Below are 115343 nucleotides of genomic sequence, written 5' to 3'. Positions count from 1 at the left end.
TCAGTGGCAAACCATGGAAAATGCTTTTTATGGTTGTGAAAATTTGAATTTTGATTTAATTGACGCCCCAAATTTAAGTCAAGTTACTTCTCTAAAAAATATGTTTAGAGAAGGTACTTCATTCACCGGAATTGTGAATAATTGGGACGTTTCCACAATAACAGATATTTCAGGAATCTTTTCTGGTTGTTCCATTTTTGATAGACCTGTTGATACATGGACAACAAACTCCGTTACCGATATGTCCGAGACATTTAAAAGCACAGCTTTTAATCAACCCTTGGATAATTGGAACACTTCATCAGTTACCACTATGAAAGGAATGTTTATAGCTGCAGGACGTTTTAATCAAAATATAAATAATTGGAATGTTAGCAATGTTACTGACATGTCTCAAACATTTTCCTATACTAATGCCTTTAATAGACCTTTAAATAACTGGGACGTTAGCAGTGTTACAGATATGACAGCTATGTTTGATGGTTCAGGTTTTAATCAACCAATAGACAACTGGAATGTTAGTAGTGTAACCACTATGTCCAGTATGTTCAGGCATGGCCAATATAACCAACCCTTAGCAAGTTGGAACGTTTCTTCTGTTCTTGATTTCTCATTAATGTTTCAAAGAAATAGAACATTTAACCAACCTTTAAATAGTTGGGTTGTAACAAATGCCACAGATATGTCTAGTATGTTCGATGGTTACATTTGGGGACAAGTTTACAACCAACCACTAGACAATTGGAATGTTAGTAACGTAACGAACATGAGTTACATGTTTAGAGACAACTCTGGTTTTAACCAAGATATTAGCGGATGGGATGTGAGCAATGTCACCAATATGCAAGGTATGTTTTCGCAAACAGATGTTTTTAATCAAGATATAAGTGGGTGGAACGTTAGTAGTGTCACAAACATGTCTACAATGTTCCAACGGGCACAGGTATTTAATCAACCTCTAAACAATTGGAATATAATTAATGTAGATAATGTTTCATCAATGTTTGATAGGGCTTCAAGTTTCAATCAACCATTAAATTTATGGAACCTCAGCAATGTTACTAGTTTCCAAAATATGTTTAATCGTGCAAGTTCTTTTAATCAAGATATAACGGGCTGGAATACATCTAGTATCACCAATATGTCTGGTATGTTTACTTCTGCCAGCACTTTCAACCAAAACTTGGGTGTTTGGGATATTTCTTCTGTAACCAACATGGCAAATATGTTGTCAAATAGTGGTTTATCACAAGAAAATTATGACAATACTTTAATAGCTTGGTCTGCACAAACTGTAAACTCCGGAATAAATCTAGGTGCAACAAACTTACAATATTGTGATGCCTTAAGCCAAAGACAAAGTTTAATAGATGATGATGGGTGGACCATTACAGGAGATGCCGTTAATTGTTCTTATGTGTTATGTACTGAAATTACCATGCCACATGCCAGTGATACAGCTACGCCTGCGAATAGTGATATTCGTTGGGATCCTGCTCCAAATGCTACAGGTTACAAAGTTACTTTAGAAATTGAACGTGGTGGCGTACGAAATTATGCCACTATTGGAGGAAACACCGCTAATAATTATGATGTAGGTAATACCGTTGGTTTAGATTTTACCAATGAATTTATGGCTAATGATACAGTATATGTTACCGTTGTACCTTATAATGGAGAAGGGGATGCCGTAGGCTGTCAAGAAATTAGTTTTACTGTAGTTGAGAGTTGGGTAAACAGAACCGATGTTTTTAAAATCACTATTGATACTAGAAATTTAGATTCCAATTCTACCGCAGCTAATCAATATAGAATTGAGCTAAATGATGGTTATCCTGATTATTTAACCTATGATTTCAATATTGATTGGGGAGATGGGCAATATGATAATAATGTTTCTACAGATATAACACATACTTACTTAACTCCAGGAATTTATACCATTGCAATTATTGGAGATTTCCCTTCGTTCCGTCAAGATTCAAGTAATAAAGATAACCTTAAACTTATTTCTATGGATCAATGGGGTGACCAAGTCTGGCAAAGTATGAATCAGGCTTTCTATTTCTGTGAGAATATGGAGTACAATGCTACAGATATCCCTAATTTAACTCAAGTGACAAACATGTCTCGTATGTTCAGAAGGGCATGGCTCTTTAACAATGACATTAATAATTGGGATGTTAGTAATGTTACGAATATGAGCAATATGTTCTATCAGGCATACATTTTCAATCAACCATTAAATAATTGGGATGTAAGCAATGTAACCACAATGGATAATATGTTTAACGCCGCTCAGGCATTTAATCAAAATATTGATACTTGGGATGTTGAAAACGTTACTTCAATGCAATACATGTTTGCTAATACTGATGCCTTTGACCAACCCCTTAATTCATGGAATGTTTCTAATGTAACAGCAATGAGATCTATGTTCCAAAGGGCAGAATTATTTGATCAGCCACTTAACAATTGGATTGTTACAAATGTTACCAGTATGGAGGAGATGTTCAATTCAGCCGAACTTTTTAATCAAAACATAGATAATTGGGATGTAAGTAATGTTACCAGTATGAGAGGAATGTTCAATACAGCAAGAGCATATGACAGCCCTTTAAATTCATGGGACGTTGGCAATGTAACCAACATGGAATCTATGTTCAGTACTACACCATTATTTAATCAACCATTGAGTAATTGGAACGTAAGTAACGTAACCAATATGAGAAGTATGTTTAGCGGCTCTACGCTTTTTGATCAAGATATTGACAGTTGGAACGTAACCAATGTTTTAAACACATCGTACATGTTCAGCTATGCAACTGCGTTTAACCAGCCCTTAAATAGTTGGGATGTAAATTCTGTTGTAAACATGTCAGCCATGTTCAGAGGTTCAGGAACTTTTAATCAATCTTTAGATAATTGGGATGTGAGTGCCGTAGCAAATATGAGCCAAATGTTCGAAGATGCTACATTGTTCAACCAACCTATAAATACATGGAACGTTAGTTCAGTAACACTAATGGAATCTATGTTTGAAGATGCTGCAGTATTTAACCAAAATTTAAATAATTGGAACACTGCGGTAGTAACCAATTTTGAAGCCATGTTTAAAAATGCCTTGGCTTTTAATGAACCAATATCGAATTGGAATACAGGCGAAGCTTTAACTATGCAAGAAATGTTTAGTGGAGCAACAGCATTTAACCAAAACATAGACCCATGGAATGTTTCTTTTGTAACTACTATGAGAGCTATGTTTAATGGTGCTACCAGTTATAACCAAACCATGAACTCTTGGAACGTAGCTTCTGTAACCACTATGGAAGACATGTTTAAAGATGCAAGTACTTTTAATGAGAACATTGGTGATTGGAACGTTAGAGGCGTAACCACCATGGAAGAAATGTTCAGTGGCGCAACTGCCTTTAACCAAGACCTAAATAACTGGCGTATAGCGGGTGTAAGCAATATGGACTATATGTTTAGAAATGCATCGGCATACAACCAACCTATGGATTTATGGAATCCTGGTAATGTAACTATGCGTTCTATGTTCGATAATGCCATTGCTTTAAACCAAAGTTTAGCGGATTGGGATGTTAATGGTGTTACCGATATGCGAGATATGCTGGATAATACTGCACTCATAAGAGAAAATTATGATACTACTTTAATTGCTTGGTCCGAGCAAAACTTAACTACTGGTATTACACTTGGTGCAGAAGATTTACCGTATTGCGATGCACAGGAAGAAAGACAGTCTATGATCGATAATTTTGGATGGACGTTTGACCAAGATGTTCGCGATTGCCCAATACCAGATTGTACGCTACTAACATCTCCGCTCAATGGCGATACAGATGTACCTGTAAACACCAACATTACATGGGAGCATGCCTTATATGCAGAAGGATACCGCTTAACGGTGGGCACCACTGCAGGCGGAAATGATATTGTAGATAATATTACCATTACCAATGAAACTTCATACGAATTTGCATCAGATTTTAATACTGGAGATACTATCTACGTAACCTTGATTCCTTTTAATACAGAAGGAGATGCTGTGGGGCCTTGTGCCGAAGAAAGCTTTACTATTTCCAGTAGTCCTGCTACCATACCTGAATGTACCAGTTTAACCGAGCCGTTACATGCTGCAACAGATGTAGCCGTAACTAGTGATTTGAGTTGGAATCCTATTTCCAATGCGGATGGATATAAAATTACAGTTGGAACTTCTACTGGAGCTAGTGATATTCTTAATGCAGAAGATGTAAATAATGTTACTAGTTATGATTTTACTAGCGACCTACCTGAAGATAGTGATATTTTCGTCACTATAATTCCTTATAATGATGAAGGGGACGCAGATAGCTGTACCGAAGAAAGTTTCCATACCGAGATAATTCCTGTTCCACCAACTTGCACAAACTTAACTAGCCCTGTTAACGGTGCTACCGATATTGCAATTGACACCCATTTAAGTTGGACAGCCGTTTCTAATGCTACAGGTTACCTAGTAATTGTAGGTACTACCTCTGGCGGTATAGAAATAGTAAACAATGCAGATGTTGTTGGCGCTAATACCTATGATATTCCTGTTGATTTACAAGAAGCTAGAATGCATTATGTAACCATTATTCCTTATAATGCTGAAGGGGATGCAACGGGTTGTATCGAAGAAACTTTTACCACTGGCGACTCAACTAGTCCACCATCTTGCACTACGCTAACAGCACCAATTAATGGCGCTACTGCCGTAGACCCAGCAACTAATTTGAGTTGGACGGAGTTAACATCGGCTACAGGGTATAAATTATCTGTAGGTACTTCTAGTGGAGGTTCCGATATTTACTCTGGAGATGTAACTAATGTATTAACACATGACCTTGCTTCCGATTTACCGGAAAGTACAGTTATTTATGTAACAGTAACTCCATATAATACTAATGGCGATGCTGTTGGTTGTACTGAAGAAAGTTTTACTACCGATGGTGCTCCTTTATGTACCACACTAGCAACTCCAGCAAATGGAGCTACAAATGTTCCCGTAGACACCAGTATTGAATGGAATGCGAGCAGTAATACAGACGGCTATAAATTAACCGTAACAGCAAGTAATAGTACTGCAAATAATTTGACAGATTTTGATGTAACTACAGGTACTACGTACAATTTTGCTAATGACTTTGAAAGAGGAGAAACCGTTACGGTTACTATTGTACCTTACAATAGCACTGGTGATGCTGTAGGGCCTTGTTCTTCGGAAAGTTTTACAATTATTCCTCCACCGGTACCAACATGTACAACTTTAACAACTCCTACCAATGGAGCAGTGGATGTTGCTCTTGCTACTAATCTGGAATGGAACGCAAGCGCAAATGCAGATGGCTATAAACTTACTGTTTTAGCAAGTAGTAGCACTGCAAACAATATTACGGATGAAGATATAACTGCAGGCACTACTTACATTTTTGCAAATGATTTTGAACAAGGAGAAACCGTTACAGTAACCATTATACCTTACAATTCTGTTGGGGATGCTATAGGTTGTTCTTCAGAAAGCTTTACCATAAAAGCTGTTCCAAACTGTACTAATTTAATAACACCAGCAAATGGCGCTACAGATGTAGCTGTTAATACAACTATAGAATGGACTTCTATTACTGATGCTGATGGTTATAAGTTAACAGTTAATGCAAGTACTAGTACTGTAAATAATGTAACCGAATTAGATATTACTTCTGGAGCTACTTATACTTTTACAAACGATTTTGAACAAGGAGAAACTGTTACTGTAACATTAGTACCATATAATACAGCTGGTGATGCTATTGGATGTACTTCAGAGAGCTTTACCATAAAACCCGTTCCAACCTGTACTAATTTAATAACACCCGCAAATGGCACTACAGATGTAGCTGTTGCTACCAATATAGAATGGAATGCTGCCAGTAATGCTAATGGATACAAATTAACTGTTACCGCAAGTAGTAGTACTGCAAATAATGTGACCAATTTAGATATTACTACAGGTACTACTTACAATTTTACAAACGATTTTGAACAAGGAGAAACTGTTACAGTTACATTAGTTCCTTATAATGAAGTTGGGGATGCCATAGGTTGTACCGCAGAAACATTCACTATTAAATCTGTACCACTATGTACTAACTTAATCGCTCCATTAAATAACGCTGTGGTAACAGAAGTAAATGAAATTACTTGGAATACGGCAACTAATGCAGATGGCTACAAATTAAGTATTACGGGAAGTAATACAACTGCCAATAACCAAACCGACTTAATAGTAACTGGTAATTCACATACTTTTTCTGATGATTTTGCTCCAGGAGAAGTAGTTACAGTTACCATTATACCATATAATGAAGTTGGTGATGCTATTGGTTGTACCTCAGAAAGTTTTACGGTAAGGCCAATACCACCTTGTACAAATTTAATGTCTCCATTAAACAATGCAACTGAAGTTTCTGTTTTGACTGACATTTCCTGGAATCCGAGCTTTGACGCAGATGGATATAGAATTTCAGTTGGCATATCTCCAAACGGAACAGAAATTGTAAATAATGAAGATGTAGCTTCTTTAACTAGTTACACTTTTGCCGAAGATTTACCTTCTGAGAGTTTAATATACGTTTCTATTGTTCCTTATAATACCTCTGGTGAAGCCGTTGGATGTACATCCGAAAGTTTTGAAACCGAAATTATAGTTCCTACATGCTCCCAATTATCCAGTCCTTTTAATGGTGAAAATGAGGTGCCATTAGAAAGTAGTATTTCTTGGGAAGAAGTAGAAAAAACTGATGGTTATCGTTTATCGTTAGGGACCTCTCCTGGCGGAACTGACATTGTAAATAATTTGGATATGGGAACTAATACAAATTATGCCCCAATGGAAGAATATCCTTTTGATACGCAAATATATGTGACTATTACACCATACAATAGTAAAGGAGATGCCATACAATGTGAAGAACAATCTTTTACCACAGTTATTCCAGAAGATGAAACTAAATATGGTTTTTCTCCAGATGGGGATGGCATTAATGATTACTGGCATATTGATAATATAGAATACTACCCTGAAAATATAGTGATGATTTACAATAGATGGGGAGATGCCGTATTTGAAATAAAAAATTACGATAATAATTCTGCCGTTTTCCGTGGCGATGCCAATTTAAAAACAAAAATGGGTGCTGGCCAATTACCAGAAGGGACCTACTTTTTTAATATTCAAGTTGAAGGAGAAACTATTCTAGGAAAAACAAAAGGATACGTAGTAATAAAGCGTTAAACCAATGAAAATAAACAAAACTATTGGCACGCTAGCACTAGGTGTTTTGCTGTCTATCTTATCAAGTAATGTAATGTGGAGTCAACAAACACCAACATTTACAGAATATAATTATAATCCGTTTATCATAAATGCAGCCTATGCTGGCTTAACAGAAAATACAGAACTCTCCATGAGTAATTCTGGTTTTTTTAATCAGTTTGATGGTAGTCCAAGAACATTTTCTCTAAGTGGTCATGGCTCTCTTAATCGTAACAAAGTTGGTTTAGGAGCAGGTATTATTAGAGATCAAATTGGCGTGACTACGTCAACCAGTTTCTTTGCTTCTTATTCTTATAAAATATTTTTCGATTTTAAGAGTAATAGACCCTATTGGCAACTTTATGATGCTGGAGTGTTATCTTTTGGCATTACAGCTGGTTTACAACAATACCAAGATAATTTAACCCAGCTAGGTATTATTGGAGATCAAAATTTTGCACAAGATATTAATGGTTCTATACCTACTATTGGTTTAGGCTTCTTATTTAATCATGCTTCTTTTTATGTTGGCGTTTCTACTCCAAATATTTTAGGAGATGCATTAGCTACAGATGATAATATAAACTTAAACAGCCCTTATTACGGTTACTTCGGATATCGATTCTTTAACAATCGTTTTCAAGATTTAATGATAAAGCCTAATGTATTATTAAAATATGAAGATGGTGCCGCGTTACAAGCGGATATTAATGTCGCCGTAAGTTTTAGAAATAAATTTGAAATTGGTACTGGCTATAGAACCAATAACTCTATAAACATATTAGCAGGTATTTATGTCTTTGATAATGTAAGAGCAATCTATAATTACAATCTGGCAACTAATGATTCTCCTCTAGGAAATACCCATGGACTTATTTTAAGTTACCAATTTGGAGATGGGTATGCAATAGATTAAATTACTTTTTATGAGTTTAAAAAACATAATTATTGGAACACTAATTATTGGAAGTATACTAATTGCTGGGTCTTTTTATTTAAGTTTTAGAACAAAAATTAAAGACCTATCTAACAAGCACCCTTATACTACTATTATCAATAAAGCCTTAAAAACCAAACAAGAATGCTATATAACCATACATAAACACTCTTTAGAAAACCCTTATATTATAGACCTGACTAATTCTAATTTCTATGAATCTTCTAACCCAATTTATAAAATCCCTCTTGGTACAATTTTAAAAATTGAAGGCGCCAAGGCATTTACTGCACCTGTTAGCGGATCTACCCACCATGTAATACTTGGCAGTGTATATCTTAATGAGATTAAGGAAACAGTAAAGTTTGAGTTCTTTTGGGGAGATAACCCTACGTATGGTTTATATGATTTTAAGGACAATTACGATATATACCCATTAGCGCCATGGCAAGAAAGTGCCTTACCTTTTAAGTATTTTTGGGATGGAAGAAAAGAACCTCATAATTGGGAAGAATGGAACTCACTCTAAAAAAATATACATTGAAAACTTATCTGTTTTTACTATTAATTTCTATGCTGTTCCAGAGCTGTAATACAAGTAACAAATCCAGGGAAAAAACAGGCGTTACTATTTCTTATGAGAAAGAAATTATAGATGTAAAGGACTTTTTTGAAAATGGAGATGTAATGCTAACAGGACAGCTCATTAATAATAAAAAAAACGGAAAATGGACTCGCTATTATAGCAACGGTAAAGTATTTAAAATAGAAACTTTTAAAGATGATATTTTAGACGGAGAATGGAAAGCCTACCACTTTAACGGACAATTATACTTTGGAGGAAACCATATAAACAATAATAAAGATGGTGTCTGGAAGCATTATGCGAAAGACGGTACGCTAAAATATATAAGAATCTATAATCCAGAAGGAGCTACAGGGGAATGGAAATCTTATTACGATTCTGGAGAAATATCACATATAGAAAATTATGTAAATAATAAACCTAACGGTAGGTGGACGTCTTTTTACAAAAATGGTAAAATCCATGACGAAGGAAATTATCTTGATGGTAAAAAAAGTGGTGAGTGGAAAATTTACAATGACAAAGGTCTTTTATTAAAGGCTACTGTTTTTTAAAAGTTTCCCTAATTGTTTTAAAGCTTTTTCAACTTCAATACTCCACGGTAAACCATAACTAAGACGCATACAATTTTGATACTGATTTTGTAGTGTAAAAATAGTACCCGGACTAAAAACCACCCCTTTTTCTTTTGCTTTATTAAATACCTCTTTTACATTTATTTTAGGATTAAGTTCTACCCACAAAAGAAAACTTCCTTGTGGTTTTGTTACTCTTGTATCTTTTGGAAAATATTCTCCTATTGTAGTAATATATTTTAGGCTATTGGCGTGTAACGTTTGCCTTAACTTTCTTAAATGATAATCATACCTTCCTTTCATTAAAAAATTAGCAATTGTTTCTTGCGTAATTGTTGTTGTAGAAGAAGATAAACAGAGTTTTAAACGCAAAATTTCTTTTAAAAATCTCCCTGGTGCTACCCACCCTACACGGTAACCACCTGCTAAAGTTTTAGAAAATGAACCAACCCACATTACTAATCCACTGTCGTCAAAAGATTTACAAGTACTTGGCCTATTTTTTCCATAATAAATTTCACCACAAATATCATCTTCTATTAATGGTATTTGGTATTCTTTAATAATTTTTACAATTTCTTTTTTATGAGAATCGGGCATAATACTCCCAAGTGGATTATTAAAATTAGAGATTAAAACTATGGCCTTAACATCTTGCTTTCTCAATACTTTTTTTAAAACATTTAAATCCATTCCAGAAGAAGATTCTGTTGGTAACTCTATAACACGTAAACCCAAAGTATTTGCTAATTGCAATATTCCAAAAAAAACTGGGCTTTCTACTACAATAGTATCTCCTGGATTAGTTACTACCATTAATGATAAGGACAGTGCGTTAGTACAACCTGCCGTAATAACTATATCTTCTTCCTTTAAATTGCCTCCCCATAAGAGCGTTCTTTGTGCAATTTGTCTTCTAAGGTTTTCACTACCCTGTATTGTATCATAATATGTGCCTCCTGCTTTTAAATGTATTATCGTTTCATGCATTGTTTTGCTCAGTTTGGCAACTGGTAAAAGTTCAGGAGCTGGTACTCCTAATGAAAAATTTACAATGTCTTTTTCATTTATAGTTTGGTAAAAATCTATAATTATTTCTGCTTTACTTTTATGAGAAGCTTTAGAATTAGGTGCAGTCTTTTCCGGGCTTTTTAATAATTTATCTTTTGAAAAAATAACGTAATAACCAGATCGGGGTCTAGATTCTATTAAACTTTTAGCTTCTAGTCTATAATATGCCTCTAAAATAGTACTTACACTTACCCCATATTCTTTTTTAAGAATCCTAACAGATGGTAATTTGTCCCCCAATTTTAAAACTCCACTATTAATTTGTTCTTCAATTGCGGAAGCAATATTGTTATATAAGAAGGTCTTGGAAGTATTTTTCATTAATAAAAATTATCTGTACTGGTTAAAATTACAAAAACTGCATCTGTTATGGTATTTTTATTTAAAACATCTTTGATAAGAATTTATTATAATCTCTAATTATGGAAAAAAAAGGTACTATTCAAGATAAAATGTATGCCGATATACAAGATGTTAGCATATACCAAACCGCTCAAAAAAAAGGATACGAGTATTTAACTAATGTCTTCGACAGAAATGTATATCCTACAAAAAAAGCCTTAGAAGATTTAGCCAATTTTGATGAAGATATGCCAACAGCAACTTCAGAAGCAAATACTATCTTAGAACATTTAAATACCTATGGTTCTCCGGCCACAGTAGCCAATATGGGCGGAAGATATTTTGGGTTTGTATGTGGTAGTTCTGTTCCTATAGGTTTGGCGGCAAAAAACCTTGCTACGTTTTGGGACCAATCACCAACCATGAATGTGTTATCCCCTATAGGTTCAAAACTTGAAACCGTAGTAGAAAATTGGTTAAAACAACTTTTTAATCTTCCGGAAAGTACGGTAGCGGGTTTTGTTAGCGGTACTTCTATGGCTACCTTTTGCGGGTTAGCCGCTGCAAGATATAGATTGCTTTCTAACCAAGGTTGGAATATTAATGACCAAGGCTTCTCAAACGCTCCAAAAATTAGAGTAATTACCGGAAAACATGCGCACTCTACCGTTTTAAAAGCCATTAGTCTGTTAGGCTTTGGAAAAAATAATATAGAATGGGTAGATGTTGATAATCAAGGTAGAATAATTCCGGATAGGATTCCCGAAATGGATAATGCAACTTTACTAATTCTACAAGCAGGAAATGTAAATAGCGGATCGTTTGATGATTTTGAACAGATCTGCAAAAAAGCCAATAAAGTTGGCGCATGGGTACATATTGATGGTGCTTTTGGAATGTGGGCTGGCGCTGTAAACCAACTTAAACACTTAACTAAAGGGGCAGAAAAAGCAAATTCTTGGGCTGTTGATGGACACAAAACATTAAACACTCCGTATGATAATGGTATTGTTCTTTGTGAAGATAAAGAAGCTTTAATGAGTGCCTTACATATGTCTGGAAGTTACATTGTAACCAGTAAAGAAAGAGATGGTACTTTTTATACACCCGAAATGTCTAGACGTGCCCGAATAGTTGAGCTCTGGGCAATTTTAAAATACTTGGGTAAAAATGGTATTGATGAAATGATTCTAGAAATGCATAAAAGGGCATTACAATTTTCTAAAGAGCTAAGTAATATTAATGGGTTTACAGTACTTAATGATGTGGTGTTTAACCAAGTTATGGTTTCTTGTGAAACAGACGATCTTACCGATAAAACTTTGGCTAGAATTCAAGAATTACGAAAATGTTGGGTTGGCGGTTCTACTTGGAAAGGCAAAAAAGTGATTCGTATAAGTGTTTGTTCATGGGCTACAACTAAAGAAGATGTAGACATCTCTGTTTCTTCCTTTAAAAAAGCTTTAGAAGAAATTAATATTGAACTATCCTCTTAATTTGTGGTAACTTTAGAATTCTTTTTACAACTATTCTTAATAAAGAAATAAATGATTACTAATTTAATTGAAGCTGAAGAGAAGGCATCGGAATTATTTGTTCAAATTGAAGAAAAAGGGCTTATAGTTCCTGGCAAGTCAGAAAAAGAATTGAATACGGAGATATTTAATTTGGCCTTTGAATTATATGGTATTAAAAAGTATTGGCATAAAAGAATTATAAGGGCAGGAAAAAATACACTAAAACCCTATGACGAAAATCCTGAAAATTTAACAATCCAAAAAGATGATATTTTATTTATTGATTTTGGGCCAATATTTGACGAGTGGGAAGCAGATTTTGGAAGAACTTATGTTTTGGGCACAGATATATTAAAACATAAACTAAAAGACGATATTCAATTGGCTTGGAAAGATTGCAAGGCCTTTTTTACATCCAAAAAAGAAATAACAGGCGCTGAACTTTATAATTATGCAGTACGGACTGCTAAAAATTATGGCTGGGAATTTGGTGGAGAAATAGCAGGTCATATAATTGGCCATTTTCCGCACGAAAAACTAGAAAAAGAAGATAAATCCAATTACATTCATCCAGATAATCATCAAAATTTAAATGAGTTTGATAAAAGCGGTGCCAAAAGAGAATGGATTCTTGAGATACACTTTGTAAATAAGGAAAAAGAAATAGGTGGTTTTTTTGAGCAATTACTAACATAAAACCCAAATATATAAAACGACAAAACCGATACGAATATCGGTCTTAAGGCTTGCTTTTTTATCTACTTAATACGCTAAGTAGCACTGCAAATATCTGGCAATTATACTATTATAAAGTTATCTTAACCTTACTTTTTTGTTATTTAATCATTCCCAAATTAATAATTTCTTGCTCCGTTAAATAGCGCCAGTGCCCTCTTGGTAAATCTTTTTTGGTTAAACCAGCATAAGCTACTCTATCAATCTTTTCTACTTTATAATCTAGCTCTTCAAAAATACGCTCTACTATACGGTTTCTAGAACTAAATATTTCTATTCCTACTTCACGTTTTGGCGAATCATCTATAAAACTAACATCTTGTACACGAACTACTTTTTCCTCAACGGTTAATCCTTCTTTAATTCGTTTTAAATCTACACTTCTAAGGTCTCTATCTAAAACAACATGATATATTTTACGAAGCCCGTTGATTGGACTTTTAAGCCTTTTTGTTAAATCTCCATCGTTTGTAAATAATAAAAGCCCTGTAGAACTTTTATCCATTTTATCTATAGGAAGTAACTTGGCATCAGATGCAGCAGAAATTAATCCTGCAACATTTCTTCTACCCCTATCATCTCTTACTGTAGTAGAAAAATCTTTTGGTTTGTTTAATAATACGTATTCCTTCTTTACAGGATTCAGAAGTCTACCATCAAACTTAACCTCATCGGTAAGTTTTACTTTGAATCCCATTTCTGTAATAGGTTTGCCATTTACAGTAATATTCCCTGCAGAGATATAGATATCGGCATCTCTTCTAGAGCATACGCCAGAATTTGCTACATATTTATTTAAGCGAATAGAGTTTGGGTCCGATGGTTTCTTTGGCGCAGCTTGCTTTTTAACTGGACTATTACCATACGTTTTTTTCTTAAAAGTTCTATCTCCCTTTCCTGAAAACTTCTTTCTATCATTTGAACCTGACTTTGCCATACTAATAATTTTTTGCAAAGGTATATAAATGGATGTTGCCTATATAGTTATACTTAAAAAATAAAATTTTTAAACTATAATATCCTGTTTAACACCAAATCAATGTCAATTAACAAGATACTAAAAACACCTACTATAATAATTAGTTTTAGAATATTATGAAGCCACACAAAGTGTTTTTTTAAATGTGCATTTAATAATAATACTAGAAAGAAAATTAATAATACAACACAAACTATAAAGTAAAAATTCATGTAACCAACACTAAATTTTGTAATTAATAATAAAGACGGTATTAGCGTTAATACTATTAAAGTAGCAATTAAAAATTTTGACACTCTTATGCCATACAAAATTGGAATAGTCTTATACCCTTGTGCAATGTCTCCTTTCATACTTTCTAAATCTTTAATCATTTCTCTTGCTAATATTAACAAGAAAAGAAACATAGCATGTACAAAAATTACACTTTCAAAATTTTTATAATACACAAAAACTGCAAAAAAAGGTGCAATTGCAAGGGTTGCCGAAATAAAATTACCAATAAATGCTATCCTTTTTAGTTTATGAGAATAAAACCAAATGCCAAATATATAGGCCGAAAAAAATAAAACTGCCTTAAAGGACACATAACTTGCTGCAAAAGCTGCTAAAAAATTTAATATGAAATAAGTAGTTAATTTAAAACGCTGACTTACCAGCCGATCTAACATTGTTTTTCTTGGTTTATTTATTAAGTCTTTTTCCGAATCGTAAAAATTATTAATAATATAACCACTAGCTATAACTAATGCAGATCCTAGAATAATAACAAACAAATCTATATCTAAAACTACTTCTCTAACAGGTAAATTTGGTGCTAAAATGTAAATAGAAGCTAAGTATTGCGCAAGAACTACCATTAAAATATTGTAGCCACGAACAACTGAAAACAAACTTAATAACTTAAGAAATAGTTGTTTGTTTTTTCTAGAAAGCATGTGTTGTATTTAGAAGTTATAAACCACTTCTAATTGATGCCCTTTAAGTGCTTTTTTTGCTTTATTTATATCTTGTGTAAATCCTAAAATATAACCGCCACCACCAGAACCACAAAGTTTTAAGTAGTAATCGTTTGTTTCAATTCCCTTTTTCCAAAGGCTATGAAATTTAGAAGGAATCATTGGTTTAAAGTTATCTAATACAACATGAGAAAGTTGCTTTAAATTACCAAATAAAGATTTTACATTGCCATTAATAAAATCTTCTACACAAGCATCTGTATGCTTTATAAATTGGTCTTTAAGCATACTTCTAAAGCCTTCACTTTTCATTTTATCCATAAAAAGCTCTACCATAGGAGCTGTTTCTCCAATAATACCACTATCTAGTAAAAACACAGCACCATTACCTTCTTTATTTTGTGAAGGTATACTTGTAGATTCTATATTGTCTTTAGAATTAATAAGAATTGGCAAACTTAAATAGCTATTTAAAGGGTCTAATCCTGAAGATTTTCCATGGAAAAAAGACTCCATTGTTCCAAATATAGCCTTAAGAGTTAACAATTTTTCTCTTGTTAAATTCTCTAATACTGTAATTTTATTTGTGGCATATTTATCATAAATTGCAGCTACTAAAGCTCCACTACTCCCAACACCATATCCTTGTGGTATAGAGCTATCAAAGTACATTCCTGCATCTACATCTTTAGTTAAAGCCTTAAAATTAAATGAAAATAATTCTGGACTCTCTTTTTCTATTTTCTCTAAGTAGGCAGCAAAATTCTTTAAATGAAGATTAGACTCTATTGCCTCTTTTGATGGGTTTTCATCCATCTTTAAAGCTCCCTTGAAAAAATTATAAGGTATGGACAAGCCTTTGGAATCTTTTATAATACCATACTCTCCGAATAATAATATTTTAGAATAAAATAAAGGTCCTTTCATTTTATAAAAATTGATTCAAAACAGACTTTATAACGTTTACCATACACTTATATGATAATAATTTACACTTTTTTTGCACCAAAACCTATTTGATCACAAATATACTGCCCGTTTTGGCAAAATGCAACTAACTCATCTTTAATAAACTGCATTATTTCTTCTTTTTCAGATTCTGGATATAACACATGAACATTAGCTCCTGCATCTAAAGTAAAACAAACATGTGTATTTGTTCTTTTTCTAAAGTCCCATATTTTATTGATAATCTCTAATGTATTTGGCTTCATTAACACAAAATAAGGCAAGCTCGTCATCATCATGGCATGTAAGGTTAATGCCTCACTTTCTACAATTTCTATAAAAGTTTTTAAATCTCCTTCTGCAAATACCTCTTTCAACTTTGTTAAATTATCATGTGCCTGAGCAAATCTTTGTTGTGAAAAAGGATGCCCGTGCATTAAATTATGCCCTACGGTACTGCTCACCTCTTTTTGCCCTTTATCTACCAACAAAATTGTATCCTGGTATTTTTTAAAATTTGTATGCACCTTATAAGGGTATTTTACGGCGTACAAATTAGAACTATTTGTAGTGCCTTCATGGTTTCCCCATTGCACTACATCGCCTTCTATACTGCGTGCTGCACTACCAGATCCTAAACGTGCTAAAAAAGAAGCTTTTTTAATAAAATAGTCTTCGTTTATATCTGGATTTAGTTCTTTTTCTAAAGACATAAGCGCTAATGCTAAAGCAGATAATCCACTAGCAGAGGAAGCTATACCACTGCTATGCGGAAAAGAGTTGGATGTTTCTATCTTAAAATGATAGTTTTTTAAAAAAGGCAAATAGTCTTCTATTCTCTTAAAAAAAGTTTGAATCTTTGGTTTAAAATCTTCTTTAAGACTTCCTTCAAAAAATAAATCAAAAGAAAAATCTTGTGCTTTATTTTCGAGTTTTTTATAAGTTACTTTAGTAGTAGTTGCACAAGTATCTAAAGTAAAACTTATAGACGGGTTTGCTGGAATTTGATTAGCTTCTTTACCCCAATATTTTACTAAAGCTATATTACTTGGCGATTTCCAAGTTACTTCTCCTTTCGCTATTAATTTTGTATACTCTGAAGGAATAAAGTCTTTTTCGGTCATTCCGTTTATTTTTTAACAAAGATAGTTTAACCACTTATAAATTGGCAACTAGTTAAAATAAATTACTATTTTAGACATAACCAATCCCATATGAAAAAGAAACTACTTTATATTGCAATTAGCGTTCTGCTTTGTCTTATAATAGGCTTTTTATCGAGTTTTGCCACGCAAAGTTCCGTGAATGATTGGTATGTTACTTTAAACAAACCTAGCTTTAACCCTCCTAACTGGATATTTGCTCCTGTATGGACAATTCTTTATATTTTAATGGGAATATCTGCTGGTTTGGTTTGGGCAAGAGGGTTTTATCATATATGGGTAAAAACTGCCCTATATCACTTTGGTTTTCAACTATTATTAAACGCCTTGTGGAGTATTGTTTTTTTTGGACTAAAACAGCCATTATGGGCTCTTTTTATAATTATTGCACTAGTAATTATGCTTCTAATTACTTTTAAGTGGTTTAAAATTGTAAACAAAACTGCTGCTTACATGCTTATACCCTATATAATTTGGGTAAGTTTTGCTACCATCTTAAATTATAAAATATGGGAATTAAACTAATGCCATCTCTTGCAATTTTAGCATTGTTTTATAATTCCTAGTAGTTGCAGATACTTTAAGCTTTTTCTCTATTAGATTATTGGTACACTTAGCTTTACCTGCTCCTAAAGCACATCTTAAATACACACAGTTAGGAGTAATTACTAAAGTCTCATTTGCAAAAGAAATAGCGTTTAATATTGCTTTATTTTCGTCTTTTGATTCTTCTTTTAATAAGACAAAGTAAATTTTATTACTATTTAAATCTTCCGGGTTTTTATATGGGTTATTTGTAAGTATATATTGTATTTCTTCTCCTGTTTTTACTACCACAGGAACCTCAAAATCATAGGTTTTCTTAATTATTTCTGCTATTCTATCTTCTAATTTACTTTTATTTTCTTCTGATGTGTTAAAAACAATATTGCCACTCTGAATATAGGTTTGTACATTATTAAAACCATTTTTCTCTAAAAGAAGTCGCAAATTGGCCATTATAATTTTCTTTTTGCCACTTACATTAATTCCTCTAAGTAAAGCTATATAGGTTTTCATATTTTTAAAATTCTGATGTAATTCCTTGCGCTGCAATATACCCACTAGTCCATGCATTCTGAAAATTAAACCCTCCAGTAATAGCATCTACATTAATTACTTCGCCAGCAAAATACAAGTTTTGCAAATTTTTACTTTTATAGGTTTTAAAATTTATTTCTTTTAAATCTACCCCGCCAGCAGTTACAAACTCTTCTTTAAAGGTACTTTTACCATCAACCTTTATTTTACAGTTCGTTAATTGATCCGCTAAAAGTTGTAATTGGTTCTTAGTAACATCTGCCCATTTTAAGGTCTCGTTAATTCCTGATGCTTTTACAAGATTAACCCAAAGTCTGCGAGGAAGCTCTACAGCTTTTGTTCTAAGGATAGTTTTTTTTGCTTCTACCTCTTTTATCTGCATTAAATAATCTACAATAGCCCCTTCATGAAAATCTGGCAACCAATTTACGACAATCATAAACTTATAATCAAAATTGTTTAAAATAGTTGCTCCCCAAGCCGATAATTTTAAAATTGCTGGGCCACTTAATCCCCAATGTGTAACTAATACTGGACCCTCAGTCTCTAATAAAGTTTCTTGTTTTGGAGCACTTTTTAAAGGTACCGTAATCTTTGTAGAAACCTTATTTTTAGATACTACTTTTACTTTTGCATTTGTACTTACTCCTGGGATATTAGAAATACGACTATCTTTTGTGTTAAACGTAAATAAGGATGGAACTGGAGGCACTATTTTATGCCCAAGTCCTTTTAAAATAGACCATATTTTAGGGCTACTACCTGTAGCAATTAGTAATTTTTTACACTCAAAAATTTCTTTAACACAAGTTATTTTCCAACCTTTTTCTTGTGGTAAGGTTTCTAAATTTACCACAGCATTTTGTGTAATAATTTTGATTCCAAGTTTGGTGGCTTCGGTTAAAAAGCAATCTATTATAGTTTGTGAAGAATTAGATTCTGGAAACATTCTGCCATCTTCTTCTATTTTTAAATTAACCCCTTTTTCTGAAAAGAAACCCACGGTATCTCCACTACAATAGGTATGAAAAGGCCCTAAAATTTCTTTTTCTCCTCTTGGGTAATTCTTGGATAATTCTTTTGGGTCAAACTCGGCATGTGTAACATTACATCTACCTCCACCAGATATTCTTACTTTAGATAAAACATCTTTTCCTTTCTCTAGGATTCCTATTTTTAGATTAGGGTTATTTTCTGCAATATGTATGGCAGCAAAAAAGCCAGAAGCTCCGCCTCCTATTATTAAAACATCAAACATTAGTTAACTCGTTCTGGAAAGTTCGTAATTATACCATCAACAGCCCATCTTTTTGACAAATTTATATCGTTCGGACTATTTACTGTCCAAGTATAAATTTTAAAACCTGCATCTCTTATAGTATTTGCTATTTCTAAGGATAACATTTTAAAATTAGGGTTAATTGCTTCTGCATGTAACTCCTTTGCTATTGGGATTGCAGCTACTGGGGTTTCTTCTGTTAAAACTGCTATACGAATACTACTATTGGTATCTCGCATTATTTTTAACTCTTCCCAATTAAAACTAGAAATAATAAAATCGTTTAATATCCAATCTTTATCTTTTACATATTCTAAAACAATAGTAGTAACATCTTTGGCGGTATTAGCCCCTTTAAGTTCTATATTTAAAGGTACTTGTGCGTCTATTGTTTCTAAGACATCTGTTAACAATGGAATTTTATGATTTCCTATTACAGTAAGTTTATTTAACTCTGTTAAAGTATACTCTTCTATATTCCCTTTTCCATTGGTTAGTCTTTCTAAAGTATCATCATGAAAAACAACAATTTCTCCGCTTTTAATTTTAAAAACATCAATCTCTATCATATCTACCCCCATCTCTAGGGCTTTATTAATAGAGGCTATGGTGTTTTCGGTTTCGTGACCCATGGCGCCACGATGCCCTATCACTAAAGGTTTATTCATTGGTATACAGCTAAATGAAAATAATAAAACAAGGTTAAACCAATATTTTAACATCTGTTTTATATTGTTTATTGAAGCTGAAAGATAAAAGATTCTAATGGAAGTAATTCTATTTTAATATGACCTTCTTTATTTTTTACTTCTAAAGGAGGTTTAATTTTTCCGTATAGTTTTTCTACAAGTTCATACGTATCATCTGTTAAACCCCAAGAAGTTACCATACTTTCTGGCAGCTTTAAATCTAAATTATAGGTTTTTTCTGCATCAAAATTAGAAACAATTAGCAGTTTTTCTTCTTTATCCCAACGTACAAAAGAAAATATGCGATGATCATAATCTTTAGTAGTTTCTTTATTATAAAAATGTATTTCTTGATAAAACCCCATTAAAGCACTACTGTTTATAGTAACATTTAATAGTCTTTTATAAAAATCTCTTAGTTCTTTTTCTTCTTTTGTAGATTGCCCGCCATCAAACTTTTTATTGTTTACCCATCTTTGAAAAGTTGGGACTCCTACATAATCAAAAATTGAGGTTCTAGAAGCGCTTCCAAAACCTGTATTTTCTTTTGCTGGCTCCCCTACTTCTTGTCCAAAATAAAGCATAGTTGGTGAAGTACTCAATGTTGCAGAAACTACCATAGCTGGTTTTCCTATTTCTGCTTTACCTGCAAATTCTGGACTTGCTATTCTTTGCTCATCATGATTTTCTAAAAAATGAAGCATGTTATGCTCAATATCTTTTAGATTATTTTGAACTACAGCGATATGGTCTGTCCAGCCATAGCCTTTCATAATATGTTTAAGACCATCATAGAGCTCTACTTTATCATACAAATAATCCATTTTCCCAAGGAGAATATAATCTCTATATAAATCTGGATTATACACTTCTGCCATGATAAAAGCATCATTTTTTTGCATTTTTATGTGGGAGTTTAGGTAGCTCCAGAACTCTACTGGAACCATTTCGGCCATATCATACCTAAAACCATCTACACCAAAATTTAGCCAGTATAAGGCAATATCTTTAAATTTTATCCAAGAATCTGGCACCTCTTTATTTTTCCAAAATGTATAATGTTCCTCGTAATTTTTATGAAAAAAATAGTCTGGTAACGTATCAAAATCATACGTACCATCGGGTCTTATTCCATAATTTATTTTTACGGTCTCATACCAATCATTTATGTTTGGCTGTGCTAAACGAGACCCATTACCTGTCCACTTGGCAGGAACCTCTTTAAAGGGTTCTATTTTATCTTCTGGAATTTCTCCTCCTAAAGGTAAAAGTCCGTCTTTCCAGTTTGGCGATTTGTACTCCTCCCCAGGAATGTAATAAAAGTTATTATTCTTATGATATTCTACAGAAGTATCATCATTTGCACCAAAATCTACAATCCCATCTGGATTAGTTTCTCCTTTATAATTGCGAGCCACATGGTTTGGCACTATATCTATAATAACGTTTAATCCTGCTTTATGAGAACGGTCTATTAAAGCTTTAAATTCTTCTAACCTATTTTCTGGATTTATTGCCAAATCTGGGTTTACATTATAATAATCCTTAACTGCATAAGGAGAACCTGCTCTACCTTTAACAACTTCTGGATTATCATTAGAAATTCCGTATTTAGTATAATCTTTAATTACAGCATGGTGTGGCACTCCTGTATACCAAATATGGGTAATTCCTAAATCCTTAATGCTTTTTAATGCTTTTGTGGTAAAGTCATTAAACTTACCCACACCATTTTCTTCTATAATTCCCCAAGGTTTATTCGTAGTATTTGTATTCCCGAATAACCTAGTAAAAACTTGATATACTGTTGCTTTTTTCCTCTTTGCCATGTGGTTATACTAATTAGTAACTTTTACTACTTCTCCGGGAATAAGTACTACCTTTTTATGATTCACTTGTATAGTAACTTCTTGATCTCCTAAAATACTAAAGCTTGTTTCTTTAGTATTTACCGTAACTGTAATAATGGTGTTTCTAAAGTTAAGCTTAAAAGAATACGAAGACCATTGTTCTGGAATTTGTGGTATAAATGAAAGGGCGTTATCCTGTATTCGCATACCACCAAAACCTTCTACAATACTCATCCAAGTACCTGCCATACTGGTTATATGCAAACCTTCTTCTACTTCTTTATTATAGTCGTCTAAATCTAAACGGGATGTACGTAAATAAAAGTTATATGCCTGCCCCATTCTTCCTAATTTAGCAGCTTGTATGCTATGCACGCATGGAGACAAGGAGGATTCATGTACTGTAAATGGCTCGTAAAAATCGAAATGTTTCTCTAGTTCTTCTTGTGTAAAGTGGTCTTCAAAGAAATAAAAACCTTGTAAAATATCTGCTTGTTTTATATAGGGTGAACGTAAAATTCTGTCCCAACTCCATTTTTGATTAATTGGTCTTTGAGATGTATCTAAATTAGATACTTTTATTAATTCTTTATCTAAAAAACCATCTTGTTGTAAGTAAACATTATTTTCTTCTGAATATGGGAAATACATTTTACCAGCAACCGTTTTCCAATCCTTAATCTCTGCATCTGATACCGCAGTTTTATCTATAATTCTAGCATACTCCTCTGCGTATTCTTCTTTTACTTTTTGCAGTTGTGCTGTAGTAAAATCTAAACACCATTTAGCAATATAGTTAGTATACCAATTGTTGTTTACATTATTCTCATACTCATTAGGACCTGTAACACCTAGAATTACATACTTTTCTTTAGCAGAAGAAAAGTTTGCTCTTTGTTGCCAAAAACGGCTAATACCAATTAACACCTCTAGACCCATTTCTGGGATATAGCTATAATCTCCCGTATACCTGTAATAATTATAAATGGCAAAAGCTATGGCTCCATTTCTATGAATTTCTTCAAAAGTAATTTCCCATTCGTTATGGCATTCTTCGCCATTCATAGTTACCATTGGGTAAAGGGCAGCACCTTTTACAAAACCTAATTTTTTGGCATTTTCTATAGCTTTCTCTAAATGGTTATATCTATATTTTAATAATTTTCTTGCAACTTGTTGGTCTTTTGTTGCCATATAAAACGGAATACAATAAGCCTCGGTATCCCAATAGGTACTGCCACCGTATTTTTCTCCAGTAAAACCTTTTGGCCCAATATTTAACCTAGAATCTGTTCCTAAATATGTTTGGTTTAATTGAAAAATATTAAAACGAATGGCTTGTTGCGCTTTTACGTCGCCAAGGATAGAAATATCACTCATTTCCCAAATACTAGCCCAAGCATTTTTCTGCTTTTCTAATAATTTATGAAACCCTAATGCAGAAGCTTTGTCTAAAGCAATATTTGCAGCTTCTTGTAATTTCCCATTCTCATGATTTGTTGAAACGGTATAACCACCAAACTTATATAAAGTAATTTCTTCTCCTTTTTCTACTTCTTTTTCTATAATTGCACTTATAAAAGTCTCTGAACTATCTCCTTTAGTTGCGATAATTTCATTGTCTTTATAAACTGCATTAGCTTGCATAAAAGTACATACCTTAAAATTGGTTTTCATGGTATGAGAAGTAATAAAAGCTCTATTTTCAAAGTCCTCTACTACAGTTGTGTTCCAAAATTTGTCGTCCCAATTACTATCTTCATTTGTTATACCACTATCTAAATATGGTACAAACTTTACATTAGCATCTTGGTTTATTACTTTTATGGAATACGAAATTGCACCTACCTCATCTATATCCAAACTTAAAAACCTAGTAATAGCAACTTCTACTTTAATAGTATTGGGTAGTGTAGCTTTAAAGGTTCTTTTATACCAACCTTCTTGCATGTTTAACTCCCTTTTAAAATCGGAAATTTCTTTACATGTGTTTAAATCTAAAGGTTCATTATTTATAAAAACATTTATCCCTATCCAGTTAGGTGCATTTAAAACCTTGGCAAAATATTCTGGGTATCCATTTTTCCACCAACCTACTCGTGTTTTATCTGGATAATATACTCCTGCAATATAACTACCTTGAAAAGTTTCGCCAGAATAGTTTTCTTCAAAATTTGCACGTTGCCCCATGGCTCCGTTGCCAATACTAAATAGGCTTTCAGAGGATTTTACTCTTTCTGCATTAAAGCCTTCTTCTATGATAGACCAATGGTCTGATTTTATATAATCCTGATTCATTTTTTACCTATTAATTCTTTAATGAAATCTAAAGACATTTCTGTAAAATCTTTAAAATTGTACTTAGCTTCTACTAGAATACTAGCATCGCCAATACCAATACTTGTCATCTTTGCATTATTTGCTGCTGCAATACCAGCAACAGCATCTTCAAAAACAATACAATTTTCTGGAGCTATATTTATTTCCTTTGCCGCTAATAAAAATACTTCCGGGTCTGGTTTTGCTTTAGTTACATTATTACCATCCAAAATAGCATCAAAATACGCTAACAAACCTACTTTTTTTAGAATTGGTCTTGCATTTTTACTGGCAGAACCAAGCGCTATTGGTATTTTATTTTTCTTTAAAAATTCTAATACTTTAGGTACTTCTGGAAGAATTTCTGAAGCATCCATTTTTTCTATATATGCTAAATAATCTACATTTTTATCATGCATCCAAGTATTAAATTGCTCTTGTGTTGCGGTTACTTTTCCTATATCTAATAGTATTTCTAAACAACGCTTTCTACTCACCCCTTTAAACATTTCATTTTGCTCTATGGTAAATTCAAAACCCAGCTCATTCGCTAGTTTTTTCCAAGCTAAAAAATGATATTTAGCAGTATCAACAATAACACCATCTAAATCAAAAATAAAACCAATATTTTGCATAAAATATATTTAAAAATAAGTATTTAAACTCCTTTAAATTCAGAGATGTAAAAGTCCGAACTTTTTAGTTAGGAAGAAATAAGAATTTACTATTTTTATTCATTCTTTAAAAGAAAATATTTTATAATTAGTACTGATTTTTAGCGATTTACAATCTTCCACATGTAATTTTCTCTTTGTTTTTGTATTAAAGAGCTTAGATATTATGAATTGACACTAAAAAAGTTAAAAAAAAGACCAATATGTTAATTAAATCGCTTAATTTTTACCATTATTAATATTAACCGTATATTGTACATTTATTACCCCTTTTATATAAGCCTCAACACTTATATAATTTTTTAAACAATTTAACAACCAAACAAGAAATTATGACCACTGCATTTGAATTTTGGGATTATTTTATTTTTACTGCATATGCTGTATTAATTTTAGGAGTGGGTCTTTGGGTATCTCGTGATAAAAAAGGCCATCAAAAAAACGCTGAAGATTATTTTTTAGCAAGTAAATCTTTGCCTTGGTGGGCAATTGGCGCATCATTAATTGCTGCAAACATCTCTGCAGAACAGTTTATTGGAATGTCTGGTTCCGGTTTTGCATTAGGCTTAGCAATAGCCTCTTATGAGTGGATGGCAGCCCTTACTTTAATTATAGTTGGAAAATATTTTCTTCCCATTTTTATTGAAAAAGGACTATACACAATTCCTGAATTTGTAGAAAAAAGATTCTCTACAAACTTAAAAACCATATTGGCTGTATTCTGGATAGCTCTTTATGTTTTTGTAAACTTAGCTTCTGTTCTATATCTAGGTTCTTTAGCCTTAGAAACTATTATGGGAATACCAATGGTTTATGGTGTTATAGGACTAGCTTTATTTGCTGCCGCTTATTCTTTATACGGAGGATTATCTGCCGTAGCATGGACAGATGTGATACAAGTAGTATTTTTAGTTTTAGGTGGTTTAGTAACTACATACCTTGCTTTAAATACCGTATCTGGTGGAGAAGGAGTTATAGAAGGTGTAAAAGTTGTATATAATGCTGTTCCTGATAAGTTTGCTATGATTTTAGATAAATCTAACCCACAATACAAAAACCTACCTGGAATAGGAGTATTAGTTGGTGGCTTATGGGTAGCAAACCTATACTATTGGGGCTTTAACCAATACATTATACAAAGAACACTTGCTGCTAAATCATTAAAAGAATCTCAAAAAGGTATTCTTATGGCAGCTGTTTTAAAATTAATAATACCTGTTATTGTTGTTTTACCTGGTATTGCTGCATATGTAATGGTTAACGACCCAGAAATTTTGGCAAGCCTTGGAGAAGCTGGTTTAAAGAATTTACCTTCCTTGGATCAAGCCGATAAAGCATACCCATGGTTATTACAATTTTTACCTACAGGATTAAAAGGTGTTGCTTTTGCTGCACTTGCTGCTGCTATTGTTTCTTCTTTAGCATCTATGCTAAACTCAACATCTACCATTTTTACAATGGATATTTACAAGCAATATATTGACAAGAATGCTAGCGACAAAAAAACCGTAAATGTTGGTAGAATTTCAGCTGCAGTTGCATTAATTATAGCTTCTATTATGGCTCCATTACTTGGAGGTATAGACCAAGCTTTTCAATTTATTCAAGAATATACAGGTATTGTAAGCCCAGGTATTCTTGGGGTTTTCCTTTTAGGGCTATTCTGGAAAAAAACAACAAACAAAGCTGCCATTATTGGGGCATTAGTTTCTATTCCTATTGCTATGTACTTTAAAGTAGCACCTAATGGTTGGTCTACAAGTGCCTTATTTGTTGATGTTCCTTTCATGGATCAAATGGGATATACTACTTTATTAACTATGTTAGTTATTGCTATATTAAGTTATATGCAGAATAATGGAAAAGACGATGAAAAAGGAATTAACCTTTCTGGAGATCTATTTAAAACATCGTCTTTATTTACTATTGGTTCTTTTGCCGTAATGATTGTCTTAGTAGCTCTTTACGCTATGTTTTGGAACTAATACATAAAAATAGTTTTATAAAAATGGGATTAGTAAGTGTACTTACTAATCCCATTTTTATTTTAGTTGTCTATAAAATGAATTTGTCTTAAAAAACCATATTATTTAAAAACTAAAATTGTCACAAACTTGTATAAATTGATGTTAAACAAAGTAGAAACTAAAGCCCTTTTCTTTTTTATAAATTAACTTTGGGTATGTTATCCTAAAAAAACAATGCAATGTTCAAGTTTCTACTTTTTCTTATTACAATTTTTAGCTTAAATACTTGCAATAATTCTGACAAACTAGTTTTAATTACGGAGTTACCAAAAGAACTAAGCGAAAATTCCGGTATTGTTTCTTTCTCTGATACTCATGCATGGTTTGTGGAAGATAGCGGAAATAAAAATAAAATTTATCAAACAAACTTTAAAGGTAAAATTACCAAAACACTAGAAGTAAAAAAACGAAAAAATAAAGATTGGGAAGATCTTACTAAAGACAATAAAGGCAATGTTTATATTGCTGATACTGGCAATAATGAAAATAAACGTAAAGATTTAGTTATTTATAAAATCCCAAATCCTGAAATAGAAAAAGGAGATAAAATTAATGCTGAAGCAATACACTTTTATTATCCAGAACAAGAAAAATTTCCTCCTAAAAAAACCCATTTATTCTATGATGCTGAGGCTATTTTTTATTACAACAACTTTTTATATTTAATAACTAAAAACCGTGCTCACCCATTTAATGGGGAAGCTTTTGTTTATAAAATACCTTCTATTGCCGGAAATCATAAAGCACAATTAGTAGATACATTAAACTTTTGTAATGATTGGAACACCTGCCAGATAACTTCTGCAGATTTAGCTCCAGATGGCTCTAAATTAGTTTTATTAAGCTATGGAAAGTTATTTATTATAACCGACTTTAAAGATGCTAACTTTTCTAAAGGAAAAGTAGAAACTATAGATTTAGAATCTACAAACCAATTAGAATCTGTTTGTTTTTTAAATCAGAGTACCTTATTATTATCTGATGAAAAAAAAGGGCCTACAGGAAGAAATATGTATTCCTATAAACTTAAATAACTTTTAGAAACCAAACCCAATTCCAAAAGAGAAACGGACACCATCTTCACTATTAAAAAGAGCAAATCTAGCTGAGGCTACATCTGAAGCATTTAAGAAAAAACCTCCACCTGCAGAAGTATGCCATTGGTTAGAACTTAATCCAGGAAACCATACCCTACCGTAATCATAACCACCATAAACCCCTATAGTAATTGGTATTATTCCTGTTTTCATTGTTCTTAAATTGTATCTTATATCTGTATTTTGATAATAAGCAGTTTTCCCAGTAAACCTTTGGTTTCTAAAACCACGTAACCCATCTAAACCGCCAATACTTGCTGCTTGGTAAAATTCATACCCATTTCCAATATTAAAATGAGCTTTCCATTTTGTTGCAAATACCAAACTACCACTAGGAACTAATTTATAATTAAAAGAAATACTTGGTATAACAAACCCATAACTCTCCGCTTTACCATCTACACTTGTTGTATAACCTGCATGTAATGATGTTGCCATCCCCATAGTTGGAAACGCATTATTATCTATATTACTATAGGTATATTCCCCATCTACTCCTACAAAACTTTTACTATTATCAATATTAGTAGAGGTTAAAAATGTATTTATAAAACGATTTTCTGTTTCTTCTACCTCAATAGATTCATAGGTAACTCCTGTTCTAAATTTTGAACCAAGTTCTCCCCTCCAAACTAAGGAAGGAGCGGCTTTAAATGTTTCTAATTTTACACGATTAAAATCTAAGTCTAAATCATTATCTAAATTTTCTGAATCGTTACCATAACCAAAGAAATTAACACTAAAATTTGGGCTAGTTAACTTTGCTAATACTTCTAAATTTGCATTTCCAAATATATTTGCAAATTCCCCTTTATATAAAATATCAAAACCACTAGTTGCAAAATAAAATTGTGCGTTTAATATATGCCTTCTTGTAAAAGGGTTTTGTCTAAGTCCGTTATAAACATAAGTGTTAGAGATGCCCAATCTAAACCCATCATCTGGGTTATAGCCTGCCATTGGAATTAATTGGTTATTACTAGTTTTATATTTTATAGGCTGGTATGTATTAGTTTCATAATCTGTAGTAAAACGTACTTTAGCCCCCTTTATACTTTTTAAAGTATTTTTTTTAAGCTTATTATCATAAAGGTAAACTCCTTTACTATTTACTACATCATAAATATCATTATTTTGACCTCCAACAATACGAAGCTTAGGCATACTTTTAGTTATATTTTTTACATCAAAATAATCATCATCATCTAAGCCATAAATCCAGATTTCTTTAGAGGTAGACTTACTGTAAACTTTACTAAAAAATTGATCTGTCTTTTTTCCTTTCTTAATACGATGCCCTTCTACTTTTATACTATTACTTCCCTGTCCTGTAATCGTAAAATAGTCATCTTTATCTGTCCCAGTAATTGTTGAAAATTTATTCAATAAATTAAAATAGGCTTTAGCAGTTTCTATTAAATGTTGTTTTCTAGAAAGCAAAATGCTTTTTAATTCTTCTGTTTTTTCTCCTCGTACTTCCTTCGGAAAATTTAAAAAAGCTTGATCTATTACTTCTTCTGTAATATTTTCTTGTAAATATCTAGCTTGTTGCAACCATAAATCTAAGGTTGTTTCTGGCAACAAAGTCATATCTAAAGCAAATGTCATAGGAGAGCCATTAAAACCCTTTACATTTCTTATTTCATTATTAAAACCCTCCATTAAACTTAAGGATGGTATTGCTCTTGTTGCGAAACTCATAAAAGCACCGTCTCCCATTATAGAAAAAGCTTGATCGCGGTCTCTAGGCACAGGTTTATATATAGTTTCTCCTGTTTCTTTATCCTTAAATTCTGCCCAACGCCACTGATCTGTATGCCTATCCCAATCTCCAATAAGCATATCAAAAAGGCGAACTTTTACATAAGCTTGTTTATCTATTTTAAAGTCTTCATCTTTTCGTAACTTTTTAAGTAAGTCATCTGTGCTTTTCATTTTATTAGCGAAACCAAAGCTTTTTTTATCCCCATGATTATCATCTGTGCGCTCTTCTATCATATACAACGCATCGCCAAACTCATCTGTATACTCTTTAATTGCCGGTTGTTTAGGAATATAATATAAAACAGGATTTGTATGGTATATACCAACCGCATCAGACAAAGTACCAATAGTAAATGGCGCATATGGGTGTGAACCTGTATAAAAATCCAAAAGTGTTTTTTGTACATAGGTATCCTCAAAATCTCCAATTATATATTGGTCTTTAAAAGCTGCAGCTTGCAAATAAACTTCGGCACTTTTACGTAAAGCGCGCATAACATATTCTTGCCCTTTACTATTTACTAGTCGTAATGATTTAGATTGGTGGCCTCCTCCTTTTCGCATTACTTTTAAACCTCCAAAAAGTGTGTCTAGATTTACAGTAGGAGCTGCTACTTTTTGTCCGTAAATATCTCTATAACGTTCTCCCCAAAACCATGTATAAAATTTAGATTTTTCCACCTCTTCTTTACTATAAATAGATGCTTCTACTAAAGGAGGAAAAGAGGTGTTATATGCTCTTTTATTTTCTTTTCTTTGCGATGGCAAAACTTCTGAAGTATATAAAAATTTCTCTGTGTTTTTTTCAGAAATACCATAATAACGCACTCTTGAAGAGCCATCTTTATAAACTTCTAATACTGCATATCCATTTTTTCCTGTAGAAAATTTAGCGCCATTTAATAACTTAGATGCTTCCTCTTTAGCCCCAGAACCACTTACTATCTGAGGTATGTTTTCTTCTACTATGTACTGTAAGGTATGTTCATGACCTGAAGCAAAAATAACTTTATTAGAGTACTGTGCTAAAGTTACTATCCTTTTTCTTAACTCTCTGTATTTACGGTTGTTCATATCTTGCATAGAAGCCCCTGTTGTTCTTCGCAAAACATTAATAAAAGAACCTAATATTGGAAGTGGAATTCTTGTATGTCCTGGATATATATTCTTTTTAAAAGAAGTTTGCCCGCCATGTACACCATAACTAAACATTGGATGATGTATAGCTATTATGGTGGTTTTATCCTCATTCTTCTTAATTAACCCTTCTAATTCTTGAAAAAACTTTTCACGGTCTTTAATCTCACAATCATCATTCATTGTTGGGTGTTTATCCCAATTGGCTAAATACCACTGAGAGTCTATTGCTATTACTACAACTTTCTCATTAATCTCTATTTTTTCTATAGGACAACCATTTTCAGGAAAAAAAACTTCTTTGCTCTTTAATGCATCTTGTATGTATTTTTCTTCTCTTTCTAGGCCTTTTAATCCATCATTATACCAATCATGATTCCCAGGAATAAAAATTGTATTGCCCTTATAATTAGAAAGTGTTTTTAATTGTGCATCTAAATGATTTTTTGCAATCTTATGACCTTTAACATCTTTGTCTTTATCTGGTAAACCTGCAGGGTAAATATTATCTCCCAAAAATAAAACGGTGCTATTATCTTCTGCTTTTTCTAGTCTTTCTTTAAATAGTTTTAAGGTTGGATTAAGCTTATTTTCTGGAGATAAACCTGCATCTCCAATTAAATAAAAGGTATGCGATAATTCTTTATTTGTAGCTACATCAATAGCACTATCATTGCTAACATACTTTTCTTTTTTTGTAGCACAACTTCCTAAAAGTATTATAAATAGTAATCCTAAGTAATATTTTTTCATAACTATGCTCTTCAATATAAAATTTGTACTTTGTAAAAATATTATAGCTTAGGATTATGACAGGAATAATTGAAAAAACACAACATTTTGTCGAAGAATTATTATCTAATAAACTGGATACCAATTACCTTTATCATAATCTACGCCACACCCAACGAGTGGTTAAAAGTACTAAAGAATTATTAGATTCCAGTGATTTATCTGAAACTGAAAAAGAAGTTCTAATTTTAGCATCATGGTTACATGATACTGGCTATACTTTAGGTAAAGATAACCATGAGGAAAATAGCTGCAAAATTGCAAGAGATTTTCTTAATACCCAAAACTATAACACAGAACTATTAGAAAAAGTTAGCCAGTGTATAATGGCAACACAGCGCTTAGCCGTTCCTAAGACTTTGCAAGAAAAAATTCTTAGAGATGCAGATGCTTCTCATTTTGCGCAAAGTAGTTATTTAGAAACTTCTGAGTTTTTAAGAGAAGAACTTCGTTTGTTAAACATTGCCACATACACCTATAGAGAATGGTTGAATCTAAATATTAAAATGTTTAGAAATGAACATAGGTATTATACAGATTATGCTATAGAAAATTGGCAGCCAAAAAAAGACAAAAATTTAAAAAAACTTATTAAAGAAAAAAAGCAAGACAAAGCTATTGCAAAAAAAGAAGCATTAAAAGCTTCTTATAAGAGTGAAAGCCCAGATAGAGGAATACAAACATTATATAGAGTTACGTTAAAAAACCATATAACCCTAAGTAACATTGCAGATACTAAAGCAAATATTTTACTGTCTGTTAATGCTATTATTATTTCTTTAGCACTATCTAATCTTATTCCTAAATTAGATAACCCTTCTAATAGTTATTTAATTTACCCTACCATAATTTTCGTTATTTTTAGTGTAATTTCTATGGTTTTGGCTGTTTTAGCTACTAGACCTAATGTTACCAGTGGAGAATTTACCGAAGATGATGTGAAACAAAAAAAAGTAAACCTTTTGTTTTTTGGTAATTTTCATAAAATGAAATTAGAACAATATGAATGGGCAATTAATGAGCTAGTAAAAGACAAAGATTACATCTATTCTTCTTTAACCAAAGATTTATATTTTCTTGGATTGGTTTTAAATAAAAAGTACAAAATTTTAAGATGGACCTATACCATTTTTATGATTGGTATGGTATTATCTGTTTTAGCCTTTGCTATTTCTTTTAAATACTTTGTGCCTGTAGCAAATTAAAGTTTTAATTACTCTTTTAATTCTTCCATTAAATCTGCATACGTATATGTTTTTTTGGAAGATTTATCTGTTTTATATAAAATCTCTGCACGTATTGCTTTTAGACCAGAAACCCCCTGTAACCCTTCTAAGTCTACTATTTCTACTTTATCTGTAAAGTATCCTTTAGACTTTAAAAACTTAATATATCTTAAATACTCTAACTCGTCTTTCTTTTGAGAATACACAATAGAAATTTTTCCGGTTTGTGTTAGCCTTTCATTTGTTCCTTTAATGTAAGATTTATCTATTCTCTTTTTAATTACTTCGTAACGTGCATTATAAGTACCATCTACATCAAACTTTTTCTCATCCATTCTAAACCTTATAGACAAAGAGGAATTATGTACTAAAATTAATGAGGCAGCATCTAAAGGTACCGGCAATTCCTTTTTTAATTGGTAGTGCTTATTTTCCATTTCACACATTACCTGTAATTGCCACAATCTTAAGTTATTAAGGTATATATGATTATACTCTTTACCTTCAGAAATAGAAGCACCAACATACATGTTATGCTCTACGCCATCTGTTTTATAACGCTCAAAATAATGTGGAAACATTTCTTGTGCTTCTACTTGTTTTTTATCTAATACAGATGCTAATTTCTTATTTATTAAAGTTACACTATTATCATATTGTTTTCTATGATCATAGTATGAATTAGTTTCTAAATCTATTCCGCTTTCATATTTTAAAACCTTTTTTTCAAGATCTTTATCTAAACTTTTAATATGATTAAAAACTGGAACTATTTCATCTTGAACAAAATCAAAAATAGATTGCTCACTATTGGTGTAGAGCATTTCTTTTATACTATCTAAATGATTTGTTACTCTAAACAATAACTCCTCGTAGACTGGTAATTTATATTTTTCCCAAGTATTTTCAAGAACCTTACTAATTTGTGTAAGTTGTATAAGTAAATCCTTTTGAATAGCTATATTTCTTGCTTTAGAAGAATCTTTTATATCTATTTGCCCATAAAGAGGAAATACATCTTTAAATGTAATTTCTTTAAAGGAAGGTTGCAAACCTTCTAATTGGTCTTTAATAAAGAATTTTGCTTCTTCTCTAAATCTCCAATACACAGAAGAATGTACAGAGGTACATTCATTTTGTATAATAGCGTCAATATAATTTTCTTCTTCATTTTTAGATCTTACTACCGCAGATACTATAAAGGGCATAATATCATCTAACCTATTAGCATTAACACCATTAAGAACATTCTTTTTATTAGAAACTACTTCTAAAACACCTAACAATTCTCCTTCAGATGCAATTGGTGCAAAAATTACACTTTTTACTCCTTGTTTATTAAGAACCTCATATGGTGCAGCTCCATTTGTAGCTTTGTTATACTCTTCAAGATTAGGAATTGTAAAGTAGCTATTTTCATTAAGTAGCTTAGAATAAGACTCTTCGCATAGTATATCTTTACATTCTGCAGACCTCATACCGTTTAATATAAAACTCTTTACATTTTTACCATATACTGGCTCTAATTGGTTGTCTCTAGAATTATATACTACAAAACCTACTTCTATATCGGGTAACCTAAAAAATGATCTAAAAATTTCTTGTAAATTATCTATAAAATTTTCATTTCCTCTTTTATCACTAGCTATTAATTGTGATTTTATTTGAGATATAGAATGCTCCGTAGTAACATCAAACATATTAGAAATAACAAAGCCTTTAGAAATAAAGCTTTCTGGTGGTATTTTCTCCATCCATAACGCTACATTATCAGGATTTGCCAAAAGCTCATCTACATCTTTTCTAGTAATTTCCTTAGCTTTCTCAGTAGGCAATAGTTCTAAAAAATCGGCATTGTAAAGTATTCTATAATGGTGCATAACACCATTTTTATCCGGTATATTATAAAAAAATGGTTTTCTAAAATCTAAATTATACCCATAGTAAAAATTTAAAATAACTATACATGCCATAATATAATCATTACCATTATCTATATTGCTTATAGATGGCTCGTAATCTTCCCCAGCATCTCTTAGTATATTCTGGAACCTTTTAGAAGAATTAAAAATTACGTTATTGTATGGTAAAGAGGCTACTTTTATTTCATTCCCTGTTAATACTTCAGAAAAGGTATCCTGTAATATTTTTTTTATAATATCTCTGTGTTTTAGTAAGAGAGATACATCTGTAAAACCATCTCTAAGCTCAGGAAATGGCTCTTGAGACTTTAAAATATGAGAAGCTCTAGCAGACAAAAATGCATCATCTCCTTTTTCTATTTCCTCATAATGCGTTAAAAGTTTGTTAAAACTAATAACATGCTTTATTGGCATTAACTTGTCTAGAGTTTTTATCATATCCCTTTGAGTCGGTTATTTACTTACAAAATTACAAAAAACACAGGTTTTAACTATGTTAAAAAGGGTGTTGTTACCTAGTTTTTCGGATATTTATCTAAAAATTAATACTATGTCTTCTTTTTCTAGATTAACAAAAGCTTATAAAAATGCGAAAATTGTCCCTTTTGATGATTCTTCAAAATTTATACTATTTAGTGATTGTCATAGAGGAGATAATAGTTTTGCTGATGATTTTGCAAACAACAGAAATATATATTACCATGCACTAAGTCATTATTACAGAGAAGGGTTTAATTATTGTGAATTAGGAGATGGAGATGAATTATGGGAGAACATACATTTTAAATCTATTTTTGAAGCGCATAAAAGTATTTTTAAACTGCTTAAAAAATTTCATTTAACTAATAGATTACATATGATTTGGGGAAACCATGATATGGTTTATAAAGACCCTGAATATGTAAAAAAACATTTGTCTAGTTATTTTGAACCTATTGATGCAGAAGACAAAGAACTTTTTAAAGACATTGTATACAATGAAGCCGTTGTTCTAAAACACAAAGAAACTAATCAAGAGATTTTTTTAACTCATGGACACCAAGCAGATTGGTGGAATTATATTTTTTGGCGCTGGGGTAGGTTTCTTGTAAGGGTACTTTGGAAACCACTGCAAATATGGGGCATAGCAGACCCAACAAGCCCGGCAAAAAACTATACCGAGCTTATAAAAGTGGAGAAAAGAATAAAAAAATGGATATTAAAAAATAATCTAAAAATTACTGTTGTTGGGCATACGCATAGACCCCGTTTTCCAGAACCAGGAGACATTCCCTTTTTTAATGATGGTAGTTGTGTACATCCTAGAAGTATTACTGGCATTGAAATTGAAAATGGAAAAATAGTTTTAATAAAATGGCAAATTGCTACAAAAGAAGATGGCACTTTACAAATAGTTAGAATAGTTTTAGAGGGCCCTCAAAAAATATCCCAATACCAAGCAAAAAATCATTAATGTTATTATTTTAAAATAAAATTTATAGGAATACTATATGGTACTGTAACAGGTTTTCCTCTTTGCTTTCCAGGTGTCATTCTTGGCAATGTACTAACAATACGGCTAGCTTCTTTCTCCAACCTTGGGTCCGGCCCCCTAGTTTTTACTCCAGTTATATACCCTTTGCTGTTAATAGCAAAAATTACAAAAACTCTTCCTTTTACACCCATATCTGCAGCACTCTCTGGGTATGTAAATTGTTTTACAACATGTGCTTGTATTCCTTTTGCAAAACATTTTTTACGTTCTGCATTTGTAGTATACTTTTCGCATCCTGGAAAAATAGGCACATTCTGTATAACTGCAAAAGGCACTACTATTTCCTCTTCTACCTCTTCTCCTACTTCAACATCATCTACATCTAGTATTGGAGAATCTACAATAGTATTTTCGCTAGACTCTGTACTTTCTATTATAGTTTCTTCTATATCTTCTGTGTCATCTACTATCTCTATAATTTCTGGAGCAGCAGGCGGTGGGGGTGGTAATTCTGCTCTTAATTCTTTTGTTTGCGGCACTTCTTCTTCTAAATCATCTGCAACATTAAGCATCTCAACAATTATGTCATCTTTAGTATATGTTTTGTATTCCAAGGCTCTCCAAGTTACAAACAATACTATAGTTAGGCCAATTACAAAAAAGAGGCCACTGTCTCTATTTAAATCTGCTTTTGGGTTTTTTTTGACTTCCATAACTCACTAATTTTATTCACAATAAATTTAGATAGTATCTAAGTCCAAGAATATGATATTTGTCATTTTTAAAAAAAATATTGCTGTTTTATTATAATAATATAATTTTATAAGCTGTTTATTGTCAATATAACAATGTAATGATTACTTACCCTGATCTAACAACCTTCATTATTTTTAGTACTATTACCTATTTTGCCCTGTTAATTTATTTTAACCGAACTTTGCAATCTTTAATAATAAAACACAAACCATGCTTAAAAAATCATTCTTTATTGTACTAATTTCTTTATTATTTGTTTCTTGTTGGAAAAATAAAAGCCCAGAAGATTTAATACGTTTAAAAGACAAGTTTAAATCGCAAGTTTCCACTTTTGAAAAGAAAAAATCTAACGCAAACAAAAATGTTAACAAAGGACTAGAGTCATTAAATGCTTTAAAAAGTGCTTTAGAAGACACAAAAAATGAAGACAAAGAATTTGCAAAAGTATATGGCGATTGGGAAAAAGTAAATAAACGCGTAGAAAATCTTAACAAAGAGTATGAAGACTTAAAAACAAAAGCTTCTAATCTTTTTGGAGCAATGGAAAAACAAACCAATAGTCTTAGTGATGAAACCAGTAAAAAAACATTATTAAATGCTATTAGTAAGGCAAAAACAAAATATAATGCCACTTTAGAAAACACCTCTAAAGCTATAGGGAAACTTAGAATATTACATGGCGATGCTGTAGAAGTTGTTAAAGCTTTAGAAGTTGCTGCTGCTCTTAACTCTTTTGATAATATTAATGATCAAATGAAAAGCATAGAAGGAAGAGTAGAAGGTATTATGCAAGAACTTAATGTTGCTGTTGTAGAAAGTAAAAAACTTTACGAAAAGAAAATTACAGAACTAGGAGAGTAAACAACCTCGGGGCAAGCCCACGAGCATTTATTAGGAAACTAATTTTGATTTCGAGGCAAGCCTCAAAGCATTTATATCTCGATTATCGCGTAAAGCCATACAAACAACTATTTTATACACTGCAATTGTTACACTATATTTTCATATATTTAAGTACACTAAACATATAGTAATCATTAACTTAAATAAATAAACATGAAAAAATTAGTAGCAGAATTTATTGGAACATTATGGCTAGTTTTAGGTGGTTGCGGTAGCGCAGTTCTCGCAGCAGGTTTCCCAGAATTAGGTATTGGCTTTGTAGGGGTTTCTCTTGCTTTTGGCTTAACTGTTGTAACTATGGCGTACGCTATAGGGCATATTTCTGGGTGCCATTTAAATCCTGCTGTTTCGATTGGCTTATGGATTGGAGGTCGCTTTAGTAGCAAGGAGCTAATTCCATATATAATAGCTCAAGTCCTAGGAGGTATCACTGGTGCTGGAGTTTTATATATAATTGCTACTGGAAAACCCGGTTTTGAAGTTGGTGGCTTTGCAGCTAATGGTTTTGGAGAACATTCTCCAGGAAATTACACTATGGCTTCTGCTTTAATTACAGAAATCGTAATGACATTTATTTTTCTATTTGTAATTTTAGGAGCAACACATTCTAAAGCGCCAAAATATCTTGCTGGTTTAGCAATAGGGCTTTGCTTAACGCTAATTCACTTAATTAGTATTCCTGTTACAAACACCTCTGTAAACCCTGCAAGAAGTACAAGTCAGGCTATTTTTGCAGATGGCGGTTGGGCAATGGGGCAATTATGGTTATTTTGGGTAGCTCCCATAATTGGCGCAATCTTAGCAGGAGTTGTTTATAAATACTTATCTCCAGAAACAAATGACTAAAATATTTTACCACTATACTTTTTTACAAAAAAAGAAAGTATAGTGGTATTTAACTATTTGTAAAACATGCAATGGCAGGGTATTTGCTATCTTTGTTTTAAATTTTACACTTTAATGAAACCCCTGCATAAAATATTTTTTATTTTCTTTTTTCTTCTGATATTTCAGTTTGGGAATGCACAGAGTGATTTACCTACCCAAAATCCATTAAGTATAAAAGCCGAAGAAAATAATACAAAAAGTAAAGGTCCCGTATTAAACATCCCTTCAGTAATTAACAAACAACCAGATATAAATATTAAAGATTCTCTTGGTCGTAGACCTGTAAAAATGCTACCTGAAAGGGAATTAGTGCAAGCAGGACACGACCTTAAAATAGATCCCAAAGTTGGCCCTAGAGAACCTAAAGAAGGCTCTAAAGATTTTTTTGGAGATCAGTATTTAGGAGATGTAAAAAACAATGGAAAGTTTATAGGTATTGTTTGTCGTGATCATGAATATGTAGATGGTGATCGCGTAAAAATTTGGGTAAATGATGTTGTTGCAGACCCAAACATTCTTTTAACTAGTGCCTTTAAAGGTGTAAATGTAGATTTAAAAAAAGGGTTTAATAGAATAGATTTTGAAGCATTAAACAATGGTTCTTCTGCTCCTAATACAGCACAAATAAATGTGTATGATGATAAAGGGGAATTAATCTATGCTAATAAATGGCTCTTATCTTCAGGTTCTAAAGCCACTTTAATTATTACAAAAGAATAAGTGCTAATATTTACTTAAAATTAACCTCGTAGGTATTCCATAACATCTCTTCTCCATTTTTTAAGTTACCTTGCAAACTTTTGTAATTACATTACTATGGCAGCTAAAAAAGTTAGCATTTATTCCGCATTTAAAACCATTATTTGGCCACGAAGAAAATTGGTGTTTATTGGTTTATTATTAATTGTAATAAGTAAAACAGCAAGTTTTGTAGCACCACTTTCTCTTAAATATTTAATGGATGATATTATCCCTAACAAGGATATTGAATTTTTAAAGCTTTTAGTTGGGGCAGTAATTTTGGCTATTACAGTACAAGCAATTACTTCTTTTCTTTTAACTAAAATACTAAGTGTACAAGCACAATATTTAATATCTGAACTTAGAGCACAAGTACAAAAAAAAGTGCTTTCTCTTCCTATTCGTTTTTTTGATAATGCTAAATCTGGAGCATTAGTTTCAAGAATTATGAGCGATGTAGAAGGGGTACGTAACCTTATAGGAACAGGCTTAGTACAACTAGTTGGCGGAACAATAACAGCTGTAGTATCCCTTATACTATTATTGCGAATTAGTGTTAGCATGACTTTGTTTACTATAATTCCTTTAGCCATTTTTGCGGTTGTTGCTTTAAAAGCTTTTAAGGTCATTAGACCAGTTTTTAGAGATCGTGGAAAAATTAATGCCGAAGTAAAAGGTAGGCTAACAGAAACACTTAGTGGTGTTCGTGTTATTAAAGGTTTTAATGCTGAAGAACAAGAAAACAAAATATTTGAAGAAGGTGTAGAAAAACTATTCCAGAACGTAAAAAAGAGCTTAACAGCTACTGCTTTTATGACAAGCGCTTCTACCTTTTTATTAGGAATTGCAACCACAGGAATAATGGGGATTGGTGGTTATAAAATTATGCAAGCAGAACTTAGCTTGGGAGACTTCTTAACCTTTACTTTTTTACTTGGTTTAATGATTGCTCCCATTGTGCAAATGAGTAATATTGGCAGCCAACTTACCGAAGCTCTAGCAGGTCTAGACCGTACCGAGGAATTAATGAATATGACTCCTGAGTCTGATGAAGAAAATAGAACTAACGTTTTAGACACTATTAAAGGAGATATTGTTTTTAATAATGTGTCTTTTGCTTATGAAGAAGGTAAAGAAGTTATACATAATATTAACTTTGATGTGAAACAGGGTAATGTGGTAGCTCTTGTTGGTAGCTCTGGCTCAGGAAAATCTACCATAGCAGGATTGGCGGCAACTTTTTTAAATCCAGAATCTGGAACTATTACGGTTGATGGTAATGATATGTCTAAAATAAATTTAAATAGCTTTAGACAGCATTTAGGGGTTGTATTACAGGATGAATTTTTATTTGAAGGAACCATACGTAATAACATTCTTTTTCCAAGACCAGATGCTTCTGAAGAAGAATTACAAGAAGCTGTAAAGGCTGCTTATGTAAACGAATTTACAGACCGTTTTGATGAAGGTTTAGAAACTTTAATTGGCGAACGCGGTGTAAAACTTTCTGGCGGACAACGTCAACGTATTGCCATAGCAAGAGCAATTTTAGCAAATCCTAAAATTCTAATTTTAGACGAAGCAACCTCTAACTTAGATACCGAAAGTGAAGCGTTAATTCAAAAAAGTTTAGCAACCTTAACGGAAGGAAGAACCACTTTTGTTATAGCACATAGACTTAGTACTATCCGTAAAGCAAATCAAATTTTAGTAATAGAAAATGGGCATATTGCAGAACAAGGTACTCATGACGAACTTATTAAAAAAGAAGGAAGGTATTACAACTTGTTTACCTACCAAGCTAGAATATAAAATTTGGACCTAACGTACTGTTTTACACAAAAGTTATAATTATTATCCAGATTTTAGCCCCCCTATTTTTACTAAAAACTATAATAAAATAGCCTGTAATTTTCAAAATCGTATTTATGTATAGGTAAAGGGTCTATTATTTTTAGTTCTTAACTAATTTATTGAAGTTAGTAGGAACCAAAATTATTCTAAGATTGGAAAACAACGCTCATTTCAGACAATTAAAAGCCATTTTTCCAGAAGGAAAAACTAAAGAATATCCAAAAAATCATGTCCTTTTTAACATCCACAGAGAGGTAAAAAAATTTAGATGGATTCTTAAAGGTTTAGTAGATTATTACATTGAGTTTGAAGAACCAGAAAAAGACATTTTAGTTTGCCAAATTTCTGAACCCATGAGCACACTTGGCATTAATGGTTTAAATAATCCTAAAAGATATAATTACAAAGCAGTAACCTCCTCCAAAGGCGCTACTTTTTTTGAAATCCCCATAACACAACTAGAAAATTATTTAGCAAAAGACAGTAAAAATACATTGCTAAAAAATATTGCTTCAAAATTATACCATCAACAAAAATCGGCTTTATTAAAACAAATAGAACTATTACAACCTGTACGTTCTAGACCATTTGAAGATGATAGAGAGTTTTTTATGACTCCTAAGACCAAGCCGTCTGAAATAATTAACTTAATGCGCTGTTCGCCTTTTTTAGACCAATTTTCGGAAAAAAAGCTATCTAAAATAGCAGCTCTTGCAGAACGAAGAGAATATGAACCACATGAGGTTCTTTATATACAAGACCGCTTTACAAATGGCCTATCAATTTTAATACATGGCGAAGTAAGTATTAAAAGAATTGAAGGTAATATAGAAATTAAACAACGTTCTATAAGAGATGCTGGTTTTATATTTGGGTGGTCTAGCTTTTTAGGAGATAAAGATATTTGCTCTGCTATTACGGATAAAAAAACAGCCATATACTTTATTCCCTATAAAGAACTCTCATCACTTTTTACTTTAGACACTACATTTGAAAAGCAATTTTACAAACAATTATTATGGCTTATTGGCAACCAAATTAACGCCGCTTTTTTAAGATATGTTGGGCTATTAGGAAAACATAACTTACAAGCCGTATTCCATTTAATAGAAAACAACAAATCTAGACTTCCACTATACTCTAAATTACACCAAACAATTCATCTTTTAAATAATGTAAACACTAAAGAAATAGCCTATAACGGTCTAAAAAACATATTGGTCAATGGCACCTCTTTAGAACGTCATATTGCCTCTTTAAGCTTAGAGCTTTTAAAGGATGATAATGAAGAATTGCAATTTATAAAAGGATTAGAAAACATATACAGCACTGTTGTTAACAGCAATACCAAATCCGTTTTAGAAGTTAGAAAACAATGTGCAGAAGCCACAAAAAAACTGTTTAAAAATCAAAACTATCATATTGATGGGTGGGAAAATTTACCCGAAGAAAGCGGCAATATTTTTATATACAATCACCTTATAAATGATTCACAATATACACTAAATAATAATTTTCAAATAACACTAGACTCGCATTTTATTAGTGCCATGGTGTTACAAGAAAAATATAATGATTCTGGTATACGAACGGTAAGAATAGGTCGTGGTCAAGAGTATGGCCACCAAAACTATTACAACAAACTAGGGCATATAAATGTATATACAAAGGAGTCCGAAAAATCTACTAAAGAGAGCAAAAAGCTATCTCGAAGTATATTTTATAGAGAAGCAGAGGAGCATTTAAAAAATGGTAATAATTTAATTATAAGTCCAGAAGGAACTTCATATAGTACAGAAAACTCCCCAGGACCTTTTAAATTAGGCAGTTTTAAACTAGCTATGAATATGAATACTGAACCTAGTATTGTTCCCATAGTAATTGTAAATTTTGATAACAGAATAAAAGACAATCTGTTTTATTGTAAAATTTACCCTCCGTTTAAATTAAGCCAACATGTAAAAGGAAAAGACACAGAAAGCCTAATTACCTTTGTAAATAAATATCAAAAAAAATATGCCGAGTATGTAAAAGAAGCACGTAAAACAGTTGATAAACTTGTAAGTAATGTAACGGATATTACTAATTTAAGTGAGCCCCCTGCAATGTGGTCAAATGAAATTAAAAGATTAAGAAAGCGTGTTACCAAACTAGACCACCAAGAGCAACTTTTTGTATTTTATGGTAGTTCCTCTATACGGTTGTGGGTTAGCATGAAAAAAGATTTAGACCCCTTAAATAGTATTAATCTTGGTTTTGGCGGCTCTACTTTTGCCTGGTGTATTCATTATTTTGATGAAATTTTTACGGCGGTTAACCCAAGCAAAATTGTTCTTTATGCAGGAGAAAATGATTTAAGTGAAGGTAAAACACCGCAGCAAGTTTTAGCAGATTGCCAAGAACTGGTTCGTTTAATCTACAACAAATACCCCGAAGTTAACCTAGCGCTCATAAGCCTAAAGCCAAGTGTGGAGCGCGAAGCTATGATTCCCAATATTATAGAAACCAATTTACTATTATCAAAATATATTATTGGAGAACTAAAAGCACAATTTATTAATGTTTTTGCACAAATGATTAGTTCTGAAAATAGACCAAGACCAGAGCTCTATATTAGTGATGGCTTACATTTAAACAAAAGAGGTTACAGTATATGGAGTAATGCAATTAAAAGTGCCTTACTTATACCAGAAACCTGCCCTGTTTAGATTTAATAAAATGTTTTAGAAGTTAAAGGTCTTCTGGAGCTAGCTCTACTTCTAAGCCATCCATATCTTCTGTTATGTGAAGCTGGCATCCTAAACGAGAATTGTCTTCTACATTAAAAGCTTCTGCCAACATTGCTTCTTCATCATCAGACATTTCTGGAAGTTCGTGATCGGACTTTATATAACATTGACAAGAGGCACACATAGCCATACCGCCACATACCCCTATGGTACCTTCTGGAGCAAGTTCATAGGAACGTACAACCTCCATAAGATTCATATTCATATCTGTAGGAGCATCTACCTCGTGAGAAACACCATCTCTATCCGTAATTTTAATTTTTACGTCTGACATTAATTTGTATTCTAAAAGTTAATCTTTTAAGCAATTGCTAATAAATGGCAAAAATACCTTTTTTTAAAATAATTGTCGCACAAAAAAGCCCGCCTTTACAAGGCAGGCTATATTATTTTGTTATAAAAATATTATGCAATGTTAATTACCTCTTCAATTTGTGGCGCATATTTTTTAATAGTCATTTCCACACCGCTTTTTAATGTCATTTGATTAACACTACAGCCAACACAAGCACCTTCTAATCTTACTTTAACAGATTTATCATCATCTATAGATACTAAAGATATATCACCTCCGTCACTTTTTAAAAAAGGACGAATTTCCTCTAGGGCTTTCTCAACGTTTAGTTTTACTTCTTCTGTAGTCATTTCACTTACTTTTTTACACTAGAACAACCTGCCATAGTTGTTATTTTAATAGCATCTGTAGGAGGTAAACTTTTGTTTCTATTTACCACTTCTTGTGCTACGTTTTTTGTTAATTCTTCAAAGGCCGTTTCTATTGCTGTGGCGGTTTGTAGCGCTGCTGGCCTTCCTGCATCCCCTGCTTCTCTAATACTTTGTACTAAAGGTATTTCTCCTAACAATGGTACCTTTAAATCCTCCGCTAAATTTTTAGCTCCTTCTTTACCAAAGATATAATATTTATTATTTGGTAATTCTTCTGGAGTAAAATAAGCCATATTTTCTACAATTCCTAAAACAGGTACATTTATAGAATCTTGCTGAAACATTGCTACTCCCTTACGAGCATCTGCTAAAGCAACTTCCTGCGGTGTACTTACAATTACAGCACCAGTTACTGGCATTGCTTGCATAATACTTAAATGTATATCTCCGGTTCCTGGGGGTAAATCTAATAGAAGAAAATCTAACTCGCCCCAATGTGCATCAAAAATCATTTGGTTTAATGCTTTTGCTGCCATAGGCCCTCTCCAAATTACTGCCTGACTTGGTTGTGTAAAGAATCCTATAGATAGCATTTTTACCCCATAACTTTCTATTGGTTTCATTTTGGATTTTCCATCTACATTAACTGCAAGTGGTTTTTCATGTGCTACATCAAACATAATTGGCATAGATGGCCCGTAAATATCTGCATCTAACAAACCAACTTTAAAGCCCATTTTTGCTAAGGTTACGGCTAAATTAGCGGTAACTGTAGATTTTCCTACGCCACCCTTACCAGAAGCTACGGCAATAATATTTTGTATTCCTGGAAGTGGCTTCCCTTTTATTTCATTAGGTTTATTAGCTTTTGGAGCTGGTGCATCTACTTTTATGTTGATTTTAATTTTAGCTTTTTCATAAACTTCTTTATGAATAATCTTTAAAATCTCTACCTCGGTCTTTTTTCTTGCTTGCAGACTTGGGTTATTTATAGTAATATCTACCTCTACCTCATCCCCAAATACTTGAATATTTTTAACCGCCCCGCTTTCTACCATATTCTGACCTTCTCCGGGTACAGTTATTAACTCTAGGGCTTTAAGGATGTCTTGTTTTTTCAACGTCATAATCAAACTTACTTTGTATTCATTCTAAACAACAAAGATAGTGCTTAGGGCTGAGAATTTAATGGTATTCTATTGAAAAAGACGCGCTTGTAAAATAAAAATAGATACCCTAATATTTACTAATTCATTAAAAAATAGGAAATATTACTTTAATGCTTTTAAAGGATCCCAAAAATGTTTTTCTAAATTCTGAATTTGATTGTCTACTATTGTAATTCCTTCACTTTCTAATAACTGCTGCATAAGGTTGGTACCATCAAAATGATGTTTTCCTGTTAAAATCCCTGCTTTGTTAACTACTCTATGTGCTGGAACATCTTCTTTAAGATGAGAACCATTCATAGCCCAACCAACCATTCTGGCACTACGAGCTGCTCCTAAATATTTTGCAATTGCACCATAAGAAGTTACTTTCCCCTCTGGTATTAAACGTGCAACCGCATAGACCCTTTCAAAAAAGTTTTCATTATTTGCCATTTACGCCGTTATTAACAATCTAATAAGTGTAATTATAAATAATACCAGCATTAATCCACTTAAGATATAATTAGAGTTTTTAGAGAATTTATTTGTCTTATTTTCTAATTTATTAAAATAGATGGTATATAAATAGAGTACGGAGAAGGTTGCCAACCCTGCTGCAAAAACAAAAACTACAATATCCCAAAGCTGAAATTTTATCCAACCAGATGCATTCCACATAACATTAAGTCCACTGTAATAAGGAATAGTTAATAGGTTTAATGAGGCTAATAACATCCCTTTAAAAAAACTATTCTTTTTACTTATTTTAAGAACTTTTTTCTTCTTTTTCTTATTCTTACGAGCTGCAATGAAAAAAAACACAGCAAAAAAGGCAAATACTACTAAAGCAATTTGCAACAAAACTTCTATTACCTCTGGGTTATTATGTAAAAACTTAGAAATTAATACTGCAATATAAGCTTGAATAAAAACAACTATAGAAACGCCTAAACTAAATATAATACCATTTAATTTTCCTTTCTCTACACTTGTTTTTGCGGCATTCATGTTTAACAAACCCGGAGGAAGTGTAGCTATAAATGCTGCAAAAAATGTTGCAAAAAAAAGAATTAATAAGTGCCCCATAACTAGTAAGCTACTCTAAATTTAATGTAGGTAATTGGCTTTTCTTTTTCAAGATACTGATTTTCGTAAAAAGTTTGGATTTTTAAAACCTCATCTGGGCTACCACTATTCTTATAAACATCATGATTTGCATATAAAACCTCTAATCCTAACCCATGCAACAACCCTAAAGTATAACCATGCATAAACTCAGAATCGGTCTTTAAGTTAACAGTGCCTTCTGGTTTTAAAATTTGCTTATACTTAGCTAAAAATTCTTTATTTGTCATTCTATGCTTAGTGCGCTTGTATTTTATTTGTGGATCCGGAAAAGTTATCCAAATCTCGGATACTTCGTTTGCAGCAAAAATTTGATCTATTAATTCTATTTGAGTTCTTATAAAAACAACATTAGACAAATTTTCTTCTATAGCAGTTTTAGCACCTCTCCAAAAACGTGCGCCTTTTATATCTATTCCAATATAATTTTTATTCTTATCTCTACGAGCTAAACCTACAGTATATTCTCCTTTACCACAGCCTAATTCTAAAACTATAGGATTGGTATTACCAAAATGTTTGCTCCAATTTCCTTTATAAGAAAAAGAACTATCTACAATTTCTTCTCTTGTTGGTTGTATAACATTAGAGAAGGTTTCGTTTTCTTTAAATCTTTTTAGTTTGTTTTTGCTTCCCACAGAAGTAGTATTTTTTGTGTGGCAAAGCTAAGAAAATCAATTCTTAAGCAATTAAACAATCGTATCTATTTCATTAATACTCTTTTCCAGGGTAAAAGAAAACTCAGAACCTACATCTTCTACACTTTCTACATAGATTTTTTCTTCGTGTGCTTCTATAATATGTTTTACAATAGAAAGCCCTAAGCCTGAACCACCAACAGCCCTATTTCCACTTTTATCTACTCTATAAAAACGCTCAAACAAACGAGGAATATGAGATTCCGCAATACCTTCGCCGTTATCTGTTACCCGAATAATAACTTTGTTTTTAATTAAATTTTCTACGCTTACTTCTGTAGTACCATTATCTTGCCCGTACTTTATAGAGTTTACCAATAAGTTAGTTACTACTTGTTGTATCTTTTCTTGATCTGCGTATACTTGAATTGGTTCTGGGTAATCCATATCAAAAGTTAATGTAATCTTTTTTTTAAGGGCTTTCATTTCTAAAAGATCAAAAACATTTTGAATAAGCTCTATAATATTAAAAGATGTCATTTCAAGATTTAAATCTCCAACTTCTAATTTGGTAATTAAATCTAAGTCTTTAACAATATAAATTAAACGATCTACTCCTTTTGCTGCTCTTTGAAGGTATTTTTTTCTAATATTAGAGTCATTCATTGCACCATCTAAAAGGGTTAAAATATAACCCTGAACAGTAAATAATGGTGTTTTTAACTCATGGGAAACATTCCCTAAAAAATCTTTTCTATACTCTTCTCTAATTTTTAGTGTGTCAATCTCTATTTTTTTGTCTTTGGCAAACTTTTCTATCTCTGCAGTTAGGGTTCGCATATCTGTAGTAATAGGGTCTACAGATAAAGAAGATGATTCTAGCAAAGCAACATCATCATATATTTTTTTTATTCTTCTATAAATAAATTTTTCTATTCTTACTTGTAACACTATAAATGAAAATCCAAATAAAAATAGAGCAACTGTTACTAGAATATAAAAATTTAGGGTATTAAAATATTTTTGCAAACAAAATAGAAAAAAGGCAGAAGTAAGGGCAATAATCGTAGAGGACCTTAATGCAAATCTATATGACCTTTTTAATTTTATTGGCATTATAAAACAAACTTATATCCTACCCCTTTTACGGTTTTAAAGTGGTCATCTCCTATTTTTTCTCTTAATTTACGAATATGTACATCTATAGTACGTCCGCCAACAACAACCTCATTACCCCAAACTTTATCTAATATTACTTCCCTTTTAAAAACCTTACTTGGTTTAGAAGTTAGTAATGCAAGAAGTTCAAACTCTTTTCTTGGTAAAATAATTTCCTTACCGTCATTAATTATTTTATACTCTTCTCTATTAATTACAATATTACCAACCTTTACAATATCTTCCGATGCAGCATTCTCTTCTTTTAACCTACGTAGTAATGCTTTTACTTTGCTAACTAAAACTTTTGGCTTTATTGGTTTGGTAATATAATCATCTGCACCAGCATCAAAACCAGCGACTTGGGAGTAATCTTCTCCTCTGGCAGTTAAAAAAGTAATAATTGTATTCTCTAACCCTTTTGTATTTCTAATTATTTCACAAGCTTCAATACCATCCATTTCTGGCATCATAACATCTAAGATTATTAAATGTGGTGTTTTCTTCTTGGCTATTGTAACAGCCTCTACCCCATTTTTTGCTGTAAGCACTTGGTACCCTTCTGTAGATAAATTATAGCCAACTATTTCTAGAATGTCTGGCTCATCGTCTACTAATAGAATCTTAATGTCTTTCTTTTTCATTGGTCTTCAAATTGGTTAATGTGCCAAATGTAAAGATAATACTATTACACTAAATACCTCTTAACGTTGATTTAATATAGTAACAATAAAGTAACACTAAGGCAATAAATGTTTAACATGGGGGTAACTCGACTTTTACACCCTAGAACTTTCTTTGCGCCAGAATAGAACAAACTAAATTTTTTAATGAGAAAATTACTTACGTGTCTTTTAATATTTAGCGTAGCGCTAGTACAGGCACAGGAAACAGGGAGTATTGTTGGTACTCTTACAGACAAAGAAGTTAATAACGAACCTTTAGCATTTGCTAATGTTCTAATTAAAGGCACTACAAAAGGTGCTACTTCAGATTTTGATGGTTTATACGAAATAGCTAATGTAGAACCTGGAATATATACTATAGTATTTAGTTACTTAGGGTACGAAACTGTAGAAGTTCCTAATGTAACCGTAGAAAGTGGGAAAGTAACCACTATAAACGCACCAATGAGTGCTTCTGAAGGTATGTCATTAGACGAAGTTGTTGTTACTACAACAGCCAGAAAAGATTCTGAAGCTGCTTTATTACTAGACCAGAAGAAGGCTCTTGTTATTAAAGAAAGTATTGGTGCAGAACGTCTTTCAAAGATTGGTGTTTCTAATGCTTCTGCTGCAACAACTAAAATTGCAGGTGTTTCTAAAAGCGAAGGGTCAGGAGATATATATATTAGAGGTCTAGGAGATAGATATTTATCTACTACAATGAATGGCTTACCAATACCTTCTGATGATGTTAATAATAAAAACATTAATCTAAATTTATTTTCTACTAACATTATTGAAAATGTTGGGATTAGTAAAACCTATTCCACTTCTAGTTACGCTGACCAGACTTCTGGTAATGTTGATATTTCTTCTAAAAGCTATTCTAAAAAAGGATTATCTGTAGGTTTAAGCTCAGGGTACAATACTAATGTTCTAGGTTTAGATGGAGATTTTAAAAGAAGTATTGCTACTGAAGATGTAACTTTAGGTTTTCACAAAAAGCAATATGCTCTTGTAGATTTAATTACAAGACAAGGATGGGATCCATTGAAACAAAAAAATACTGGAAATTACGGTATAACTCTTTCTGGTGCTGAGAAATTTGAGATATTCGGAAAAGAATTAAAAATATTTGTTGCTGGTTCTCACTCTAAATCATACCAATATCAAGAAGGTGTTTTTAGAAGCTACCGTTCTAATGTTTTAGATAACGAATTTACAGATACAGAGTCTTTTAGCTCTAGAACAAATACTACGGGATATTTAAATTTAGGTTTAAAATTAAGTGATAATCATAGACTTAAAATTAGCAGTTTAGCCGTTAACACAAGTAATGATAATGTTTATGAACAAGGTAGAAATGGTGAGGGGTACGTTTTTGACCAGGATCCACAAGAAGATGGTGCATTTGTAAGAGACCAAAACTTTAAACAAACTATTTTATTAGTAAATCAAATAGAAGGTGTTCACAATATTAATGAGAACAACAAATTAACTTGGGCTGGTGGTTATAACTATGTATTAGCACAAGAGCCTAATAGAGTTAGAAACGAAGCTAATATACTAGACCCAAATACAGTACAATATGCACACGTTGGAGATTTTCAACAAAGAAAATCTAGTCAAAAAATTGAGGATACTGAATACAACGCATATATTAATGATGCTATTTCTTTTGGAGCCTTAGATGAATATGACATCCATAAATTTAAATTAAATATTGGTGTAAATTTTCGTCAAAAAGATAGAGTATTTAACTCTTTATTCGCTGGTGTTAGAGCAAGAGACTTTCAAGTTCCTACTGTAGATCAATTTTCTGAAACTTTTACAGCAGAAAATTTTGATAATGGTTTAGTACTAAGAGAAAGAGAAGCGGATAGATACGATGCAGATTTAAATGTTTTAGCAGGTTATGCTAACTTAGACTTTCATTTAGGCGAAAAACTTTCTGGTAATGCTGGTGTAAGATTTGAGCGTGATGAAATAAATGTTCTTTGGGATGTTGCTAACTTTGTTGGAAGAGTAGGTTCCATTAAAAAGGAATACACAGAACTATATCCAAGTTTAAATTTAAAATATGCTTTAAACGAAAAAAATGCTATTCGTTTTGCATCAAGTCTAACACAAACTTTACCTGAATTTAAAGAGCTAGCTCCTTTTGAATATGTATCCCCAACTGGTCGTGTTACTAGCGGTGATCCAGATTTAGAAAAATCTGATGTATTAAATGTAGACTTAAAGTATGAGTTTTTCCCTAGTAGAGGTCAATTACTTTCTGCAACTGGTTTTTACAAAAACATTAAAAACCCTATAAACTTAGCACAAACTAGAGGTTCTTCAGGAAACTTTCAATACGCTAACACTGGAGAAAAAGCTACCATTTATGGAATAGAACTTGAAGCTAGATTAGGTCTTCTTAAAAACGAAGATGAAGAAAGTATTCTAGATTTTAATACAAACATTACTAAAATGTGGTTTAACCAAGATTTAACTGAGTTTTTTCAATATAAAAACAAAACTGAAACTGATTTACAAGGTGCTTCCGATTTAATATTAAACGGTTCATTAAGCTACAATAGCAAAACCGAAAAAGAGTTTAATGCCACTTTAACCGGTAATTATTCTTCAGATAAAGTATTTGTTTTAGGTTCTCCAGAAGATTTTAACAATAGTGATGTTCTATATAATGATGAAATAATTGAAAAAGGCTTTTTTACTCTAGATTTAGTTTTAAGCAAAATGCTAACTAAAAAACTACAGCTTAAATTAGTTGGAAGAAACTTACTTAATCCAGACATACAACAAACACAATTAATACAAGATCTTAATACAGGTGTTGAATCTGACAAAGTAGTTTTATCTTATAAAAAAGGTGCTCAATTAAACCTAAGTTTAAAATATAATTTTTAATCCTTTACAACAGCAGTCTTTAGGTTTAAGTAAAAACCAAAAAATCCTTAATACATATGCGTGTTAAGGATTTTTTGGTTTTAAAAAAAAGGGCAAAAACACGATTAACATTAGCTTAACACAACCGCTAGTTTACCCAAACAAAGGTAACATATGCTTAATATTTAATTAAACACAGAGCAACAAAAATCCACTTATTTTGCACTGATAATAAGAATATTGAACCAAATTCTAAATTAAAAATTGAAATGAAAAATTTATTTGTAAAACTTTTTAGTATAACTGCAGTATTTGTAGCTATTACATTAACGAGCTGTAGCTCTGATGATCCAGCCCCAATAGGAAAAGAATCAACAGAAGTTATCACTAACTTAGAAGCAGGTATTTTAAAAGGAACATTAAAAGAGGATTACACTCTTACTGCAAGTACATCTTACAATTTAACTGGTCAATTTATTATTGACGATGGTGCTACATTAAATATTCCTGCTGGAACAAAAATTCTTGCAGATAATGGTGGTACAGATGTTTATATAGCAACACTTATTGGTGGTACAATAAATATTAATGGATCCGAAGGAAATCCAGTTATTATGTCTTCTGCAGATGGTAATCCTGGTGACTGGGGAGGATTAACATTATGTGGTGATGCTTCTACTAGTGCTGGAGTTGGTGCTACTGCTGAAGTTGGTGGTTTTATCTATGGAGGTACAGATGATTCTGATAGTTCTGGTATAATAAGATATTTACAAATATCAGGTACTGGAGCTCAAATTAACTCTGAGTCTCAATACAATGGTGTTTCTTTTTATGCTGTAGGATCTGGAACTTTAGTAGATAATCTTGCTGTTATAAATGGTGATGATGATGGTGTTGAGTTTTTTGGTGGAACAGTAGAAGTTTCTAACCTATATTTAGAAAATAATAGTGATGATGCTATTGATTGGACAGAAGGATGGAGCGGATCTGTAACAAATGCTTACATTTCTAATACAGTTGCTGGTTTCTCTACAGTTTTTGAAGGGGACAAAGATAACGGTAACCCAGAATTTAATAACATTACTGCTGTTTCTACTGTAGGTGGTACTGCATTACAATTCAAGAAAACCTCTGGTGGTACAATTGACGGTCTTTCTATAGTAGGATATGATGTTGATTTAGATATGAAAGATGCTGGTGATGTAGCTAACGTAACTTTTGTTGATGGTTATACTCCTGTAGCAATGAATGAAGATGATGAAACTACTACAGATGTTGATGAAAGTAAATTAAAATATTCTTTAAATACAACTGCAGTAGCTAATACAACTGCAGAAGACTTCCCATGGGTAAGCTCAGATATCTCTTTTGAAAGTAGCTTATTACAAGGTGCAGTTACTGGTGACGTAACTTTAGATGCTTCTGTAGCATATACTTTAAACTCTTCTTACATTGTACAAGATGGTGGTAAATTAACTATCCCAGCTGGAACTAAAATTACTGCAAGAGATGGTGGTACTGGAGTTTATATCGCTATTTTACAAGGTGGCGAAATAGACATTCAAGGTACGGAAGCTAACCCAGTTGTTATTGCTTCTGCTGCAGGGGAACCTGGAGATTGGGGAGGATTAACAATCTGTGGTAATGCAATAACATCTGCTGGTGTTGATGCTACTGCTGAAATTGGTGGATTCATTTACGGTGGTACTGATGCTACTGATAATTCTGGATCTGTTAAAAATTTAGTTCTTAAAGGAACAGGAGCTCAAATTAACTCTGAATCTCAATACAACGGTGTTTCTTTATATGCTGTAGGATCTGGAACAACTTTAGAAAACATTGCTGTTATTAATGGTGATGATGATGGTATCGAATTTTTTGGTGGAAGTGTTTCTGTAACTAACATTTACTTAGAAAATAACAGTGATGATGCTGTTGACTGGACAGAAGAGTGGAATGGATCTGTAACTAATGCTTACATTTCTCATACTGTTGCTGGTTTCTCTACAGTTTTTGAAGGAGATAAAAATAACGGTAACCCAACTTTTACTAACATAACTGCTATTTCTTCTGTAGATGGTACTGCTTTACAGTTCAAGAAAACTTCTGGAGGTACAATTACAGGGTTACACCTTTCTGGTTATGCTGTAGATTTAGACATGAAAGATGCTGGAGCTCTAGCTAACGTACAAATAGAAGGTGCTGATGCGGATGCTACTCTTATAACTGGAGAAACTAGTAAATACACACTAAATTCTGGTAAAGATGCTGCTGCTTTAGATATTTCTACTTGGACTTGGAAAGATGCTGGTTTATAGAAAATATAAAACAAAATAGTATATAAAAGCCTCGCAAATGCGAGGCTTTTTTTATTCTATAAAATTATGGAACGCAATGAAAAGAATACTTTCAAAGTAAGAAAAGATGGACTTTATGTCATTTTTTGTGCATTTCATCGATCATTTTGCATTTCATCGATCTTTTAACAATATCTGCTCTTACAAAAATTAAACAGGCATAAGAATTTATATATTTGTGGTACACTGTTTGTATACCATTACTTATGAAGCACTTTTACCTACTAATTTTCTTTTTATTCTTTTCTTTTAGCTATGCGCAAAGCTCAAATAGCAAGGGAGAAATTAATGGGTTTAAATTATATCCTAATCCTGTTACAAACAGTAAAGTTTTTATTAGCACTTCAGAAAATGGCCCCAAGAAAATTTTAATTTTTGATGTCTTTGGTTCTCAAATTCTTAAAACAACCATATTAGGAAAAGAGCTAGGGTTAAATAATATAGATGCCGGGGTTTATGTTCTACGCGTTTTTGAAAAAGATAAAGTTGCCACTAGAAAACTTATTATTAAGTAAACTACTTCGGGGTAAGCCCGCGAGACATTTCTTAGGAAACTAATTTTTATTTCGAAGCAAACCTCGGAGCATTTAAATTTCGATTATCGAGTAACAAATCTTAATTTGCTCGCGTTGTTTTACCAACTTTATCGATGAAAAGCACTTTGTAATGTATTGACATACAATTTATTGCAATTCACAACATTTTATAACCACCAATAAAACAATACTATATCTTTACAGTATTGATCCCAAATCAATACTTATGAAAAAAATCTACTTGCTCCTACTTATAGTAGTATCCTACACTGTATCTTCTCAAGAAGATAAAAATTCTTTTAATAACTCTGGTAGTGAAATTGCAGAATTTAAATTATACCCTAATCCAGTGTCTAACGGATTGGTTTATATTACTACGAAAAATAATAACGAAAAAGAGGTTATAATCTATGATGTCTTTGGAGAAATTGTTTTAACAAACCGTATTAATAATAAAAACTTAGATGTATCTAGATTAGTATCTGGAGTATACGTGGTTACCGTTATTGAAAATGAAAAATCTACTAGTAGAAAATTGGTAGTTAAATAAAATTAGTAAACTACATACTATCTTATATATAAAGTACCTCTTGACATTTTTGGCTATTTTTGCAATAGCAAATGATAGACACAAAACACATTTTTACTATAAATTCTAAAGCAGATTTTAATGCTTTGGCAATACAAGTTTTTAAACATCAATACAAAACAAATTTGGTGTACCAAGAGTTTTGTAATCATTTAGGAAAAGACGTTTCCAATGTGTCCCAAATCCAAGAAATTCCTTTTATTCCTATAGATTTTTTTAAATCTAAAACTATACTTTCCGGAAAAGAAAAAGCAGGAACAATATTTACGAGTAGCGGTACTACTGGCTCTATTACCAGCAAGCATTATGTTACAGATACCAAACTATATGAAGAAAGCTATTTAAAGGCTTTTAAACACTTTTATGGTTCTATAACAGAATATTGTGTTTTAGCATTATTACCTTCTTATTTGGAGCGCAAAGGCTCTTCTTTAATTTATATGGTAGACGATTTGATAAAAAAAAGTGAACACCCAAAAAGTGGCTTTTTTTTAAATAATACGGATACTTTATTAGAAACTTTAAAAACACTACAAGACAGCAATACAAAAATACTTTTAATAGGCGTTTCCTTTGCTTTGTTAGACTTGGTTGAAGCCAACCAATTACATTTAAAAAACACTATTGTAATGGAAACTGGTGGAATGAAAGGTAGACGTAAAGAAATGATTAGAGAAGAATTACATGAAACTTTAAAAAAAGGTTTTGGTGTTTCTAAAATTCATTCGGAGTATGGCATGACCGAGCTATTATCGCAAGGGTATTCTAATGGTAATGGCATTTTTAACTGCCCTCCATGGATGAAAGTTCTTACTAGAGATACAGAAGACCCACTAACGTTACAAGGCTATGGAAAAACAGGAGGCGTTAATGTTATAGATTTAGCAAATATAAATTCTTGCTCTTTTATTGCAACACAAGATCTTGGTAAGGTTTATGAAAATGACACTTTTGAAATTCTAGGCCGTTTTGACCATTCAGATATTCGAGGTTGTAATTTGTTAGTACTTTAAATTATTTTTTTAGTTGCTTATATTCTAATATAGGACCGTCGCAATTACCCCAATTACCTCTTAAAACATCTCCTTTTTTATAAAACAATTGCTCTTTATTGTCTCCTGTACAATTACCTATAAGTTCTTCTCCCGAAGAGTAGACAAGTTCTAAATACTCTTGCCCATCAAGTACCTCTTTAGCATACTTTCCAGAGGCTTCTTTTACTGCATTATCCCAATCTCTAGATTTAAAAAAAGTAGCGTCGGAATTAAAAATATAATATTCTTGCCACTCCATATCTTCTCCTGTGGTTTCCGACCCCATGAAATTCCCTGTAGTTTTTACAAGTTCCCATTTTTCTGAGTTAACATCTAAAGTAGGCTCTTTTACTTCCTCTTTATTACTACAAGAAGTTACTAATACTGTAAAAAAAAGATACTTAATTAGAGATTTCATTACTGTTTTTCTTTGTTCTAAGATGTAAAAAACTAGTTTAAGTTGCGCTATTTAACTACCAACACAAAATAGTTTTTCTTACCTCGTTGTAACAAAACAAACTTATCATTAATTAAATCCGATTTTGTTATGGTATAATCTTCTTTAACTTTTTCTTTATTTACAGAGATAGAATTCTGCTTTAATTCTCTACGTGCTTCCCCATTAGACCCTAAAAAGCCTGTTTTTGCAGCTAAGGCTCCAATCATATCTAAACCTTCTTCCAATTCAGACACTGGTATTTCTGCTTGTGGCACACCATCAAAAACGTCTAAAAATGTTTTCTCATCTAATGTTTTTAAATCTTCTGAAGTAGATTTTCCAAACAAGATATTACTAGCTTTCTTTGCGTTATCTAAATCTTCTTGCGAATGTACAGAAACCGTAATTTCATCTGCTAAACGTTTTTGTAATAAACGCATATGTGGTGCTTCTTGGTGTTCTTTTACCAAAACCTCTATTTCATCTTTAGAGATAAACGTGAATATTTTTATATATTTCTCTGCATCGGCATCTGAAGTATTTAACCAATATTGGTAGAATTTATAAGGCGATGTTCTATTGGCATCTAACCAAACGTTACCACCTTCTGTTTTTCCAAATTTTGTTCCGTCTGCTTTAGTAATTAATGGACACGTAAGTGCATAGCCTTTACCGCCACCAATTCTTCTAATTAATTCTGTACCTGTAGTAATATTTCCCCATTGGTCACTACCTCCCATTTGTAGGGTACAATTATGCTCTCTAAAAAGGTGTAAAAAATCATATCCCTGCACCATTTGGTAGGTAAACTCTGTAAAAGACATTCCTTCTTTAGCTTCGGATGAAAGGCGTTTTTTTACAGAATCTTTTGCCATCATATAATTTATTGTAATATGTTTACCCACATCACGAATAAATTCTAGGAATGAAAAATTTTTCATCCAATCATAATTATTTACAAGAACAGCTGCATTATTAGCATCACTCTTAAAATCTAAAAAACGAGATAATTGTTCTTGTAATCCTGCTTGGTTATGACGCAATGTTTTTTCATCTAATAAATTACGCTCTGCAGATTTTCCAGAAGGATCCCCAATCATACCTGTAGCACCACCAATTAAAGCATACGGTTTATGGCCTGCTAATTGAAAGTGTTTTAACATCATAACCCCTACTAAATGACCAATATGTAAAGAATCGGCTGTTGGATCTATTCCTACATAAGCAGATTGCATTCCAGATAATAAATGTTCTTCTGTTCCTGGCATTGCATCATGCAACATTCCACGCCATTTTAACTCTTCTACAAAATTGGTAGCCATTATAATTCTATTTTCAATAAGTACGGTGCAAATATAAAAGTTATTACTACATTCTCCCATCTACATAGCTAATCTTATTACTCCTAGATTCTAAAAAAATCTATTTCTAAAAATTATACACAACATTATGCTAACTTCCCCTGCTTTTGCTACATTTGATATATGATTCTTGTTACTGGTGGTACTGGTTTAGTGGGCTCGCATCTTCTTCTGCAATTGGCACAGAACAAAGAACCTATTAGGGCAATATATAGAGATGGTAGTAACCTAAAACATGTTACTACTATTTTTTCATATTATGTGGAGAACCCTCAAGAGTTATTTGATAAAATAGAATGGGTAAAAGCCGATTTGTTAAACATACCTGCTCTTGAAATCGCTTTTTTGAATATAGAGTATGTTTACCATGCCGCTGCATTTATTTCTTTTAACCCAAAGAAATACCATCAATTAAAAAAAGTTAATGTCATTGGAACCGCAAATATTGTAAACCTTTGTATTGCAAACAGCGTTAAAAAATTGGCATATGTTAGCACCATTGGTACCATTGGCAGAAGCCCTAAAAACAAAAAAGCAACTGAAGAAAATGAATGGAAAGAAGACCATACAAATGTATATGCTTTAACAAAATATAAAGCAGAAATGGAGGTATGGAGGGCTTCTCAAGAAAATGTTCCTGTGGTTATTATAAATCCTGGGGTAATTATTGGCCCTGGTTTTTGGGAAAGTGGTAGTGGAGCTTTTTTTACAACTGCCAACAAAGGGTATTCTTATTACCCTCCTGGAGGAACTGGTTTTATAGCAGTTATGGATGTTGTTAAAATTCTTGAGCAACTAATGGTTCTCCCCATACAAAATGAACGCTTTATTACCGTTTCTAACAATTTAAGTTTTAAAGAAATTCTAAGTTTTATTGCCACTAATTTAGGTAAAAACACCCCTAAAAAAGAACTTAAAATTTGGCAGCTACAAATAGGGCGTTATGCAGATTGGCTTATTTGTTTAGTAACTAAAAAAGAAAGACGTATTACTAAAAACTCTATTTTTTCTTTACAAAACAGAGAAATATATTCTAGTGAGAAAATTTTAAAAACAATAGCCCTAGAGTTCGAAGACATTAAAAAAACTATAGATTTTTGTTCTGAACTTTATAAGAAAGAACGTTAATTATTCTACTTTTTCAAATTATCCTTTTTCTTTTTTAAGGCCTGCCTTTCAATCATTTTTAAACTATCCTTTTCTTTAATAAAGGCTTGCAATCTTTCTTTATCAATATTAAGTAAGGTATCTACTTCTTTATATATAGACTCATACTCTAAAGGCATTGCTGCATAATATTTATCGCTTAAAACAAATTGAGCACTATCTATCTTAAATTTATTAAAAACATAGGTTGTAGGGTCTATTTTATTATCCGTTAATAAATCTATATTCGTGTTCTTTGATGCATTAATAATAGCCATTTCTTTAAGAATCATAACCATTTTATCTCTAGGAATAAGATTTTTCGGCTTTTCTACTAGTTTTTCATTGCAAGCAAAAAAAGTGACTAGTAAAATAAAAATTCCTATTTTTTTCATGTTTACCTATTAAAAGTTAACCTTTTTCCGTTTCGCTTTTCTGAAAATTCTCCATTTTCATAAGCTAAATGCCCATTAACAAAGGTATGTGTAATTTTAGAGTTAAAGGTTTGCTCTTCAAAAGGAGACCAGCCACATTTGTATGCTATATTTTCTTTAGTTACTTTCCAAGCATCATTTGTATTTACAACTACTAAATCTGCAAAATAGCCCTCTTTTACAAACCCTCTTTTTTCTATTTCAAATAAAATAGCAGGATTATGACACATTTTCTGTGCTATCTTTTCTAAAGAAATAACACCCTCTTTATATTTTTGCAAAAGCGCAGGTAAAGCATGTTGTACCAAAGGTCCGCCAGACGGTGCTTTTGTATATACATTCTTTTTTTCTTCTAAAGTATGTGGCGCGTGGTCTGTTGCAATAACATCTATACGGTCATCTAAAAGTGCTTTCCATAAAGCTTCTCTATCTGTAGCTTTTTTTACTGCCGGATTCCATTTTATAAAGGTTCCTTTGGTTGCATAATCTTCTTCTGAAAACCATAAATGATGTACACAAACCTCTGCAGTTATCTTTTTCTGTTCTAAAGGAATATCGTTTTGAAACAAATCCATTTCTTTAGCAGTTGTTAAATGAAAAACATGAAACCTTGCCCCTGTTTTCTTAGCAAGTGCTATTGCTTTTGATGAAGAAATATAACATGCCTCTGCACTTCTAATCTCTGGATGGCATTTAATAGGAATATCATCTCCATATTTGGCTTTATACGTAGCCATGTTTTCTCTAATAGTAGTTTCGTCTTCACAATGTGCAGAAATTACCATTTGCGTACTGTTAAAAATACTTTCTATTACTTGTTCATTATCTACAAGCATATTTCCTGTAGAGGAACCTAAAAATAACTTTACACCTGAACAAGCATTTTTATCTAAACGCTTTATTTCTTCTAAATTATCATTTGTACCACCAAACAAAAAAGAATAATTAGCATAAGAAATGTCTTTTGCCAATGCAAATTTAGCTTCTAATTTTTCTATTGTAGTGGTTTGCGGATTTGTATTTGGTTGCTCCATGAAAGTAGTAATACCACCAGCTACAGCTGCTCTACTTTCTGATGCTATATCTCCTTTATGGGTTAATCCTGGTTCTCGGAAATGTACTTGGTCATCTATTACTCCAGGAAAAACATAATTACCTTCTACATCTATAACTTTAGCTGTAGCATCACTAATGTTTTTTTCTATTTTTAAAATAATAGCATCCTGTATTAAAATGTCATTTTCAGAAATAGTATTTTCATTAACTATTTTAGCATTTTTTATAATAATTCTACCCATACTTAAAACTTATTTTTTTGAAAAAGACTTCTTAGTTTCATTACTAAAACACCCCAAATAGCTTCTTTTATAATTGATCCACTCATTTTAGATTTTCCTCTTACACGGTCCCTAAAAACAATAGAAACTTCTTCTATACTATAATTTTGCACATACGCTCTAAACTTCATTTCTATCTGAAAAGCATACCCAATAAAACGAACAGAATCTAAATTTACATTCTCTAAAACATACCTTCTATAACATACAAAACCAGCTGTAGGATCATGTACCCGCATCCCAGTTATCATTTTCACATAGAAAGAAGCTCCATAGGATAACAAAACCCTATATAAAGGCCAATCCACAACATTTACTCCTTTTTTGTATCTCGAGCCAACAGATACATCTGCGCCATTTAAGCAAGCTCTATGTAATCTTATTAAATCTGATGGTGTATGAGAAAAATCGGCATCCATTTCAAAAATGTAATCATACTTTTTTTCTATAGCCCATTTAAATCCATGAATATATGCAGTACCTAATCCAGATTTCTCTTTTCTAACTTCTATAAAAAGACGATCTGGATACTTTTTCTGTAATGCATATACAGCTTCAGGAGTACCATCTGGAGAATTATCATCTACAATTAAAACATGATAATCTTTCTTTAACTCAAAAACAGCATAAATTATAGCCTCAACATTTTCTATTTCGTTATATGTTGGGATTATTACTAAACTATCGGACATTGAATTCTTTTGAATTTTAACAAAAATAGTGTTTTAATGTCTCTAGAAAAATGAGATTTTAGTATTTATACTTTTTTTAAATAGAAACATAAGTAGTAGAATTCGTAATTTTGACATAAATTATTTTTTAAAATGCTAAAAAAGCTTCCTAAATTACTAGTTATTTTATTAGCTAGCCTTCTTGTTTTAAACTTATTACAGGCGTATTTTACGGAACTTATTTATGATGAAGCTTACTATTGGCACTATGCTCAAGATATGGCTTGGGGTTACTTTGATCACCCTCCAATGGTAGCTTTTCTTATTAAAATTAGTAGTTTTTTCTTTAGTGGTGAGCTTGGGGTTCGTTTTATGAGTTGTATTCTCTCTATTGGCTCAATAGTTATATTATGGCTTTTAATAGATAACCCTAAAAAAAGAGAGCATATACTTCCTTTTTTCACATTTGCCTTTTCCCTAACACTATTAAACGCATATGGCTTTTTTACATTACCAGATACGCCACTTGTATTTTTTACTTGTGTTTTTCTTTTAGTTTACAAACACTTTATAAAAGACCCTAACTACTATAAAGCCATACTTTTAGGGGTTATTATAGCCGCTTTAATGTATAGTAAGTACCATGCATTTTTGGTTGTTTTCTTTATAATTTTATCTAATTTAAAATTAGCTATAAATAAATATGCATGGATTGCTGTAGGTATTGCTTTATTATGCTACACACCACATTTTTTATGGTTATATGAACACGATTTTGTTTCTATAAAATACCATTTGTATGAACGCCCAAATGGTGCTTATCACTTTGAAAAATATACTGTAGGTTTCTTCATTAATTTAGTAGCTATATTAGGTTTTACTTTCCCATGGGTATATAAAGCATTGTATAAAACTAAAGCGACAGACCTTTTTACAAAGGCTTTACTGTACCTAACCTATGGTTTTATTATATTTTTCTTTATTTCTAGTTTTAACAGAAGAATACAAACACAATGGGTTATAATAATATCTATACCTTTATTTATACTAGCATATAATTATATGCTAACTAATAAAAATGCATTAAAATGGATTTATAGAACTGCTATTATAAATACCATTGTTTTAGTTATTTTAAGAATAGGCTTAATTTACAAGCCACTTTTTCCTGTCTATTATGAAACACATGGAAATAAATTATGGGTTAATAACTTACATTCTCAAATTGGGGATACTCCAGTAGTTTTTGAAAATTCTTATAGAACCACGCCTATGTATGCATTTTATACTGGAAGTAACACCTTCTCTTTAAATAATATATATTATCGCCAAAACCAATATACTATTGATAAGACAGAAGCAACTGTTCAAAACAAAAAAGTCTTATATGTTTCTAAATACTATAAAAAAGGGGACATTAAATACAAGCGTATAGATGGTACTTTTTTGTACGGTAATTTTATCGAAAATTTTGAATCTTATAGAAAACTTAAGTGCAGTATAAAAGAAGACATAGAAACACTTAACCATACCACAGAATATACCTTACAAGTATACAACCCATATGATAAAGTAGTACCTCTTAAAAAATTAAAATTTTCCGTAGTATACTTAGATAAATACAAAAAAGTGAAAGATTTAATTTCTATTACACCAACTGCATTTAAAGAAAATATTTTAACTTTAAGTGCTAAAGACACTACCAACTTTAAAATAAAACTACCTAAATCTAAAATGGAAAAGCCAAGTTACTTTAAAATAAGTATCTCCGAGAATGGCCTTATTTCTGGATTAAACGGTTCCAATATAAAAGTAAACTAATGGAGCCTATTTATAGAACATCTGGAACTTTAGATTGGATTACTATTCTACTTTTTAGTAGTTTATTATTTATTATTATAGCTAAAAGTCTATTCTATACTAGATTCTTAAATTATATAATTCTTCCTTTTAATAATAAATACATTTTTATGTATAATAAAAAGGAAAAATTAATGAATTGGTTTAATGTCTTTTTTACACTATTTCAAATCATAAATTTTTCACTTTTTCTATATTTTGCCTGGTGTATTACTTGGCAACCGCATCCAGAACAACAACTATTTGGTTATTTTATAATACTAGGAACAGTATTATTATTTCAAATCATAAAATTTATTTTACAAATTGGAAATGGCTTTATATTTAGTAATATTAAAATCTTTTCTGAATTAATTTTTAAGAAAATTTCTTACTTAAACTATAGCGCAATACTTATGTTTATTGCTAATATAATCCTTTGTTATATTTTAAAAGAATCTACAACAGTAGTATATATAACTCTAATTTTAATACTAATAATTAATGGTATTGGCTGGATTACAGTACTAAAGAACCATCAAAAATTTATTACTCACAATTTTTTCTATTTTATTTTGTACCTTTGCGCACTCGAAATTGCACCCTTCGTGATTATGGGAAGCCTACTATAAAATAGTATAATGTATGAAAGTAAAAACGATTTTGGTATCTCAGCCAGAACCAAAAATGGAAAACTCTCCATATTCTAGACTTATTGACAAAGAAAAGGTTAAAGTTGACTTTAGACCTTTTATTCATGTAGAAGGAGTAAACGCCAAAAATGTACGCCAACAAAAAATAGATTTACACAAGTATACTGCTATTATTCTTACAAGTAGAAATGCTGTAGATCATTTTTTTAGAATTGCCGAAGAAATGCGTTTTAAAGTCCCAGACAGCATGAAATATTTTTGCCAATCTGAAGCTGTTGCTTATTATTTACAAAAATATGTAGTGTACAGAAAACGCAAAATATATGTAGGTAAAAGAAATTTTGATGAATTAGTTACTTTATTTAAAAAATATAAAGACGAAAAATTTTTATTACCATCATCAGACGTTTTAAAGCCAATTGTTCCTGAAACATTAGATAACCTAGGAGTACAATGGACACGTGGTATATTTTACAAAACTGTAATTAGCGATTTATCCGATTTAAGAAATGTTTACTATGACATTTTGGTCTTTTTTAGCCCATCTGGAATAGAGTCTTTATTACAGAATTTTCCTGACTTTGAACAAAATGACACCCGTATAGCTGTTTTTGGAAATTCTACCGTAACTGCTGCTAACGGAGCTGGTTTACGTATAGATATTAAAGCACCAACACCAGATACACCGTCTATGACAATGGCATTGCAGAAGTATATTAATGATGCCAATAAAAAATAGAGTAGTTTCTATTTTATTTTTTAGAAAACTATAAATTACAAAAAACCCTGAGAAAATTCTCAGGGTTTTTTCTTTTTTAAAATGCATATCGTTGTGGTCCACCACGCCTTATTTCTTCACTAGCATAAGATTCGAACTTTTCAAAATTCTTTCTAAATGCATTAGACAATTTAAATGCCGTTTTATAATATTTCTCATCATCATTCCATGTAGTTCTTGGGCTTAACACTTCTGTTGGAACCCCAGGACAAAATCTTGGTTGCGCTACCCCAAAAACTGAATGTATATGATATGTATCATAAGAATAAGAGCCTAAATCTCCATTTAAAGCAGCATGTATCATGGCACGTGTATATTTTAATTTCATACGGGTACCAACACCGTAAGGACCTCCTGTCCAACCTGTATTAACTAACCATACATTTACCCCTGCATCTTTCATTTTTTTACTCAACATCTCTGCATATTCTGTAGGGTGCAATGGCATAAATGGTGCTCCAAAACAAGCCGAAAAAGAAGGTTGTGGTTCTACAACACCTGCTTCTGTACCTGCTACTTTAGCAGTATAACCAGAAATAAAATGATATGCAGCTTGGTTTGGTGTAAGTTTAGATATTGGAGGTAAAACTCCAAATGCATCTGCTGTTAAAAAGAAAATATTTTTAGGGTTATGCCCTATTGAGGGTTGTTTTATATTTTCTATATGGTATAACGGGTAACTAACCCTGGTATTCTGTGTAATACTAATATCGGAGAAATCTACTTCACCTTCACCATCCATTACAACATTCTCCAGAATAGCACCTTTTTTTATTGCCCCAAAAATCTCTGGTTCATTTTCTCCAGATAAGTTAATTACTTTAGCATAGCAACCTCCTTCAAAATTAAAAACAGCATTTTCATTATTCCACCCATGCTCATCGTCTCCAATTAACTTTCTAGTAGGATCTGTAGATAATGTTGTTTTTCCTGTTCCAGATAAACCAAAAAATATTGCAGTATCTCCATCTTTACCAACATTAGCAGAGCAATGCATTGGTAATGTATTTTTTTGTACCGGTAAAATAAAATTCAATGCAGAAAAAATTCCTTTTTTAATCTCTCCAGTATAGCCTGTTCCTCCAATTAAAGCTATTTTTTTTGTAAAGTTTAAAATAGCAAAATTGTGCTGCCTTGTTCCATCTACATCTGCTACTGCCATAAAACCTGGCGCATTAATAACAGTCCACTCAGGATCAAAATTCTTAAGCTCTTCAGAGGTTGGTCTAATAAACATGTTATATGCAAACATGTTAGACCAGGGATATTCATTAATAACCCTTATATTCATTCTATAATTAATATCTGCACAAGCATAACAATCGCGCACGTAAAGCTCCTTTTCATTTAAATAAGAAATTACTTTATCATGCAACTTATCAAAAGCATCTGGATCAAACGGGATGTTTATATCTCCCCACCAAATTTTATCTTTTGTAATAGCATCTTTTACAATAAAACGATCTTTTGGAGACCTTCCTGTAAACTCGCCGGTATTAATTGCTAAAGTTCCACTAGAAGCCTCTACTCCTAATCCTTTCTCCAAAGTAACGGCATGCAATTCATCCGCAGAAAGTTGATAGTTAAAATTGTCATGATTGATTCCATATTTTTTTAACGAAATCGTTTTCGTAAATTGCCTAGTTTTATCCATGTAAATTTTAATTTAGAGTACAAACATATATAAATTTTGCGCCCTCCCCAATATAAAAACAAATTAATTAGACAAATTACCTAAATGTTCGATAGCCTAATACTACCCATCCAAAAATTAATATTGTCCCACCAATAGGGGTTAATAAGGCAATAGTTTTAAAATTAAAACCTGTAAGGCTATTTGTAGCTAGTAAATAAATAGAAAAAGAGAAGAAAATAATTCCTATGGTTAATAGATAATAAATTAACTTTTTTCTTTCTTCTTTGATTAGAGAAGTAGTACTTAAAAATAATAACAGTAAAGCATGATACATTTGATAACGAACCCCTGTCTCAAAACTCTGTAAACTATCTACACTTAATACTTTTTCTAAAGCATGAGCCCCAAAGGCTCCTAATATAACAGCAAGAACTCCTAATAGAATCCCAGTACCAAAAATTGTTTTGTTCATAACTTATTTTATTGTTATTTTTACATTTGTAACAATTATATATTATAATATTTGTCTATCTAGACACAAAATTACAAAAACCATGTTGCGAAAAATACTTATTGTAGGTGCTGGCAAATCTACATCCTATTTAATAAATTACTTTTTAGAAAAATCCGAATCCGAAAAATTACATATTACCATTGGAGACATTAACCCTAAAGCAATTTCTGAAAAATTCGCTAAACATGCTGCTTGTACTATTGTAAAGTTAGATGTTTTTAATGATGAGGAAAGGCAAAAAGCTATTAACAATAGTACTATTGTTGTTTCCATGCTCCCTGCACGTTTTCATATACTAGTTGCCCAAGATTGCATTACCTATTCTAAACATTTAATTACTGCATCTTACATAAGTAAAGAAATAAAGTCTTTAGATAAACAAGCAAAAGAAAAAGGGCTTGTTTTTATGAATGAAATTGGCTTGGATCCAGGTATAGATCATATGAGTGCTATGCAATTGTTAGATTCTATTAGGAATAAAGGTGGTAAAGTTTTGCTTTTTGAGTCTTTTACAGGTGGCTTAGTAGCCGCAGAAAGCGACACCAATCTATGGAATTATAAATTTACTTGGAACCCTCGGAATGTTGTTCTAGCAGGACAAGGTGGTGCAGCACAATTTATTCAGGAAGGAACTTATAAATATATTCCGTATCAAAAATTATTTAGAAGAACAGAGTTTTTTAATATCCCAGGATACGGGCAATTTGAAGGATATGCCAATAGAGATTCTTTAAACTACAGAGAGGCTTATGGTTTGCAAGATGTTTTAACATTATATAGGGGAACACTACGCAAAGTAGGTTTTTCTAAGGCGTGGGATATATTTGTACAATTGGGAATGACAGATGATAGTTATACTATTGAAAATTCTCTAGGCATGCGTTATAGAGAATTTGTAAACTTATTTTTACCATACTCCCCAACAGACTCCGTAGAACTAAAATTACGACACTATTTAAATATAGATCAAGATGATATTATTTGGAGTAAACTTATAGAGTTAGATTTATTTAATCCCAATAAAAAAATATCTCTTGAAAAAGCAACACCTGCACAAATTCTACAAGAAATATTAGAAGCAAGATGGACCTTAGACGAAGAGGACAAAGATATGATTATCATGTATCATAAAATTGGATACAAACAAGATGGTAAAAAATATCAAATTGATGCAAACATGGTTGTAATAGGAGAAAATAGAACATATACAGCTATGGCAAAAACTGTTGGATTACCAGCAGCTATAGCAACCTTATTGGTTTTAAATAAAAAAATAACTACTCCTGGAGTTCAAATTCCACTAACAAAAGAAGTGTATACCCCTATTTTAAAAGAACTAGAAAACTACGGAATATTATTTACAGAACAACAAGTTCCTTATGTTGGTTACAATACATAAAGATAAGAATTAATATGTGTTAGCTTTTTTTTACTTTTACTAGATATTTGAAACTACTTTTATGAAATCTGCTGATAAAAATGTTAAAATAGATGGAATAGACAAGAAAATTCTAAGATTTTTAATGTCTGATGCAAGAAAACCTGTCTTAGAAATTGCAAGAAGTATAGGTATTTCTGGTGCTGCCATTCATCAACGTTTACGAAAATTAGAGTCCTCAGGACTTTTGGCTGGTTCTAAATTTATTATAAACCCAAAAGTTATGGGTTATACCACTATGGCTTATATTGGTATCTACTTAGATAAAGCAATGAGTAACCCAGTTGCTGTTAAACAGCTAGAGAAAATTCCAGAAGTTTTAGAATGCCATTACACTACAGGAAACTGGTCTATATTAATTAAGATACTCTGCAGAGATAATGAACATTTAATGCATGTATTAAATAGAGATATACAGCAAATAGAAGGTGTTTCTAGAACAGAAACATTTATCTCATTAAATCAACAAATAGACCGACAAATTACCATATAAAAAAGCCTCCAAATTGGAGGCTTATATTTTTTACTACATCAAGTAAAATTAATCTCTACTTGCTACTCGCATAGCAAAATATAACAAAGTTGCCAGTGCTCCAATAGCAGCAACTAAATAAGTTCTTGCTGCCCATTTAAGAGCATCTTCTGCACCTGCATATTCTTCTTGACTTACCATATTTTTATTCTTTAACCAGGCTAATGCACGGTTACTAGCATCATACTCTACAGGGAGAGTTATAAAGCTAAATAATGTTCCTATTCCATATAATGCAACACCAACCCATGCTATAGTACCTCCAATAGCTGTAGTACTCATAAGTGCCATTCCTCCAAAAATTACCCACATAGAAAATCTAGAAGTAATATTTAAAACTGGTACTAGTTTAGAGCGCATTTGCAACCAACTATATGCTGTTGCATGTTGCACTGCATGCCCAACCTCATGTGCTGCTACTGCAGCAGCAGATGCATTTCTTTGCGCATAAACGCCTTCACTTAAATTAACTGTTTTATTTGCAGGGTTGTAATGATCCGTTAACATTCCCGGTGTAGAAATAACTTTTACATCTGTAATACCATGATCGGCTAACATTTTCTCTGCAATTTCCGCACCACTTAGCCCATTACGTAAATATACTTGAGAGTACTTTTTAAATTTACTTTTAAGACGGTTACTAACAAACATACTAAAAAGCCCAAAAGCTCCAGCAATTATTATATAACCTATATCAAATCCAAACATAACTTTCTATTTTTAATTTTAAATAAATATACTAAAGAATTATTCTTGCAAACAAATTCTTTTAATAATAGAAAGCAAAAACCCCGCCAATATTCCCGAATTAGCCAAAAGGAAAATTGACAAGGTTTTTAAAACTAACTTAATCTTAATTTATACCATAGAGGATTGCCAACCAAAAGCCTCTATAATTTCTTTATATACTACGCCACCATTTACAATATTTAAACCTTTTTGTAGTGCTTCATTCTTAGAACTAGCCACTTCCCATCCATCTTTAGCTAATGCTAAAACATAAGGAAGAGTAACATTAGTAAGTGCCATTGTAGAAGTATATGGCACTGCCCCTGGCATATTTGCCACAGTATAATGTACAACGTCTTCTATTATATAGGTAGGGTCTTCATGTGTTGTAGGCCTTGTAGTTTCTACACACCCACCTTGATCCACAGCAACATCTACAATTACTGTTCCTGGGTGCATTTCCTTTAACATATCTCTAGTTATTAGGTTTGGCGCTTTTGCTCCTTTAAGCAAAACACCTCCAATAATTAGATCATGTGTTTTTATATGTTTTCTTATATTAAACTCATTAGAAAACTCTGTAACAACGTGTGGTGGCATTACATCATTTACATAACGTAAACGTTTCATATCTATATCTAAAATAGTGACATGCGCTCCTAATCCTGCTGCCATTTTAGCAGCTTGTATACCTACTACACCCGCTCCAAGTACTAAAACTTTACCTGGCGCTACTCCCGGAACACCTCCTAAAAGAACTCCTTTACCTTTTACAGGTTTTTCTAAATATTTAGCACCTTGCTGTATTGCCATTCTACCAGCAACCTCAGACATTGGTGTTAATAAGGGTAAGGTACCGTCTTCATCTTCTACCGTTTCATAAGCTATACAAATAGCCTTACTTTTTATCATGGCTTTCGTTAAGGCTTCACTAGATGCAAAATGAAAATAGGTAAATACAATTTGCCCCTCTTGCACCAAAGTATATTCTTCCTTTATAGGTTCTTTTACCTTTACAATCATTTCACTCATAGCATAAACCTGCCCTATAGTATCTAAAATAACAGCACCAACTTGTTGGTAATCTTCGTTCGTAAAACCACTTCCTACTCCAGCGTTAGATTGTACATAAACTGTATGATTAGAACGAACAAGCTCAAAAACCCCTGCAGGAGTCATTCCTACACGACTCTCATTATTTTTAATTTCCTTTGGGACACCAACTATCATTTGTTACGATTTTAGTAATACTGAAGCAAATTTGTGATAAACTTTTGAAATAAAAAAATTTTTTTAACAAAATATTAGGGGTCAAGTACAAAATACATCGAATAAAATATAACAACCCCCTAATTTTTTAGGGGTAATAATAAAAATAATGATATTATTTATAAATATTTTATCATTTTACTAGGGTGATGCAAAAATAAGTGAGAAATTAAAATAAATGAATTACAGAATGAGAATACTATAAATAGGGAGCGAAAAAGTTAAAAAAGAAGAAAAAACACAGTACTTTTTTTGTGAAAAAAGGAATAACACACTTGAAAGAACAAAAACACAAGTAGTTTTTATGCCACAATTAGAATTTAAATACCCTAAAACTTGTCTTACTATTTAAGACGCTTTTTTTTATCTATGATTTGTGGACTTGACATGAGGCTTTTTTACCTATTTGTATTTAAACTTTAATACAATAACAATTAACACCAATACTAAAGTTACTGTATTGGCAATTACCATAGATATGCTATTAATATAATACCCATAAATTAACCAAAGTATTATCCCTATTAAAAAAGCAATATACATGGTTAAGGATATGTCTTTGGTAGATTTTTCTTTCCAAGCTTTATATACTTGCGGAAAAAAAGAGGACGTAGTAAACACGGCTGCTATTAACCCTAAAATCTCTATTTTTTCCATAGGAGTGATTTAATTAGAAAAATGATTTTTCTTAAAAATTACAAGTTAGGAAAATATAATCCTCTCTTTTAAAAGAGAGGATTTAAATACTACCCTACTATATTCACAATTTTACCAGGAACTATAATCACCTTCTTTGGTGTTCTTCCTTGTAATTGCTGTTGTGTTTTTTCATGTGCCATTACCACTTCTTCAATCTGGTCTTTGCTCATATCTAATGGTAACTCCAATTTAAAACGCATTTTACCATTAAAAGAAATTGGGTATTCTTTGCTACTTTCTACCAAATAACTTGCATCAAAAGCGGGGAAAGGTGCTGTAGAAATAGACTTGCTATTCCCTAATTGACTCCATAGTTCTTCTGCTATATGCGGAGCATAAGGCGATACTAAAATTGCCAAAGCTTCTAAAATCTCTTTACTAGTACATTTCTGCGTAGAAAGTTCATTTACACATATCATAAAAGTAGATACAGAAGTATTGAAAGAGAAATTCTCTATATCTTCTTCCACCTTTTTAATGGTTTTATGTAAGGTTTTTAAATTGTCTTTGGTTGGCTTCACTTCGGCTTCACTTCGGCTTCGCTCAGTGTCCTCGCTCAGTGACCCATCCATAAAAGGAACATACAAACGCCATAGTTTTTTTAAGAAACCGTGTGTTCCTGTAATACCTGCTGTATTCCATGGTTTAGATTGCTCTAAGGGGCCTAAAAACATCTCGTACAAACGCAAAGAGTCTGCACCGTATTCTTCACAAATTTCATCTGGATTTACCACATTGTATTTGGATTTGGACATTTTTTCGACTTCGCGACCAACGATATATTTACCATTCTCAACAACAAAAGTAACACCTTCATTTTCTGGTCTCCATTTTTGAAACGCATCCATATTCAATTCATCAGAAGAGTTAACCATAGAAATATCAACATGTGTTTTATGAATATTGATATTTTTATTCCAATAAGTTTTTTCTCCCCATTGTTCTTTATACTTATCAACAACTTGATCAATAACCTTCTGAACAGCAGGGTCTATCTCTTGATTTTCAAGCTTATCTATTAAGCTTTTCGTAAAATAATGAAAAGTCGGTTCGGTATAAAGAGTTGTAGACTCGCCATCTTTTAATTCAATACTTAATGTATAAACAAAAGCACTAGTCCCTGTAATCATTCCTTGGTTAATCAGCTTTTTAGCAAATTCATCTTTGGGTACAAAACCTTTATCGAACATAAATTTTTGCCAAAAACGGCTGTATAATAAATGCCCTGTTGCATGCTCGCTACCACCAATATATAAATCTACATCTTGCCAGTAGTTCATAGCCTCTTTAGAGAAAATTTCTTCCTCGTTCGTAGGGTCCATATACCTATTAAAGTATTGGGAACTTCCTGCCCAACCTGGCATCGTATTCAACTCCAAAGGCCACACTGTGTTGTTATTAATCTCACTATTGTTCACTACTTTATTTGCAACTGTATCCCATGCCCAAACCTCAGCATTTCCTAATGGCGGCTCTCCGGTTTCGGTTGGCAAATATTTTTCTACCTCTGGCAACGCAATTGGTAAATGTTCTGGCGCAATCATTTGTGGCATTCCGTCTACATAATATACTGGGAAAGGTTCTCCCCAATAACGCTGTCTACTAAAAACAGCATCGCGTAAACGGTAGTTTATTTTTCCTTCGCCTTGGCCTAATTTCTCTAATTCGTAAATCGCCAATTTCATGGCTTTCTTATATGGCAATCCGTTTAAGAAATCGGAATTAGCAATTACTGTTTTACCCTTATCCGCAAAAGCTTCTTCAGAAATATCTACACCTTCAAAAATATTAGGAATAGGAATATTAAAATGTTTTGCAAAATCATAATCTCGCTGATCCCCACATGGAACAGACATTACTGCTCCTGTACCATAACCTGCCAACACATAATCACCTATCCAAATAGGAATAGGCTCTTTAGAAAATGGATGTTCTGCATATGCTCCTGTAAAAGCACCTGAAATGGTTTTTACATCTGCCATACGATCACGCTCCGAACGTTTTGCAGTAGCTTCTATATAGGCTTCAACCTCCGCTTTTTGCTCTGGCGTTGTTATTTGTGAAACCAAATCGTGTTCCGGAGCCAAAGTCATAAAACTTACGCCAAAAATAGTATCTGGGCGTGTTGTAAATACATCTATAACCGCATCATGTTCATTTACATTAAATACTGCCGAAGCACCTTGAGAACGACCAATCCAATTGGTTTGCGAATCTTTTAACGGTTGTGGCCAATCTATCTTTTCTAACCCATCTAACAAACGTTGCGCATAGGCAGAAATACGCATGCTCCATTGGGTCATTTTTTTACGAACCACAGGATGCCCACCACGTTCGGATACGCCATTTACAATCTCGTCATTTGCCAAAACTGTTCCTAAAGCAGGACACCAGTTTACCTCGGTTTCCGCTAAATACGTCAACCTATATTGTAATAAAACTTCTTGCTTTCTTTTATCAGAAAAACTATTCCAATCTGCGGCAGAAAATGTTTCAATAGCATCATCGCAAACTGCATTTACAGCTGTATTCCCATCTTTCTCAAAAGCAGCAATAAGAGTTTCTATATCTTCTGCTTTGTCTGTCTCTTTATTATACCACGAATTAAATATTTGAATAAAAATCCATTGGGTCCATTTGTAATATTTTGGGTCCGATGTTCTTACCTCACGACTCCAATCAAAAGAAAAACCAATTTGATCTAACTGCCTTCTATAGGTTTTAATATTCTCTGCAGTAGTAATTGCAGGGTGTTGTCCAGTTTGTATAGCATACTGCTCGGCAGGAAGTCCAAAAGAATCATACCCTTGCGGATGCATTACATTAAAACCTTTGTGTCTTTTATAACGTGCATAAATATCGCTCGCAATATAACCTAGAGGATGCCCAACATGTAATCCTGCTCCCGAAGGATAAGGAAACATATCTAAAACATAGAATTTAGGTTTTTCTATATTCCCTTCGACTTTACTCTGGGCAGGATTATCCGCTTTAAACGTTTGGTTCTCTGCCCAATATTTTTGCCACTTGGCTTCAATTTCATTGAAATTGTACTGCATGATAGGTATACTTTTATTCTCGGCAAAAATAAGTTTAATAAAGGAAAGACGAAAGCTAAAGCAACAGCTTGTTTAAAGGCATAAATAATTTTCCTATTTTTACAACTCGGAATACCAATTATGAGCAAATCTTTTGAAAATTATCAAAAAAGAAAATTAATTTCTTCTTACTTCTCTGTAGTACTTAGTATAGCTTTAGTATTGTTTTTACTAGGTATTTTAGGGCTTTTGGTTTTAAATACTAAAAAAATGGGAGACCATTTTAAAGAACAAATTACTATTTCTGTATTTTTAAAAGATAGCGCTAAAGAGGTAGAAATAGACCAGATGCAAAAAAGCCTTTCTATGGCAGAGTATACAAAAAAAGCTATTTATGTTTCTAAAGATGAGGCTGCAAAACAACATACCGAGGAATTAGGGGAAAATTTTCAAGATTTTTTAGGCTACAATCCTTTAAAAAACTCTATTGATGTACAGCTAAATGCCGATTTTGTTTCTCCAGAACAAATTGCAACTATTGCCGAAGAAATTTCTGGAAAAGGATATGTAGACGAGGTTAGTTACGATAAACCTCTTGTTGGTTTATTAACTGAAAATATTAAAAAAATTGGCTTGTGGATTTTAATAGCAAGTAGCATTTTTACCTTTATTGCTGTTTTATTAATTAACAGCTCTATTCGCCTATCTATCTACTCTAAACGTTTTATTATAAAAACTATGCAAATGGTAGGTGCAACAAAGACATTTATAAGACGTCCATTTATTATAAATAATATAAAACTTGGTATTCTAGGTGCCATTTTAGCATTAATAGCTCTTGGCGGAGTACTTTTATACGTAAATGAGCATTTTAAAGAACTTGGCCTTTTTGAAGATTCTACCATTTTAATAGTACTTTTAGTATCCGTTTTTGTCTTAGGGGTACTTATTTCGTTTATTAGCACCTATTTTGCTACACAACGCTTCTTAAATCTTAGAACCGACGAATTATATTATTAAATTTGCCCTATGAGTAAAAAACAAAATTCTAATATAGGTAACTCGGAAAAACAAGAGTTTATTTTTCAAAAGAAAAACTACCTTTTCATGTTTATAGGTTTAGCCTGTATTGCCTTAGGTTTTATTTTAATGAGCGGTGGCGGTAGTGATGACCCTACTGTTTTTAATGACGATATCTACAATTTTAGAAGAATACGTTTAGCACCAACTCTTGTATTAATTGGCTTAGGTATTGAAATCTACGCTATATTGTTAAATCCGCATAAGAAAAAATAATTTGGAAACTTTAGATGCTATTATCCTTGGAATAATACAAGGTTTAACCGAATTTTTACCTGTTTCTTCTAGTGGCCATTTAGAACTTGGGAAAGCTATTTTAGGAGACAATTCTGTACCAGAAGAAAGCCTTTTATTTACAGTAATACTGCACTTTGCAACAGCATTAAGTACTATTGTTGTTTTTAGAAAAGATATATGGGAAATTCTTAGTGGTTTATTACAGTTTAAATGGAATGAACAAACCCAATTTTCTTTAAAAATTATTCTTTCTATGCTCCCTGCAGTTATTGTAGGATTGCTTTTTGAAGAGCAATTAGAAAGTTTTTTTGGAGGTAATATTCGCTTTGTTGGTTTTATGCTTCTTATAACTGCTGTACTTCTTTATTTTGCAGATAAAGCAAAAGATACCGATAAAAAAGTAAGCTTTGGCAATGCTGTAATTGTAGGTATTTCGCAAGCCATTGCAATGCTTCCTGGAATCTCTAGAAGTGGCGCTACTATTTCTACATCTGTTTTACTTGGCGTAGACAAAACCAAAGCTGCTCGTTTTTCTTTCTTAATGGTTATTCCTTTAATTTTTGGGAAAATTGCTAAAGATTTATTTAGTGGTGATTTAACTTTCTCTGGTGAAAACAATTTTGCCATGGGAGCTGGTTTTATTGCTGCCTTTTTAGCTGGTTTAGTTGCCTGTACCTGGATGATCCAATTAGTAAAGAAAAGTAAACTTTCTTACTTTGCTATTTACTGTTTAATAGTAGGTATTATTGCTATTACGTACGGATATATAGGATAAACCCCAACATATAAACCTATTGAAAACTAAAGAAGATTTTTTAGAAGGACAATTATTATTGATTGATAAACCATTAAACTGGACCTCTTTCCAGGCGGTTAACAAAATAAAATGGGGAATTCGCAAAGCTTTTAATTTAAAAAAAATTAAAGTTGGCCATGCTGGTACTCTAGATCCTTTGGCTACAGGTTTGCTAATTATTTGCACAGGTAAATTCACTAAAAAAATTACCGAAATTCAAGGGCAAACTAAAGAATATACTGGCACAATAACGGTTGGTGGCACAACGCCTTCTTTTGATTTAGAAACCGAGGTAAATGAGACTTTTGCAATTGAACATATAACTCCAGAACTTATTACTACTACTATTCCTAAATTTTTAGGAGAAATAGAACAAGTACCTCCTATTTTTTCTGCTTTAAAGAAAGATGGAAAACGCTTATATGAATATGCTCGAGAAGGTAAAGAAGTAGAAGTTAAAAAAAGGCAAATTACCATTTCTGAATTTGAAGTTACAGCTATTAATTTACCGGAAATAGAATTTAGAATTGTCTGCAGTAAAGGAACTTATATTAGGTCTATAGCAAATGATTTTGGAAAAGCACTTAACTCTGGAGGATATTTATCTGCCTTACGAAGAACCAAAATTGGGGATTACAACGTAAATATAGCAATAGACCCAACAACGTTTGAAGAAACATTACCAAAAAGAGAAAATATATAATACTATTTTTCTCATTTTTAAGGTCTTGTAAAATATTTTAGCAAAAAAGAGGTTATAATCCTATGCAATTAAATCGTAAACATTTATCCTTTTTAATTACTTTTTTCTCGCTGTCTATCATGGTGTTAGCATTATACAACATACATTTAGGCAAAGAAGAAGATAAAGAGGAATATGTTGTAGAAATGGTTATGCTAGATGAAGAGCTTGAAGAGCTCATTGAAGAGAAAGAAAAACTGGAAGAGCAGGCCAAAGCAGACCCTATTAAAAGTCATTTAGCTTTTAATGAAACTGCAAAACCTAGTTATGGCAATCCTGAACCTTTAAAAACACTAGATGAAATTTTAGAAGAAAGAGAAGTTGCTAGTAATAGTGATGCTCCTTCAGACAACTCGGAATCTGATTATAATGCCCGCGTAAAAGAATTAGCCAAAAAAAGAGAAGAAAAAAAGCAACTTTTAGGAGAAAGAGAAGCTCAAAAAGAAGAGTTTACTAATAATTTAGCGGCACGTAAAACCTCTGTTTCTTATTCTTTAGTGAATAGGAATAACTACAAATTACCTCCGCCAATATACACCTGTATAGAAGGTGGTAAAGTGGTTATTAATATTCAAGTAAATGTGGTTGGCAATGTTACGGATGCTTCTTTTAATACAAAAAGCTCCACTACATCAAATGGTTGTTTGGTAGATAATGCCATTACCTATGCCTTAAAAGCCAAATTTAATTCTTCAGACAAGGCTTCCCAAAAAGGAACAATTACGTATATTTTTCAAGGTAAATAAAACTACAGCTTCTTACCACTATTCTAAGTTTTCTAACTCTAAAACTATAAACTGATTTAGTTGTGGCGCAAAAGAACTAAAATTATCATCTGCTATAACTACTAAAGAACGGTTACCATTTTCAAAATCTGGTCCAAAAGTTATCCCTTCTATATTATCTACTGTATTGTTGGTTAATTTACTTCTAATAGATTCAAAATCGAATACTAATTTTTTGGTAGATGCTGTATAAACTGCTCCTTCTAAACTCGTAACGCCACTTACATTTGTTGCATTAGAAATATCTACACTATAAATTTTTACTGTATTACCTCCATTTGCATAACCAGAAGAAAAAGAACGTTCTAACGCTAAAAATTTATTAGTATCATATGCTAAAAGCTCTACAAGACCATTAACCTCTAAATTTGTATCGTTAATAGCAGGTTTAGGAACAGAATTGAGTTCATACACAAATTCTTTTCCAAAATTACCTTCTTCATCTATATTAATAATTCTCACAGGAGTTACTGCTTCTATTGTTGTAGGCACTGCTCCATCTTGTTTTAGTGGCAACTCTGTAGCGGTCCAATATCCCATAGCATTAGCATCTAAAGAAAGAGCTTCAAAAACACCATTATTTCTAGGCCCTATATTCTCTTCCGAAGAAACTTTAAACTTAGTATCTAAAGTAAAAGAACGTATAAAATCTCCGGTAAAAGAAGCTTCTCTAATAAAGGGGTTAATTCCGCTATTTACACCACCTTCACTACTCCAAACAATAGTATTGTTTTTAGTGATACGTATAGATTCTGGGTCTGCAACGCCGCTAGGTAAAGGCTTCCCATTTTCTCCTTTAAATGCTACAACATCAATTAAATTTAAAGTATTAAAGCCTTCTAAATCATAATCTATTTCAGCAGTATAAAACCTAACCGGAGCTTTAGAATCATCACAAATAAAATACCATGTTCCATTATGATAATCTATACCTGAGAGTCCGCCTACTAAAGTGTTCTTAAAAAACTCTTTCTCAGGAAATATGTATTCATCAATAAAATTTATTGAGGTTTCCTTAGTTTCTAATTTTGGTTTTTCTACTTTTCCACTAGAAGAGCTACATGCAAGAAAAATAAGAGAGAAAGCACAAAATACTATAGCTAATAATCGCATAACATATTAAATAATATTCAAATATCTTAATTTATACTATTAACTGCCAATACTAAACAATTATTTATCTTAAACATAACCACAACTCTCCATAAAAAGGTATTGTTACTTTCATAATCCTTGTATTAAAAAATGATTTTACTTCTACACATCTAATAGCATAACTAAATCTTCAATTGTATTTTGCCCTTTATCTTTATTATACCAAACCTGTAAATCTTGTTTAAACTCTGGAGTTAAAGTTCCGTGTTCTTTTTTATAATCTTCTACCATTTTTGTTGCTATTGTAGGTCTAGAACCCCATTCTCCAAGAACTTCTAAAGTAGTACTATCTAGCATTATTAACTTAGGAATAGAAAGTGTGCCATTTACTAAAAACCTATTCATTAACTCAAGGTTTTGGTCTCTTTGAATAACTTGTAAATTTATATTCGGGTTCAATATTGCCAACTTATTCATTACAGGCATAGTCTGAGCAGCATCGCCACACCAACTTTCTGTTAAAACTAACCAAGTAATTTTTTTTGAATATGCTTTTACTTTCTCTAATACAACTTCATTTACTTTTATAGTTTTATCTAAACGTTTCATACGTCTATTATTTAAAACAGTATAATTAGATAATGCTTCTGTTTGCACAGTCCCTGTAGATTTTTCTTCCTCGGCTAAAGACGCTACTAAATCTCTATATTCTTCATAAGAAATAGCTATATCTAGGGCTTCTTTAATTAGAGTTGCCGTTTCTTTCTCTATTGTATTATTGCTTAATGTTTCCATTCAAAATAATTTTAAATCCAAATTTACTTTAGTCCGCTTTTAGAAAAGCTGATATTGATCATATTGGTAGGATAAATTTTATAAAACTTACATATCTTTAGTTTTTAGAAAATAAACTATGGAAAAACATAAATGCGGTTGGTGTTTAGGAGATGAACTTTATGAGCAATACCATGACCTAGAATGGGGGCTTCCTGAGAAAGAGGATGACGCGTTGTTTGAGTTTTTAGTATTAGAAACATTCCAAGCAGGTTTAAGCTGGATTACCATCTTAAAAAAACGAGAAAATTTTAGAAAAGCTTTTGACAATTTTGAGTATCAAAAAATTGCAGAATATGAACAGCCAAAAATAGATTCTTTATTGCAAGATGCAGGAATAATTAGAAACAAATTAAAAGTTAATGCTACCGTTACTAATGCAAAAGCTTTTATGAAAGTACAAGAAGAATTTGGTAGTTTTAGCAAATACATTTGGGATTATGTAGACCATAAACCAATAAAAAACAAGGTTGTTAATTACAAGGAAGCCCCTGCAAACACTCCACTTTCTGATACGATTAGTAAAGATTTAAAAAAAAGAGGGTTTAAATTTGTAGGCAGTACTGTAGTTTATGCTTTTATGCAAGCAACAGGTATGGTAAATGATCATGAAATAAATTGTTTTAGGTATAATGAAGTATAAATTTCTATTAGTAATAGTCTTTTTTAGCGCTTTTAAAATACAGGCACAGTTAAAGTATGAAAGAGAATTTAGAATTAAAAAATCTCAATTTCCTACTAGTGCTTTGCAATTAGTTGAAGAAAAACTTCCTGGCATAAAAAAAGTTAAATTTTATAAAGAAATAGATAGCTCAATAGCTATATATGACGTTAAATTTAAAAAAGACCGCTTATGGTATAGTCTAGAATTTACTAAAGAAGGGAGTCTTAAAGATATTGAGGTAAAAATTAAAAATATTGATATTCCCGAAGAAAGTTATGAACGTATTCTTCTATTTTTAAAACAAACTTTTACTTCTTATAAAATAAAAAAAATACAACAACAATATGTGGTACTTAATAATGAGAAAGAAATATTAAAGGTTCCTTTTCAAAACTTAATTACTCCAGATATTTATTACGAGTTATTGGTAAAAGGAAAAAAAGAAACACACGGTAAAAAACTATATAAAATACGCTATAATTCCGAAGGAAAAAATATATCAATTAAAGAAACCTTACCACCTAACTACGACCACACTTTATACTAAGGTTAAATACGTTATTTTTTTAGGATAGAAATAAAATCATCTCTTGGTATTTCTCTTGCTCCCAAACTTTCTAAATGTGGAGTATACATTTGGCAATCTATAAGTTTGTATTCTTTTTTTTCTAGTTCCTGGGCCATTTTTATAAATGCAAATTTAGAAGCATTGCTACGTGTACTAAACATGCTTTCTCCGCAAAAAACAGTTCCTAAATCTATACCATACAAACCACCAACTAGCTCTTTATTTTCCCAAACTTCATAAGAAACTGCTTTGCCTAATTCGTGTAGTTTTACATAAGCATTTATCATTGCAGTAGTTATCCAAGTTCCTTCTTGCCCTTCTCTTTTTGCAGTAGCACAATGAATTAAAACATCTCTAAAACATTGATTTTTTGTCACAGAAAAAGTTTCTCTCTTTAAAACCTTACGCATACTTTTAGAAATTTTAACTTCTTTAGGAAAAAGAACCATTCTATGGTTTGGACTCCACCAAAGAATTTGTGACCCCTCATTAAACCAAGGAAAAATTCCAGATTTGTATGCTAAAATTAAGCGCTCTGGAGACAAATCTCCACCAATTGCTAATAGCCCATCTTCATGGGCATTTGCAACAGGGGGAAAAAATAATTCTTGATTTAAAAAATATAAAGACACTTTATGTTTTTCTTTATCGTATTAATAAATACTAAAAAACCTTCCTAAACTTATCTAGGAAGGCTTTAATTTTTATTTATCTTATATTAAAAAGGTAAATCGTCGTGATCTTCTTCATTTAAATTATCTGCAGGCTCAAAAGCATCCATTGGAGGTACTGGTGGTATATTAGCATTTGGTGCTTCAGATTGTAAGTTCTCTATTCTCCAACCTTGAATAGAATTAAAATACTTAACCTCTCCTTGCGGATTTGTCCACTCTCTACCTCTTAAATTAATACTTACTTTTACATCTTGTCCTACAGCATGTTTATTAAGTAAATCGCACTTATCCTGTACAAATTCAATCATTATACTTTGTGGATATTGCTCATCTGTAGTAACTACTAATTCTCTTTTTCTAAAACCATTGTTCCCAAAAGTTTGTTCTTGGTTAATTAGTTTAATTTTTCCTTGTACTTCCATATTCTCTTAGTTTACTGTACTTACTTTTTTCTTTTAAAAGTGATTGTTGTTTTTTCTATTTTTTAATTAAAATTACTTTTAAATATCTTAATTATATAGATTTACAAATGTATGAAAATTGTATCCTATTTAAAACTCTAGATTACTACCTAAAAGCAATATTATTGCAATTTAATGTATCTTTATTACCAGAAATCATGTTTCATGAATTTTAATTCTCGTAGAAAAACGTATAACCTCGTTTTATTAGCAATAGCTTTTGGTATTGTAAGTCTTATTTTGTGGAATACAAATAGTTTTTTTAAAAAGTTTAAAGAGGAAGAGCGCTTAAAAATGGAGATTTGGGCAACTGCACAATCTGAGCTTTTACAATCTTCAGAAAACATGGATTTAGGAAACTTAACTATAAAGGTTTTGCAAAACAATTCTTCCTCACCCATGATTTTAGAAAATAAAGACGGTTCTATTAGGGTAAATAATATGCCCAATAAAAAAATAGAAGATAGCCTTTATATTAGAAAAAAAATAATTCAATTTCAAAATGAAAACATCCCTATTTCTATAGATCAACAAGGAGAACATTTAGCAACTTTATATTATGGTAATTCAGATGTTTTAAATAAACTTAAATATTATCCTATTGCCTTACTTTTAATAATAATTCTTTTTGGCGCCGTTATATTTTTCTTTTTCAAGACCAATAAAGCATCAGAACAAAACAAATTATGGGCTGGGATGGCAAAAGAAACTGCGCACCAAATTGGGACACCACTTTCTTCTTTATTAGGCTGGAATGAGTTACTTAAAATGGAAAATATTAACCAAGATATTACTCAAGAAATAGAAAAAGATATTGCCAGACTAGAAACTATTACAGAACGTTTTTCTAAAATTGGCTCTTTACCTACCCTTAAAGAAGCAGATATTGTAAAGGAAACAAGAGAAGCTTATGAATATCTTAGAAGAAGAAGCTCTAAACTTATTCATTTTTCTTTTATTCCTAAAGTAGATAGTTTGCCTGTGCTTATAAATAGTTCTTTATACAATTGGACAATAGAAAATTTAGTAAAAAATGGCATAGATGCCATGAAAGGTAAAGGTAGTATTGCTATTGAAATAGTCCAAAACGGTAAAAATGTACATATTTTAATTGCCGATACTGGAACAGGAATTTCCAAAAATAATTTTCAAACTATTTTTAATCCTGGGGTTACTTCTAAAAAAAGAGGATGGGGATTAGGCCTTTCTTTAGTAAAAAGAATAGTTGAAGAATACCATAATGGAAAAATTAAAGTACTTTCGTCTGGTAAAGAGGGTACTATAATGCAAATATCCTTAAAAGTAAAAAGTACGTAATGGCTGAAATAAAATTAGTAGTTATAAAAGAAGCCGATATAACTAATAACTGTCCAGAATGTTTTAATCAAGATTTAAAACTTTCTTTTTATCAAAAACACAGTTATGGAAAGTTTGTGCGCAAAACAACTAATGTGGTTACACATAAGCTTACTTGTAACACTTGTAAATCTGATATTTATCCTGTAAACTGGACAGATGATATTGAGCGTATTTTTGAATATTACCAGAAAATGGCAATTCCGGAAAAAAATTCTGTAAAATATACTTCTGTATTTTACATTTTATTATTGTCTACTTTTACGCTAATAGGTGTTGGAATATATTTATTTACTTCGGGAATTATTAAATTTTAGCACGTATTTTAGTCGCAATAGCTTCAAATTCTTCTGTAGTTAATTTTACTTTGTTTTGAAAAGTTGCCTCTTTCATTTCATTAAGAGGAATAAGGTGCACATGGGCATGAGGAACTTCTAAACCTATAACTGTTATACCAACACGTTTACAATCTAATGCAGCTTCTATTGCCTTACCCACCTTCCTAGAAAAAGTCATTAAACCCATGTATGTTTCTTCATCTAAATCCATTATTTTATCTACCTCTTTTTTGGGGATACATAATGTATGGCCTTCTGCATTTGGGTTAATGTCCAAAAAAGCAAAAAAGTTTTCGTCTTCGGCAATTTTAAAACAAGGAATTTCTTTATTAATTATTTTGGTGAAAATGGTTGGCATATTGTTGATTTTTAGCTTTTTCAAAGGTACAAAAGTAGTCTTAGAGAGATGTAATTTGAGCTAAAAATAAATAGTAGAAAGAAAAATATTTGAAATTTGTTTACAATTAATTTACATTAGAGAAACATTTTAGTAACTTTGTAGCTCACATATTCATTAACCTAAAAAAAGAAAATGTCGAAAAAAAGTAAAAAAAAGGCTAGTAAAAAAGTTGACAAAAAGAAACTTAAGAAAAAATTAGCTAAAAAAATTGCTGCTAAAAAAGCTGCAAAGAAAAAGAAAGCTAAAAAAGCCTTAAAAAAGAAACTTGCTAAGAAAGTAGCCGCTAAAAAGGCTGCAAAGAAAAAAGCAGTAGCAAAGAAAAAAGCGAAGAAAGCAAAATTAAAAGTGGTTAAAAAAATTAGAAAAGCTAGTTAATTTTATCCCTTTTTGTAATTATAAAAATTACATTGAAAACAAAAACCCGGAAAAGTCCGGGTTTTTTTATGTCTAAAATTAAATGTTTTAAGCTCTAGTAATTTCTAATATATCAAATTTTAAAGTGCCATTGGGAACTTTAATTTCCGCAACATCACCTACTTCTTTTCCTAACAAACCTTTACCAATAGGAGAACTAACTGATATTTTTCCTGTTTTTAAATCGGCTTCGCTTTCTGCTACAAGTGTGTATTTCATTTCCATGCCATTGGTTTGGTTCTTTAATTTTACAGTAGATAAAACTAAAACCTTAGAAGTGTCTAGCTGAGATTCATCAATTAACCTTGCATTTGCTACAATCGCTTCCATTTTAGAAATTTTCATTTCTAATAAACCTTGAGCCTCTTTTGCAGCATCATACTCCGCATTTTCAGATAAATCTCCTTTATCTCTTGCTTCTGCAATTGCTTGCGATGCTTTTGGTCTTTCTATATCTCTTAATTGGTTTAACTCGTCTTTTAAGTTTTTTAACCCTTCTGCTGTATAATAGGATACGTTACTCATTACTCTAAATTTAATAAATCAGAAAATCCTCTACTTATACCGCATTATAAGGGTTTTTTAGCGAGGATTTAACGCAAATATACATATTTTTTGTTCATTTTTGTAAAACATTTCTTAACCTTATCTTAAATATGAAATATATCTTTTCCTTTTTTTTAATCAGTATTTTATTTTCTTGTAGTTCTGATAGAGGTAATAGAAACCCTTATTTGCAAGAAATAGGATTTAGATTTGAAATTAATTTAAACTTACCAAAATATAGCCCTTTAACCAATGTGGGAAATGCCGTTTATGTAAATGCAAACGGGGTTGGAACAAAAGGAGCTTTTGTCATTAATTCTGGCTTTAACCAATATTTAGCTTTTGAAGCTAGTTGCCCAAACCATGCCCCTAATGAATGTTCTACTATGACCTTAAATGGGCAAGAAGTTACTTGTTCTTGTGAAGAGTTTACCTATAATTTATTTACCGGACAATTATCTAACACTCCTAAAGATGGAGGGCGTTATTATGATATGCTAAATTATAATGCAACTGGAAGTGGCAATATTGTAAGTATATCTAACTAAATATTTCCTAAAATTTTATCCATAACCCAACTACAATGTAAGCCAGAATTCCCCAAAGATGGATGCTTTTTATTTTCTAATAGATGTTTTTGAATGTTCTTTACATGAAATTCTTGCACATGTTTAGGGTTTTCAATAAATAATTTTACGATCTCTTGTGTTGTGGTTAATTGTATTTCTTCTTCTTTAAATACTGAAAAAATTATTTTCCCTTTACTTCCTATAATTTCAACTTTATCTTCTCTGGAAAAACTTCCAAAATTCCAGCTTCCTTCTCCCGTAACTCCACTTTCATGAACCCAAGAAGCTGTTATAGCGTCTTTTGCTGAATATAGTTTTTGCTGGTTTGTAGCAATCCCTTTTACTTCTTTAAATTCTCCTAATAAAAAAGAAAAAAGGTCTAATCCATGACTTGCTAAATCATCAAAATAACCACCGGGAGCAATAGCTGCATCTGTACGCCAATTGTAAACTCCACTTATATCTAAGTCTGACGGTGTTTTGCTTAAATACCATCGAATATGACGAATATCCCCAATTTTATTAGTCTCTAACCATTCTTTTACTTTTAAAAAACGAGGTAAAGACCTTCTATAATAGGCTATAAACAACGGAATTTCTTTTTCATTAAAAGCAGTATATAATTCTAAACTATCTGCATAACTAGGCGCCATTGGTTTTTCTACACAACAAGGCTTACCAGCTTCTGCGACTTTTAAAGCATAATATTTATGTGTGTCTGGTGGTGTGGCAATATAAACAGCATCTACCTCATCATCTAAAATTAAATCATCTGCATTGGTGTAGTACTTAGGAACATTATGCCTTTTTGCGTAATCTGCTGCTTTTTCTTTATCTCTTCGCATTACAGCTACAAGCTCAAAACCATTTGTGTTTTTATATGTTGGACCACTCTTTACCTCTGTTACTGCTCCACAACCAATAATTCCCCAACGAATTACTTTTTCCATGATTAAATTTGTTTAATAAGTACCTACTAACAAAAATAGAAAAGGGAATTCTCTTTTTGCAAAGAAAAATTCCCTTTTTAAATAAACACTTATGTTTAAAAGTTAATGGTAGCGCCTAATAAAAAATTAGTTCCTGCTTGTGGGTAGTAGCCAGCACCCTCTATAGTTGTTGTTGCTCCCGGGGTAGACCAGGTATCGTCATATGTGAAAAAATATCCGTTTGAAATATATTTTTCATTAAATATGTTATTTACCAAACCAGATAAAACAATACTCTTTATAAATGAATTTGTATTAATCTCATATTGTACATTAAAATCGAACTGTGAATAACTATCTAATTTAGAACCTTCTGCATCTATATTACCCATATATTGCTCCCCAACAAATTTACCTAACAAGGCTAATTGCAAATTATCTTTAGGCATGTAGGCAAAAGCACCACCTGCAACTATACTTGGAGAAAAAGATATTTCTGTATCCCCTAAATTTTGTACCACACCATCTCTTTGGAAAATAAAATCTTTATTTTTATTCTGACTTAATGTAATATTTGGCCTTATAGCAAAATATTCTCCAAAACTAATATTGGCATCTATCTCTAGGCCTAATCTATAACTATCTCCAACGTTTGCTCTTAAAGGCGCACCAACATCATTAAGCTCTCCTGTAAGTACTAACTGATCTTTATACTTCATGTAATATACATTGGTATTTAACTGTACACTTGAAGAAACATAACGCCATCCCAATTCTAAATCGCCAAGACGTTCTGGTTTTGGGTTTCCATTCTCATAATCATTTCTATTTGGTTCTCTATTTGCAATGGCATAAGAAAGATAAAAGTTATTATTCCTATTCAAATCAAAAGTTACCCCTGCCTTAGGATTAAAAAATGTAAATGTATCGTCTACTATTCCTGTATCTTCACCATTTGCAGTATACCCAACAGTACGTAATTGTAAATCCCCATATACACTCCATTGTTCATTTAGACTATAATTAGCTTTGGTATAAAAACTAAAGTCTGTTTTTACTGAATTATCATCATAATAGCGATCTCCATAGTTAATATTATTAGCAATTTCTGCCCATATAACTTCTCCATAATGACCGCCTTCATATTTGTTCCATGCGCCACCAATTATTAAATTAATTTTATCATTAATATAATTTGCGGAGAATGTTGTTCCATAAAAATGGTTATCTAACCAACGTCTACGAATAATGTCTGTTTCACTTACCTCTTCTCCATTAATTGTTATTGGAGTAATTCCGTACGTAGCAAAATCTTCATCTACTTTGTATTGCTCAAAATATCCTCTTCCTCTTGTATAATGAAATGCTAAATTGGAACTCCAATTCTTGTTTAAATTTTGATTCCAAAGTAATTGTGCATGATTTTGCTTGTAATTATCTACTTCATTTTCATAGGTATAATAATTATATCTACGGTCAGAGTTTCTTAAATTTTCTGCTTCAGCATCAGAAAGAAAATTTTCTGCAATAAAATCTTCTACTCCAGTAGCGTCATTATTAATTCTTGCTAAAGGAGTACCATACCAAGCCTGATAAGTAACTTCATGCCCACCAAAAATTAAAGCTTTTAATAGGGTTTTATCACTCTTATAAGTTCCCTGTAAAAAATAAGAATCTAAATCTGATGAAGCTCTATCTATATAACCATCCGAAGAAATTCTTGATAAGCGTCCAGCAATTTCCACATGATCATTTAATAATCCTGTACTAAATTTTACCGAATTTTTTAACGTATTAAAACTACCTATAGAGGATGATAATTGTGCAAAAGCTTCTTCTGAAAATCCATCTGTAAGGAAATTTAAACTTGCTCCAAAAGCTCCTGCTCCATTGGTAGATGTACCAACACCACGTTGTAATTGTAAGCTTTGTGTAGAAGATGAAAAATCTGGCATATTTACCCAAAAAGTACCTTGAGATTCAGGGTCATTATAAGGTATCCCATTTATAGTAACATTTACTCTGGTAGCATCACTACCACGTACTCTAATACCTGTATAACCAATACCAGCTCCTGCATCTGATGTTGTTACTACAGATGGTAAAAAATTCATTAAAATGGGAATGTCTTGTCCTAAATTTCTAGGCGCAATTTCTTCTTTAGTTAAATTAGAAAAAGTTACTGGAGATTCTTTTGTTACTCTTATTGCTGATACAAAGACCTCATCTAGGACTACTTTTTTACCTTCTAGAGTATCTATTTGTTGCCCTTGAGCAAAAATGCTCCCTGTTAAGATAAAAACTGCAATTGTTATGAAAATAGATTTCATTCGTACTACTTTAGTTACGAATAAAAGGGGCAATTATTCTAATTGTTATTTTGATTTTTGACTTATTATTAGTCTTCTGAAAAAAAATTCAACGTATCCCTTAACAGCATTACCCGCCCAGGTTCATTGGGTATAATCTCAGCCTACTTTTGTAAGCACCCCTTTGAGATGCAGCAAATGTAATACTGCTTTTTATTTTATCATAATAAAAAGTTAAAAAAAGGAGCAAACAAAAAAGGAGCTGCCGAAGCAACCCCTAACAACCAACCAAAAATAAGTATAACTTTTATATGCAACTAACTCAAAAACCCTTTACTAATTAAATAACTTTTACTTAAGAAGAAATACGACTTTAAAAAAGGGGAACTTTGCTTAAAAATTAAATTTAATTGATCATATCCTTATAGCTCATGGTTAGTGTTTCTAAAAAGGACTCTTTGTATATCTTTATTGTTCTCCACAACAACTTTTTTTATATTTTTTTTATTATTCTCTACAGAATGCAATTCTGTACTAGCAAACAACCAAACTAGAATAGTAATTATTCCTAAAATTATAGATGTCATAAAATGTTTCATTTTTATTTATTTTATTTATTACCCTTAATCTTTTTCCCAACAAATTGCTGCAATTACACAAAGAGAAACGATAAAAGTTACACATCCAACTATTGCAAAAACTGTAGAAATCATTTTTTTTGTATTTAAAAAAGGTTATTGTTATTTGCCTTACATATAGTAAGACACAGGTGTTTTTAAAAAGTCACATTTTTGCACAAAAAAAAAGCTGCAAATGCAGCTTTTTCTTTTTTAAGTAGTAATTTCTATACCTGATGCGATGGTTTTAAAAGATCATTTACCGTTTTTACAGGGTTAAAGGTTTCTAGTGGAACCTCAACAAATATAGTATTCCAGAATGCCATTGCCCCATTCCACAAGCCAGGCAGCTCTAATGCTTTTAATTCTCTACCTTCTTTTGTTTTTCCTGTAATAAAGCCTTGCTTAATATCTACAAAATTTAATAAATTATATTTTTCACCTTTATAATTTTTAACTCCGCACACTAAATCTACTGGATTAAAGTGTGTTGCATTCTTTACTATTGCTGCTTGGCTTTCTATAGACATATCTATTTGTGCAGATTCTATTATTTGCAAAGATGTTCTTCCTGAAGAATCCTTAACCCAGAATGGTCCTCCTCCAGGTTCCCCTTCATTTTTTACCATTCCGCAAACACGTATAGGTCTATTTAATTTATCTTTTAAAACACTTATTTTTTCTTGAACAGTATAGGAATTAAAATTCTCTATAAATCTTACATTTAGCCTTTCTTCTAAAAATTTTTTAATTTTTTGTAATTCTTCCTCAGATGCAGTACTGTTTTCTAAAAATTCTATAAACTTAAATGCTTTTTGCTGTACTTGAAGTAAAACTCCAGCTAGTATCTTTTTACTGTTTGCAAGTGTTTCCATATTTTCAGGAACTACAACATTATCTATATTTTTTATGAAAATTACATCTGCATCTTGTTCATTTAAATTTTCTATTAAAGCTCCGTGCCCTCCAGGTCTAAATAATATAGACCCATCAGAATTTCTAAATGGCTTATTATCCATATCTACTGCAATAGTATCTGTAGCACTTTTTTGGAAAGAATATGATATATTATATTCCATACCTGTTTTCTTAACTACCCTATCCTTTATAGCAGTATATTCCTTTAAAAACATTTCTTTATGTTGCTCAGAAATAGTAAAGTGTAGGTTTGCCTTTGCTCCAGATTTAGCATAAACTGCACTTTCTAATAAATGCTCTTCAAAAGGAGTAGCGGTATATTTTATATAATCATGAAATGGAAGAAGTCCTTTAGGAAAAAAACCATAGTTTAATCCTTCTTCAGAAAGTAATTGTTTTACAAATAAGAAAATTACTTCATTTTCATTTGATGTTTTACCAGCAATTAATTCTTTTACTTTATTATAAAACGGAAAAGCTTCAATCTTATTTACAAAAGCCTCCATACTTTTATCATTAGTTCTGGTTAGATATTCTTTAAAGGTTTCTTCTTTATAGTTATAAGAATCTAAAAAATTAAAAAGCGCTTTAAACATTCTTGATGCAGCACCAGATGCAGGAACAAATTTTAATATAGAAAGATTTTCTGGAAAAGAATTGTAGTATTTAATTAACGTTTTTTCATCATTGCTAGAGAATTTATAAATTCCTTCTCCAACAATAGCCGCTTTTTCTAAATTAACAAAAGGTATTCCTTCCGAAAAAGTTTCTATTTGGTTTCTAACTTTTTCTGCTGATATCCCTTTTTTTTCTAATTGAACTTTATCATTATCAGTTAGTTGCATCATTTTTTTAATAATTTATCTATGTGATTAATTGCGGTTGTAAGGCGTTCTTTTTTATCCCCTTTTAAGGTAATAAAATTCTTGTTATATTTTTCTAGAGTTTCTTTAAAATATAAAAACATTTTTTTTCTTTCATTTGGTTTATCTCTAAGGTCATCTTTTTCCCAAGGAATATCTATATATGTTAATAAATATAAATCATATGAATTTTCAAGAGCGTATTTCTCCAAAATTGTGTCACAGTGCCCTATATAATATGCCTCGGAATACACTTTTGTCTCTAATAAGTCTGTATCACAAATTAAAACTTTAGTTGCTTTTTTTGTTAGGCTATTTTCTAATTTCATTTGCCCTTCTGCAATAGGAAGTAAATCTGAAGGTTCGCAAGTTTTTCCTTCATTATTCCATTTGTCCTGCAAATACTCTCTAGCGTATTCTGACACCCATACCGTATTATAATGTATAGCTAATTGTTCTGATAGTGTTGTTTTCCCTGTTGATTCTGGTCCAAACAAAACTACTTTTATAATATCTGAAGGTTCTTGTCTATACTTTTCTTCCATGCTTTATATCCATAAACAGCAATTATAGTAAATAATAAATATTGTATTGCAGTAAAAACTAATCCTTTATATAAATACAATGGTACTGAAATAACATCTCCAATGATCCAAAAAACCCAATTAGCTAATTTTTTCTTAGCCATTAACCACATTCCTACAAAAAATATTGCTGTAGTAAAACTATCTACATATGCCGTCCAACTATCAAATTTATTAAATACAAAATACACTAAACTTACAAATAAGATTGTACCAATAAACATAATTATGCTGTACTTCTTATCTAAGTTTGTCATTTTAGTTATAGGTGTATACGTATCCTTATCTATTTTTCTTGTCCAAAAATACCAACCATAAATACTCATTATAAAATAAAAAGCATTAATTAGCATATCTCCTAAAAGACCAAAAACTAGTAAAATATATACAAAAATGGCAGTACTTATAATCCCTGTTGGAAAAACTAATATATTTTCTTTTTTAGAATACCATACACTTAAAAATCCGAAAAAAACACCAACAAATTCTAATACTATTAAATAGGTTGGGGTACCTTGGTATTGGGCAAAAATCCAATCAAAAATGAGGTTCATATTCACTACGGTCTGTTTTCACTATTTTCATAAACAATAACCCTTTGTCCATCATTTCAAATGCCTCTTTTATATCTACAAAAAGAACTTTCATTACTTTATCGTAATCTCCATATACTTGTGTACTCAAAGGGTTTTCTAATACAGTTAAACCGGAACTTCTTATTTTTTTAATAAAATTAATTATGTGTTTTTCAAAATCGTCCTGTAAGGGTGAAAAAGTTAATTCAATAGATATATTCATAACTGTATTTAAAAAAATTATTCTTTTATAGCATAAACGCAAGTAAAATTTTCAAACTCTAAGAAGTTTATTTTATAATAGGTATGTTGCCTATTATAAATAATTTCGCCTGTAGTTTTTCCATCTGTCATATCAAAATCATTTACAATAATATCTTTTAAAAAACTAAGCCCTTCTTGTTCATAAATTTTATACAAAGATTCTTTACAACCCCAAACAATAGTAAGTTTTCTAATTAATGCCGATGTATTTGCTATAGTTCTATATTCCTTTATTGGTGTAAATTTATGGGCTATTCTTAATATTTTTTCGCGTTGTTTTTCAATATCAATACCAACCGCAGTTTTCGTACTTATAATAATGCCCGTAAAATGGTTAGAATGCGTTATAGATATTTTTTTTCCATCCTTTAAATGAGGTTTTCCAATTTCATCGTAATACATATCCGCATCTTCATAACCAGCCAGGGCCATTAAATGTCTTATACTCAAAAAACCTTTTCTATGCAATTCAGACTTCATTCTAACAAGTCTATCCGAACTATATTTAGATAGATTAATATTTTTAGAAAGCTCTTCCTCCGTTTCGTTAATTTTCCAAATATATACTATAGTAGATGTATTTATCTCTAATGTCTTATAAAGTGGCATCCTTTTATTTAAGTTATTTGTACATTTGCGCTTGGCAAAAAGGTCTATTATTAAGCCTAATAACGAAAGTAAAAATAAAAAACAATATGAGCACCAAAACTACTTCTTATGTGCCTTATAAGGTAAAAGATATTTCCCTAGCTGATTGGGGTAGAAAAGAAATTAATCTTGCAGAAGCAGAAATGCCTGGTTTAATGGCTCTTCGTGAGGAATACAAGGACAAACAACCTTTAAAAGGAGCAAGAATTGCTGGTTGCTTACATATGACCATACAAACTGCAGTACTTATTGAAACTTTAGTTGCTTTAGGAGCAGATGTAACTTGGAGTTCTTGTAATATTTTTTCTACTCAAGATCAAGCGGCAGCGGCAATAGCAGCAGCTGGTATTCCAGTATATGCTTGGAAAGGTATGACTGAAGAAGAGTTTGAATGGTGTATAGAACAAACTTTATTTTTTGGAGAGGATAAAAAACCTTTAAATCTTATTTTAGATGATGGTGGTGATTTAACTAATATGGTTTTAGACCAATTTCCAGAACTTGCTGCTGGGATTAATGGTTTAAGCGAAGAAACCACTACTGGTGTTCACCGTTTATATGAAAGAATGAAAAATGGCACATTACCTATGCCAGCTATTAACATTAACGATTCTGTTACCAAATCTAAATTCGACAATAAATATGGTTGCCGTGAAAGTGCTGTAGATGCCATAAGACGTGCTACAGACCTTATGCTTGCAGGTAAACGCGTAGTTGTTTGTGGCTATGGAGATGTTGGTAAAGGTTCTGCTGCTTCATTCAAAGGAGCTGGAGCAATTGTAACAGTAACAGAAATTGACCCAATATGTGCTTTACAAGCCGCAATGGATGGTTTTGAAGTAAAACGATTAGAAACTGTTGTTGGTAACGCTGATATTATTATTACTACTACCGGAAATAAAGACATAGTTCAAGGGAAGCATTTTGAAGCCATGAAAGATAAAACTGTAGTTTGTAATATTGGTCATTTTGATAATGAGATTGATATGGCTTGGTTAAATAAAAACTACGGAAATACCAAAGTAGAAATTAAACCTCAAGTGGATAAATATACTATCGCCGGTAATGATATTATTTTACTTGCTGAAGGTAGATTAGTAAACCTTGGTTGCGCTACAGGACACCCTAGTTTTGTAATGAGCAACTCATTTACAAACCAAACCTTAGCACAATTGGAGCTTTGGACAAACAGAGATGCTTATAAAAATGAAGTTTATATGCTTCCAAAGCATTTAGATGAAAAAGTAGCCAAACTACATTTGGCAAAAATTGGTGTTGAGCTTACGGAACTTAGAGAAGACCAAGCAGAATATATTGGTGTTACTGTAAAAGGCCCTTTTAAGCCAGAATATTACAGATACTAAAGCATGTAAATTTTATGACACAAAAGCCCTTACCATTTTGGTAGGGGCTTTTTCTTTGCATATATTTCTCTAACAATTTTAGAAATATAAACCAATAGGTTAAGCAATGACAGAATAAAATTTAAGGTGAAAGTTTACTCGATAATCGAGATATAAATGCTCCGAGGCTTGCCTCGAAATAAAAATTAGTTTCCAAAGAAATGCCTCTTGGGCTTACCCCGAGGTAGCTTACTCTACTTCATTTACGTAATAGATCAAGCTTTTATATTATAAATTAAATTTAAAAACAAAAAAATCCTCAACAATAAAATTGAAGAGGATTTTAAAAATATTATTAGGTTTTTTAAGCCTCAAAAGGCTCAATAGAAACATATGATTTTCCACCTACTTTTTTCTGAAACTTTACAATACCATCTACACGAGCGTGTAATGTATGGTCTTTACCTAAGTAAACATTTTCACCTGGGTTATGTACTGTTCCTCTTTGTCTTACGATAATGTTTCCGGCAATTGCTGCTTGCCCGCCAAAAATCTTTACACCTAAACGTTTCGATTCTGACTCTCTACCGTTTTTAGAACTACCTACACCTTTTTTATGTGCCATTTTGTTACGGTTTTATATTGTTTATACTTATGCTGGTTTCCCACCATCTAATTCGTCTTGCCATTTTTTCAACTCGTCCCATTTGCCGTCAGCTGCTAATTTAGCTTGAGCTGGCCAAGTATCTGTTACGTGATTTCCACGAACATCTGCAATAACTTCAGAAATTTTCTCTGCTTTTGTTTTTGCTAAATCAGCAAAAGTTGCAATTCCTGCAGCGATTAAAGTTTCGGCTATTTTTGGACCAATACCTTCAATCTTTTTTAAATCATCCGCTTTTCCTGCTGCTTTTTTAGGAGCTGCTTTCTTTGCTTCTACTTTTGGAGCTGCCTCTTTTTTAGGAGCTGCCTTTTTTGGTTCTGCTGCTTTTGCCTTTTTAGCACCTTTAGCAACAATACTCTCAATTACAATCTCAGTTAAAGACTGGCGGTGACCATTCTTTTTTCTGTAACCTTTACGTCTTTTCTTATGAAAAACGATTACTTTATCACCTCTAAGGTGCTTAATGACTTTAGCCTCAACAGCGGCTCCGTCTATAGCTGGGGCGCCAATAGTTACGTTCTTACCGTCATCTAAAAGAAGTACATTGTCAAAAGTTACCTTTTTTCCTTCTTCCGTTTGTAAACGGTGAACATACACTTTTTGGTCTTTTGCAACTTTAAATTGCTGCCCTGCCATCTCTACAATTGCGTACATAGCGTGTATTAATTTAATATTAAAACCTATTTATTTTTTAAATAGGCGGGTGCAAATATACTGCTAAATATATAATTTACAAGGTTTTTAGCGCTTTTTTACATTAAATTTAGCTAGTTCTTTTTAAGCTTTCTTCTTTTTATTAACTAACCATACTCCAAAAAGAATTATTAACCCTCCCAGTATTTGATATAAATTTATTTTTTCCCCATCTAAAACTCCCCAAACAATAGCTACTAGTGGAATAATATAAGTTACTGAGGCAGCAAAAACTGGGCTAGAAATGTGTATTAATTTATTAAAAAATATATTAGCCACCGCCGTTCCCAATACACCCAAAACAAATGTATACCCTAGTGCTTTTTGAACCTCAACTTGGTTAAAATTAATCTGAAAAATACCCGCATAAAATAGCATTATAAGAGCTGGTGTAATTACCACTCCAAAACTAGCCGTAGTAACTTGTAATGGTGTTAAGTGTGCTAAATGCTTTTTTATAATATTAATATTAAAAGCATACCCTAGTGCAGATAAAAACACAAAAATAGAATACCAATAATTTTGATTAGGGCTAAACTCCATACCAATAGCTATTAAAGCTATTGTTCCTAAAAGACCAATAAACACACCTAAAATTTGTCTTTTATTCATAGCTAAACCAAATAACCAAACCCCTACCAAAGTAGTTGCTAATGGTACTATAGAATTCAGAATAGATGTTATTCCACTATCAATTTCTGTTTGCGCTATAGCAAAAAAGAAAGGCGGAAAAAAAGAACTTAAAAACCCAGCTATAGAAATCCATTTCCAATCTCTAAAACTTAAGTTTTTTAAACTTTTTATTCCAAATATAAATAAAAATAGAGAGGCAAAAATAATTCGTAACCCACCTACTTGAAGAGAACTAAACCCTACTAAACTCTTTTTTATCAAAATAAAAGAAGAACCCCATATAAAGGATAATAATGCCAGATAAATCCATTTCTTTTTAATAATATTCACTCAAAAATATTTCTTACAAATTTGGCTCATTTTTTAATATTACTTACTCTAAAAACCTATTTTTTTTATCGATAATTGTGTCCTACTTTTACAAAACTTAAATTCTTAAGATTTAATATTGAAACTTTATTTTTCGTATTTTCTTGTATTACTTTATTTACTTGCTATGACAAGGCCTATCCTGCCTTTATTAGAATATATTTCTAATAAAGATTATATAGCAGAGGTTCTTTGCATCAATAAAGAAAGAACAGAACTTAATTGCCAAGGAAAATGTTATTTAATGCAGCAATTAAAAGCGCAGGAAGAAAACAAAAAAACTAATATCCCAAAAGTATCTTTAGAAGAATACCCAATAGGTTTTGTTTATTTAATAAAACTTGATTTGCTATACAAAAAGAACTTATTTTCAAACATCCAAAAAAAATATACGAAAGATTACCACTTTCTCTTCCATAAAGACACACTAAAACCTCCTATTTATTTAAGCTAATATATCCCAACCATCAATAATTACATTTAAGGTTTTACATTTTTATTATCAAAATAATTTTTAAGAAAAAGAAAAAGCTTTTACTTAAACTATAACATTATTATAAATGAAAAAAATTAGCATACTGTTGTTTGCATTAGCAATCAGCACAATTACATTTGCTCAAAACACATATAAAGGAAAAGTATTAGGAGAAAATAACGAAGCTCTACACGGAGCAACAATAATTTCGGAAACAAAAAAAGGAACTACAACAAATAAAAAAGGAGAGTTTTCTATTTTATTAAAAACGAATTCTAAGGTTACTGTTAGTTATATTGGGTACTCAGATGCAACTACAACTCTAAATTCTGAATTCAATACCATACAATTACAAATAGCAGAAGAATCTCTAGAAGAGGTTGTTATATCCGCAAGTAGAGAACAACAAAAACGAAAAGAAGTTCCAGCAGCCATATCTGTAATTAGTGCTCAAAATATTAAAGAAACCAAACCATTTGGCATTGAGCAAATTGTTAATCAGGTACCTGGCGTTTTTATGGCTACCTCTAAGGCTTCTAGTAATGAAGTTCACTTTATGTCCGTACGTTCTCCTATATCTACTAAGTCATTATTCTTATATGTAGAAGATGGTTTACCTATTAGACCAACAGCAGTGTTTAATCATAACGCCCTATTAGAAATGAATAACACTTCTTTTGAAAGGGTTGAAGTTTTAAAAGGACCAGCATCAAGTATATACGGAAGCGAATCTATTGGCGGTAGTTTTAACTTCTTAACCAAAAACCCTAAATCTGGATTACATGGCTGTATTGGCTTCCAAGCCAATGATATGGGTGTTAAAAAATACGAAGCAGAAATAGCTAACCATAACTCCAAAAATTTTGGCTTCTATCTTGGAACACACTATATATTTAGGGAAAATGGCCCAATTGAACATAGTGACTATGAAAAATTTGCTGTTACTTTTAAAACTATTAATGATTTTTCTGAATCTCTAAAATGGACTAATGCTATAACTCTTGTTGATTTTAGAACAGATATGACAGGTTCATTAAGTGAATCTGACTATCTAGGTGGTAATTATGAAAGTGATCAAACTTTTACAGAAAGAGTAGCTCTAGCTTTTAGATACAGAAGCACTTTAGATAAGTATTGGAATGATAACAACAAAACATCATTCAACTTTATTTACAGGGACAATAGAATGGACCAAATACCGTCTTATAGAGTTCGTCAGTTTAGGAATAATGGGCAGTTAACTGGGCAAGGTTCTGGAGAAACTAACTCCAATCAATTTGTTAGCTATGTTGGTTTAGTACAACATAAAGTCGATTTTAATTTTCTTAATTCTTCATTAATTGTGGGAGGATTTGCAGATTTATCTCCTCAAGACTATGTAGCCGAAAACATAAGTATTACGGTTGACCCTACTACCGGACAAAACCTTAGTTACTCCAAAAATTCTAATGATTATATTTTAAACTACGAGGCAGATATTTTAAACTATGCAGGTTATTTTCAATTTGAAATTTCACCTATCCAAGCTTTAAAAATTACTGCTGCCCTACGTTATGATAAATTTGTTTATGATTATGATAACCGTATAGACGGGCAAGCTGGAGCTCAGGATACAAAATCGGAATACAATAACATTTCCCCTAAATTAGGTGCAAACTTTAACTTTTCTAACACTGGGGGTATTTACGCAAACTATTCTAATGGATTTACTCCGCCCCAAACATCTGATTTATACAGAAACAGCCTTGTAGATATTGGAGGAGAAATTTTTGATTTAAAACCAAGTGACTATAACAACTATGAAATTGGTGGTTATTTTAAAAACAAAAAATGGAAGTTAGATGCTGCTTTGTATTTATTAGAAGGGAAAAATACATTGATAACACTTAGGGACCCCAACGACCTTTTCTACAATGCAAATGCAGGAAAAACACGTTCTACAGGAATAGAATATGGAATAACATTTTATGCCACAAAAGAAATTGCATTAAGCCATAATGGTAGTTATGCCAATCATAAATACATTAGCTTTTTTGAAAGGGGAACAGATTATTCTAACACTCCAATGGAGACTGCTCCAAAACTATTAGGCATGTCTACAATAACCTACAAACCCTCCTACTTTAAAAACTTTAAAATAGCTGCCGAACATGAATTAGTTGGCAAATACAATACTAGTTTTAAAGGTCAAATTGATAATCAAGACGGAACTTTTAGTACTGCTACCTATGATGGCCACAACATCATAAACCTAAAAGCAACGTATAACTACAAAAACTTTGAAATCTGGGCGCATGCACTAAACATCTTTGATGATTTATATTCCGTTAGAGCTTCTTACAATAGATTTAGAAGTGAGAACAGTTATATCATTGGAAACCCAAGAGCTTTCCATGGCGGAATAAAATACTCTTTTTAATTTATCTATTGGATGCTGATTTTAACAACCCATTTTTTAAAATTAAAGAAATGAAAAAAAATGATTTATTAAATAAATGGCTTTGGAAGTGGCATGTAATTGCAGGATTAATTTCTGCTCCTTTTGTAACCCTTTTAGCTATAACAGGTTTCTTGTATTTACTAAAAGCAGATTATGAAACTCCAAAACAAAAACATATTACAGAAGTACAAATACAAGGCACTCCAATATCTTTTGAAAAACAATTAGAAATTGCAAATAAAAACGCAATTAAAAAGCCTAACGCAATGGTAATCCCAACTCAGGAAAACCAAGCAACCGAATTTGTTTCTGGTAAATTTGGAGGAAAAAAATCGCTTTATATAAATCCATACAACGCTACTGTTTCTGGGGAAATTATACCCGCAACTACTTTAATGTTTAAAATAAGAAAACTACATGGAGAACTTCTATTAGGTACATGGGGCACTAAAATTGTAGAACTTATTGCCAGTTGGATGGTTGTTCTAATTATTAGTGGTCTTTATGTTTGGTGGCCTTCTAGACGTTGGAGCTTAAAAGGTTTTTTTATTCCTAGAATTAACCAAGGGAAGCAAATTCTCTTTAGAGATTTACATGTAATTTTTAGCTTCTGGATATCTGGGCTTTTACTACTTACTTTAGCTGGTGGTTTTCCATGGACTGATGTTTTTGGTGCTAATTTTAAATGGATGCAAAAAGTAACTAATACTGGGTATCCTGCAACATGGCAAGGTCATCATTTTAGATCCAACATTACTGGAGAAACACTTAGCCTAGATACTATGGTGAATAAAGCAAAAGCACTACAATTAAAAGGTAAAGTATCTATTGAACTACCAAAAGGGCCAAATGGAACATATACTGTTTCTAATGAGTTTTATTCTAATTTATCTGCGCAGAAAAAAATCTATTTTGACCAGTATAGCGGTACTATTATACACCAAGCTAATTGGGAAGATGTTGGTATTTTAATGCGAGGAAGAATGTGGGTTATGGCTTTTCATCAAGGACAATTTGGTGCTTGGAACTGGTGGTTAATGATATTTACTGCATTTGCTTTATGTACAGCAAGTATTTCGGCAATTATTTCCTATATAAAACGTAAAAGAAAAGGCAGTTGGAGTATTCCTAAAGTACCTAAAAAGTTTAATATTGGTTATGGAATTATCGGGGTTATAGTACTTCTTGCTGCTCTCTTTCCTTTATTTGGAATCAGTTTAATCTTTATTTTTATTCTAGAAAAATTTAGAAAAAGGAAGGTAACTACAAATTAGCTACCTACAACACATAGGTTAGTTTGTATCTTTATAAAAAAATTGAAATGAAAATAAAAGCACTTACGTTACTTCTTTTCATTGCATTTATTAGTTGCAATAGCTCAAAAAAGTCGATTTCTAGTTCCGATAAAACAATAGTCGCCACTACAAATAATACCGCTATTATTCTAATTGAAGGAATGGCGTGCCAAGAAGGCTGTGCAAATAAAATACAAACTAACCTATTACAAATTGATGGTATAGAAGAAGCTACTATTAGCTATGAAAAAGCTAAAGGAGAGGTGGTTTTTAATCCCAATAAGGTATCCTCAGAAACAATTTTAAAAACCATAACTAATACTAAGGTTAAAGACTATGTGTACACCATTAAAAATGTTGAAATAAAAAAGTAAGACCATGAAAAAACATCTTTTATTATTAACCGCTATTATCACCTTAACGTATACTTCTTGTAAAGAAGAAAAAAAAGCCCCTACAGGCCCTACACAAATGCAGCAAGTAATGGCCATTCATGATGAAGTAATGCCAAAAATGGGAGAGATAGGGAAATTAGTTAGTACTTTAAAGCCTTTGATAGACTCTACTGAAAGTGGAATGAAGTATGAAAAAGCGATGAAGGATTTACAAAATGCAAACAAATCTATGATGGATTGGATGCAAGGTTTTGGTTCTAAATTTGATTCTGATGAGATTCTTAATGGAAAAGAATTAAGTGCCGAAAAACAAAATTTATTAAATGAAGAAGAAGAGAGCGTTAAAGAAGTTGCAAATTTAATAAATACTAGTATTGCTAATGCAGAGACCTTGCTTAAAAAATAAGAGCTTTAATCTTTCCATTTTAGGCTCTCCATTATTTTTCCTATATCCTCCTTTAAATAAGCTGCAGCAGGATAAATAGAATCATAATTTGGTTTGGTATAAAAATACAAAGAGCCTGTTAAAAAGTGATTTGTACTATCTGTAGCAAAAAATTGAGACTGCGATGCTGCATTACCAACAACCTCAAACAAAACACCATGTACCTTTTTTTCTGGATTACTAAATACTTGCGGATGAATACCATCTGCCTTTACGGCATGCTCATAACTAAGTCTTTCTGCATCAGTAATTAATTTACTTAAATTATTATCTACTTTTTTATAGCTAATAAAAATTGCCCCTTTCATATCAGGATAAGAAATCACAAAAGAATTATCTTCCTTTTTATCTATTAAAGCATTATCATTATAAAGAAATTCAAAATTACTAGTCTCCACCTTTTTATCATTACCTAAAACATATTCCAAACGCAATTGCGCTTTAGGCTTAGGCAGAGGTTCTTTTTCTTGACAGCTTACCAAACAAATTAGTACTATTAATACGCTAAAGCTATATTTAAGAATCATGCGGTAGGGTTACTTTTATTTGTTTTAATCTCTTTTTATCTAAACTTTCTACAACAAATTTATAGTCCTTAAATTTTACTAGCTCTCCTTTTTTAGGAAAATTACCTGCTATTTCTAAAACAAAACCTGCTATAGTTTCCGATTCTCCTTTTTCTTGTTCAAAGAAATCTTCATCTTCAAGTTTTATAACTCTATAAAAATCTTTTAAAGCTGTTTTACCATCAAAAACATAATTATAAGCATCTAACTTAGAATAAATTAAATCTTCATCATCAAATTCATCACTAATATCCCCAACAATTTCTTCTATTATATCTTCTAATGTAACTATACCAGACGTTCCTCCATACTCATCTACCACAACTGCTAGATGATTTTTCTTTTCTTGAAATTCCAATAACAAATCGTCTAATTTTTTATTTTCAGGAACAAAAAAAGGATCTCGCATTAAGGACAACCAATTAAAAGTTTTACGGTCTAAATATGGCAATAAATCTTTTACATATAATACTCCCAAAACATTATCCATATTTTCCGAAAAAACTGGAATCCTAGAATACCCATGTGTTTTAATTTCTTCTAAAACCTCTAGAAATTTCATTTTCTCATCTAAAGCAAAAATATCTATCCTTGGGCACATAACTTGTTTCGTATCTGTATTACCAAAAGATACTATCCCTTCTAAAATTTTTTGCTCTTCTTTTGTTGTATCTCCGTCTGATGTAAGCTCTAATGCTTGAGATAAATGATCTACGCTTAAACTAGATTTTTCTTTGCCAAGTTTATTGTATAAAAATATAGTACCATAACGCATTGGCAAACTTAAAGGAGAAAATAGTACATCTAAAACCTTTAAAGGATACACCATGAATTCTGAGAAACTTATTTTATTCCTATTAGCATACACCTTTGGTAAAATTTCCCCGAACATTAAAATTAAAAAAGTAGCTACTACTACTTCTAATAAAAAACGAACAGAAACAATTCCAAAAATTACCGTTGTAATATTTGCAAATAAATTATCGCCAAGAACATTAAACAATAAAACTATTCCAATATTTATAGCATTATTGGCTATTAGTATGGTAGCTAGTAATTTTTTTGGCCTACTAAGTAGTTTTACAACTAAACTACCCTTGTTTGTTTTTTCTTCTTCAATATCCTTTACATCTGTTTGTGAAAGGCCAAAAAAAGCTACTTCTGCTCCAGAAATAAGGGCAGAACAAACTAATAAAAGTATAAGAATAGCTACTTTAATAGCAAAAGCACTATCCATTATAACAAAATTTAATACTAAACTAAGGGGGTCAGGGTCCAATAGTTACTATTTAGAGTTTAAAATGGTAAATCATCGTCTTCTTGGGGAGCAGCAGACTGTGCTGGTTGTTGTGGCGTTGGCTTAGAGGGTTGCGCAGCTTGTTGCTGTGGTTGGCTCTTAGCATTTGCCATACTTTCTTTCTTAGTAGATAAAAAAGTAAAATCTTGTACATGAACTTCCGTAGTATATCTAGTATTACCATCTTCTCCTTGCCATTGACGGTTTTTTAAACGGCCTTCTACATATACCTTATCTCCTTTACTTAAATACTTTTCGCATATTTCTGCAGCTTTATTACGAACAACAACATTGTGCCAATCTGTATTTGTAACTTTTTCTCCAGTTTGCTTATTTGTATATGTTTCGTTTGTTGCAATAGGAAAACGTCCTATACTATTTCCTCCTTCAAAATAGTGCATTTTTACTTCGTCTCCCAAATGCCCAATTAGCATTACTTTATTTAATGTTCCGCTCATAATTTTTATCTAATAATCAAAAGTACTAAAATTTATAGGTTTTAATAAAATCTGCGATTAAAACTGGTACAGGATATTTTTCTAATTCTTCTATTTTAACCATATTATCTATTTCCTGAGTTGTTTCTAGAATCCAAAATTTTGTATATAAATGTTGGTGAGATAATTTATGAACTATTGCAACATCTTTATAAACATGTAAAGATGCATTAATATTTAATAGGGCAGTTGCTTCCTTTTCTACTTCATTTAAACTAGCTTCTTTTGCTAGCTCTATTAATGGAAATTGCCACAAACCTTGCCAAATACCTTTTCCTGTTCTTTGATTAAGTACTGTGAAACTATCTTTAATGATAGGAATAATATAATTAAAATATCGTTTTTTTATTTTGGTCTTTTTTATTTTAATAGGCAAACCACTTACCATGTTTTTTTCCAAAGCAACACAACTATTTTTTAAAGGGCAAGAAATACAATCTGGATTTTTAGGAGTACACTGTATAGCTCCAAATTCCATAATTCCTTGATTATAGTCTCTGGTATTTTCTTTATCTAACAACTCTACAGCTAATTTTTTAAAATATTTAACTCCCTCTGTACTATTAATAGGAATATCTACACCAAAATATCTAGAAAGAACTCTATAAACGTTACCGTCTACAACAGCTTCTTGAGCATTAAAACAAATGGATGCAATTGCACTTGCAGTATAATCTCCTATCCCTTTTAATTTAATTAATTCTTTATAGCTCTCTGGAAATTTTCCATCCAAATTAGAAACAATAAATTTAGCTGCTTCATGTAAATTTCTTGCTCTAGAATAATAGCCTAAACCTTGCCAAAGTTTTAAAACTTTTTCTTGTGGCGCACTTGCCAAATCCTGTATTGTAGGAAAAGTATCTGTAAATTTTAAATAATATGGAGTTCCTTGTGCTACTTTTGTTTGTTGTAAGATAACTTCGGACAACCAAATGTTATATGGATTTCTTGTAGTACGCCATGGTAAAGTCCTTTTATTTTGGGCATACCAGTGCAAAATTTTATGCGAAAACAACATGTTCAATTAGAGTTAAATATAAAAGTAGTAGTTTAAATACTTAAAATTAGTTCTTTAGGGTGAAAGATTCAATTTAATTTATATATTTGCATCCCGAAAAAACATACAGAAAATCTAAAATTCAAGATGACGAAAGCGGAAATTGTATCGAAAATCTCAGATAAACTGGGAATTGAAAAAGGAGATGTACAGGCAACAGTTGAATCTTTTATGGAAGAAGTAAAGACTTCTTTAGAAAGTGGAGATAATGTTTACTTAAGAGGTTTTGGAAGTTTTATTATTAAAACTAGAGCTGAAAAAACTGGAAGAAATATATCTAAAAACACAACAATAAAAATACCTGCTCATAATATCCCTGCATTTAAACCTGCAAAGGTTTTTGTAGAAGGTGTTAAGAGTAATGTACAAGTTAAATAGAAAAATAACCTAAAAGTAGAATTTTATGCCGAGCGGTAAGAAAAGAAAAAGACATAAGGTAGCTACTCACAAGCGCAAAAAGCGTAGGAGAGCTAACAGACACAAGAAAAAGTAGTTTTAAAAACTACTTTTTCTTTTTAAATACGTTCATTGACATAGAAATCAGATGATTTCGGCGGGTTACATATAACCTGTTTATGGTATTATATAAACTATTAATCTGTATATTACAGATTAACCTTAAATAAATTCAGGTGAATAGAGAATTAATCGTAAGATCAAGTTCTGATTCCGTTGACTTTGCTTTACTTAAGGATGGAAAACTTACAGAATTACACAAAGAAGAAGACAATAATGATTTTTCTGTTGGCGATATTTTTATTGCCAAAATAAGAAAACCCGTTACAGGTCTTAATGCTGCGTTTGTAAATGTAGGCTATGAAAAAGATGCTTTTTTGCATTATCATGACCTTGGACCGCAGTTAGCTTCTATGCTTAAATTCACAAAACAAGTAAGTACCGGGAAACTTCAAGATTATTCCCTTAAAAATTTTCCAACCGAAAAAGATATTGACAAAAATGGTGTTATAACAGATGTTATTAAAGCCAACCAATCAATATTAGTACAAATTGTAAAGGAACCCATATCCACTAAAGGGCCAAGAATAAGTTCAGAATTATCAATTGCTGGACGTTATTTAGTAATGGTACCTTTCTCTGATCGTGTATCTGTATCACAGAAAATTGCGAGTTCAGAGGAAAAAGACAGACTTAAAAGGTTAGTACGCAGTATTAAACCTAAAGGATTTGGAGTAATTATCCGTACAGTTGCCGAAGGCAAAAAAGTAGCAGAATTAGACAAAGATTTAGAAAACTTGCTGAACAAATGGTCAGCAATGTGTAAAAAATTATATAAAGCACCAACACCATCCAAAGTATTAGTAGAACTTACTAGAGCTTCTTCTATACTTAGAGACATATTCAACGATTCCTTTACAGGTATTCATGTTGATGACGAGGTGCTCTATGAACAAATTAAAGATTACGTTCAAGAAATTGCACCTGCTAAAGAATCTATTGTAAAACAACACGCATCTAGTGTACCTATTTTTGAAAAGTACGGCATTGAAAGGCAAATAAAAACCTCTTTTGGTCGAACTGCTTCTATGAGTAAAGGAGCCTATTTAATTATAGAACATACAGAGGCACTACACGTCGTAGATGTTAATAGTGGTAATAGATCTAATAAAGCTAAAAATCAAGAAGATACAGCTTTAGAAGTAAATCTTTTAGCAGCTTCAGAAATTGCAAGACAATTACGCTTGCGAGATATGGGAGGCATTATTGTGGTAGATTTTATTGATATGGTTAAAGCACCACATCGAAAAAAACTTTTTGACCATCTTAGAGACGAAATGAAAGATGATCGTGCAAAACATAAAATTTTGCCACCAAGTAAATTTGGACTTATTCAAATTACTAGACAAAGGGTACGCCCAGAAATGAATATTAAAACAACGGAAGAAGACCCTAACCAATCTGGTAAACAAGTGGAAGCTCCTATTGTTTTAATAGACAAAATAAACTTTGCATTAGAGAAACTTTTAAAAGGCCCTGCAAAAAATAATAGTATAACACTAAATATACATCCTTTTATAGCAGCATACCTTACACAAGGTTTCCCATCTATACGTTCTAAGTGGTTTTTAGAACACAAAAGATGGATTAAAATACAACCTCGAGATGCGTATACGTATTTAGAGTACCGTTTTAAAAATAAAGACGGTAAAACCGTATATTAAAAGTATAAGCGACTTTCTTTTTTAAAGAAAGTCGCTTTTTTTGTGCCCTAAAGTTGATTTTTCTGCGCAACTAAAAAAGCCTCTTTATTCACCTTTAATATATATATACCAGTAGGGAGTCTTGGCAATACTATTGTTGTAATGTTAGAAGACGCATCAAAGTTTTTACCTATTATTTTAATATTTCGACCAATCATATTAAACAACTTAAAATCATCTAAGTCTTTAGTATTCGCAACATTAATCTCGTCATTTTCTACAGGATTAGGATATAAAATATATCTTTCTGTTTCTGTAGGAGCAATAACTTTGGCTCCTGAAAAATATGGAACTGCAAAATTATAGGCATCTACACCAACTTTTGCTCCAATTTGTCTTCCTAAAATATCATCCGCAGGAGGGTGAATTCCACCCCAAATTCTAGATAAACTAGTTTGATTAGAAGCATCTCTATATGTTGCCCATTGTAACACCACATCAATTGAAGGTCCTTTTTCAAAAACTAAAAACTCATCTTTTTTAGCCACAAATTCTCCAAGTCCTCCAGGAAAATATTCATCTCCTGTGATTAAAGTCAATACCTCAGCTGCAGCTCTAGAATATGTTGAATGACCGGACAAATATCCCGCAAATGGTGGAGTAACAAATGATGGTCGTTGGTAGGGAAACCAATCTTTTGCTAAAATCCACCCCACACCAGCTACATCTGTACTAGGGTTATTAATAAACTTATGTCCTCGCCATGCAAATAGTTTAATTTCTCCAACATTTTCATTGTTAATACCACTTAGTGCATCGCCTTCATTAACAACTTCAACATACCCTTCTTTTAAAGGTATTCCGCCTACATGATAATTAGATAGACTTTGATCACTACTTTGCCCTAAGGCACTCATATATCTAATAGCTGAAATTGGACGTATATAGTCATACCAACCTTTTATCCCCCAAGCAGTTATAGCTGCGTCATGCATTGCACCAGCTAGTATAAAATACGATTTTACATCCCACTCTAAAGGTGCTAACTCTTCTCCTTCACCGTTAAATTTACGCTGAAGCCGCTCATGATCACTAACATAATTAAGTATTGTGAACCAATGTCCTGGAGGAGTTTCAGAATCAGGACCGTCTGCCCAAAATTCGGCCAATACCCTTGCATAATCTGCTCTAGGCACCATTTGCGAAGCGTATGCTTCACCGGTTTTGGGGTTTACGCTTCGCCCCACACTTATATCTCCCCCTTCAATTTCTTTATAAAAATTAGGGTATTCATCAAACGAATTTGGAAATGAAGCAATATCTATATTACCAATATTTTTTGGAGAAATATCCCATAAAACCCCATCGGTGGGATCTAAATGAGCACTCCAAATAGAAACTAACGAGAAATTCCATTTATATAAATCACTTGAGGAATTCCCATTTTCTATATCTAATAAAGGAGGAGCACCAGGATCATGATATACTGTATAATCATCAGCTCCTCTTCTAAAAATAGTTTTATCTTCATTTGATAAGGCAAAGGGAGCTACTTTTCCCCATTCTGGACTTAAAAATTCTGGGGTATCTCCTTCAATTATATTTCCACTTTGATCTATAAATGTATTAAAAGTTAGAGGCTGCCAACGATTAGCATCTACCAAATTACTGTTCTCTTCAGAAACGCTTAATTCTAGCGGCTCATTTACAGGTTCGTAAAACGCATTATCATATGCGGTTCCCTCTCGTGATTCATCTGTATTCCCATAATTAATAATTACTTCAGCCACATAATTTCCAAGAGCAATAGCATTTCCAGATGTATATTCCGTAGTAACATCACCTACATCAAAACCTAATTCTTCCATGACATAATCAAAAAGCGCTAAACTTTCTTCACTACTAGGAGAATTTATAAATCGGTGTCTTAACACACGATAGGCAGCATAACTCATTGCTTTTTCCTGAGATTCTTTTGTGTCTTCTGAAGGAGTAAATTCTTCCAAGGAGCTACTAAATTCGCCAACTGTATTACCAATTAAATAGGGTCTTGCAATTTCATCATAAATAGCCCAACAATCATACAATGCAATGGACGTATGAAACAAGTTCCTGGCATGCACTGTAGGTCTAGCATAATCGTTACGAATTGCCTCTAATAGCGCCTCATTCCATATTCTTGCTATTGAAACATTTTCAGGAATATTACCAATAGACAGTGTTACATTTAGCTCTCTAGGTTCGCTAATGCAACTGTCTGTAATTTCTATTGCCTCTACCCTACCTTCGGCTCCTAAAGCCCATTTTACAAGTATTGCATTAGACCCTTGACCATCTAAAATTTCTCCTCCTTCTACCTGCCAGTTGGCCTTAACATTTACATCAGAACTAAATGTGTATACCTCAACTTTATTAAATCCAGAATTTGTCGCACCATCTACAGTATTACCTGAGGCATAGTACTCACAGTTACCATCGCTAGTAACAGCCATGGGGTTATAATTACAAGCATTGGGGTCTGTACAGCCTGATACTTTTACACTTGGTGTAATATTTAACACTTGAAAACCTTGCCCCTCTGTAACTTGTATAAAACTATTAGCACTAATATTTTGATGTTTTTCAATTAAACCAGAAGGCCACTCAATTGTTAACTCACTAATTAAATTACTTTGATTTAATCCAAAATGTACTGGTTTTAAACTCTGTGATAAAAAACCAACACCATTATAATACCTAATTATTCTACCTTCATCAGTATCTACTATTAGTTTTGTTCCTAAGGCATCTTTATTAGATGTTGTTCCTTCAAGTTTTACTTGAAGCCAGTTTAAATTACCTTCATTTTGATTTATTATTTTATTCTCATAAAAAAAAGGACCCCTATCGGTATTGGTGATAAACAAGTCCAAATCCCCATCAAAATCATAGTCAAAATCTACAACCTCAACACTAATACTTTCTTCATTTAGACCTAATTCTTCAGAGATATTTTGAAAACTATTTCCATTTTCTTTGAAAAGGTTTTTAAAATAATAATTAGGTTGATTACCTACATTCATAAATCCGTTTACGATAACTAAATCTTCATCCCCATCCAAATCAAAATCTGCAAACTTAGTTCCCCATGCCCAGTCTGTATTTTTTACGTTAAAGGCATCTGCCATTTCAGAAAAGCTATTAGAACCTTGATTTACCAATAAATCGTTCTCATTAATTCCTGTAGTAAAAAAATCGAAATCGCCATCATTCTCTATATCTCCAATAGTGATTCCCATATTATCAAGCATACTATCTAATCCATAGCTATTCGCCTGTTCCGAAAAATTAACTCCTTCATTATTAATGAATAGTCTATTTGCGTTGTCTAGATCATTACAAATGTAGAAGTCTAACCAGCCATCAGAATTAAAATCGTATGGAAACATGGTAAAACTTTCTAAGTTTGGTAAACTTCTAATTCCGGACTCCTCTGAGGCGTCCGTAAAAGTGCCATCTCCATTATTTTTATAGAGTGAATTTCCTCCGCAACTACCTTTCCAGTCTGAAACAAATAAATCTAAAAAACCATCATTATTGTAATCTACCCATGTTGCCCCGGTGTTATTACAATCATTATTTACCGGCAAACTAGCATCATTAGTAACATCCAAAAAAGTGCCATCCCCTTGGTTTCTAAAAAGCTGTATTTTCTTTAAATGCGTAAAAAACAAATCAGGAAAACCGTCATTATCATAATCTCCCCAAGAAGCCCCGAATTTATACCCTCTTAAACCAAAAAAAGTTCTTCCAACATCTTCTAGTGATAGTAAATCCCTAAATCCAGCTTCTGCAGTAACATCTGTAAAACTACCGTCATTATTATTCCTATATAGCCTACTAAGCGTATTGGGTTTCCCCTCTTCATCTGCATCATTAGCAACCACAAAAATATCTAAATCTAAATCTCCATCGTAATCCGCTACAGCTACACCACTATTTTTGTTTAAAAGTTCAAAACCAGATACTCCCTCAATTCGTTCAAAAGTTTGAGCTTGTATATTTACGTTAAGTAATAAAACAACTATGACAATTAAAAAACTATAACATTTTTTAAAATCTACCTTCAACATAACTTACATTTAAAAATTCTACCTTTAAGGGCAATTAACAATATAGTGCCAATTTTACAGTTTATTGAATTTTTCTACTCCACAAAACATGAACAACAACTCTAAGTTTTACTCAGTACAGGAGGCTAAAAAAAAGCTTGAAAGTTATTGTGCCTATCAAGACCGATCTCATAAAGAAGTTACAGATAAGTTAAAGGAGATGCGAATGATTCCTGAAGCTATTGACCAAATTGTTGGAAACTTACTTGACGATAATTTTTTAAACGAAGAACGTTTTGCCAAAAGTTTTGCTAGAGGAAAGTTTAATATTAAAAAGTGGGGTAAAATCAGAATCGTAAGAGAACTTAAATTAAGACAAATCTCTAAATACAATATAACTATTGCTTTAAAAGAAATTGAAGAACCTATTTATTTAGAAACCCTAGATATTTTAGCCAAAAAAAGATTATCTCAAATAAGAGAAACCAACATTCAAAAAAGAAAAAAGAAACTTGCAGATTATTTACTTTACCGCGGATGGGAAAGCCATTTAGTCTACGAAAAACTTAAAGAACTTATTTAATTAAGCCTTTGCTTTTGCCTTAGCAGCTTCGTTACGTTCTATCTTATGATCTGGTCTAGTCCACTTTGGCTTCTCTCCTAAAGAATTTAGTTTAGAATCTTCTGCTTCTACCGTTTGCGGCTGTGTAGATTTTTTAAATGGCTTTTGTGGATTTAAACCTAATGTTTTAAACATTTCCATATCTTCATTTACATCTGGGTTTGGAGTAGTTAATAACTTATCTCCTGCAAAAATAGAATTTGCTCCTGCAAAGAAACACATTGCTTGCCCTTCTCTACTCATTTCAGTTCTTCCAGCCGAAAGCCTTACCTGAGTTTCTGGCAAAACAATTCTAGTTGTTGCTACCATTCTAATCATTTCCCAGATTTCTATAGGCTTAATATCTTCCATTGGTGTGCCCTCTACAGGCACTAAAGCATTAATAGGAGTAGATTCTGGTTGCGGATTTAAAGAAGAAAGCGCTACTAACATTCCTGCTCTATCTTCTAATTTTTCTCCCATTCCTATAATACCACCACTACAAACTGTAACGTTGGTTTTACGAACATTCTCTATAGTATCTATTCTATCTTCAAAAGCACGTGTGGATATTACATCTTTATAGTAATCTTCTGAAGTATCTAAATTATGATTGTAAGCATATAAACCTGCTTCTGACAAACGTTTTGCTTGATTTTCTGTTACCATACCTAAAGTACAGCAAACTTCCATATCTAGTTTATTAATAGTACGTACCATTTCTAAGACTTGGTCAAATTCTGGGCCGTCTTTAACATTACGCCATGCGGCACCCATACAAACTCTTGAGCTTCCAGACGATTTTGCACGTAATGCTTGCGCCTTTACTTGTGAAACAGACATTAAATCGTTTCCATCAATATCGGTATGGTATCTAGCAGCTTGCGGACAATACCCACAATCTTCTGAACAACCTCCTGTTTTTATAGAAAGTAAGGTTGAAACTTGAATTTCATTAGGGTTATGTTGCTTACGGTGTATTGTTGCAGCATCATACAACAGCTCCATTAAAGGTCTGTTATAAATTTCTAAAATCTCTTCCTTAGTCCAATCATGTCTCACTTTACTCATACCTTTAGACGTTTTTATAATACTAACCAAAAATAATCTATTTAAGGTTCATATCCCAAGAAAGGAATTTCAAAAAAAAGAAAGACCCATTATACTTATACCTATAACAGGTCTTTCTCGTTAAAAAATAAGAAAAAAATTACTTTTCTTTATTATCTTCTTTTATTTCTTCTGGATTATTTTCTACGTCTACAACATCTTTTCCCTTTAAGTATTCTGGCAATTGCATTCCTGCCATATTAAA

The 115343-nt window shown here is 31.9% G+C and carries 104 protein-coding genes (2 of these 104 only partly in view); 47 read left to right on the top strand and 57 right to left on the bottom strand.

What is annotated here, in order from left to right:
* The 4 genes in view from CLV91_RS06120 to CLV91_RS06105 are tightly spaced (at most 11 nt apart) and all read left to right on the top strand, a layout consistent with a single transcriptional unit that may run on beyond the window.
* Positions 1 to 7324, top strand: partial view of a BspA family leucine-rich repeat surface protein gene (locus tag CLV91_RS06120; RefSeq protein ID WP_121064989.1) — the 3' portion only. The gene continues 341 nt to the left of window position 1, outside the view; 7324 of the gene's 7665 nt are visible here — the last part of the coding sequence; its start codon lies beyond the left edge, outside the window; the stop codon is at positions 7322 to 7324.
* 4 nt (positions 7325 to 7328) lie between these two features.
* The gene (locus tag CLV91_RS06115; protein ID WP_121064987.1) at positions 7329 to 8261 is read left to right on the top strand and encodes a PorP/SprF family type IX secretion system membrane protein; all 933 of its coding nucleotides are present in this window, start codon (positions 7329 to 7331) and stop codon (positions 8259 to 8261) included.
* A 10-nt stretch (positions 8262 to 8271) separates the two neighbouring features.
* Entirely contained in the window at positions 8272 to 8811 is a 540-nt protein-coding gene (locus CLV91_RS06110) for a hypothetical protein (protein WP_121064985.1), read from the top strand.
* 11 nt (positions 8812 to 8822) lie between these two features.
* On the top strand, positions 8823 to 9422 hold the full coding sequence (locus CLV91_RS06105; protein ID WP_170146705.1) for a toxin-antitoxin system YwqK family antitoxin: 600 nt from the start codon (positions 8823 to 8825) through the stop codon (positions 9420 to 9422).
* Here CLV91_RS06105 and CLV91_RS06100 read toward each other — a convergent pair.
* Positions 9402 to 10835: an aminotransferase-like domain-containing protein gene (locus CLV91_RS06100; protein ID WP_121064981.1), complete on the bottom strand. Its 1434-nt coding sequence runs from the start codon at positions 10833 to 10835 to the stop codon at positions 9402 to 9404. The genes CLV91_RS06105 and CLV91_RS06100 overlap by 21 nt on opposite strands.
* A gap of 101 nt (positions 10836 to 10936) precedes the next feature.
* Here CLV91_RS06100 and CLV91_RS06095 point away from each other — a divergent pair, with 101 nt between their 5' ends.
* Both CLV91_RS06095 and CLV91_RS06090 read left to right on the top strand, forming a co-directional pair.
* The gene (locus CLV91_RS06095) at positions 10937 to 12352 is read left to right on the top strand and encodes a pyridoxal phosphate-dependent decarboxylase family protein (protein ID WP_121064979.1); all 1416 of its coding nucleotides are present in this window, start codon (positions 10937 to 10939) and stop codon (positions 12350 to 12352) included.
* A gap of 51 nt (positions 12353 to 12403) precedes the next feature.
* Complete coding sequence (locus tag CLV91_RS06090; RefSeq protein ID WP_121064977.1) at positions 12404 to 13069, top strand: M24 family metallopeptidase; 666 nt, start codon at positions 12404 to 12406, stop codon at positions 13067 to 13069.
* Between the two features lie 139 nt (positions 13070 to 13208).
* On the opposite strand, the gene CLV91_RS06085 is transcribed toward CLV91_RS06090, so the two are convergent.
* The 4 genes from CLV91_RS06085 to CLV91_RS06070 all read right to left on the bottom strand — a co-directional run bounded on the left by CLV91_RS06085 (position 13209) and on the right by CLV91_RS06070 (position 17118).
* Positions 13209 to 14045: a pseudouridine synthase gene (locus CLV91_RS06085; protein ID WP_121064975.1), complete on the bottom strand. Its 837-nt coding sequence runs from the start codon at positions 14043 to 14045 to the stop codon at positions 13209 to 13211.
* Positions 14046 to 14119: 74 nt separating this feature from the next.
* On the bottom strand, positions 14120 to 15025 hold the full coding sequence (locus CLV91_RS06080) for a geranylgeranylglycerol-phosphate geranylgeranyltransferase (protein WP_121064973.1): 906 nt from the start codon (positions 15023 to 15025) through the stop codon (positions 14120 to 14122).
* A gap of 9 nt (positions 15026 to 15034) precedes the next feature.
* Positions 15035 to 15973, bottom strand: coding sequence for a mevalonate kinase family protein (locus CLV91_RS06075; protein WP_121064971.1), 939 nt, complete (start codon positions 15971 to 15973; stop codon positions 15035 to 15037).
* 62 nt (positions 15974 to 16035) lie between these two features.
* Positions 16036 to 17118: a diphosphomevalonate/mevalonate 3,5-bisphosphate decarboxylase family protein gene (locus tag CLV91_RS06070; RefSeq protein WP_121064969.1), complete on the bottom strand. Its 1083-nt coding sequence runs from the start codon at positions 17116 to 17118 to the stop codon at positions 16036 to 16038.
* Positions 17119 to 17208: 90 nt separating this feature from the next.
* Here CLV91_RS06070 and CLV91_RS06065 point away from each other — a divergent pair, with 90 nt between their 5' ends.
* A complete protein-coding gene (locus CLV91_RS06065; protein ID WP_121064968.1) occupies positions 17209 to 17682 on the top strand; it encodes a TspO/MBR family protein in 474 nt (157 codons plus the stop codon).
* On the opposite strand, the gene CLV91_RS06060 is transcribed toward CLV91_RS06065, so the two are convergent.
* The 6 genes from CLV91_RS06060 to pgmB form a co-directional block, all read right to left on the bottom strand.
* The gene (locus CLV91_RS06060; RefSeq protein WP_121064966.1) at positions 17674 to 18216 is read right to left on the bottom strand and encodes a DUF1697 domain-containing protein; all 543 of its coding nucleotides are present in this window, start codon (positions 18214 to 18216) and stop codon (positions 17674 to 17676) included. The genes CLV91_RS06065 and CLV91_RS06060 overlap by 9 nt on opposite strands.
* Before the next feature lie 4 nt (positions 18217 to 18220).
* The gene (locus CLV91_RS06055; RefSeq protein WP_121064964.1) at positions 18221 to 19495 is read right to left on the bottom strand and encodes a BaiN/RdsA family NAD(P)/FAD-dependent oxidoreductase; all 1275 of its coding nucleotides are present in this window, start codon (positions 19493 to 19495) and stop codon (positions 18221 to 18223) included.
* Positions 19495 to 20184, bottom strand: coding sequence for a glycerophosphodiester phosphodiesterase (locus tag CLV91_RS06050; RefSeq protein WP_245987150.1), 690 nt, complete (start codon positions 20182 to 20184; stop codon positions 19495 to 19497). The genes CLV91_RS06055 and CLV91_RS06050 overlap by 1 nt, the downstream gene beginning before the upstream one ends.
* Positions 20185 to 20252: 68 nt before the next feature.
* Entirely contained in the window at positions 20253 to 22034 is a 1782-nt protein-coding gene (locus CLV91_RS06045; protein WP_121064960.1) for an alpha-amylase family glycosyl hydrolase, read from the bottom strand.
* Between the two features lie 9 nt (positions 22035 to 22043).
* Positions 22044 to 24353, bottom strand: coding sequence for a glycoside hydrolase family 65 protein (locus CLV91_RS06040; RefSeq protein ID WP_121064958.1), 2310 nt, complete (start codon positions 24351 to 24353; stop codon positions 22044 to 22046).
* Positions 24350 to 25009, bottom strand: coding sequence for a beta-phosphoglucomutase (pgmB, locus tag CLV91_RS06035; protein WP_121064956.1), 660 nt, complete (start codon positions 25007 to 25009; stop codon positions 24350 to 24352). The genes CLV91_RS06040 and pgmB overlap by 4 nt, the downstream gene beginning before the upstream one ends.
* 371 nt (positions 25010 to 25380) lie before the next feature.
* Between pgmB and CLV91_RS06030 the strand changes: the two genes are divergently transcribed.
* Together CLV91_RS06030 and CLV91_RS06025 are read left to right on the top strand one after the other, a co-directional pair.
* The gene (locus CLV91_RS06030) at positions 25381 to 27033 is read left to right on the top strand and encodes a sodium/sugar symporter (protein ID WP_121064954.1); all 1653 of its coding nucleotides are present in this window, start codon (positions 25381 to 25383) and stop codon (positions 27031 to 27033) included.
* 221 nt (positions 27034 to 27254) lie between these two features.
* Positions 27255 to 28109, top strand: coding sequence for a hypothetical protein (locus CLV91_RS06025; protein ID WP_121064952.1), 855 nt, complete (start codon positions 27255 to 27257; stop codon positions 28107 to 28109).
* Positions 28110 to 28112: 3 nt separating this feature from the next.
* Here the strand turns inward: CLV91_RS06025 and CLV91_RS06020 are convergent, their stop codons facing one another.
* On the bottom strand, positions 28113 to 31826 hold the full coding sequence (locus CLV91_RS06020) for a metallophosphoesterase (RefSeq protein ID WP_121064950.1): 3714 nt from the start codon (positions 31824 to 31826) through the stop codon (positions 28113 to 28115).
* Positions 31827 to 31882: 56 nt separating this feature from the next.
* Between CLV91_RS06020 and CLV91_RS06015 the strand changes: the two genes are divergently transcribed.
* On the top strand, positions 31883 to 33070 hold the full coding sequence (locus CLV91_RS06015) for a Pycsar system effector family protein (RefSeq protein WP_121064948.1): 1188 nt from the start codon (positions 31883 to 31885) through the stop codon (positions 33068 to 33070).
* Positions 33071 to 33078: 8 nt separating this feature from the next.
* On the opposite strand, the gene CLV91_RS06010 is transcribed toward CLV91_RS06015, so the two are convergent.
* Complete coding sequence (locus CLV91_RS06010) at positions 33079 to 35451, bottom strand: GAF domain-containing protein (protein ID WP_121064946.1); 2373 nt, start codon at positions 35449 to 35451, stop codon at positions 33079 to 33081.
* A gap of 112 nt (positions 35452 to 35563) precedes the next feature.
* On the opposite strand from CLV91_RS06010, the gene CLV91_RS06005 reads away from it, so the two are divergent.
* Positions 35564 to 36466, top strand: a complete 903-nt coding sequence (locus tag CLV91_RS06005; protein WP_121064944.1) for a metallophosphoesterase — start codon at positions 35564 to 35566, stop codon at positions 36464 to 36466.
* A 5-nt stretch (positions 36467 to 36471) separates the two neighbouring features.
* Here the strand turns inward: CLV91_RS06005 and CLV91_RS06000 are convergent, their stop codons facing one another.
* Positions 36472 to 37200 carry an energy transducer TonB gene (locus tag CLV91_RS06000; protein WP_121064942.1) on the bottom strand — a complete coding sequence of 243 codons (729 nt, stop codon included), beginning with the start codon at positions 37198 to 37200 and terminating at the stop codon, positions 36472 to 36474.
* Between the two features lie 253 nt (positions 37201 to 37453).
* Between CLV91_RS06000 and CLV91_RS05995 the strand changes: the two genes are divergently transcribed.
* The 5 genes from CLV91_RS05995 to CLV91_RS05975 all read left to right on the top strand — a co-directional run bounded on the left by CLV91_RS05995 (position 37454) and on the right by CLV91_RS05975 (position 44337).
* The gene (locus CLV91_RS05995; protein WP_121064940.1) at positions 37454 to 38104 is read left to right on the top strand and encodes a hypothetical protein; all 651 of its coding nucleotides are present in this window, start codon (positions 37454 to 37456) and stop codon (positions 38102 to 38104) included.
* Between the two features lie 195 nt (positions 38105 to 38299).
* Positions 38300 to 38992 carry an aquaporin Z gene (gene aqpZ / locus CLV91_RS05990; RefSeq protein ID WP_121064938.1) on the top strand — a complete coding sequence of 231 codons (693 nt, stop codon included), beginning with the start codon at positions 38300 to 38302 and terminating at the stop codon, positions 38990 to 38992.
* 114 nt (positions 38993 to 39106) lie between these two features.
* Positions 39107 to 39754 (top strand): hypothetical protein, encoded by a 648-nt coding sequence (locus CLV91_RS05985; RefSeq protein ID WP_245987149.1) that lies wholly within the window; start codon positions 39107 to 39109, stop codon positions 39752 to 39754.
* Positions 39755 to 39850: 96 nt separating this feature from the next.
* Positions 39851 to 41587: an ABC transporter ATP-binding protein gene (locus CLV91_RS05980; RefSeq protein WP_121064936.1), complete on the top strand. Its 1737-nt coding sequence runs from the start codon at positions 39851 to 39853 to the stop codon at positions 41585 to 41587.
* 161 nt (positions 41588 to 41748) lie between these two features.
* Positions 41749 to 44337 (top strand): cyclic nucleotide-binding domain-containing protein, encoded by a 2589-nt coding sequence (locus CLV91_RS05975; RefSeq protein WP_245987148.1) that lies wholly within the window; start codon positions 41749 to 41751, stop codon positions 44335 to 44337.
* A 22-nt stretch (positions 44338 to 44359) separates the two neighbouring features.
* Here the strand turns inward: CLV91_RS05975 and CLV91_RS05970 are convergent, their stop codons facing one another.
* The 8 genes from CLV91_RS05970 to CLV91_RS05935 form a co-directional block, all read right to left on the bottom strand.
* Complete coding sequence (locus tag CLV91_RS05970) at positions 44360 to 44692, bottom strand: 2Fe-2S iron-sulfur cluster-binding family protein (protein WP_121064934.1); 333 nt, start codon at positions 44690 to 44692, stop codon at positions 44360 to 44362.
* A gap of 131 nt (positions 44693 to 44823) precedes the next feature.
* Positions 44824 to 45063: a NifU family protein gene (locus tag CLV91_RS05965; RefSeq protein ID WP_121064932.1), complete on the bottom strand. Its 240-nt coding sequence runs from the start codon at positions 45061 to 45063 to the stop codon at positions 44824 to 44826.
* Positions 45064 to 45068: 5 nt separating this feature from the next.
* Positions 45069 to 46211: an Mrp/NBP35 family ATP-binding protein gene (locus CLV91_RS05960; RefSeq protein WP_121064930.1), complete on the bottom strand. Its 1143-nt coding sequence runs from the start codon at positions 46209 to 46211 to the stop codon at positions 45069 to 45071.
* Between the two features lie 144 nt (positions 46212 to 46355).
* Positions 46356 to 46688: an MGMT family protein gene (locus CLV91_RS05955; protein ID WP_121064928.1), complete on the bottom strand. Its 333-nt coding sequence runs from the start codon at positions 46686 to 46688 to the stop codon at positions 46356 to 46358.
* On the bottom strand, positions 46689 to 47321 hold the full coding sequence (locus tag CLV91_RS05950; protein ID WP_121064926.1) for a LysE family transporter: 633 nt from the start codon (positions 47319 to 47321) through the stop codon (positions 46689 to 46691).
* A 2-nt stretch (positions 47322 to 47323) separates the two neighbouring features.
* On the bottom strand, positions 47324 to 47998 hold the full coding sequence (trmB, locus tag CLV91_RS05945; RefSeq protein WP_121064924.1) for a tRNA (guanosine(46)-N7)-methyltransferase TrmB: 675 nt from the start codon (positions 47996 to 47998) through the stop codon (positions 47324 to 47326).
* 51 nt (positions 47999 to 48049) lie between these two features.
* Positions 48050 to 49114 carry a sensor histidine kinase gene (locus CLV91_RS05940; RefSeq protein ID WP_121064922.1) on the bottom strand — a complete coding sequence of 355 codons (1065 nt, stop codon included), beginning with the start codon at positions 49112 to 49114 and terminating at the stop codon, positions 48050 to 48052.
* On the bottom strand, positions 49114 to 49800 hold the full coding sequence (locus tag CLV91_RS05935) for a response regulator transcription factor (RefSeq protein WP_121064920.1): 687 nt from the start codon (positions 49798 to 49800) through the stop codon (positions 49114 to 49116). The genes CLV91_RS05940 and CLV91_RS05935 overlap by 1 nt, the downstream gene beginning before the upstream one ends.
* A gap of 186 nt (positions 49801 to 49986) precedes the next feature.
* Between CLV91_RS05935 and CLV91_RS05930 the strand changes: the two genes are divergently transcribed.
* The 5 genes from CLV91_RS05930 (at position 49987) to CLV91_RS05910 (ending at position 57208) form a co-directional block, all read left to right on the top strand.
* Positions 49987 to 52734, top strand: coding sequence for a TonB-dependent receptor (locus CLV91_RS05930; RefSeq protein ID WP_121064918.1), 2748 nt, complete (start codon positions 49987 to 49989; stop codon positions 52732 to 52734).
* A 248-nt stretch (positions 52735 to 52982) separates the two neighbouring features.
* Entirely contained in the window at positions 52983 to 55031 is a 2049-nt protein-coding gene (locus CLV91_RS05925) for a hypothetical protein (RefSeq protein WP_121064916.1), read from the top strand.
* A gap of 245 nt (positions 55032 to 55276) precedes the next feature.
* Positions 55277 to 55585, top strand: coding sequence for a T9SS type A sorting domain-containing protein (locus CLV91_RS05920; RefSeq protein WP_121064914.1), 309 nt, complete (start codon positions 55277 to 55279; stop codon positions 55583 to 55585).
* A 247-nt stretch (positions 55586 to 55832) separates the two neighbouring features.
* Complete coding sequence (locus CLV91_RS05915; protein ID WP_121064912.1) at positions 55833 to 56156, top strand: T9SS type A sorting domain-containing protein; 324 nt, start codon at positions 55833 to 55835, stop codon at positions 56154 to 56156.
* Between the two features lie 71 nt (positions 56157 to 56227).
* Complete coding sequence (locus CLV91_RS05910) at positions 56228 to 57208, top strand: LuxE/PaaK family acyltransferase (protein WP_121064910.1); 981 nt, start codon at positions 56228 to 56230, stop codon at positions 57206 to 57208.
* Position 57209: 1 nt separating this feature from the next.
* On the opposite strand, the gene CLV91_RS05905 is transcribed toward CLV91_RS05910, so the two are convergent.
* Positions 57210 to 57647, bottom strand: coding sequence for a hypothetical protein (locus CLV91_RS05905; RefSeq protein ID WP_121064908.1), 438 nt, complete (start codon positions 57645 to 57647; stop codon positions 57210 to 57212).
* A 47-nt stretch (positions 57648 to 57694) separates the two neighbouring features.
* A complete protein-coding gene (gene tyrS, locus CLV91_RS05900) occupies positions 57695 to 58990 on the bottom strand; it encodes a tyrosine--tRNA ligase (protein ID WP_121065775.1) in 1296 nt (431 codons plus the stop codon).
* Between the two features lie 162 nt (positions 58991 to 59152).
* Here tyrS and CLV91_RS05895 point away from each other — a divergent pair, with 162 nt between their 5' ends.
* A complete protein-coding gene (locus tag CLV91_RS05895; protein WP_121064907.1) occupies positions 59153 to 60157 on the top strand; it encodes an SDR family oxidoreductase in 1005 nt (334 codons plus the stop codon).
* A 5-nt stretch (positions 60158 to 60162) separates the two neighbouring features.
* Here CLV91_RS05895 and CLV91_RS05890 read toward each other — a convergent pair whose 3' ends face one another.
* From CLV91_RS05890 to CLV91_RS05880, 3 genes are read right to left on the bottom strand one after another with little or no spacing between them, the layout of a single operon-like run.
* Positions 60163 to 60570, bottom strand: a complete 408-nt coding sequence (locus CLV91_RS05890) for a DUF4296 domain-containing protein (RefSeq protein ID WP_121064905.1) — start codon at positions 60568 to 60570, stop codon at positions 60163 to 60165.
* A 2-nt stretch (positions 60571 to 60572) separates the two neighbouring features.
* The gene (locus CLV91_RS05885; protein ID WP_121064903.1) at positions 60573 to 61907 is read right to left on the bottom strand and encodes a dihydroorotase; all 1335 of its coding nucleotides are present in this window, start codon (positions 61905 to 61907) and stop codon (positions 60573 to 60575) included.
* A 2-nt stretch (positions 61908 to 61909) separates the two neighbouring features.
* On the bottom strand, positions 61910 to 62638 hold the full coding sequence (locus tag CLV91_RS05880) for a polyprenol monophosphomannose synthase (RefSeq protein ID WP_121064901.1): 729 nt from the start codon (positions 62636 to 62638) through the stop codon (positions 61910 to 61912).
* Positions 62639 to 62770: 132 nt separating this feature from the next.
* Here CLV91_RS05880 and CLV91_RS05875 point away from each other — a divergent pair, with 132 nt between their 5' ends.
* The 3 genes from CLV91_RS05875 to CLV91_RS05865 are packed head-to-tail and all read left to right on the top strand — an operon-like array spanning position 62771 to position 65848.
* The gene (locus tag CLV91_RS05875; RefSeq protein ID WP_121064899.1) at positions 62771 to 64438 is read left to right on the top strand and encodes an ArnT family glycosyltransferase; all 1668 of its coding nucleotides are present in this window, start codon (positions 62771 to 62773) and stop codon (positions 64436 to 64438) included.
* Positions 64438 to 65088: a DUF4271 domain-containing protein gene (locus tag CLV91_RS05870; protein ID WP_121064897.1), complete on the top strand. Its 651-nt coding sequence runs from the start codon at positions 64438 to 64440 to the stop codon at positions 65086 to 65088. The genes CLV91_RS05875 and CLV91_RS05870 overlap by 1 nt, the downstream gene beginning before the upstream one ends.
* A gap of 13 nt (positions 65089 to 65101) precedes the next feature.
* Positions 65102 to 65848: a uroporphyrinogen-III synthase gene (locus tag CLV91_RS05865; RefSeq protein ID WP_121064895.1), complete on the top strand. Its 747-nt coding sequence runs from the start codon at positions 65102 to 65104 to the stop codon at positions 65846 to 65848.
* A 76-nt stretch (positions 65849 to 65924) separates the two neighbouring features.
* On the opposite strand, the gene pckA is transcribed toward CLV91_RS05865, so the two are convergent.
* Complete coding sequence (gene pckA / locus CLV91_RS05860; protein WP_121064893.1) at positions 65925 to 67541, bottom strand: phosphoenolpyruvate carboxykinase (ATP); 1617 nt, start codon at positions 67539 to 67541, stop codon at positions 65925 to 65927.
* Positions 67542 to 67617: 76 nt separating this feature from the next.
* Positions 67618 to 67995, bottom strand: coding sequence for a DUF423 domain-containing protein (locus CLV91_RS05855; RefSeq protein WP_121064891.1), 378 nt, complete (start codon positions 67993 to 67995; stop codon positions 67618 to 67620).
* Between the two features lie 82 nt (positions 67996 to 68077).
* On the opposite strand from CLV91_RS05855, the gene CLV91_RS05850 reads away from it, so the two are divergent.
* Together CLV91_RS05850 and CLV91_RS05845 are read left to right on the top strand one after the other, a co-directional pair.
* Complete coding sequence (locus tag CLV91_RS05850) at positions 68078 to 69436, top strand: saccharopine dehydrogenase family protein (protein ID WP_121064889.1); 1359 nt, start codon at positions 68078 to 68080, stop codon at positions 69434 to 69436.
* Positions 69437 to 69497: 61 nt separating this feature from the next.
* Positions 69498 to 69968: an Lrp/AsnC ligand binding domain-containing protein gene (locus CLV91_RS05845; protein WP_121064887.1), complete on the top strand. Its 471-nt coding sequence runs from the start codon at positions 69498 to 69500 to the stop codon at positions 69966 to 69968.
* A 48-nt stretch (positions 69969 to 70016) separates the two neighbouring features.
* Here CLV91_RS05845 and CLV91_RS05840 read toward each other — a convergent pair whose 3' ends face one another.
* The 4 genes from CLV91_RS05840 to CLV91_RS05825 form a co-directional block, all read right to left on the bottom strand.
* The gene (locus CLV91_RS05840) at positions 70017 to 70715 is read right to left on the bottom strand and encodes a zinc metallopeptidase (protein ID WP_121064885.1); all 699 of its coding nucleotides are present in this window, start codon (positions 70713 to 70715) and stop codon (positions 70017 to 70019) included.
* Positions 70716 to 70865: 150 nt separating this feature from the next.
* Positions 70866 to 71966 carry an alanine dehydrogenase gene (ald, locus tag CLV91_RS05835; RefSeq protein ID WP_121064883.1) on the bottom strand — a complete coding sequence of 367 codons (1101 nt, stop codon included), beginning with the start codon at positions 71964 to 71966 and terminating at the stop codon, positions 70866 to 70868.
* Positions 71967 to 72407: 441 nt separating this feature from the next.
* On the bottom strand, positions 72408 to 72662 hold the full coding sequence (locus tag CLV91_RS05830; protein ID WP_121064881.1) for a SemiSWEET family sugar transporter: 255 nt from the start codon (positions 72660 to 72662) through the stop codon (positions 72408 to 72410).
* Positions 72663 to 72751: 89 nt separating this feature from the next.
* A complete protein-coding gene (locus CLV91_RS05825; protein WP_121064879.1) occupies positions 72752 to 75763 on the bottom strand; it encodes a leucine--tRNA ligase in 3012 nt (1003 codons plus the stop codon).
* A 120-nt stretch (positions 75764 to 75883) separates the two neighbouring features.
* On the opposite strand from CLV91_RS05825, the gene CLV91_RS05820 reads away from it, so the two are divergent.
* From CLV91_RS05820 to CLV91_RS05800, 5 genes are all read left to right on the top strand, one after another.
* A complete protein-coding gene (locus tag CLV91_RS05820; RefSeq protein ID WP_121064877.1) occupies positions 75884 to 76762 on the top strand; it encodes a cell division protein FtsX in 879 nt (292 codons plus the stop codon).
* Positions 76763 to 76771: 9 nt separating this feature from the next.
* Complete coding sequence (locus CLV91_RS05815) at positions 76772 to 77038, top strand: DUF3098 domain-containing protein (RefSeq protein WP_121064875.1); 267 nt, start codon at positions 76772 to 76774, stop codon at positions 77036 to 77038.
* Position 77039: 1 nt separating this feature from the next.
* On the top strand, positions 77040 to 77834 hold the full coding sequence (locus CLV91_RS05810; protein WP_121064873.1) for an undecaprenyl-diphosphate phosphatase: 795 nt from the start codon (positions 77040 to 77042) through the stop codon (positions 77832 to 77834).
* Positions 77835 to 77853: 19 nt separating this feature from the next.
* Positions 77854 to 78558: a tRNA pseudouridine(55) synthase TruB gene (truB, locus tag CLV91_RS05805; protein ID WP_121064871.1), complete on the top strand. Its 705-nt coding sequence runs from the start codon at positions 77854 to 77856 to the stop codon at positions 78556 to 78558.
* Positions 78559 to 78620: 62 nt separating this feature from the next.
* Positions 78621 to 79343, top strand: a complete 723-nt coding sequence (locus CLV91_RS05800) for a hypothetical protein (RefSeq protein WP_121064869.1) — start codon at positions 78621 to 78623, stop codon at positions 79341 to 79343.
* 18 nt (positions 79344 to 79361) lie between these two features.
* On the opposite strand, the gene CLV91_RS05795 is transcribed toward CLV91_RS05800, so the two are convergent.
* A complete protein-coding gene (locus CLV91_RS05795) occupies positions 79362 to 80495 on the bottom strand; it encodes an esterase-like activity of phytase family protein (RefSeq protein WP_121064867.1) in 1134 nt (377 codons plus the stop codon).
* Positions 80496 to 80639: 144 nt separating this feature from the next.
* Entirely contained in the window at positions 80640 to 81272 is a 633-nt protein-coding gene (locus CLV91_RS05790; protein ID WP_121064864.1) for a thioredoxin family protein, read from the bottom strand.
* 118 nt (positions 81273 to 81390) lie between these two features.
* Here CLV91_RS05790 and CLV91_RS05785 point away from each other — a divergent pair, with 118 nt between their 5' ends.
* Together CLV91_RS05785 and CLV91_RS05780 are read left to right on the top strand one after the other, a co-directional pair.
* On the top strand, positions 81391 to 81954 hold the full coding sequence (locus CLV91_RS05785; protein ID WP_121064862.1) for a DNA-3-methyladenine glycosylase I: 564 nt from the start codon (positions 81391 to 81393) through the stop codon (positions 81952 to 81954).
* Positions 81944 to 82522 (top strand): hypothetical protein, encoded by a 579-nt coding sequence (locus tag CLV91_RS05780; RefSeq protein ID WP_121064860.1) that lies wholly within the window; start codon positions 81944 to 81946, stop codon positions 82520 to 82522. The genes CLV91_RS05785 and CLV91_RS05780 overlap by 11 nt, the downstream gene beginning before the upstream one ends.
* 11 nt (positions 82523 to 82533) lie before the next feature.
* Here CLV91_RS05780 and aat read toward each other — a convergent pair whose 3' ends face one another.
* Positions 82534 to 83175, bottom strand: coding sequence for a leucyl/phenylalanyl-tRNA--protein transferase (aat, locus tag CLV91_RS05775; protein WP_121064858.1), 642 nt, complete (start codon positions 83173 to 83175; stop codon positions 82534 to 82536).
* Positions 83176 to 83261: 86 nt separating this feature from the next.
* Positions 83262 to 83639 (bottom strand): DUF3127 domain-containing protein, encoded by a 378-nt coding sequence (locus tag CLV91_RS05770; protein WP_121064856.1) that lies wholly within the window; start codon positions 83637 to 83639, stop codon positions 83262 to 83264.
* A 204-nt stretch (positions 83640 to 83843) separates the two neighbouring features.
* Between CLV91_RS05770 and CLV91_RS05765 the strand changes: the two genes are divergently transcribed.
* A complete protein-coding gene (locus CLV91_RS05765) occupies positions 83844 to 84995 on the top strand; it encodes a sensor histidine kinase (RefSeq protein WP_121064854.1) in 1152 nt (383 codons plus the stop codon).
* The gene (locus CLV91_RS05760) at positions 84995 to 85351 is read left to right on the top strand and encodes a hypothetical protein (protein ID WP_121064852.1); all 357 of its coding nucleotides are present in this window, start codon (positions 84995 to 84997) and stop codon (positions 85349 to 85351) included. Before CLV91_RS05765 ends, CLV91_RS05760 begins: the two co-directional genes overlap by 1 nt.
* Here the strand turns inward: CLV91_RS05760 and CLV91_RS05755 are convergent.
* The gene (locus CLV91_RS05755) at positions 85341 to 85730 is read right to left on the bottom strand and encodes an HIT family protein (RefSeq protein ID WP_121064850.1); all 390 of its coding nucleotides are present in this window, start codon (positions 85728 to 85730) and stop codon (positions 85341 to 85343) included. The two genes, CLV91_RS05760 and CLV91_RS05755, sit on opposite strands and share 11 nt — an antisense overlap.
* Before the next feature lie 174 nt (positions 85731 to 85904).
* On the opposite strand from CLV91_RS05755, the gene CLV91_RS05750 reads away from it, so the two are divergent.
* Positions 85905 to 86147, top strand: coding sequence for a hypothetical protein (locus CLV91_RS05750; protein ID WP_121064848.1), 243 nt, complete (start codon positions 85905 to 85907; stop codon positions 86145 to 86147).
* Between the two features lie 87 nt (positions 86148 to 86234).
* Here the strand turns inward: CLV91_RS05750 and greA are convergent, their stop codons facing one another.
* Entirely contained in the window at positions 86235 to 86711 is a 477-nt protein-coding gene (gene greA / locus CLV91_RS05745; RefSeq protein WP_121064847.1) for a transcription elongation factor GreA, read from the bottom strand.
* Between the two features lie 131 nt (positions 86712 to 86842).
* On the opposite strand from greA, the gene CLV91_RS05740 reads away from it, so the two are divergent.
* Entirely contained in the window at positions 86843 to 87280 is a 438-nt protein-coding gene (locus CLV91_RS05740; protein WP_170146704.1) for a Rieske (2Fe-2S) protein, read from the top strand.
* Here the strand turns inward: CLV91_RS05740 and CLV91_RS05735 are convergent.
* The 8 genes from CLV91_RS05735 to CLV91_RS05705 all read right to left on the bottom strand — a co-directional run bounded on the left by CLV91_RS05735 (position 87277) and on the right by CLV91_RS05705 (position 94969).
* Positions 87277 to 88251 (bottom strand): Gfo/Idh/MocA family protein, encoded by a 975-nt coding sequence (locus CLV91_RS05735; protein WP_121064845.1) that lies wholly within the window; start codon positions 88249 to 88251, stop codon positions 87277 to 87279. The genes CLV91_RS05740 and CLV91_RS05735 overlap by 4 nt on opposite strands.
* A gap of 95 nt (positions 88252 to 88346) precedes the next feature.
* Positions 88347 to 90560, bottom strand: a complete 2214-nt coding sequence (locus CLV91_RS05730; RefSeq protein WP_121064843.1) for a TonB-dependent receptor — start codon at positions 90558 to 90560, stop codon at positions 88347 to 88349.
* A 401-nt stretch (positions 90561 to 90961) separates the two neighbouring features.
* Positions 90962 to 91138, bottom strand: a complete 177-nt coding sequence (locus tag CLV91_RS16805) for a hypothetical protein (RefSeq protein WP_170146703.1) — start codon at positions 91136 to 91138, stop codon at positions 90962 to 90964.
* A gap of 245 nt (positions 91139 to 91383) precedes the next feature.
* Complete coding sequence (locus tag CLV91_RS05725) at positions 91384 to 92922, bottom strand: DUF4301 family protein (RefSeq protein ID WP_121064841.1); 1539 nt, start codon at positions 92920 to 92922, stop codon at positions 91384 to 91386.
* The gene (locus CLV91_RS05720) at positions 92919 to 93482 is read right to left on the bottom strand and encodes an AAA family ATPase (RefSeq protein ID WP_121064839.1); all 564 of its coding nucleotides are present in this window, start codon (positions 93480 to 93482) and stop codon (positions 92919 to 92921) included. Before CLV91_RS05720 ends, CLV91_RS05725 begins: the two co-directional genes overlap by 4 nt.
* Positions 93443 to 94075: a nicotinamide riboside transporter PnuC gene (gene pnuC, locus CLV91_RS05715; protein ID WP_121064837.1), complete on the bottom strand. Its 633-nt coding sequence runs from the start codon at positions 94073 to 94075 to the stop codon at positions 93443 to 93445. The genes CLV91_RS05720 and pnuC overlap by 40 nt, the downstream gene beginning before the upstream one ends.
* Positions 94059 to 94319, bottom strand: coding sequence for a hypothetical protein (locus CLV91_RS05710; RefSeq protein ID WP_121065769.1), 261 nt, complete (start codon positions 94317 to 94319; stop codon positions 94059 to 94061). Before CLV91_RS05710 ends, pnuC begins: the two co-directional genes overlap by 17 nt.
* 17 nt (positions 94320 to 94336) lie before the next feature.
* The gene (locus CLV91_RS05705; RefSeq protein ID WP_121064835.1) at positions 94337 to 94969 is read right to left on the bottom strand and encodes a 4'-phosphopantetheinyl transferase family protein; all 633 of its coding nucleotides are present in this window, start codon (positions 94967 to 94969) and stop codon (positions 94337 to 94339) included.
* Positions 94970 to 95055: 86 nt separating this feature from the next.
* On the opposite strand from CLV91_RS05705, the gene ahcY reads away from it, so the two are divergent.
* Positions 95056 to 96372 carry an adenosylhomocysteinase gene (gene ahcY, locus CLV91_RS05700; RefSeq protein WP_121064833.1) on the top strand — a complete coding sequence of 439 codons (1317 nt, stop codon included), beginning with the start codon at positions 95056 to 95058 and terminating at the stop codon, positions 96370 to 96372.
* 343 nt (positions 96373 to 96715) lie between these two features.
* Here the strand turns inward: ahcY and rpmA are convergent, their stop codons facing one another.
* The 3 genes from rpmA to CLV91_RS05685 form a co-directional block, all read right to left on the bottom strand.
* Entirely contained in the window at positions 96716 to 96976 is a 261-nt protein-coding gene (gene rpmA / locus CLV91_RS05695; protein WP_121064831.1) for a 50S ribosomal protein L27, read from the bottom strand.
* Between the two features lie 27 nt (positions 96977 to 97003).
* Entirely contained in the window at positions 97004 to 97669 is a 666-nt protein-coding gene (rplU, locus tag CLV91_RS05690) for a 50S ribosomal protein L21 (RefSeq protein ID WP_121064829.1), read from the bottom strand.
* A 123-nt stretch (positions 97670 to 97792) separates the two neighbouring features.
* Positions 97793 to 98671 (bottom strand): DMT family transporter, encoded by an 879-nt coding sequence (locus CLV91_RS05685; protein ID WP_121064827.1) that lies wholly within the window; start codon positions 98669 to 98671, stop codon positions 97793 to 97795.
* Between the two features lie 166 nt (positions 98672 to 98837).
* Between CLV91_RS05685 and CLV91_RS05680 the strand changes: the two genes are divergently transcribed.
* From CLV91_RS05680 to CLV91_RS05660, 5 genes are all read left to right on the top strand, one after another.
* Complete coding sequence (locus CLV91_RS05680; protein ID WP_121064825.1) at positions 98838 to 99164, top strand: hypothetical protein; 327 nt, start codon at positions 98838 to 98840, stop codon at positions 99162 to 99164.
* Between the two features lie 106 nt (positions 99165 to 99270).
* Positions 99271 to 101604 carry a TonB-dependent receptor gene (locus CLV91_RS05675; protein WP_121064823.1) on the top strand — a complete coding sequence of 778 codons (2334 nt, stop codon included), beginning with the start codon at positions 99271 to 99273 and terminating at the stop codon, positions 101602 to 101604.
* A gap of 50 nt (positions 101605 to 101654) precedes the next feature.
* A complete protein-coding gene (locus tag CLV91_RS05670; protein WP_121065766.1) occupies positions 101655 to 102899 on the top strand; it encodes a PepSY-associated TM helix domain-containing protein in 1245 nt (414 codons plus the stop codon).
* Positions 102900 to 102946: 47 nt separating this feature from the next.
* Entirely contained in the window at positions 102947 to 103294 is a 348-nt protein-coding gene (locus CLV91_RS05665) for a heavy-metal-associated domain-containing protein (RefSeq protein WP_121064821.1), read from the top strand.
* Positions 103295 to 103298: 4 nt separating this feature from the next.
* Complete coding sequence (locus CLV91_RS05660; protein WP_121064819.1) at positions 103299 to 103721, top strand: BAR domain-containing protein; 423 nt, start codon at positions 103299 to 103301, stop codon at positions 103719 to 103721.
* Positions 103722 to 103726: 5 nt separating this feature from the next.
* Here CLV91_RS05660 and gldD read toward each other — a convergent pair whose 3' ends face one another.
* From gldD to mutY, 4 genes are read right to left on the bottom strand one after another with little or no spacing between them, the layout of a single operon-like run.
* Positions 103727 to 104287: a gliding motility lipoprotein GldD gene (gldD, locus tag CLV91_RS05655; RefSeq protein ID WP_211333190.1), complete on the bottom strand. Its 561-nt coding sequence runs from the start codon at positions 104285 to 104287 to the stop codon at positions 103727 to 103729.
* Positions 104277 to 105605 (bottom strand): gliding motility-associated protein GldE, encoded by a 1329-nt coding sequence (locus tag CLV91_RS05650; RefSeq protein ID WP_121064817.1) that lies wholly within the window; start codon positions 105603 to 105605, stop codon positions 104277 to 104279. Before CLV91_RS05650 ends, gldD begins: the two co-directional genes overlap by 11 nt.
* Positions 105606 to 105622: 17 nt before the next feature.
* Positions 105623 to 106081 carry a single-stranded DNA-binding protein gene (locus CLV91_RS05645; RefSeq protein ID WP_121064815.1) on the bottom strand — a complete coding sequence of 153 codons (459 nt, stop codon included), beginning with the start codon at positions 106079 to 106081 and terminating at the stop codon, positions 105623 to 105625.
* 25 nt (positions 106082 to 106106) lie between these two features.
* Positions 106107 to 107138 (bottom strand): A/G-specific adenine glycosylase, encoded by a 1032-nt coding sequence (gene mutY / locus CLV91_RS05640; RefSeq protein WP_121064814.1) that lies wholly within the window; start codon positions 107136 to 107138, stop codon positions 106107 to 106109.
* 126 nt (positions 107139 to 107264) lie between these two features.
* On the opposite strand from mutY, the gene CLV91_RS05635 reads away from it, so the two are divergent.
* Both CLV91_RS05635 and CLV91_RS05630 read left to right on the top strand, forming a co-directional pair.
* Positions 107265 to 107555 carry an HU family DNA-binding protein gene (locus CLV91_RS05635; protein ID WP_013306152.1) on the top strand — a complete coding sequence of 97 codons (291 nt, stop codon included), beginning with the start codon at positions 107265 to 107267 and terminating at the stop codon, positions 107553 to 107555.
* Between the two features lie 254 nt (positions 107556 to 107809).
* The gene (locus CLV91_RS05630; RefSeq protein ID WP_121064812.1) at positions 107810 to 109357 is read left to right on the top strand and encodes an Rne/Rng family ribonuclease; all 1548 of its coding nucleotides are present in this window, start codon (positions 107810 to 107812) and stop codon (positions 109355 to 109357) included.
* Between the two features lie 47 nt (positions 109358 to 109404).
* Here the strand turns inward: CLV91_RS05630 and CLV91_RS05625 are convergent, their stop codons facing one another.
* Positions 109405 to 113448, bottom strand: a complete 4044-nt coding sequence (locus CLV91_RS05625) for an FG-GAP-like repeat-containing protein (protein WP_121064810.1) — start codon at positions 113446 to 113448, stop codon at positions 109405 to 109407.
* 88 nt (positions 113449 to 113536) lie between these two features.
* Between CLV91_RS05625 and CLV91_RS05620 the strand changes: the two genes are divergently transcribed.
* On the top strand, positions 113537 to 114010 hold the full coding sequence (locus CLV91_RS05620; protein ID WP_121064808.1) for a regulatory protein RecX: 474 nt from the start codon (positions 113537 to 113539) through the stop codon (positions 114008 to 114010).
* Here CLV91_RS05620 and bioB read toward each other — a convergent pair whose 3' ends face one another.
* Both bioB and CLV91_RS05610 read right to left on the bottom strand, forming a co-directional pair.
* The gene (gene bioB / locus CLV91_RS05615; protein ID WP_121064805.1) at positions 114011 to 115099 is read right to left on the bottom strand and encodes a biotin synthase BioB; all 1089 of its coding nucleotides are present in this window, start codon (positions 115097 to 115099) and stop codon (positions 114011 to 114013) included.
* Between the two features lie 139 nt (positions 115100 to 115238).
* Positions 115239 to 115343, bottom strand: the end of a protein-coding gene (locus tag CLV91_RS05610) for a flotillin family protein (protein ID WP_121064803.1). The gene runs 1320 nt beyond the window's last position; only the last 105 of its 1425 coding nucleotides appear in the window; the start codon falls outside the window, past its right edge — the gene reads right to left on this strand; its stop codon occupies positions 115239 to 115241.

It is taken from the genome of Maribacter vaceletii (genome assembly GCF_003634105.1).
GTDB lineage: Bacteria > Bacteroidota > Bacteroidia > Flavobacteriales > Flavobacteriaceae > Maribacter_B > Maribacter_B vaceletii.
The sequence above is the reverse complement of the archived record's forward strand: the minus strand, read 5'-3'. Positions and strand labels throughout refer to the sequence as shown.

Bases quoted from the DNA above. Each gene is read 5' to 3' on its own strand.
- CLV91_RS06115 (WP_121064987.1), top strand. From the start codon at position 7,329: ATGAAAATAAACAAAACTATTGGCACGCTAGCACTAGGTGTTTTGCTG.
- CLV91_RS06110 (WP_121064985.1), top strand. From the start codon at position 8,272: ATGAGTTTAAAAAACATAATTATTGGAACACTAATTATTGGAAGTATA.
- CLV91_RS06100 (WP_121064981.1), bottom strand. From the start codon at position 10,835: ATGAAAAATACTTCCAAGACCTTCTTATATAACAATATTGCTTCCGCA.
- CLV91_RS06095 (WP_121064979.1), top strand. From the start codon at position 10,937: ATGGAAAAAAAAGGTACTATTCAAGATAAAATGTATGCCGATATACAA.
- CLV91_RS06090 (WP_121064977.1), top strand. From the start codon at position 12,404: ATGATTACTAATTTAATTGAAGCTGAAGAGAAGGCATCGGAATTATTT.
- CLV91_RS06085 (WP_121064975.1), bottom strand. From the start codon at position 14,045: ATGGCAAAGTCAGGTTCAAATGATAGAAAGAAGTTTTCAGGAAAGGGA.
- CLV91_RS06080 (WP_121064973.1), bottom strand. From the start codon at position 15,025: ATGCTTTCTAGAAAAAACAAACAACTATTTCTTAAGTTATTAAGTTTG.
- CLV91_RS06075 (WP_121064971.1), bottom strand. From the start codon at position 15,973: ATGAAAGGACCTTTATTTTATTCTAAAATATTATTATTCGGAGAGTAT.
- CLV91_RS06070 (WP_121064969.1), bottom strand. From the start codon at position 17,118: ATGACCGAAAAAGACTTTATTCCTTCAGAGTATACAAAATTAATAGCG.
- CLV91_RS06065 (WP_121064968.1), top strand. From the start codon at position 17,209: ATGAAAAAGAAACTACTTTATATTGCAATTAGCGTTCTGCTTTGTCTT.
- CLV91_RS06060 (WP_121064966.1), bottom strand. From the start codon at position 18,216: ATGAAAACCTATATAGCTTTACTTAGAGGAATTAATGTAAGTGGCAAA.
- CLV91_RS06055 (WP_121064964.1), bottom strand. From the start codon at position 19,495: ATGTTTGATGTTTTAATAATAGGAGGCGGAGCTTCTGGCTTTTTTGCT.
- CLV91_RS06050 (WP_245987150.1), bottom strand. From the start codon at position 20,184: ATGAATAAACCTTTAGTGATAGGGCATCGTGGCGCCATGGGTCACGAA.
- CLV91_RS06045 (WP_121064960.1), bottom strand. From the start codon at position 22,034: ATGGCAAAGAGGAAAAAAGCAACAGTATATCAAGTTTTTACTAGGTTA.
- CLV91_RS06040 (WP_121064958.1), bottom strand. From the start codon at position 24,353: ATGAATCAGGATTATATAAAATCAGACCATTGGTCTATCATAGAAGAA.
- pgmB (WP_121064956.1), bottom strand. From the start codon at position 25,009: ATGCAAAATATTGGTTTTATTTTTGATTTAGATGGTGTTATTGTTGAT.
- CLV91_RS06030 (WP_121064954.1), top strand. From the start codon at position 25,381: ATGACCACTGCATTTGAATTTTGGGATTATTTTATTTTTACTGCATAT.
- CLV91_RS06025 (WP_121064952.1), top strand. From the start codon at position 27,255: ATGTTCAAGTTTCTACTTTTTCTTATTACAATTTTTAGCTTAAATACT.
- CLV91_RS06020 (WP_121064950.1), bottom strand. From the start codon at position 31,826: ATGAAAAAATATTACTTAGGATTACTATTTATAATACTTTTAGGAAGT.
- CLV91_RS06015 (WP_121064948.1), top strand. From the start codon at position 31,883: ATGACAGGAATAATTGAAAAAACACAACATTTTGTCGAAGAATTATTA.
- CLV91_RS06010 (WP_121064946.1), bottom strand. From the start codon at position 35,451: ATGATAAAAACTCTAGACAAGTTAATGCCAATAAAGCATGTTATTAGT.
- CLV91_RS06005 (WP_121064944.1), top strand. From the start codon at position 35,564: ATGTCTTCTTTTTCTAGATTAACAAAAGCTTATAAAAATGCGAAAATT.
- CLV91_RS06000 (WP_121064942.1), bottom strand. From the start codon at position 37,200: ATGGAAGTCAAAAAAAACCCAAAAGCAGATTTAAATAGAGACAGTGGC.
- CLV91_RS05995 (WP_121064940.1), top strand. From the start codon at position 37,454: ATGCTTAAAAAATCATTCTTTATTGTACTAATTTCTTTATTATTTGTT.
- aqpZ (WP_121064938.1), top strand. From the start codon at position 38,300: ATGAAAAAATTAGTAGCAGAATTTATTGGAACATTATGGCTAGTTTTA.
- CLV91_RS05985 (WP_245987149.1), top strand. From the start codon at position 39,107: ATGAAACCCCTGCATAAAATATTTTTTATTTTCTTTTTTCTTCTGATA.
- CLV91_RS05980 (WP_121064936.1), top strand. From the start codon at position 39,851: ATGGCAGCTAAAAAAGTTAGCATTTATTCCGCATTTAAAACCATTATT.
- CLV91_RS05970 (WP_121064934.1), bottom strand. From the start codon at position 44,692: ATGTCAGACGTAAAAATTAAAATTACGGATAGAGATGGTGTTTCTCAC.
- CLV91_RS05965 (WP_121064932.1), bottom strand. From the start codon at position 45,063: ATGACTACAGAAGAAGTAAAACTAAACGTTGAGAAAGCCCTAGAGGAA.
- CLV91_RS05960 (WP_121064930.1), bottom strand. From the start codon at position 46,211: ATGACGTTGAAAAAACAAGACATCCTTAAAGCCCTAGAGTTAATAACT.
- CLV91_RS05955 (WP_121064928.1), bottom strand. From the start codon at position 46,688: ATGGCAAATAATGAAAACTTTTTTGAAAGGGTCTATGCGGTTGCACGT.
- CLV91_RS05950 (WP_121064926.1), bottom strand. From the start codon at position 47,321: ATGGGGCACTTATTAATTCTTTTTTTTGCAACATTTTTTGCAGCATTT.
- CLV91_RS05940 (WP_121064922.1), bottom strand. From the start codon at position 49,114: ATGCCAATAAAATTAAAAAGGTCATATAGATTTGCATTAAGGTCCTCT.
- CLV91_RS05935 (WP_121064920.1), bottom strand. From the start codon at position 49,800: ATGAAAAAGAAAGACATTAAGATTCTATTAGTAGACGATGAGCCAGAC.
- CLV91_RS05930 (WP_121064918.1), top strand. From the start codon at position 49,987: ATGAGAAAATTACTTACGTGTCTTTTAATATTTAGCGTAGCGCTAGTA.
- CLV91_RS05925 (WP_121064916.1), top strand. From the start codon at position 52,983: ATGAAAAATTTATTTGTAAAACTTTTTAGTATAACTGCAGTATTTGTA.
- CLV91_RS05920 (WP_121064914.1), top strand. From the start codon at position 55,277: ATGAAGCACTTTTACCTACTAATTTTCTTTTTATTCTTTTCTTTTAGC.
- CLV91_RS05915 (WP_121064912.1), top strand. From the start codon at position 55,833: ATGAAAAAAATCTACTTGCTCCTACTTATAGTAGTATCCTACACTGTA.
- CLV91_RS05910 (WP_121064910.1), top strand. From the start codon at position 56,228: ATGATAGACACAAAACACATTTTTACTATAAATTCTAAAGCAGATTTT.
- CLV91_RS05905 (WP_121064908.1), bottom strand. From the start codon at position 57,647: ATGAAATCTCTAATTAAGTATCTTTTTTTTACAGTATTAGTAACTTCT.
- tyrS (WP_121065775.1), bottom strand. From the start codon at position 58,990: ATGGCTACCAATTTTGTAGAAGAGTTAAAATGGCGTGGAATGTTGCAT.
- CLV91_RS05895 (WP_121064907.1), top strand. From the start codon at position 59,153: ATGATTCTTGTTACTGGTGGTACTGGTTTAGTGGGCTCGCATCTTCTT.
- CLV91_RS05890 (WP_121064905.1), bottom strand. From the start codon at position 60,570: ATGAAAAAAATAGGAATTTTTATTTTACTAGTCACTTTTTTTGCTTGC.
- CLV91_RS05885 (WP_121064903.1), bottom strand. From the start codon at position 61,907: ATGGGTAGAATTATTATAAAAAATGCTAAAATAGTTAATGAAAATACT.
- CLV91_RS05880 (WP_121064901.1), bottom strand. From the start codon at position 62,638: ATGTCCGATAGTTTAGTAATAATCCCAACATATAACGAAATAGAAAAT.
- CLV91_RS05875 (WP_121064899.1), top strand. From the start codon at position 62,771: ATGCTAAAAAAGCTTCCTAAATTACTAGTTATTTTATTAGCTAGCCTT.
- CLV91_RS05870 (WP_121064897.1), top strand. From the start codon at position 64,438: ATGGAGCCTATTTATAGAACATCTGGAACTTTAGATTGGATTACTATT.
- CLV91_RS05865 (WP_121064895.1), top strand. From the start codon at position 65,102: ATGAAAGTAAAAACGATTTTGGTATCTCAGCCAGAACCAAAAATGGAA.
- pckA (WP_121064893.1), bottom strand. From the start codon at position 67,541: ATGGATAAAACTAGGCAATTTACGAAAACGATTTCGTTAAAAAAATAT.
- CLV91_RS05855 (WP_121064891.1), bottom strand. From the start codon at position 67,995: ATGAACAAAACAATTTTTGGTACTGGGATTCTATTAGGAGTTCTTGCT.
- CLV91_RS05850 (WP_121064889.1), top strand. From the start codon at position 68,078: ATGTTGCGAAAAATACTTATTGTAGGTGCTGGCAAATCTACATCCTAT.
- CLV91_RS05845 (WP_121064887.1), top strand. From the start codon at position 69,498: ATGAAATCTGCTGATAAAAATGTTAAAATAGATGGAATAGACAAGAAA.
- CLV91_RS05840 (WP_121064885.1), bottom strand. From the start codon at position 70,715: ATGTTTGGATTTGATATAGGTTATATAATAATTGCTGGAGCTTTTGGG.
- ald (WP_121064883.1), bottom strand. From the start codon at position 71,966: ATGATAGTTGGTGTCCCAAAGGAAATTAAAAATAATGAGAGTCGTGTA.
- CLV91_RS05830 (WP_121064881.1), bottom strand. From the start codon at position 72,662: ATGGAAAAAATAGAGATTTTAGGGTTAATAGCAGCCGTGTTTACTACG.
- CLV91_RS05825 (WP_121064879.1), bottom strand. From the start codon at position 75,763: ATGCAGTACAATTTCAATGAAATTGAAGCCAAGTGGCAAAAATATTGG.
- CLV91_RS05820 (WP_121064877.1), top strand. From the start codon at position 75,884: ATGAGCAAATCTTTTGAAAATTATCAAAAAAGAAAATTAATTTCTTCT.
- CLV91_RS05815 (WP_121064875.1), top strand. From the start codon at position 76,772: ATGAGTAAAAAACAAAATTCTAATATAGGTAACTCGGAAAAACAAGAG.
- CLV91_RS05800 (WP_121064869.1), top strand. From the start codon at position 78,621: ATGCAATTAAATCGTAAACATTTATCCTTTTTAATTACTTTTTTCTCG.
- CLV91_RS05795 (WP_121064867.1), bottom strand. From the start codon at position 80,495: ATGCGATTATTAGCTATAGTATTTTGTGCTTTCTCTCTTATTTTTCTT.
- CLV91_RS05790 (WP_121064864.1), bottom strand. From the start codon at position 81,272: ATGGAAACATTAAGCAATAATACAATAGAGAAAGAAACGGCAACTCTA.
- CLV91_RS05785 (WP_121064862.1), top strand. From the start codon at position 81,391: ATGGAAAAACATAAATGCGGTTGGTGTTTAGGAGATGAACTTTATGAG.
- CLV91_RS05780 (WP_121064860.1), top strand. From the start codon at position 81,944: ATGAAGTATAAATTTCTATTAGTAATAGTCTTTTTTAGCGCTTTTAAA.
- CLV91_RS05770 (WP_121064856.1), bottom strand. From the start codon at position 83,639: ATGGAAGTACAAGGAAAAATTAAACTAATTAACCAAGAACAAACTTTT.
- CLV91_RS05765 (WP_121064854.1), top strand. From the start codon at position 83,844: ATGAATTTTAATTCTCGTAGAAAAACGTATAACCTCGTTTTATTAGCA.
- CLV91_RS05760 (WP_121064852.1), top strand. From the start codon at position 84,995: ATGGCTGAAATAAAATTAGTAGTTATAAAAGAAGCCGATATAACTAAT.
- CLV91_RS05755 (WP_121064850.1), bottom strand. From the start codon at position 85,730: ATGCCAACCATTTTCACCAAAATAATTAATAAAGAAATTCCTTGTTTT.
- CLV91_RS05750 (WP_121064848.1), top strand. From the start codon at position 85,905: ATGTCGAAAAAAAGTAAAAAAAAGGCTAGTAAAAAAGTTGACAAAAAG.
- greA (WP_121064847.1), bottom strand. From the start codon at position 86,711: ATGAGTAACGTATCCTATTATACAGCAGAAGGGTTAAAAAACTTAAAA.
- CLV91_RS05740 (WP_170146704.1), top strand. From the start codon at position 86,843: ATGAAATATATCTTTTCCTTTTTTTTAATCAGTATTTTATTTTCTTGT.
- CLV91_RS05735 (WP_121064845.1), bottom strand. From the start codon at position 88,251: ATGGAAAAAGTAATTCGTTGGGGAATTATTGGTTGTGGAGCAGTAACA.
- CLV91_RS05730 (WP_121064843.1), bottom strand. From the start codon at position 90,560: ATGAAATCTATTTTCATAACAATTGCAGTTTTTATCTTAACAGGGAGC.
- CLV91_RS16805 (WP_170146703.1), bottom strand. From the start codon at position 91,138: ATGAAACATTTTATGACATCTATAATTTTAGGAATAATTACTATTCTA.
- CLV91_RS05725 (WP_121064841.1), bottom strand. From the start codon at position 92,922: ATGATGCAACTAACTGATAATGATAAAGTTCAATTAGAAAAAAAAGGG.
- CLV91_RS05720 (WP_121064839.1), bottom strand. From the start codon at position 93,482: ATGGAAGAAAAGTATAGACAAGAACCTTCAGATATTATAAAAGTAGTT.
- pnuC (WP_121064837.1), bottom strand. From the start codon at position 94,075: ATGAACCTCATTTTTGATTGGATTTTTGCCCAATACCAAGGTACCCCA.
- CLV91_RS05710 (WP_121065769.1), bottom strand. From the start codon at position 94,319: ATGAATATATCTATTGAATTAACTTTTTCACCCTTACAGGACGATTTT.
- CLV91_RS05705 (WP_121064835.1), bottom strand. From the start codon at position 94,969: ATGCCACTTTATAAGACATTAGAGATAAATACATCTACTATAGTATAT.
- ahcY (WP_121064833.1), top strand. From the start codon at position 95,056: ATGAGCACCAAAACTACTTCTTATGTGCCTTATAAGGTAAAAGATATT.
- rpmA (WP_121064831.1), bottom strand. From the start codon at position 96,976: ATGGCACATAAAAAAGGTGTAGGTAGTTCTAAAAACGGTAGAGAGTCA.
- rplU (WP_121064829.1), bottom strand. From the start codon at position 97,669: ATGTACGCAATTGTAGAGATGGCAGGGCAGCAATTTAAAGTTGCAAAA.
- CLV91_RS05680 (WP_121064825.1), top strand. From the start codon at position 98,838: ATGACAAGGCCTATCCTGCCTTTATTAGAATATATTTCTAATAAAGAT.
- CLV91_RS05675 (WP_121064823.1), top strand. From the start codon at position 99,271: ATGAAAAAAATTAGCATACTGTTGTTTGCATTAGCAATCAGCACAATT.
- CLV91_RS05670 (WP_121065766.1), top strand. From the start codon at position 101,655: ATGAAAAAAAATGATTTATTAAATAAATGGCTTTGGAAGTGGCATGTA.
- CLV91_RS05665 (WP_121064821.1), top strand. From the start codon at position 102,947: ATGAAAATAAAAGCACTTACGTTACTTCTTTTCATTGCATTTATTAGT.
- CLV91_RS05660 (WP_121064819.1), top strand. From the start codon at position 103,299: ATGAAAAAACATCTTTTATTATTAACCGCTATTATCACCTTAACGTAT.
- gldD (WP_211333190.1), bottom strand. From the start codon at position 104,287: ATGATTCTTAAATATAGCTTTAGCGTATTAATAGTACTAATTTGTTTG.
- CLV91_RS05645 (WP_121064815.1), bottom strand. From the start codon at position 106,081: ATGAGCGGAACATTAAATAAAGTAATGCTAATTGGGCATTTGGGAGAC.
- mutY (WP_121064814.1), bottom strand. From the start codon at position 107,138: ATGTTGTTTTCGCATAAAATTTTGCACTGGTATGCCCAAAATAAAAGG.
- CLV91_RS05635 (WP_013306152.1), top strand. From the start codon at position 107,265: ATGACGAAAGCGGAAATTGTATCGAAAATCTCAGATAAACTGGGAATT.
- CLV91_RS05625 (WP_121064810.1), bottom strand. From the start codon at position 113,448: ATGTTGAAGGTAGATTTTAAAAAATGTTATAGTTTTTTAATTGTCATA.
- CLV91_RS05620 (WP_121064808.1), top strand. From the start codon at position 113,537: ATGAACAACAACTCTAAGTTTTACTCAGTACAGGAGGCTAAAAAAAAG.
- bioB (WP_121064805.1), bottom strand. From the start codon at position 115,099: ATGAGTAAAGTGAGACATGATTGGACTAAGGAAGAGATTTTAGAAATT.